Annotated in this window: 90 protein-coding genes, 2 pseudogenes and 2 riboswitches; of the genes and pseudogenes, 29 read left to right on the plus strand and 63 right to left on the minus strand. The window is 71.1% G+C overall.

All coding sequences use genetic code 11. From position 1 onward, the window contains the following. Window positions 1–92: 92 nt before the first annotated feature. Both ACWD5Q_RS16355 and ACWD5Q_RS16360 read right to left on the minus strand, forming a co-directional pair. Complete coding sequence (locus tag ACWD5Q_RS16355; protein WP_451427663.1) at window positions 93–293, minus strand: acyl-CoA carboxylase subunit epsilon; 201 nt, start codon at window positions 291–293, stop codon at window positions 93–95. A gap of 57 nt (window positions 294–350) precedes the next feature. Further along, on the minus strand, window positions 351–1,943 hold the full coding sequence (locus tag ACWD5Q_RS16360; RefSeq protein WP_451427664.1) for an acyl-CoA carboxylase subunit beta: 1,593 nt from the start codon (window positions 1,941–1,943) through the stop codon (window positions 351–353). A 418-nt stretch (window positions 1,944–2,361) separates the two neighbouring features. Between ACWD5Q_RS16360 and ACWD5Q_RS16365 the strand changes: the two genes are divergently transcribed. Further along, complete coding sequence (locus ACWD5Q_RS16365) at window positions 2,362–2,967, plus strand: YceI family protein (RefSeq protein ID WP_451427665.1); 606 nt, start codon at window positions 2,362–2,364, stop codon at window positions 2,965–2,967. Between the two features lie 133 nt (window positions 2,968–3,100). Here the strand turns inward: ACWD5Q_RS16365 and ACWD5Q_RS16370 are convergent, their stop codons facing one another. Together ACWD5Q_RS16370 and ACWD5Q_RS16375 are read right to left on the minus strand one after the other, a co-directional pair. Further along, complete coding sequence (locus ACWD5Q_RS16370; protein ID WP_451427666.1) at window positions 3,101–4,456, minus strand: hypothetical protein; 1,356 nt, start codon at window positions 4,454–4,456, stop codon at window positions 3,101–3,103. A gap of 86 nt (window positions 4,457–4,542) precedes the next feature. Continuing rightward, window positions 4,543–7,566 (minus strand): glycoside hydrolase family 3 protein, encoded by a 3,024-nt coding sequence (locus ACWD5Q_RS16375; RefSeq protein WP_451427667.1) that lies wholly within the window; start codon window positions 7,564–7,566, stop codon window positions 4,543–4,545. Between the two features lie 247 nt (window positions 7,567–7,813). On the opposite strand from ACWD5Q_RS16375, the gene ACWD5Q_RS16380 reads away from it, so the two are divergent. After that, window positions 7,814–9,682 (plus strand): ricin-type beta-trefoil lectin domain protein, encoded by a 1,869-nt coding sequence (locus ACWD5Q_RS16380; RefSeq protein WP_451427668.1) that lies wholly within the window; start codon window positions 7,814–7,816, stop codon window positions 9,680–9,682. 51 nt (window positions 9,683–9,733) lie between these two features. Continuing rightward, window positions 9,734–10,219, plus strand: coding sequence for a hypothetical protein (locus ACWD5Q_RS16385; protein WP_451427669.1), 486 nt, complete (start codon window positions 9,734–9,736; stop codon window positions 10,217–10,219). 6 nt (window positions 10,220–10,225) lie between these two features. Here ACWD5Q_RS16385 and cimA read toward each other — a convergent pair whose 3' ends face one another. The 5 genes from cimA to ureA all read right to left on the minus strand — a co-directional run bounded on the left by cimA (window position 10,226) and on the right by ureA (window position 16,343). Next, window positions 10,226–11,830: a citramalate synthase gene (cimA, locus tag ACWD5Q_RS16390; protein ID WP_451427670.1), complete on the minus strand. Its 1,605-nt coding sequence runs from the start codon at window positions 11,828–11,830 to the stop codon at window positions 10,226–10,228. Window positions 11,831–12,198: 368 nt separating this feature from the next. Further along, entirely contained in the window at window positions 12,199–12,756 is a 558-nt protein-coding gene (locus ACWD5Q_RS16395) for a TetR/AcrR family transcriptional regulator (protein WP_451427746.1), read from the minus strand. A gap of 125 nt (window positions 12,757–12,881) precedes the next feature. After that, window positions 12,882–13,940, minus strand: a complete 1,059-nt coding sequence (locus ACWD5Q_RS16400) for an agmatine deiminase family protein (protein WP_451427671.1) — start codon at window positions 13,938–13,940, stop codon at window positions 12,882–12,884. A gap of 19 nt (window positions 13,941–13,959) precedes the next feature. After that, window positions 13,960–15,642, minus strand: a complete 1,683-nt coding sequence (locus ACWD5Q_RS16405) for an urease subunit alpha (protein ID WP_451427672.1) — start codon at window positions 15,640–15,642, stop codon at window positions 13,960–13,962. Beyond that, a complete protein-coding gene (gene ureA, locus ACWD5Q_RS16410) occupies window positions 15,639–16,343 on the minus strand; it encodes an urease subunit gamma (protein WP_451427673.1) in 705 nt (234 codons plus the stop codon). Before ureA ends, ACWD5Q_RS16405 begins: the two co-directional genes overlap by 4 nt. Before the next feature lie 145 nt (window positions 16,344–16,488). Between ureA and ACWD5Q_RS16415 the strand changes: the two genes are divergently transcribed. Beyond that, a complete protein-coding gene (locus ACWD5Q_RS16415) occupies window positions 16,489–17,922 on the plus strand; it encodes a cytosine permease (protein WP_451427674.1) in 1,434 nt (477 codons plus the stop codon). A 60-nt stretch (window positions 17,923–17,982) separates the two neighbouring features. Here the strand turns inward: ACWD5Q_RS16415 and ACWD5Q_RS16420 are convergent. Further along, window positions 17,983–18,324, minus strand: a pseudogene (locus tag ACWD5Q_RS16420) (aminotransferase class IV); the annotation flags it as partial. A 414-nt stretch (window positions 18,325–18,738) separates the two neighbouring features. Between ACWD5Q_RS16420 and ACWD5Q_RS16425 the strand changes: the two are divergent. Beyond that, window positions 18,739–20,358, plus strand: coding sequence for a helix-turn-helix domain-containing protein (locus ACWD5Q_RS16425; RefSeq protein ID WP_451427675.1), 1,620 nt, complete (start codon window positions 18,739–18,741; stop codon window positions 20,356–20,358). 427 nt (window positions 20,359–20,785) lie between these two features. Here ACWD5Q_RS16425 and ACWD5Q_RS16430 read toward each other — a convergent pair whose 3' ends face one another. The 6 genes from ACWD5Q_RS16430 to ACWD5Q_RS16455 all read right to left on the minus strand — a co-directional run bounded on the left by ACWD5Q_RS16430 (window position 20,786) and on the right by ACWD5Q_RS16455 (window position 27,156). After that, entirely contained in the window at window positions 20,786–21,874 is a 1,089-nt protein-coding gene (locus tag ACWD5Q_RS16430) for a branched-chain amino acid aminotransferase (RefSeq protein WP_451427676.1), read from the minus strand. 300 nt (window positions 21,875–22,174) lie between these two features. Next, window positions 22,175–23,218, minus strand: a complete 1,044-nt coding sequence (locus ACWD5Q_RS16435; RefSeq protein ID WP_451427677.1) for a 3-isopropylmalate dehydrogenase — start codon at window positions 23,216–23,218, stop codon at window positions 22,175–22,177. Window positions 23,219–23,398: 180 nt separating this feature from the next. After that, on the minus strand, window positions 23,399–23,530 hold the full coding sequence (locus tag ACWD5Q_RS16440) for a hypothetical protein (RefSeq protein ID WP_267971215.1): 132 nt from the start codon (window positions 23,528–23,530) through the stop codon (window positions 23,399–23,401). A 291-nt stretch (window positions 23,531–23,821) separates the two neighbouring features. Then, complete coding sequence (locus ACWD5Q_RS16445; RefSeq protein WP_451427678.1) at window positions 23,822–24,361, minus strand: GNAT family N-acetyltransferase; 540 nt, start codon at window positions 24,359–24,361, stop codon at window positions 23,822–23,824. A 200-nt stretch (window positions 24,362–24,561) separates the two neighbouring features. Continuing rightward, window positions 24,562–26,193, minus strand: a complete 1,632-nt coding sequence (pruA, locus tag ACWD5Q_RS16450) for an L-glutamate gamma-semialdehyde dehydrogenase (RefSeq protein ID WP_451427679.1) — start codon at window positions 26,191–26,193, stop codon at window positions 24,562–24,564. Between the two features lie 36 nt (window positions 26,194–26,229). Continuing rightward, window positions 26,230–27,156 carry a proline dehydrogenase family protein gene (locus tag ACWD5Q_RS16455; protein ID WP_451427680.1) on the minus strand — a complete coding sequence of 309 codons (927 nt, stop codon included), beginning with the start codon at window positions 27,154–27,156 and terminating at the stop codon, window positions 26,230–26,232. A gap of 160 nt (window positions 27,157–27,316) precedes the next feature. On the opposite strand from ACWD5Q_RS16455, the gene ACWD5Q_RS16460 reads away from it, so the two are divergent. Continuing rightward, entirely contained in the window at window positions 27,317–28,531 is a 1,215-nt protein-coding gene (locus ACWD5Q_RS16460) for a PucR family transcriptional regulator (protein WP_451427681.1), read from the plus strand. 4 nt (window positions 28,532–28,535) lie between these two features. On the opposite strand, the gene ACWD5Q_RS16465 is transcribed toward ACWD5Q_RS16460, so the two are convergent. Continuing rightward, window positions 28,536–28,742 carry a DUF397 domain-containing protein gene (locus ACWD5Q_RS16465; protein WP_451427682.1) on the minus strand — a complete coding sequence of 69 codons (207 nt, stop codon included), beginning with the start codon at window positions 28,740–28,742 and terminating at the stop codon, window positions 28,536–28,538. 88 nt (window positions 28,743–28,830) lie between these two features. On the opposite strand from ACWD5Q_RS16465, the gene ACWD5Q_RS16470 reads away from it, so the two are divergent. Beyond that, window positions 28,831–29,169 carry an ATP-binding protein gene (locus tag ACWD5Q_RS16470; RefSeq protein ID WP_451427683.1) on the plus strand — a complete coding sequence of 113 codons (339 nt, stop codon included), beginning with the start codon at window positions 28,831–28,833 and terminating at the stop codon, window positions 29,167–29,169. Here ACWD5Q_RS16470 and ACWD5Q_RS16475 read toward each other — a convergent pair. After that, window positions 29,138–29,722 (minus strand): TetR/AcrR family transcriptional regulator, encoded by a 585-nt coding sequence (locus ACWD5Q_RS16475; RefSeq protein WP_451427684.1) that lies wholly within the window; start codon window positions 29,720–29,722, stop codon window positions 29,138–29,140. The two genes, ACWD5Q_RS16470 and ACWD5Q_RS16475, sit on opposite strands and share 32 nt — an antisense overlap. A 98-nt stretch (window positions 29,723–29,820) precedes the next feature. Here ACWD5Q_RS16475 and ACWD5Q_RS16480 point away from each other — a divergent pair, with 98 nt between their 5' ends. Further along, window positions 29,821–31,377 (plus strand): MFS transporter, encoded by a 1,557-nt coding sequence (locus tag ACWD5Q_RS16480; protein WP_451427685.1) that lies wholly within the window; start codon window positions 29,821–29,823, stop codon window positions 31,375–31,377. Between the two features lie 91 nt (window positions 31,378–31,468). Here the strand turns inward: ACWD5Q_RS16480 and serA are convergent, their stop codons facing one another. From serA to ACWD5Q_RS16510, 6 genes are all read right to left on the minus strand, one after another. Further along, complete coding sequence (gene serA / locus ACWD5Q_RS16485) at window positions 31,469–33,070, minus strand: phosphoglycerate dehydrogenase (RefSeq protein WP_451427686.1); 1,602 nt, start codon at window positions 33,068–33,070, stop codon at window positions 31,469–31,471. 287 nt (window positions 33,071–33,357) lie between these two features. Further along, window positions 33,358–34,356 (minus strand): ketol-acid reductoisomerase, encoded by a 999-nt coding sequence (gene ilvC / locus ACWD5Q_RS16490; protein WP_451427687.1) that lies wholly within the window; start codon window positions 34,354–34,356, stop codon window positions 33,358–33,360. Between the two features lie 142 nt (window positions 34,357–34,498). Continuing rightward, on the minus strand, window positions 34,499–35,023 hold the full coding sequence (gene ilvN / locus ACWD5Q_RS16495) for an acetolactate synthase small subunit (RefSeq protein WP_451427688.1): 525 nt from the start codon (window positions 35,021–35,023) through the stop codon (window positions 34,499–34,501). Between the two features lie 18 nt (window positions 35,024–35,041). Then, window positions 35,042–36,898 carry an acetolactate synthase large subunit gene (locus ACWD5Q_RS16500; RefSeq protein ID WP_451427689.1) on the minus strand — a complete coding sequence of 619 codons (1,857 nt, stop codon included), beginning with the start codon at window positions 36,896–36,898 and terminating at the stop codon, window positions 35,042–35,044. A gap of 226 nt (window positions 36,899–37,124) precedes the next feature. Then, window positions 37,125–40,079, minus strand: a complete 2,955-nt coding sequence (locus tag ACWD5Q_RS16505) for a putative bifunctional diguanylate cyclase/phosphodiesterase (protein ID WP_451427747.1) — start codon at window positions 40,077–40,079, stop codon at window positions 37,125–37,127. A 670-nt stretch (window positions 40,080–40,749) separates the two neighbouring features. Next, window positions 40,750–41,691 carry a 2-hydroxyacid dehydrogenase gene (locus ACWD5Q_RS16510; protein ID WP_451427690.1) on the minus strand — a complete coding sequence of 314 codons (942 nt, stop codon included), beginning with the start codon at window positions 41,689–41,691 and terminating at the stop codon, window positions 40,750–40,752. A 74-nt stretch (window positions 41,692–41,765) separates the two neighbouring features. On the opposite strand from ACWD5Q_RS16510, the gene ACWD5Q_RS16515 reads away from it, so the two are divergent. Both ACWD5Q_RS16515 and ACWD5Q_RS16520 read left to right on the plus strand, forming a co-directional pair. Continuing rightward, window positions 41,766–42,764 carry an aldo/keto reductase gene (locus ACWD5Q_RS16515; RefSeq protein WP_451427691.1) on the plus strand — a complete coding sequence of 333 codons (999 nt, stop codon included), beginning with the start codon at window positions 41,766–41,768 and terminating at the stop codon, window positions 42,762–42,764. Window positions 42,765–42,957: 193 nt separating this feature from the next. Further along, complete coding sequence (locus tag ACWD5Q_RS16520; protein WP_451427692.1) at window positions 42,958–44,115, plus strand: PQQ-dependent sugar dehydrogenase; 1,158 nt, start codon at window positions 42,958–42,960, stop codon at window positions 44,113–44,115. 39 nt (window positions 44,116–44,154) lie between these two features. Here ACWD5Q_RS16520 and ACWD5Q_RS16525 read toward each other — a convergent pair whose 3' ends face one another. The 13 genes from ACWD5Q_RS16525 to ACWD5Q_RS16585 form a co-directional block, all read right to left on the minus strand. After that, window positions 44,155–44,406, minus strand: a complete 252-nt coding sequence (locus tag ACWD5Q_RS16525; RefSeq protein ID WP_451427693.1) for a DUF6191 domain-containing protein — start codon at window positions 44,404–44,406, stop codon at window positions 44,155–44,157. Between the two features lie 209 nt (window positions 44,407–44,615). Next, window positions 44,616–45,248: a hypothetical protein gene (locus tag ACWD5Q_RS16530; RefSeq protein ID WP_451427694.1), complete on the minus strand. Its 633-nt coding sequence runs from the start codon at window positions 45,246–45,248 to the stop codon at window positions 44,616–44,618. A gap of 35 nt (window positions 45,249–45,283) precedes the next feature. Continuing rightward, the gene (locus tag ACWD5Q_RS16535; protein WP_451427695.1) at window positions 45,284–45,850 is read right to left on the minus strand and encodes a GNAT family N-acetyltransferase; all 567 of its coding nucleotides are present in this window, start codon (window positions 45,848–45,850) and stop codon (window positions 45,284–45,286) included. Continuing rightward, window positions 45,828–48,071, minus strand: coding sequence for an MMPL family transporter (locus tag ACWD5Q_RS16540; RefSeq protein WP_451427696.1), 2,244 nt, complete (start codon window positions 48,069–48,071; stop codon window positions 45,828–45,830). The genes ACWD5Q_RS16535 and ACWD5Q_RS16540 overlap by 23 nt, the downstream gene beginning before the upstream one ends. Before the next feature lie 326 nt (window positions 48,072–48,397). After that, on the minus strand, window positions 48,398–49,912 hold the full coding sequence (gene gatB, locus ACWD5Q_RS16545; protein ID WP_451427697.1) for an Asp-tRNA(Asn)/Glu-tRNA(Gln) amidotransferase subunit GatB: 1,515 nt from the start codon (window positions 49,910–49,912) through the stop codon (window positions 48,398–48,400). Between the two features lie 15 nt (window positions 49,913–49,927). Next, entirely contained in the window at window positions 49,928–50,170 is a 243-nt protein-coding gene (locus ACWD5Q_RS16550) for a hypothetical protein (protein WP_451427698.1), read from the minus strand. Then, window positions 50,167–51,669, minus strand: coding sequence for an Asp-tRNA(Asn)/Glu-tRNA(Gln) amidotransferase subunit GatA (gatA, locus tag ACWD5Q_RS16555; RefSeq protein WP_451427699.1), 1,503 nt, complete (start codon window positions 51,667–51,669; stop codon window positions 50,167–50,169). The genes ACWD5Q_RS16550 and gatA overlap by 4 nt, the downstream gene beginning before the upstream one ends. Before the next feature lie 6 nt (window positions 51,670–51,675). After that, window positions 51,676–51,972: an Asp-tRNA(Asn)/Glu-tRNA(Gln) amidotransferase subunit GatC gene (gatC, locus tag ACWD5Q_RS16560; RefSeq protein WP_006130840.1), complete on the minus strand. Its 297-nt coding sequence runs from the start codon at window positions 51,970–51,972 to the stop codon at window positions 51,676–51,678. A 225-nt stretch (window positions 51,973–52,197) separates the two neighbouring features. Further along, complete coding sequence (locus ACWD5Q_RS16565; RefSeq protein ID WP_451427700.1) at window positions 52,198–54,516, minus strand: EAL domain-containing protein; 2,319 nt, start codon at window positions 54,514–54,516, stop codon at window positions 52,198–52,200. Window positions 54,517–54,742: 226 nt separating this feature from the next. Next, the gene (ligA, locus tag ACWD5Q_RS16570) at window positions 54,743–56,983 is read right to left on the minus strand and encodes an NAD-dependent DNA ligase LigA (RefSeq protein WP_451427701.1); all 2,241 of its coding nucleotides are present in this window, start codon (window positions 56,981–56,983) and stop codon (window positions 54,743–54,745) included. 15 nt (window positions 56,984–56,998) lie between these two features. Continuing rightward, complete coding sequence (locus tag ACWD5Q_RS16575) at window positions 56,999–58,006, minus strand: methionine synthase (protein WP_451427702.1); 1,008 nt, start codon at window positions 58,004–58,006, stop codon at window positions 56,999–57,001. A 72-nt stretch (window positions 58,007–58,078) separates the two neighbouring features. Continuing rightward, complete coding sequence (locus ACWD5Q_RS16580) at window positions 58,079–58,777, minus strand: SDR family oxidoreductase (RefSeq protein ID WP_451427703.1); 699 nt, start codon at window positions 58,775–58,777, stop codon at window positions 58,079–58,081. A 15-nt stretch (window positions 58,778–58,792) separates the two neighbouring features. After that, on the minus strand, window positions 58,793–59,332 hold the full coding sequence (locus ACWD5Q_RS16585) for an LOG family protein (RefSeq protein WP_451427704.1): 540 nt from the start codon (window positions 59,330–59,332) through the stop codon (window positions 58,793–58,795). A 51-nt stretch (window positions 59,333–59,383) separates the two neighbouring features. On the opposite strand from ACWD5Q_RS16585, the gene ACWD5Q_RS16590 reads away from it, so the two are divergent. Together ACWD5Q_RS16590 and ACWD5Q_RS16595 are read left to right on the plus strand one after the other, a co-directional pair. After that, entirely contained in the window at window positions 59,384–59,707 is a 324-nt protein-coding gene (locus ACWD5Q_RS16590) for a DUF427 domain-containing protein (protein ID WP_451427705.1), read from the plus strand. Window positions 59,708–59,744: 37 nt separating this feature from the next. Beyond that, window positions 59,745–60,524, plus strand: coding sequence for an alpha/beta fold hydrolase (locus ACWD5Q_RS16595; protein WP_451427706.1), 780 nt, complete (start codon window positions 59,745–59,747; stop codon window positions 60,522–60,524). A 109-nt stretch (window positions 60,525–60,633) separates the two neighbouring features. Here ACWD5Q_RS16595 and mnmA read toward each other — a convergent pair whose 3' ends face one another. The 4 genes from mnmA to ACWD5Q_RS16615 form a co-directional block, all read right to left on the minus strand. Then, the gene (mnmA, locus tag ACWD5Q_RS16600) at window positions 60,634–61,758 is read right to left on the minus strand and encodes a tRNA 2-thiouridine(34) synthase MnmA (protein WP_451427707.1); all 1,125 of its coding nucleotides are present in this window, start codon (window positions 61,756–61,758) and stop codon (window positions 60,634–60,636) included. Between the two features lie 88 nt (window positions 61,759–61,846). Next, on the minus strand, window positions 61,847–63,010 hold the full coding sequence (locus ACWD5Q_RS16605; RefSeq protein ID WP_451427708.1) for a cysteine desulfurase family protein: 1,164 nt from the start codon (window positions 63,008–63,010) through the stop codon (window positions 61,847–61,849). A 98-nt stretch (window positions 63,011–63,108) separates the two neighbouring features. Continuing rightward, a complete protein-coding gene (locus tag ACWD5Q_RS16610) occupies window positions 63,109–63,321 on the minus strand; it encodes a DUF4190 domain-containing protein (RefSeq protein ID WP_451427748.1) in 213 nt (70 codons plus the stop codon). Between the two features lie 162 nt (window positions 63,322–63,483). Next, complete coding sequence (locus ACWD5Q_RS16615) at window positions 63,484–63,651, minus strand: hypothetical protein (protein ID WP_451427709.1); 168 nt, start codon at window positions 63,649–63,651, stop codon at window positions 63,484–63,486. Between the two features lie 137 nt (window positions 63,652–63,788). Here ACWD5Q_RS16615 and ACWD5Q_RS16620 point away from each other — a divergent pair, with 137 nt between their 5' ends. Continuing rightward, the gene (locus tag ACWD5Q_RS16620; protein WP_451427710.1) at window positions 63,789–64,415 is read left to right on the plus strand and encodes a TetR family transcriptional regulator; all 627 of its coding nucleotides are present in this window, start codon (window positions 63,789–63,791) and stop codon (window positions 64,413–64,415) included. A 231-nt stretch (window positions 64,416–64,646) separates the two neighbouring features. On the opposite strand, the gene ACWD5Q_RS16625 is transcribed toward ACWD5Q_RS16620, so the two are convergent. Beyond that, complete coding sequence (locus tag ACWD5Q_RS16625; RefSeq protein WP_451427711.1) at window positions 64,647–65,507, minus strand: thioesterase family protein; 861 nt, start codon at window positions 65,505–65,507, stop codon at window positions 64,647–64,649. A 219-nt stretch (window positions 65,508–65,726) separates the two neighbouring features. On the opposite strand from ACWD5Q_RS16625, the gene ACWD5Q_RS16630 reads away from it, so the two are divergent. Beyond that, window positions 65,727–66,953, plus strand: coding sequence for an alpha/beta hydrolase (locus tag ACWD5Q_RS16630; protein WP_451427712.1), 1,227 nt, complete (start codon window positions 65,727–65,729; stop codon window positions 66,951–66,953). Here ACWD5Q_RS16630 and ACWD5Q_RS16635 read toward each other — a convergent pair. From ACWD5Q_RS16635 to ACWD5Q_RS16680, 10 genes and pseudogenes are all read right to left on the minus strand, one after another. Beyond that, on the minus strand, window positions 66,862–67,518 hold the full coding sequence (locus ACWD5Q_RS16635) for a trimeric intracellular cation channel family protein (RefSeq protein ID WP_451427749.1): 657 nt from the start codon (window positions 67,516–67,518) through the stop codon (window positions 66,862–66,864). The genes ACWD5Q_RS16630 and ACWD5Q_RS16635 overlap by 92 nt on opposite strands. 68 nt (window positions 67,519–67,586) lie before the next feature. Beyond that, on the minus strand, window positions 67,587–68,978 hold the full coding sequence (locus ACWD5Q_RS16640) for a M1 family metallopeptidase (protein ID WP_451427713.1): 1,392 nt from the start codon (window positions 68,976–68,978) through the stop codon (window positions 67,587–67,589). Window positions 68,979–69,464: 486 nt separating this feature from the next. Then, window positions 69,465–70,874: pseudogene (locus ACWD5Q_RS16645) on the minus strand (ABC transporter ATP-binding protein); the annotation flags it as partial. After that, window positions 70,871–71,968, minus strand: coding sequence for an ABC transporter ATP-binding protein (locus ACWD5Q_RS16650; RefSeq protein WP_451427714.1), 1,098 nt, complete (start codon window positions 71,966–71,968; stop codon window positions 70,871–70,873). The gene ACWD5Q_RS16650 and the pseudogene ACWD5Q_RS16645, both read right to left, overlap by 4 nt. Beyond that, entirely contained in the window at window positions 71,965–72,963 is a 999-nt protein-coding gene (locus ACWD5Q_RS16655) for an ABC transporter permease (RefSeq protein ID WP_451427715.1), read from the minus strand. Before ACWD5Q_RS16655 ends, ACWD5Q_RS16650 begins: the two co-directional genes overlap by 4 nt. Window positions 72,964–73,073: 110 nt before the next feature. After that, window positions 73,074–74,870 carry an ABC transporter substrate-binding protein gene (locus ACWD5Q_RS16660; RefSeq protein WP_451427716.1) on the minus strand — a complete coding sequence of 599 codons (1,797 nt, stop codon included), beginning with the start codon at window positions 74,868–74,870 and terminating at the stop codon, window positions 73,074–73,076. 68 nt (window positions 74,871–74,938) lie between these two features. Further along, a complete protein-coding gene (locus ACWD5Q_RS16665; protein ID WP_451427717.1) occupies window positions 74,939–75,946 on the minus strand; it encodes an ABC transporter permease in 1,008 nt (335 codons plus the stop codon). Window positions 75,947–76,289: 343 nt separating this feature from the next. Then, window positions 76,290–77,090 (minus strand): enhanced serine sensitivity protein SseB C-terminal domain-containing protein, encoded by an 801-nt coding sequence (locus ACWD5Q_RS16670; protein ID WP_451427718.1) that lies wholly within the window; start codon window positions 77,088–77,090, stop codon window positions 76,290–76,292. Window positions 77,091–77,388: 298 nt separating this feature from the next. After that, complete coding sequence (locus ACWD5Q_RS16675) at window positions 77,389–78,180, minus strand: enhanced serine sensitivity protein SseB (protein ID WP_451427719.1); 792 nt, start codon at window positions 78,178–78,180, stop codon at window positions 77,389–77,391. A gap of 313 nt (window positions 78,181–78,493) precedes the next feature. Then, complete coding sequence (locus ACWD5Q_RS16680) at window positions 78,494–79,177, minus strand: AAA family ATPase (RefSeq protein ID WP_451427750.1); 684 nt, start codon at window positions 79,175–79,177, stop codon at window positions 78,494–78,496. A 172-nt stretch (window positions 79,178–79,349) separates the two neighbouring features. Further along, a riboswitch (glycine riboswitch) is annotated at window positions 79,350–79,465 on the plus strand. Next, a riboswitch (glycine riboswitch) is annotated at window positions 79,466–79,578 on the plus strand. A 70-nt stretch (window positions 79,579–79,648) separates the two neighbouring features. Between ACWD5Q_RS16680 and gcvT the strand changes: the two genes are divergently transcribed. The 8 genes from gcvT to ACWD5Q_RS16720 all read left to right on the plus strand — a co-directional run bounded on the left by gcvT (window position 79,649) and on the right by ACWD5Q_RS16720 (window position 86,997). After that, window positions 79,649–80,770, plus strand: coding sequence for a glycine cleavage system aminomethyltransferase GcvT (gene gcvT, locus ACWD5Q_RS16685; protein WP_451427720.1), 1,122 nt, complete (start codon window positions 79,649–79,651; stop codon window positions 80,768–80,770). A 109-nt stretch (window positions 80,771–80,879) separates the two neighbouring features. Then, on the plus strand, window positions 80,880–81,257 hold the full coding sequence (gene gcvH / locus ACWD5Q_RS16690; RefSeq protein ID WP_451427721.1) for a glycine cleavage system protein GcvH: 378 nt from the start codon (window positions 80,880–80,882) through the stop codon (window positions 81,255–81,257). Window positions 81,258–81,269: 12 nt separating this feature from the next. After that, window positions 81,270–82,532 carry a serine hydroxymethyltransferase gene (gene glyA, locus ACWD5Q_RS16695; protein ID WP_451427722.1) on the plus strand — a complete coding sequence of 421 codons (1,263 nt, stop codon included), beginning with the start codon at window positions 81,270–81,272 and terminating at the stop codon, window positions 82,530–82,532. 86 nt (window positions 82,533–82,618) lie between these two features. Beyond that, window positions 82,619–83,986, plus strand: a complete 1,368-nt coding sequence (locus ACWD5Q_RS16700; RefSeq protein WP_451427723.1) for an L-serine ammonia-lyase — start codon at window positions 82,619–82,621, stop codon at window positions 83,984–83,986. Between the two features lie 4 nt (window positions 83,987–83,990). Next, entirely contained in the window at window positions 83,991–84,218 is a 228-nt protein-coding gene (locus ACWD5Q_RS16705; RefSeq protein WP_451427724.1) for a hypothetical protein, read from the plus strand. Window positions 84,219–84,306: 88 nt separating this feature from the next. Next, a complete protein-coding gene (locus tag ACWD5Q_RS16710; protein WP_451427725.1) occupies window positions 84,307–85,779 on the plus strand; it encodes an AAA family ATPase in 1,473 nt (490 codons plus the stop codon). Between the two features lie 556 nt (window positions 85,780–86,335). Further along, the gene (locus ACWD5Q_RS16715; protein ID WP_451427726.1) at window positions 86,336–86,608 is read left to right on the plus strand and encodes a hypothetical protein; all 273 of its coding nucleotides are present in this window, start codon (window positions 86,336–86,338) and stop codon (window positions 86,606–86,608) included. Beyond that, window positions 86,605–86,997, plus strand: coding sequence for a type II toxin-antitoxin system VapC family toxin (locus ACWD5Q_RS16720; protein ID WP_451427727.1), 393 nt, complete (start codon window positions 86,605–86,607; stop codon window positions 86,995–86,997). Before ACWD5Q_RS16715 ends, ACWD5Q_RS16720 begins: the two co-directional genes overlap by 4 nt. A 122-nt stretch (window positions 86,998–87,119) precedes the next feature. Here the strand turns inward: ACWD5Q_RS16720 and ACWD5Q_RS16725 are convergent, their stop codons facing one another. Next, complete coding sequence (locus tag ACWD5Q_RS16725; protein ID WP_451427728.1) at window positions 87,120–87,584, minus strand: hypothetical protein; 465 nt, start codon at window positions 87,582–87,584, stop codon at window positions 87,120–87,122. 130 nt (window positions 87,585–87,714) lie between these two features. Here ACWD5Q_RS16725 and ACWD5Q_RS16730 point away from each other — a divergent pair, with 130 nt between their 5' ends. Next, window positions 87,715–89,418 (plus strand): translation initiation factor 2, encoded by a 1,704-nt coding sequence (locus ACWD5Q_RS16730; RefSeq protein ID WP_451427729.1) that lies wholly within the window; start codon window positions 87,715–87,717, stop codon window positions 89,416–89,418. A gap of 6 nt (window positions 89,419–89,424) precedes the next feature. On the opposite strand, the gene ACWD5Q_RS16735 is transcribed toward ACWD5Q_RS16730, so the two are convergent. Further along, window positions 89,425–91,437, minus strand: a complete 2,013-nt coding sequence (locus tag ACWD5Q_RS16735; RefSeq protein ID WP_451427730.1) for a tetratricopeptide repeat protein — start codon at window positions 91,435–91,437, stop codon at window positions 89,425–89,427. 533 nt (window positions 91,438–91,970) lie between these two features. On the opposite strand from ACWD5Q_RS16735, the gene ACWD5Q_RS16740 reads away from it, so the two are divergent. After that, window positions 91,971–92,279: a hypothetical protein gene (locus ACWD5Q_RS16740; RefSeq protein ID WP_451427731.1), complete on the plus strand. Its 309-nt coding sequence runs from the start codon at window positions 91,971–91,973 to the stop codon at window positions 92,277–92,279. Between the two features lie 85 nt (window positions 92,280–92,364). Further along, window positions 92,365–92,922 carry a glycoside hydrolase family 25 protein gene (locus ACWD5Q_RS16745; RefSeq protein WP_451427732.1) on the plus strand — a complete coding sequence of 186 codons (558 nt, stop codon included), beginning with the start codon at window positions 92,365–92,367 and terminating at the stop codon, window positions 92,920–92,922. 92 nt (window positions 92,923–93,014) lie between these two features. On the opposite strand, the gene ACWD5Q_RS16750 is transcribed toward ACWD5Q_RS16745, so the two are convergent. The 8 genes from ACWD5Q_RS16750 to ACWD5Q_RS16785 all read right to left on the minus strand — a co-directional run bounded on the left by ACWD5Q_RS16750 (window position 93,015) and on the right by ACWD5Q_RS16785 (window position 100,809). Continuing rightward, a complete protein-coding gene (locus ACWD5Q_RS16750) occupies window positions 93,015–93,773 on the minus strand; it encodes an NADPH-dependent F420 reductase (protein ID WP_451427733.1) in 759 nt (252 codons plus the stop codon). A 63-nt stretch (window positions 93,774–93,836) separates the two neighbouring features. Beyond that, a complete protein-coding gene (locus tag ACWD5Q_RS16755; protein ID WP_451427734.1) occupies window positions 93,837–94,052 on the minus strand; it encodes an EF-hand domain-containing protein in 216 nt (71 codons plus the stop codon). Between the two features lie 121 nt (window positions 94,053–94,173). After that, on the minus strand, window positions 94,174–95,349 hold the full coding sequence (locus ACWD5Q_RS16760; protein ID WP_451427735.1) for a YncE family protein: 1,176 nt from the start codon (window positions 95,347–95,349) through the stop codon (window positions 94,174–94,176). Continuing rightward, entirely contained in the window at window positions 95,349–96,188 is an 840-nt protein-coding gene (locus ACWD5Q_RS16765) for a polysaccharide deacetylase family protein (protein WP_451427736.1), read from the minus strand. The genes ACWD5Q_RS16760 and ACWD5Q_RS16765 overlap by 1 nt, the downstream gene beginning before the upstream one ends. A 135-nt stretch (window positions 96,189–96,323) precedes the next feature. After that, window positions 96,324–96,827, minus strand: a complete 504-nt coding sequence (locus ACWD5Q_RS16770; RefSeq protein ID WP_451427737.1) for an ATP-binding protein — start codon at window positions 96,825–96,827, stop codon at window positions 96,324–96,326. Between the two features lie 334 nt (window positions 96,828–97,161). Beyond that, a complete protein-coding gene (locus ACWD5Q_RS16775) occupies window positions 97,162–97,929 on the minus strand; it encodes an enoyl-CoA hydratase/isomerase family protein (protein ID WP_451427738.1) in 768 nt (255 codons plus the stop codon). A gap of 84 nt (window positions 97,930–98,013) precedes the next feature. Next, window positions 98,014–99,285 (minus strand): L,D-transpeptidase, encoded by a 1,272-nt coding sequence (locus ACWD5Q_RS16780; RefSeq protein WP_451427739.1) that lies wholly within the window; start codon window positions 99,283–99,285, stop codon window positions 98,014–98,016. Between the two features lie 315 nt (window positions 99,286–99,600). Then, window positions 99,601–100,809 (minus strand): Ig-like domain-containing protein, encoded by a 1,209-nt coding sequence (locus ACWD5Q_RS16785; RefSeq protein WP_451427740.1) that lies wholly within the window; start codon window positions 100,807–100,809, stop codon window positions 99,601–99,603. A 277-nt stretch (window positions 100,810–101,086) separates the two neighbouring features. Between ACWD5Q_RS16785 and glgX the strand changes: the two genes are divergently transcribed. From glgX to ACWD5Q_RS16800, 3 genes are all read left to right on the plus strand, one after another. Then, window positions 101,087–103,357: a glycogen debranching protein GlgX gene (gene glgX, locus ACWD5Q_RS16790; protein WP_451427741.1), complete on the plus strand. Its 2,271-nt coding sequence runs from the start codon at window positions 101,087–101,089 to the stop codon at window positions 103,355–103,357. A gap of 127 nt (window positions 103,358–103,484) precedes the next feature. Further along, on the plus strand, window positions 103,485–105,296 hold the full coding sequence (locus ACWD5Q_RS16795) for an ABC transporter ATP-binding protein (protein ID WP_451427742.1): 1,812 nt from the start codon (window positions 103,485–103,487) through the stop codon (window positions 105,294–105,296). Continuing rightward, a complete protein-coding gene (locus tag ACWD5Q_RS16800) occupies window positions 105,293–107,161 on the plus strand; it encodes an ABC transporter ATP-binding protein (RefSeq protein ID WP_451427743.1) in 1,869 nt (622 codons plus the stop codon). Before ACWD5Q_RS16795 ends, ACWD5Q_RS16800 begins: the two co-directional genes overlap by 4 nt. A 198-nt stretch (window positions 107,162–107,359) precedes the next feature. On the opposite strand, the gene ACWD5Q_RS16805 is transcribed toward ACWD5Q_RS16800, so the two are convergent. Further along, window positions 107,360–108,319 carry a hypothetical protein gene (locus tag ACWD5Q_RS16805; RefSeq protein WP_451427744.1) on the minus strand — a complete coding sequence of 320 codons (960 nt, stop codon included), beginning with the start codon at window positions 108,317–108,319 and terminating at the stop codon, window positions 107,360–107,362. A gap of 367 nt (window positions 108,320–108,686) precedes the next feature. Between ACWD5Q_RS16805 and ACWD5Q_RS16810 the strand changes: the two genes are divergently transcribed. Next, window positions 108,687–109,699 (plus strand): M4 family metallopeptidase (locus tag ACWD5Q_RS16810; protein ID WP_451427745.1); only part of this gene is annotated, 1,013 nt, incomplete at its 3' end.

The raw sequence follows: 109,699 nt of genomic DNA on the forward strand, positions 1-109,699 counted from the left end.
AGTACGCGGGCGACCCTCCGCCTTGCGATCGCACGCACCAGACGCCGCGACGCCCGCGCTCCGCGCGAACGACGGGAAACTCAGAACAGGCCCTAGCTGTGCCGCCAGCTGTGCGGCGCCCGGAAGCCGGGCTCGCGCTCCAGGCGGCGCCAGCCGGCCTTGGCGCGGCCCCGATGGGCCGGCGAGGCGGCGGACGGCTGGGCGGCCGCGCGGGCCAGGAGGACGGCCGTGATGGCGGCGACTTCCTCCGGCTCGGCGCGGCCCTTCTCGACGCGGATGTCGGGAGTGTTCATGGGTGTCAGTCTCCGTAAGAGAGGGGTCCGCGGGGTTGCCGCGATGGATCCGCTCGGTTACTGCGGGGGGTTGCCGTGCTTACGGGCGGGCAGGTCCGCGTGCTTGGCCTGCAGCATCGCCAGGGACTTGATCAGCACCTCGCGCGTCTGGACCGGGTCGATGACGTCGTCCACCAGGCCCCGCTCCGCCGCGTAGTACGGATGCATCAGCTCGGACTTGTACTCCTTGACCATCCGCGCCCGCATGGCGTCCGGGTCCTCCGCGCCCGCGATCTGACGGCGGAAGATGACGTTGGCGGCACCTTCCGCGCCCATCACGGCGATCTCGTTGGTCGGCCAGGCGTAGGTCAGGTCCGCCCCGATGGACTGGCTGTCCATGACGATGTACGCACCTCCGTACGCCTTGCGCAGGATCAGCGAGATCCGCGGCACGGTCGCGTTGCAGTAGGCGTACAGCAGCTTCGCGCCGTGACGGATGATTCCGCCGTGCTCCTGGTCGACGCCGGGCAGGAACCCGGGGACGTCCAGGAGCGTCACCAGCGGAATGTTAAAAGCGTCACACATCTGGACAAAGCGCGCAGCTTTTTCCGAGGCCTCGATGTCCAGGACCCCGGCGAGGGTCTGCGGCTGGTTGGCGATGATGCCCACCACCTGGCCGTCGAGCCGGGCCAGCGCGCAGATGATGTTGCGCGCCCAGCGCTCGTGGACCTCCAGGTACTCGCCGTCGTCGACGATCTCCTCGATGACCTTGGCCATGTCGTACGGGCGGTTGCCGTCGGCCGGGACCAGGTCCAGCAGGACGTCGCCGCGGCGGTCCACGGCGTCCGTGGGCTCGATCCGCGGCGGGTTCTCGCGGTTGTTCTGCGGGAGCAGCGACAGCAGATAGCGCACCTCGGCGATGCACGTCTCCTCGTCGTCGTACGCGAAGTGGCAGACGCCGGAGGTCTCGGCGTGCACATCGGCGCCGCCCAGGCCGTTCTGGGTGATCTCCTCGCCGGTGACGGCCTTGACCACGTCCGGGCCCGTGATGAACATCTGGGACGTCTCGCGGACCATGAACACGAAGTCCGTGAGGGCGGGGCTGTAGGCCGCGCCGCCCGCACACGGGCCGAGCATCACGCTGATCTGCGGGATGACCCCGGAGGCCTTGGTGTTGCGCTGGAAGATGCCGCCGTAGCCCGCGAGCGCGCTGACGCCCTCCTGGATACGGGCGCCGGCGCCGTCGTTCAGGGAGACCAGCGGCGCGCCGGCCGCGATGGCCATGTCCATGATCTTGTGGATCTTCGCGGCGTGGGCCTCGCCGAGCGCGCCGCCGAAGATGCGGAAGTCATGGGCGTAGACGAAGACCGTGCGGCCCTCCACCGCGCCCCACCCGGTGATCACACCGTCGGTGTACGGCTTCTTGGCCTCCAGGCCGAACCCGGTCGCCCGGTGCCGGCGCAGTTGCTCGACCTCCTGGAAGGACCCCGGGTCCACAAGCAGCTCGATGCGCTCCCGGGCGGTGAGCTTGCCCTTGGCGTGCTGCGCCTCGGTCGCCTTCTCGCTGGGGCCGGCCAGGGCCCGGGCGCGGATCTCGTGCAGTTCGGCGACGCGCCCGCGCGCGTCGGTGGGCTCGCTCCCGGAACCTACAGCCTCGTCCAAAACGGTCATGTAGTGACCTTACGAAGTCCACCAAGGAAACCGGCCCGTTGACTCCGTACAGTCTCCGGCCCGTTTTCCTGGTACCCCTGAACAGAACCAGGCCCGGATGCAGCCGATCCGACTGCTTCAGGGGGGCGAGCGTTGTAGGGCTCACACAAAGCGGTCACCCGGACGCCGCGGTGGATTCGGGGCCGCACATGCCCTCCCCGGAGTGACGCGGAACCTCGAACGGCGGCGCCCTCACCGTACCCGCCCCGCCCGGGGACACATGACCCGGCGGAAAGACGCGAGCGACAAGGTTGAAAGTTGAACGGATTGCGGTTACCGTCGTTCACGTTGGAACTCGTTGAAGATTCAACCGCCTCTTCGGCGCCGCCTCGGCTTCCCGCCCCGGAAGCCGGGAACCCGTCCCCCTAGGAGCACGACCATGGGCATCTTCGGCCGCAAGAACAGCACCACCATCGACACCGTTCCCGCCCCGGTGAACCCCGACCTCGCCGCGCTGACCGGTCACTACACCGTGGACCCCGCACACACCACGATCGGCTTCGTGGCCCGGCACGCCATGGTGACGAACGTCAAGGGCGGCTTCCAGGACTTCGAGGGCACGCTGCACCTGAACGGCTCGGACCCCGCCCGGTCCACGGCCTCGATCGACGTGAAGATGGACAGCATCGACACGGGCTCGACCGACCGCGACGGTCACCTCAAGAGCGCCGACTTCTTCAAGACCGACGAGCACCCGACGATGACGTTCCGCTCCACCGGGGCGCAGGCGCTGGGCGGCGACACCTACCGGATCACCGGCGACCTCACGATCCTCGGCACCACCAAGCCGATCAGCATCGACCTGGAGTACAACGGCACGGCCAAGGACCCGTTCGGCAACGAGCGCGTCGGCTTCGAGGGCACGGCGGAGATCCTGCGCTCGGCGTGGGGCCTGACCTGGAACGCGGCGCTGGAGACGGGCGGGGTGCTGGTCTCGGACAAGATCAAGCTGATCTTCGACATCTCGGCGATCAAGCAGGCGTGACCCTCCCCGCCGCGAACCGCTCCGCGGTCCCCGCGCCATGCGGCCTCCCCCAGCGAGCCCGTCCTCCGATTCCCCTGTGGAGGGCGGGCTCGCGGCTGTGCTCAGGGCAGGCGGCCCGTGGACGGCGGCCGGGTCAGAACCCCCCGCCGAAGTCCCCTCCGCCTCCGCCGCCCCCGCCGAAGTCCCCTCCGCCGCCGTCGCCGAAGCCGCCGCCGAAGTCCCCGGGGTCGAAGTCCGCGCCGGACATGTCGCCGCCGTCGTAACCGCCGAAGCCGCCGTCGCCCGCGCCGTAGTCGGCCGCGTACGACGGGGTGGACATCATGCCGCCGAGCAGCGTGCCCACCAGCAGGCCGGGCAGGATGCCCCCGCCGAAGTAGCCGCCCGCCCAGGGGCCGTAGGCCGGGCCGGCGTCCCAGTAGGGGCGGCGGCCGTACTCCGTGTCGACCTCGCGGATCTCGGGTTCACGGCCGTCGGCCAGCCGGGCCCGGTCCGCCGCGCAGACCGGCACCTCGCGCGGGGCACCGCCCGGGGGCGTCCAGAGCGCGTCGGCGACGGACGGGCCGTGGCGCGGGTCGAAGAAGCACGGCGGACGGCGCTCGGGCAGGGGACGGCCCTCCCGGCGGGCGGCGAGCACCGCCAGCGAGAAACGGCCGTCCTCGAGTGCCTGGGTGACGGCCTTCACGTCCTCCGGGCGCCGTGCCGCGGCCATGGCCGACTTCGCCTGGTCGTAGGCGTTCAGCGCCCGCTCGTAGTCCTCGCGCATCGCGTCGTCCGCGCCCGGTTCCCCGGGCTGGAAGTCCAGGCGGTCCAGTTCCTCGCCGAAGGCGGTGATGTCCTCGTCGACCACGACCCGCAGCTTCTGCAGTGCGGCCTGCTGCTCCTCCTCCCGCCGGCGCCGGCCGCGCCGTACGAGCGCGTAGGCGCCCGCGCCGCCGGCCACCAGCACCGCGGCGACCGCGATCAGCGCGGTGGAGGAGACCCCGCCGCCGCCCGAGGTGCCCCAGCTCGACGGGGCGTGCCCGCGGACGGTGCCGAGCGCACGGTCGGTGAAGTCGTTGAGCTGGGCCTTGGCGGACTCGCCCTGCACGCTGGTGACCAGGTTCCGCACAGCGGTGCGGGGCAGCACCGAGGAGTCGGCCCGGGCGTCGAAGCGGTCGCCGAGGCGGATCGCGTACACACCGGTGATGCCGGTGGCCGTGCGGAGGTCGGAGAACAGGTTCGCGGTGGGGTAGCCGGCGGGCAGGACGGCCACGAAGACCGGTTTGCCGGCGTCCTCGATCTTCTTCGCGAGGGCGTCGGCGTCCCGGGCGGACAATTGTCCGGAGGCCGCCGGATCGACATAGACCGGGCCCTTGCGCAGGGCCGCGGCGACGGCCGAGACGCCCGTCGCCGCCTCGGCGCGCGGCGCGCCCGCGTAGAGCACCGTCAGGGCCGCCATGAGCAGCGCGACCAGCGGTACGGCGAGTCCTTTGACCAGTACGGACTTCATACCTCGACGCTACCCGAAGGCGACCGGAACGGGACGGACGGAAGAGGGGCGGTGCACGATGTGCACCACCCCCCTGTCCGGACATGTCAGGCGACCGCCCGGTACGCCTCCGTCAGCTTGGCCACCGCAGCCGCGTACTTCCCCGTCAGCAGCAGATGGTCCGCGTCCGCGAACGGTCCGGAGACCGCGGCCGTGATCCCGGATCCCACCTTCTGCTGGACGAGCAGCCGCGCCTTGGTGACGATCTCCTGGCCGGCCCGCGCGGAGCCCGCCTTCTCGGCCGCGGCGGCCGCGCGCCCGAGCGCCTTCAAGGCCGCCGCACCGCCCTCCGGGACCGTGGTGCGCGTGGTCAGACCCCAGCCGTACGGGAACTGCGGGTCGTACGACGCGTCACCGACGTTGATCGGCAGCTGGGCCTCCGACTTCGGCCAGGTCACCGGGAGCTGCCCGGTGAACGGGCGGCTGCCGTAGAGCACGTCCGCCACGCCGTCGCCCTCGGTGCCCGGCAGCCAGGAGGCCACCAGGGCGTTGATCTCACCGAGCCGGTCGCCGATCAGCTGCGGACGGCCCGAGACCATCAGCACCGCGCACTTCATGGCGCCGCACACCTTGTCCACCGCGGCCTTGTCGGCGGCGGAGAGCTGGAGGTCATGGCCGTTGCCGACGTCGCCGACACCCTCGGCGTACGGGGTCTCGCCGACGACGACCACGCCGACGTCGTAGCCGCCCAGCGGTGCCGAGGCGTCCTTGGAGTAGGTGACGTCTCCCCCGGCCTTGCGCATCGCCTGCAGGATGGTCGTGCCCTGGGTGTGGGTGCCGGACGCGCCCTGCCAGGTGACGGTCCAGCCGCCGGTCTGGTTGCCGAGGTCGTCGGCGTTGGAGCCGGCGACGTAGACCTTCTGGCTCTTCTTCAGCGGCAGCACCCCGCCCGCGTTCTTCAGCAGCACCTGGGACTCGGCGGCCGCCTGCCGGGCCACGGCCCGGTGCTCGGCGGAGCCGATCTGGGCGGCGTTGCTGGTGTCGGCGTACGGGTGCTCGAAGAGCCCCAGCCGGAACTTCTGCGTGAGGATGCGCGAGACGGCGTCGTCGATCCGCTTCTCGGTGACGCGTCCCGCCTTCGCCTCGTCGATCAGCGTCGAGCGGAAGTTCTTGTACGAGTACGGCACCATCATCATGTCGACACCCGCGTTGACCGAGGTGCGGACGTGGTTGGCGTAGTCACCGGGGAGCTGGTCGATGGCGTTCCAGTCACTGATGACGAACCCGTCGAAGCCCATCCGGCCCTTCAGCACACCGTTGATCATGTCGGCGCGGGCGTGCATCTTCACCGGGCCCAGGCCGTCGCCGATGATGTCGAGCGACGAGTACGACGGCATGACCGAGCCGATGCCGCGGTCTACGGCCGTCTGGTACGGGGCCAGGTGGATGGCCTCGAGCTGCTGCCGGGTGACCTTGGTGACGCCCTGGTCGATCTTGTACGACCCCGTGGTCGACGAGCCGTACTCGGTGCCGCCGTCGCCGACGAAGTGCTTGGCGGTGGCGAGGACCTTGTCGTTGCGGCTCAGGTCCCGGCCGTCCGCGCGTCCCTGGAGACCCTGGATGACGGTCTCCATGGACGTGACGAGCGCCGGGTCCTCGCCGAAGGACTCGTAGGAGCGGCCCCAGCGCTCGTCGCGCGAGACGCACAGACAGGGCGCGAAGTCCCAGGGGACGCCGGTGGCACGCACCTCACTGGCCGTCACGGAGCCCGTCTTCTCGGCGAGCCGGGGATCGCGGGTGGCCCCGATGCCGATGTTGTGCGGCATGATCGTGGCGCCGACGAGGTTGTTGTGGCCGTGGACGGCGTCGACGCCGTAGATCAGGGGGATCTGGAACCGGGTCGCCTGCGCCCGGAGCTGGTAGGAGTCGATCATCTTCGCCCACGCCTCGGGGGTGTTGGGCGTCGGGGTCGAGCCACCGCCGGACAGCAGCGAACCCAGGTCGTAGGCCGCGATGTCACCCTGGGAGGTGAGGCCGAGGCGCTCGGCCTGGGTCATCTGGCCGGCCTTCTCCTCCAGGGACATCCGGGAGAGCAGGTCCGCGACCCGCTTCCGTATCGGCAGCCTGCTGTCCAGGTACGGCAGTCCATGGGCGTCGACGACCACCTGCGGGGTCTCGGCGGGGGCCTTGGCGCCGGTGACGTCCAGCGTGAGCGGGATCGTCTCGGCGGGCTCGGCGGCCTTGTCCTTGAGGGTGCGCACCTCGATGGTCCGCGTGCTGCCGGAGGCGGTGCCGGCCGGGAAGGTCAGGGTTCCCTTGGCGGCGGTGTAGTCGGTGCCGGACTCGGCGGTGCCGCCGGCCGTGTCGTAGGCGACGGTGACGGGCTCGTCGAGGGGCGCGGAGCCGGTGGTGGCGACGGTGACCTTCACCTGCGCCGTACCGCCCTCCCTGACCGGGTAGACGGCGGAGTCCGTGGTGACGGAGGCCCGTCGGGACTGGTCGGCCTTGCCGTACAGCTCGACGTCGTCCATGGCGAAGTGGCCCTTGACGCCGGCGGGGAGCGTGACGGCGTAGCCCCACATCTGGGTGAGGCCGAGGACGTGGTCGATGCCGCCGACGGGCTGGTAGTCCGTGCGATACGTGAAGGCGTCGAACGGGATCTGGATCTGCTTCCAGCCGCTGAAGTCATCGGTGAAGGAGGTCGTCCACAGCTCGGACGCCTCGCCGTTCGCGCCGCCGTCCTTGATTTCGAAGGCGATCTTCTTGCCGTTGTTCTGGCCGTCCCACCAGAAGCGGATGCCCTGGTGGGCGGACCAGTCGTGGGCGGGCCCGCCGGCGGCGAAGTCGTGGGTGAAGCCCCCGTAGCCGCTGATGTCGTACGTGCCGGTGAGGACCTTGGCGCCCTCGGGGGCGTCCGGGCGGTCGGCGAGTTGCAGCGCGGGCGGGTCGTCGGCGTCGCCGCCCCAGGTGAAGATGCCCTCTGCGGGCTGCTGCGCGAAGGGCACCTCGCCCTCGAAGCGGTCGACCGGGACGGGGGCGGGGTCGTCGGCGCCGGACGCGGTGCCGGCGGCCGTGAACGGGATCAGGCCGGTGAGCAGGGCGGCGGAGGCGAACAGGGCGGTTCTTCGCATGGACCTTCCCTTGGGCTCTCGTAGTCCCCATAGTGGGCTTACGACTTAGATCACGCCGTGAGTTAACTGGCGTAACCCGCCACCGTCAAGACTTCACGTCAGAACAGGTACGAGCCCAAGTTCCGGTGGGCGCATGCGCGTTGCCCCTTCAAAAATTGAACGCACACCCCCTTGACGCGGCCCCGGCGTCGTCATTTACTCACGCCTCGCACGCCCCCATCCCCCACCCTCAGAAGGGCGGCGCTCCATGAGAACACCTTTGCGCGCGGTGCGCGTGGTCCTCGCCGGGCTGCTGACCACCGCCGGGCTGACCGCGGCGGGCACCCTGCCCGCCCATGCGGCCGGCGAGCAGGTCACGGCCTGGCTGACCACGACCGACGACAGCGGCGGACGGCATGTGGTGCGCGGACTCCAGGCACAGGCGCCGTTCGCGTTCCAGTCGGGCACCGGCGGCGGCGGCGAGAACATCACCGTCGACGAGAACACCCGCTACCAGACCTTCACCGGCGGCGGCGCGTCCTTCACGGACACCGCGGCCTGGCTGATGAACAGCAGCGGAGCGCTGTCGCAGACGACGCGGGACGCGACCATGCGGAAGCTGTTCTCGCCGACGGACGGGATCGGGCTGTCGTTCCTGCGCAATCCGATGGGCGCCTCGGACCTGGCCCGCTACGGCTACACCTACGACGACATCCCGGCCGGGCAGACGGACCCGAACCTGACGAACTTCTCGATCGCGCACGACCTGGCCGACGTGGTGCCGCTGACGCGGCAGGCGCTCCAGCTCAACCCCTCGCTGACGGTGATGGCCACCCCGTGGACGGCGCCCGCCTGGATGAAGGACAGCGGGCAGCTCAACGGGGGCTGGCTGAAGGCGGAGGACTACGGGGCCTACGCGTCGTACTTCGTGAAGTACCTCCAGGCGTACCGGGACCAGGGCGTCCCCGTCTCCTACGTCACCGCTCAGAACGAGCCGACCTGCTGTTCGGGCTATCCGTCGATGAGCTGGAACGCCTCCGGGCTCGCGTACTTCACCAAGTCCGAGCTGCTGCCCAAACTCCAGGCGGCGGGCCTGTCGACGAAGGTGCTGGCGCACGACTGGAACTGGGACACCTACGACAACTACGCCGCCCAGACGGTGGACGACGCGGCGGTCCGCTCGCATCCCAACTTCGGCGGGATCGCCTGGCACGGGTACGGCGGCGACGTGACCAAGCAGACCACCGTCCACAACCAGTACCCGCAGCTGGACGCGTTCGGCACGGAGCACTCGGGCGGCACCTGGATCGCGAACCAGCAGCGCGAGGACATGCTCAACATCGTCGACTACACCCGCAACTGGGCGAAGTCGGTGACGAAGTGGTCGCTCGCGGTCGACCAGAACATGGGCCCGCACAACGGCGGCTGCGGCACCTGCACCGGCCTGATCACGGTCCACAACGGGGACGGGGCGAGCGGGACGGTCGACTACACGATCGAGTACTACACGATGGGCCATCTGACGAAGTTCGTCACGCCGGGCGCGCAGCGCATCGCGTCGACGGCCAGCTCGGCGGTGCCGAACGTGGCCTGGCGCAACCCGGACGGCTCGAAGGCGCTGATCGCGTACAACGACGCGGCGTCGGCGAAGACCGTGACGATCAACTGGGGCGGCCAGCACGCGACCTACTCGCTGCCCGGGAAGACGTCGGCGACCTTCACCTGGTCCGGTGCGCAGTCGAACGGCACCAGCGGGTCGGGGGCGTTCGTGGGTCTCGCGGGCAAGTGCCTGGACGTGGCGGGCGCCTCGAACGCCAACGGAACCGCGGTGCAGCTCTACGACTGCAACGGGTCGAGCGCCCAGCAGTGGACGGTGAAGGGCGACGGTTCCGTCCAGGCGCTCGGCAAGTGCCTGGACGTGACGGGCGGTTCGACCGCGGACGGGGCCAAGGTCCAGTTGTACGACTGCAACGGGACCGGTGCACAACAGTGGTCGTACAACTCTTCGACAGGTGATGTGGTCAACCTTGCGGCGAACAAGTGCCTCGACGTGACGGACAACTCGTCGGCGAACGGGGCACGGGCACAGATCTGGTCGTGCACGGGTGCGGCGAACCAGAAGTGGCGGCTTCAGTAGGTCCAGGGGTGACGGCAGGCGCCGCCCTTTCGACGGGAGGGGGCGGCGCGGATGCGTCGGACGGTGCTGGCGGTGGCGGGCGCGGTCGGGGCGACCGCTCTGCTGAGCGGGTGCGCGGCGGTCGATCTGCCGCTGGCGGCCGTGGGTCCGGGCGCGGACGGCGCGCCGAACGCGCTGATCCGGCCGTGCGGTGACGACGCGTACCAGGGCCCGGCCCTCGACGGGCAAGCGGACTCCGCCGCCGGGGGCCTGGTCACCACCGGCTGGGACACGGAGGGCGAGCACACGGGCGACGCCGTGTTCGGGCTGTTCACACCCCCGGCCCGCTGGCACGCCCGCCACCGGGGAGCCCAGCGACTGCTGCCGGACCACAGCTACACGCTGTCCTTCGGCCACTACGTCACCGGTGACTCCTACAACGGCGTCGTCACCTTCTCGGCCCGGGACATCGCCGCGCTGCGCCCCGGCCAGGTCTGGGCCGACGGCCGGGCCATGAGCCGCGGCGAGTTCGAGAAGCTCGCCGCGGACTCCTGCTGAACCCCGCTACTCCGCGGGCTCCACCCCGGCCCGCAGCAGGCCGTAGGTGTAGGCGTCCTCCAGCGCCTGCCAGGACGCCGCGATCACGTTCTCCGCCACGCCGACCGTGGACCACTCCCCCTGGCCGTCGGACGTGGCGATGAGCACGCGGGTCGTGGACTGCGTGCCGTGCTTGCCCTCCAGGATGCGGACCTTGTAGTCGACCAGGTCGAGGGCGGCGAGCTGGGGGTAGATCCTCTCCAGGGCGACCCGCAGCGCCCGGTCCAGGGCGTTGACCGGGCCGTTGCCCTCCGCCGTCGCGACGATGCGTTCGCTCTTCGCCCAGAGCTTCACCGTCGCCTCGTTGGCGTGGGTGCCGTCGGGGCGGTCCTCGACGATGGCCCGCCACGACTCGGTGCGGAAGTAGCTGAGCGGCTTGCCCGCCACCTCCTCGCGCAGCAGGAGTTCGAAGCTCGCGTCCGCGGCCTCGTAGGTGTAGCCCTTGAGCTCGCGCTCCTTCACCCGCTCCACGACCCGGCCGACCAGCTCCCGGTCGCCGCCCAGGTCGATGCCCAGTTCCCTGCCCTTCAGCTCCACCGAGGCCCGGCCCGCCATGTCGGAGACCAGCATCCGCATGGTGTTGCCCACCAGCTCGGGGTCGATGTGCTGGTACAGATCCGGGTCCACCTTGATCGCGGACGCGTGCAGGCCCGCCTTGTGCGCGAAGGCCGAGACACCCACATAGGGCTGATGCGTGGAGGGCGTCAGATTGACGACCTCGGCGACGGCGTGCGAGATACGCGTCATCTCGCGGAGCCTGCCCTCGGGCAGCACCTTCTTGCCGTACTTGAGTTCCAGGGCCGCCACGACCGGGAAGAGGTTCGCGTTGCCCACCCGTTCGCCGTAGCCGTTCGCCGTGCACTGCACCTGCGTGGCGCCCGCGTCCACCGCCGCGAGGGTGTTCGCGACGGCGCACCCGGTGTCGTCCTGCGCATGGATGCCGAGCCGGGCGCCCGTGTCCGCCAGGACCGTGGAGACCACCGCGTGGACCTGCGCGGGCAGCATGCCGCCGTTGGTGTCGCAGAGGACGACGACGTCCGCCCCCGCCTCCCAGGCCGCGCCGACCACCGCCTTGGCGTACTGCGGGTTCGCCCGGTAGCCGTCGAAGAAGTGCTCGCAGTCGACGAAGACCCGGCGGCCCTCGGCGCGCAGATGCGAGACGGTGTCGCGGATCATCTCGAGGTTCTCGTCGAGCGTGGTGCGCAGGGCCAGCTCGACATGGCGGTCATGGGACTTCGCGACCAGGGTGATCACCGGCGCGCCCGACTCCAGCAGCGCCCTGACCTGCGGGTCCTCCGCAGCCTTGCCGCCCGCCCGGCGGGTGGCGCCGAACGCGACGAGCTGGGCGTGCCGGAAGTCGATCTCCTGCTGGGCGCGGGCGAAGAACTCGGTGTCCCGCGGGTTCGCGCCGGGCCAGCCGCCCTCGATGAAGCCCACGCCGAAGTCGTCCAGGTGCCGTGCGATGGCCAGCTTGTCCGCGACGGTGAGGTTGATGCCCTCGCGCTGCGCGCCGTCGCGCAGCGTGGTGTCGAAGACGTGGAACGAATCGTCGAGTTCGCTGGTTGCCGTCATGGTCTCAAGGCTCCTGTATGGGATCTCGGTCTACCGGAATGACCGGCTCCACCGTCCTTCCATGGTCCCTCGCGCTTCCCCTCCCGGCTGAAGGTGGGCCAGGAAAACGAAAAACCTCTCGCGGGTGCGAGAGGTCTGCGCGCGGGTCGAGGACGACGATGGCCGCCCGTACCTGGTCGTACGAGGCGGTCACTGCGGACCGGCGCGCCTGCTGCCAATCATCGTGGCGAACGTAAGCACGGGGGCAGTCTGGCACAATCCGCCCCCGCGCTCACCGCCGTCTCAGGATGCGGTCGTCGGCGTGGACAGCCACGCCCGTCACCCGCCTCGGGGCGATGCGCTCGCCGGCGTGCCGGCAGGACGGCCGGTCAGACGTCCGCGGGCGGCGGTCCGCCCAGTGCCCCGTCCAGGAACTCCCGTACATGGCCGAGCACCTGCTCCCGGTCGGTGCCCCGCAGGCCGATCGCCACATGGATGGAGAAGCCGTCGAGGAGGGCGCGCAGCCGGGCGGCGAAACGGTCCGGGTCGACCGGCCGGAACTCACCCCGCGACACCCCCTCGGCGAGCAGGGCCGCGAGGTCGCGGTGCCAGGCGCCCTCGATGGCGGCCTGCCGGTCGCGGGCGTCGTCGTCGGCGTTCTGCGAGCGGTTCCAGACCTCCAGCCACAGGGTCCAGTGCGGATCCCGGTGGCCGTCGGGGACGTACAGGTCGACGTACGCGTCGAGCCGCTCCCGGGCCGGGGCGGACCGGCTGAGCAGCCGCGCGCGTTCGGCGCCGAGTCTGCCCTCGCTCCACTCCAGGGCCTGGAGCAGCAGCTCGTCCTTGGAGCGGAAGTAGTAGAGCAGATGGCCGCTGCTCATCCCGACCTCCCGGCCGAGCGCCGCCATGGTGAGCTGCTCCAGACCGTGCTCGGCGATCATGCCCATGGCGGCGGCGAGGACGTCCTCACGGGGCGGGGCGACATTGCGTCTTCGGGTCACTCGCCGGCCTCCGCGGGGCCGGCCGGACGGTGGCCGCACACGGCACAGAGCAGTACATCCACCCGTACGTTCTACCTGACCGCTTCCCTCACCGGGACCCTCGGCTGCTGCTGGGTGATGCAGTGGATGCCGCCCCCGCCCGCGAAGATCGTCCGGGCGTCCACGAGCGTCACCGTCCGCTCCGGGAACAGCCGGCGGAAGAGGGCGGCGGCGCTCTCGTCGCGGGGGTCGTCGAAGGCGCACAGCACGACGCCGCCGTTGCACAGGTAGTGGTTGATGTAGGAGTAGTCGGCCCAGTGCCCGTCGGCCTCCAGGGCGGTCGGCGCGGGCACCTCGACGACCTCCAGAGCGCGGCCCCGGGCGTCGGTGGCGGACTTCAGGATCCCGATGACCTCCCGGGTGACCTCGTGGTCGGGGTGCGCGGGGTCCGGCTGGTGGTGGGCGACCACCACGCCCGGGCGGGCGAAGGCGGCGACGATGTCGACATGGCCGAGGGTGCCGAAACCGTGCGGGGGGTAGTCGCCCGTCAGGCCGCGCGGCAGCCAGATCGCCTTGCGGGTGCCGAGGTGGGCGTGGATCTCCGCCTCGACCTGCTCCCTCGTCCAGTGCGGGTTGCGCTCGGGACCGAGCTGCACGGTCTCCGTGAGCAGGACGGTCCCCTCGCCGTCGACATGGATCGCGCCGCCCTCGTTGACCAGCTTCGAGGCGTACGTCCGCGCGCCCGCGAGGTCCGAGACACACGCGGCGATCTTCGCGTCGTGCTCCCAGCGGGCCCAGCCCTGGGCGCCCCAGCCGTTGAACGTCCAGTCCACGGCGGCGAGTTCGCGTCCGTCGGTGAGGAAGGTGGGGCCGATGTCGCGCATCCAGGCGTCGTCGAGATCGCGCTCGACGGTGTCGATGCCGTCGCCCAGCAGGGCGCGCGCCCCGGCGGCCTGGCCGGGGCCGCAGACCACGGTGACCGGTTCGAAGCGGCGGACCGCGCGGGCGACCGAGGCCCAGGCCGCGCGGGAGGCGGCGAGGTCGCCGGGGTCCTCGAAGGTCGGGTTGGGGCCCGGCCAGGCCATCCAGGTGCGCTCGTGCGGGGTCCACTCGGCGGGCATGCGGAAGCCGTCGGCGGCGGGGGTGTTCATGGCGGGGGTCCTCACGGGTTCAGAGGAAGTACAGGCGGTTGAGGGACACCGAGTCGGCGGGCTCGGAGCGGACGGGCGTGCCGTCGAGGGTGACCAGGCCGGTGCGCTGGTCGACGTCGACCGCTCCGGTGCGGGAGTTGAGGCGCAGATCGGCGGGGCCGATGCCGCGGGTGCCGCGGACGGCGACCCTGCGCCGCCGGGTGGGCATCCGGTCGTCGCCCTGGTCCACGGCCGCCCGCGCGACGAAGGCGACGGACAGGTCGGCGGCGGTCGCGCCGTGCGCGCCGAACTGCGGTCCGAGGACGAGGGGTTCGCAGGTGTCGGTGGCCGCGTTCGGGTCACCGACCACGCCGTACGCCGGGAAGCCGGCCTTGAGCACGAGCTGGGGCTTGGCGCCGAAGTACTCCGGCCGCCACAGCACGATGTCGGCCAGCTTGCCGACCTCCAGGGAGCCCACCTCGTGCGCGAGGCCGTGGGCGAGCGCCGGGTTGACGGTCAGCTTGGCGATGTAGCGCAGGACGCGGGCGTTGTCATCGTCCGGGCCGTCGCCCTCCAGGGGCCCCAGCTCCGCCTTCATCTTCCCGGCCATCGCGAAGGTGCGGCGCACGGTCTCGCCCGCGCGCCCCATGCCCTGCGCGTCCGAGGAGGTGATGCCGATCGCGCCCAGATCGTGCAGCACGTCCTCGGCGCCCATGGTTCCGGCGCGGATGCGGTCCCGGGCCATGGCGGCGTCGCCGGGCAGGTCCGGCTTCAGGTCGTGGACCGAGACGATCATTCCGTAGTGCTCGGCGACGGCGTCCCGGCCGAAGGGCAGCGTCGGGTTGGTGGAGGAGCCGATGACGTTCGGGACGCCCGCCATCTTCAGGACGTTCGGCACATGCCCGCCGCCGCAGCCCTCGATGTGGAAGGCGTGGATGGTGCGGCCCTCGAGGACCCGGAGCGTGTCCTCCACGGACAGGCACTCGTTCAGACCGTCGCTGTGCAGGGCGACCTGGACGTCGTGTTCCTCGGCGACCCGCAGGGCGGTGTCGAGGGCGCGGGTGTGGGCGCCCATGTCCTCGTGCACCTTGAAACCGCAGGCGCCGCCCTCGGCCAGCGCCTCGATCAGCGGCGCGGGGTCGGAGGACGAACCGCGGCCCAGGAAGCCGATGTTGACGGGCCAGGCGTCGAACGCGTTGAACGCGTGCCGCAGCGCCCACGGCGAGTTGACGCCGACGCCCCACACCGGACCGAACTCCTGCCCGATGATCGTGGTCACGCCGGAGGCCAGCGAGGCCTCCATGATGCGCGGCGAGAGCAGATGGACATGGGTGTCGACGGCCCCGGCGGTGGCGATCAGCCCCTCGCCGGAGACGATGGAGGTCCCCGTGCCGACCACGACGTCGACGCCGTCGAGGGTGTCGGGGTTGCCGGCGCGCCCGATCGCGCAGATGCGTCCCTCGCGGATGCCGATCGAGACCTTGCGGATGCCCAGCGCCGCGTCGATCGCGACCACGTTGCTGATGACGACGTCACAGGTCGCGCGCACCGCCGCCGCCTTGAGGTGAAGGCCGTCGCGGGCGGTCTTGCCGAAGCCGGCGAGGAACTCGTCGCCGTACCGCTGTGCGTCGGACTCGACGCGGATCACCAGACCCGAGTCGCCGAGGCGGACCCGGTCGCCCGCGCGGGGGCCGTGGGTGGCGGCGTACTCGTACGGATTCATCGTGCCTCTCCTTCGCGGCCGGCCCCCGAAGCTCCCAGATATCCGCAGGCGGCGGCCCGGCGCAGGGCCTCCTCCTTGGCCCCCGGCGCGTCCAGCGGCCCGTCGACGAGCCCCGCGAACCCGATCGCCATCCGCTCGCCGCCGATCGGTACGAGGCCGACCTCGGCGCTCTCGCCGGGCCCGAACCGCACCGACGACCCGGCGGGCACGGCGAGCCGCATGCCGTAGGACCTCTCGCGCGCGAAGTCGAGCCGGGGGTTGGCCTCGAAGAAGTGGAAGTGGGAGGTCACGGAGACGGGCACGGTCGCGGTGTTGGTGACCACGAGGCGGGTGACCGCCTCCGGCTCGGCGTGCTCCGGCCCCGGCAGCAGGGCGCCCGGGGCCTCGTCGCCCAGCCCGCCCCCGATCGGGCCGGAGACCACGGCGAGCCGGGACCCGTCGTCGAAGACGGCCTCGACCATCACCTCGGTGACGACGTCCGCGACGCCCGGCAGCACATCGTCCGGGCCGAGCACGGACCGGGCCGCCTCGATGGCCTCGGCGAGCCGCCTGCCGTCGCGGGCCGCCTCGCAGACGGTGTCCGCGATCAGCGCGGTGGCCTCCGGCACGTTCAGCCGCAGTCCCCGGGCCCGGCGGGCGCGAGCCAGCTCGGCGGCCCCGAAGAGCAGCAGCCGGTCACGTTCCGTGGGGGTGAGTCGCACGACGCGGCACCTCCTTACCTTCCCATGATTTAGAGCATCACTCTAAACGCAGGTTTCATGAATAGGAACCATTGACTAACACACATCGGCCACGTCACATTGAACGCCGCTCTAAACCTCAGGCGGCCGTCGAAGGGGACCTGCCATGCCGATAGAACAGCGCGGAGTCGACACCATCCCGGACGAGGAACGCACCAGCGGGCCCCGCGATCTGGTCTCGATCCTGGTCGGGTCCAATCTCTGTTTCGGCGTGATCATCTTCGGCTGGCTGCCCCCCTCCTTCGGGCTAGGCTGGTGGGCCTCACTCAGCTCGATCGTCGTGGGCACGGTGGCCGGCACCCTGCTCACGGCCCCGCTGGCACTGGTGTCGCTGCGCACGGCCACGAACCTGTCGACGTCGTCCGGCGCCCAGTTCGGTGTGCGCGGCCGGCTGGTCGGCTCCGTGGTCGGGCTGCTGCTCGCCCTCGGCTACACCGCCCTGACCGTCTGGATCGGCGGCGATGTGATGGTGGGCGTCCTGCACCGCCTGTTCGGGCTGACGGCGAACGGCGGGGTCTACGCCCTCGTCTACGCGCTGCTCGCCGCGGCGACCGTCACGGGCGCCGTCTACGGCTACCGGGTGCTCCTCGGCCTCTCCCGCGCCCTGACCATCGGGATGACTGCCCTCCTCGCCCTCGGGGTGATCGCGTACGCCCCGCACTTCACGACGTCCGCGCTGCCGGAGGCGGGCGGCTATCTGCTGGGCGGCTTCTGGCCGACGTGGTTCCTGGCGACGGTGGCCGCCGGCCTCTCCGGCCCGATCGCCTTCATCACCCTCCTCGGCGACTACACCCGGTACATCTCCCCCGCCCGCCACAGCGCCCGCCGGGTCCTGCACGCGACCTGGCTCGGTCTGATCCTCGGCCTGCTCGTCCCGCAGCTCTTCGGCACCTTCACGGCGTACGCGGCCCGTGCGGCCCTCGACTACGCCGGACCGCTCGTCGACGCCTCCCCCGGCTGGTACCTGGTCCCGCTTCTCCTCGCCGCCTCCGCGGGCTCGGTCGGCAACGCGGGCCTGATGCTGTACTCGATGGGCCTCGACCTGGACGCGATCCTGCCGCGCGCCTCGCGCGCCCGCGCCACCTACACGGTCGCCGTCGTCGCCACCGGCTGCGTCTTCGTCGGCCACTACGCGTGGAACGCGCAGTCGGCGATGACGTCCTTCGTGCTGCTGCTGACGGCGATCGGCACGCCGTGGGCGGTCATCACCCTCATCGGCTTCGTGCGCAGCCGGGGCGTCTACGACGCCGACGCGCTCCAGGTCTTCAACCGCCGCTCGCGCGGCGGGATCTACTGGTACCGCTCCGGCTGGAACGTACGGGCGACGGCGTCCTGGGCGGCGGGCGCCGCGGTGGGGCTGCTCGCGGTGTCCCTCCCGTCCTACCAGGGCCCGCTGCTGTCCCTGACGCAGGGTGTGGACTGCAGCTTCCTGCTGTCAGGCGCGGTGGGCGGCCTGACCTACCTGGCCTCGTCACCCCGGCAGCGGTCGGCCCGTGTCAAGGCGGGCAAGGAGCCGGCCCGGGTCGAGAGCGGGCTGTAGCGCCGTACGCCGGCCCCGCCCCGTTCCGGAACTGGGCGGGGCGGGGCCGGCACGGGCGCATCAGCCCAGCGGGTGCATCCAGCCGTGCGTGTCCTCGCGGACGCCACGCTGGATGTCCAGCAGGGCCTCGCGGAGCTTCATGGTCACCTCGCCCGGCTCGCCGCCCGACTGCTTCCACTCGGCGCTCGTGCGCATGACCGTGCCGACCGGGGTGATGACCGCCGCGGTGCCGCAGGCGAAGACCTCGGTCAGGGTGCCGTTCTCGGAGTCGGCCTGCCACTCGTCGACGGAGACGCGGCGCTCCTCCGCCTCGTAGCCGAGGTCGCGGGCGACGGTGAGGAGGGAGTCACGGGTGACGCCCTCCAGGATCGAGCCGGTCAGCGTCGGGGTGACGACCTCGTCCGCTGGCGGCGGCAGGGTAGCCCTCCTCCCCAGGGCTACCCTGTCTGACGTCGTCGTTCCCGCGGCAGGGACCGGTAGCTGCCGACTGCCCGTCAGCCCCACCCCCAGCCCTGCCGGCGGCCTGGGACCACAGCGCGAGTTGCTCCCCGGAACCTGGCGCTGCCGCCCACGCGGCCTCCTCGGGATTCGCCGGCTTACCACGACGTCGATCTGACGCTTCCGGCCTTCTGAGCGGGCGACCGATGGGACCGGTCTTGTACTACCCGGCAGGACCAAGCTGCCTGGGGCGGCTGGGTGTAGCCGCATTTCCCACACAAGTCCGCAGTCCGGCCGACCAGAACACCACGGCGGCTGCGGGTGGGGCGAGGAACCTGTTTGCACGGTGAAGCGGTCCCTCCGGTGTCGGTCTGCACAGTGAGCCTGTTGGGCTCCTGCCAGCGCCCGGCTACTCTGCTGCCGAACAGATTTGCAAGCCTCTCGGGGGGCGACATGCATGGTGATCTGCGTGCGGACACGGCGGCTGTCGGACGGATTCGACGGGCCGACGACGTGCTGGATATGCAACGTGCCGCCCGCAAGGGCGGCACCGGGCCGGTGCTTCGCTGGCTGGCGGGCCGCACCGGCGCCACCGTCTTCCTGATGAACTCTGCGGGTACTCCGGCCCACCCGCCCCACGCTCCCCTCGGCGACGCCGAGCGTGGTCTCGCGCTGCGTGGTGCACGAGAGTTAGCTGAGCGGCGGCTGGGGTCCGTTGCCATCGACCAGGACGGGCTCACCTGCATCGTCCTTCCCCTCGACGGATCGCGGAGTGCTGCCGCGCCCCTTCTCGCTGCCGTTGTGCCCCGGCCGGCACCACCTGACCTGCCGCTCCTGCTTGCGGATGCCACCTCCGTGCTGAGTCCGAGCTGGCTGGCGGAACACACCCGGCGCAAGCAGCGTCGGCTGAGGATCGCCGAAGCCGGGACGCGCGAAGCAGTCCTGCTTTTGCTGCTGAACGGCCATACGTCCGCCGCGCGCCAGATCGCGGGGGCGCTGCGCCCGGCTCTGCCCGCGATGGTGCGGGTGTACGTCATCGAGGGTCCGCCGAGGGTTCGCAGCCAACTGGTCGGAGAACTGACCGATGTGGCCGAAGGCGCGTGGATCGTGCCGTGCCCGGTGTACGCCGACCACCTCTTCATGATTGCGCCCGATGACGGCGCCCCGGCACCGGTCTGGCCCCCCGAACTGGCGGCCGCCTGCTGGATCGGAGAGAGCAGTGCCGTGCCCCTGCGGGAAACCGCCACCGGCTATGCTCAGGCGTTCCATGCTCTCGCCGCCGCACGCGGCCGCTCCGAACGGCAGGCCTCGTTCGCGGCCAACCCCGACCTGGTACCGACCATCGGGCCCGCTGCGGCGACCTGGGCCGAGGCCTTCCTCTCACCGATCCGTACCCACCGCGCCAGGCGGGCCCAGGACCCCGACAGCGCGGAACTGCTGGCCACCGCCGCGTCATGGATCAGCTTCTCCTCCCGTGCGACGGCCCACCTGGATATTCACCGCAACACCCTGAGCGCGCGCCTGACATGCATCCAAGAACTGCTCGGCTTGGACCTGCATCGGCTCGCCGACCAGGCCGCGCTGGCACTCGCTCTGCGCACCGTCGCCACACAGGTCCCACCCCCGGCGGAGCACGACGCCACAGGGACGGGGGAGACGCCGCCCACCCTGGACGAGCTCCTGCTGCTGCCCGGCATCGGGATGTGGGCCCAACAACAGTTCCGTCCTGTCACCGCGCCCGACGTCCCCCCATGCATCGCGGAGACCCTCACCACCTGGCTGCGCCTCGACGCACGCATCGGCCCCACCGCGGCCGCACTGTCCATCTCCGCATCCGCCGTACGCAAACGCCTCACACGCAGCGAAGCACTGCTCAAACGCTCGCTTCTACGGTCCCCCAGCGCCGTCCATGACCAGTGGCTCGCTCAACGCGCCCTCGACCTGGCCGAGCCAAGCGAAGTGCCGCGCCACCTTGTCGGCCTCTCCGGGAACGCATGATGAGGCCACCTGCGGCGGAGCAGGCACGTCGAGTAGGCCCAGCCCAAGGCGGCTCACGGCGCTGACCTGCCCGTTTGGGTTCAGAAACAGCTTCTGAAGGCGGAATGGGCACCATCGCTGCTCGTTGAGAGCTTGCCCTGCTGGTGTGCACGCTCGAAGGTCCACAGGACGTAGTTGCGCGGGATGCGGTTGCCGCCTGCGGTCGAAGAGGTCGGGATCGCCCGCGCCGTCCCGAAGGCTCGCGCCCGATCGCACATACCCCACGTGCGCGTACTCGTAGAGCGCATTGCCAGACAGACCCGACGGACGGTTCGTTCGTGCTGTCACACCCCTCCCCCACCTCCGCGGCACCGCCCCCGCACACGAAAGGGCCGCCTCGGACGCGGGGTCCGGGGCGGCCCTGACGGTGCGCAGGGGCTACCAGGGGCTAGCCGAGCGGGTGCATCCAGCCGTGCGTGTCCTCGCGGACGCCACGCTGGATGTCCAGCAGGGCCTCGCGGAGCTTCATGGTCACCTCGCCCGGCTCGCCGCCCGACTGCTTCCACTCGGCGCTCGTGCGCATGACCGTGCCGACCGGGGTGATGACCGCCGCGGTGCCGCAGGCGAAGACCTCGGTCAGGGTGCCGTTCTCGGAGTCGGCCTGCCACTCGTCGACGGAGACGCGGCGCTCCTCCGCCTCGTAGCCGAGGTCGCGGGCGACGGTGAGGAGGGAGTCACGGGTGACGCCCTCCAGGATCGAGCCGGTCAGCGTCGGGGTGACGATCTTGTTGCCGTACACGAAGTACAGGTTCATGCCGCCCAGTTCCTCGACCCAGGTGTGCTCCACCGCGTCGAGGTAGCAGACCTGGTCGCAGCCCTTGGCCGCCGCCTCGGCCTGGGCGAGCAGGGAGGCCGCGTAGTTGCCGCCGGTCTTGGCGTCGCCCATGCCGCCGGGGACGGCGCGGACCCGGTCCTCCGAGACCCAGATGGAGACCGGCTTGACGCCGCCCGGGAAGTAGGCGCCGGCCGGGCAGGCGATGACGATGAACAGGTACTCGTTGGCGGGCTTGACGCCCAGACCGACCTCGGTGGCGATCATGAACGGCCGCAGATACAGGGACTCCTCGCCGCCGTGCGCCGGCACCCATGCCTTGTCCTGCTGGACGAGCACGTCGCAGGCCTCGATGAAGGTCTCGACCGGTAGCTCGGGCATGGCCAGGCGCTGCGCCGAGCGCTGGAAGCGCCGGGCGTTCGCCTCCGGGCGGAAGCTGGCCACCGAGCCGTCGGGCCGGCGGTACGCCTTGAGCCCCTCGAAGATCTCCTGGGCGTAGTGCAGGACATTGGTGGCGGGGTCGAGGGAGAGCGGGGCGTACGGGACGAGCTGGCCGTCGTGCCAGCCGCGGCCCTCGGTCCACCGGATGGTCACCATGTGATCGGTGAAGTGGCGGCCGAACCCGGGGTTGGCCAGGATGGCCTCCCGCTCCGCGTCGGAGAGCGGGTTGGCGGACGGCTTCAGCTCGATCGTGGGCATCGTCATGTGTGCTTGTCCTTCACCGGTTGTGTTGACGGGCCGCGCTCACGCCCGTACCGCCAGTGGCGATGGTGAGGACGTCCGAGCATTCCCTCATACCGCGGCTCCTCGTTCGATTATCGCAAGCGGGGAGTCGATGAGGACCCCCCCTGCTTCGAGCGGAGCCGGGAGCGGGGTGAAACGGTGTGAATGCGGCCCTGGGGATGGCCCAGGAGTGGGTCGATGGTGACACCCGGCGACGGCATGGGAAAGCCGCCGGGCGCGTCGCGACCCGGCGGCCTTTCTCAGGATGTGAGCGGCGGCGGGTCAGCCGGCTACTCGTACGACGAGCGCGTCGCCGATCTCGTCGGTGGTGCGGGCGGGCTTGCCCACGCGCTCGGCGAGGTCGGCGGAGACGGCCTCCTCGATGCGGACGGCCTCGGTCTCGTATCCGAGGTGCCGCAGCAGCAGGGCGACCGACAGGACGGTGGCCGACGGGTCGGCCTTGCCCTGGCCCGCGATGTCGGGCGCCGAGCCGTGCACGGGCTCGAACATCGACGGGAACGCGCCGGACGGGTTGATGTTGCCGGAGGCGGCGACCCCGATGCCGCCGGAGATGGCGGCGGCGAGGTCGGTGATGATGTCGCCGAAGAGGTTGTCGGTGACGATCACGTCGAAGCGCTCGGGCTGCGTGACGAGGTAGATCGTCGCCGCGTCGACGTGCATGTACTCGGTGGTGACCTCGGGGAACTCCTCGCCCACCTGGGTGAAGATGTCCGTCCACAGGTGACCGGCGTGCACGAGCACGTTGTTCTTGTGGACGAGGGCCAGCTTCTTGCGGGGGCGGGCCTGCGCGCGGGCGTACGCGTCGCGCACGACGCGCTCGATGCCGAAGGCGGTGTTCAGCGAGACCTCCGTGGCGACCGCGTGCGGGGTGCCGGTGCGGATGGTGCCGCCGTTGCCCGTGTACGGGCCCTCGGTGCCCTCGCGGACCACGACGAAGTCGATCTCGGGCTGGCCCGCGAGCGGGGTCTCGACACCCGGGAGCAGCTTGGAGGGACGCAGGTTGACGTGGTGGTCGAAGGCGAAGCGGAGCTTGAGCAGGAAGCCGCGCTCCAGGACGCCGGACGGGACCGACGGGTCGCCGATCGCGCCGAGCAGGATCGCGTCGTGCTGCTTGAGCTCCTCCAGGTCGGCGTCGGTGAGGGTCTCACCGGTGGCGTGGTAGCGCCGGGCGCCGAAGTCGAACTCCTTGGTCTCCAGCTTCACATCCTGCGGAAGGACGGCGGAGAGGACCTTCAGCCCCTGGGCCACGACCTCCTGGCCGATGCCGTCACCGGGAATCACTGCGAGATTGATGCTGCGAGACATGACGGCACCGTACTCCTTGTCCCATGGAATGACACGAGCCGTCCGGGATACGGACACGGGGCGCCGCCGTGTTCTCCCGGTTCCGTCCGTACGGCTCGGTTCGGGGTGCGGCGCGGTGCGTGACCGCGCCGCACCCCACGGGCGCGGCTCCCGGCTCGGAAAGCGCTGTCCGCCGGCGGCTCAGTGGCCGGTCTCGCCGCCGTTGTCCCGGCGGTCGAGGGCGCGCTGGAGCGCGGCGGCGGCGTTCTTGCGGTCGGACTCACTCGTGCGGGAAACGTGACGGACTCGGCGGCGGGCGGTCGTCTCGGCCATGGGGAATCGACTCCTTCGCGATCAAGGGAGTGCGGAAAGGGGTTTCGAGACTCCCCCACTGCCTAATGGGCGTGGGCGGTGCCCCCAGAGGAGCGGGGAGCGGTGCCGCAGGGGTGACCTGCATCGGGCCCGGCTCACGACCGCCATTCGCTGGATCGAGCGAGACGTTCGGCTCCTCCAAAGCTAAGCGAGGACCGGGCGTCTGTCTCCATAATTACTCGGACTTCCTACTATCTGAGACGGCGGACCGGCCCGCCCGGCCGTGACCTGCCCCTACGGCGCCGCCGGCCGTCAGAGCACGTCGCCGTCCCGCCAGTCGAAGACCAGCTTGTGCTTCGGGTCGAGCGGGCCCGCGGCGGCCTGCCGCACAAAGGTGCAGTCCTCCTCGTCGCGCAGACGGACCACGCCGCGGGGGCCGAGGGCGCACAGGCGGCCGGACCACAGCTGCCAGCCCCGGGCCCGGTACAGCGTGGCGCCCTCGTCGCTCGCGGAGAGCGCGCCGAGGTCGTAGGCGCCGTCGATGATCCGCTCGATCTCGGCCATGACGCGCCCGCCGTGCCCCTGGCGCCGTGCGTCCGGGCGCACCCCGACGCCCTCGACGTACCCGACGCGCAGCCAGTGCTTGCGATAGCGGGCGCGCCGCTGGATGACGGACCCGTGCGCGGCGAGCCCCCGGTCGTCGCTCACGAGGACGTGCAGCCCGCCGAGCCCGTGCTCCCACTCCTCGTCGTCGTAGTCGCCGGCGAACGCCTCGTCCAAAAGCGCGCGGGCGGCGCGGAGTTCGGCGGGGTCGAGGTCGGCGGTGTGAACGGTGCGCAGACTGGTGGCCACCGGACCAGTATGGCCCCCGGGTCCGGCGCTCACGGTGCACGACGGGGACACGCTCCCGGTGCCCGTCGGGGCGGAGGGGGGCTTCATGGCGCCGGCCTGCCGCTGGTACGGGGGCCGCGCGGCCCCCGAGGGGCGCGTCATGACGACCGCCCCCGCCCCGGGTGTCGATGACCCGGGACGGGGGCGGTGCTCAGGGGGCGTCAGCCCATGTGGGGGTAGGTGTACTCGGTCGGCGCCACCAGCGCCTCCTTGATGGAGCGGGTCAGGGTCCAGCGCAGCAGGTTCTGCGGGGCGCCCGCCTTGTCGTCGGTGCCGGAGGCCCGGCCGCCGCCGAAGGGCTGCTGGCCGACCACGGCGCCGGTCGACTTGTCGTTGATGTAGAAGTTGCCGGCCGCGTAGCGCAGCCGCTCGGCCGTGTACGCCGCCGCGGCGCGGTCGTTCGCGATGACCGAGCCCGTGAGGGCGTAGTCGGAGACCGACTCCATCTGGGTCAGCATCTCGTCGTACTTCTCGTCGTCGTAGACGTACACCGCGAGGATCGGACCGAAGTACTCGGTCGTGAAGACCTCGTTCTCCGGGTCGGTGCACTCGACGACGGTCGGCCGGACGAAGTAGCCGACCGAGTCGTCGTAGGTGCCGCCCGCGACGATCGTGCAGGTCGGGTCCTGCTGGGCGCGGTCGATGGCGGCCTTGTTCTTCGCGAAGGCACGCTCGTCGATCAGGGCGCCGATGAAGTTCGACAGGTCGGTGACGTCACCCATGGTCAGGTGGTCGATCTCGGCCGTGAACTCCTCCTTGAAGCCGGAGTTCCAGAGGGAGGCCGGGATGTAGGCGCGCGAGGTCGCCGAGCACTTCTGGCCCTGGTACTCGAAGGCGCCGCGGGTGAGCGCCGTCTTGAGGACCGCGCGGTCGGCGCTCGGGTGCGCGACGACGAAGTCCTTGCCGCCGGTCTCGCCGACCAGGCGCGGGTAGGAGCGGTACTTCTCGATGTTGTTGCCGACCGTCTTCCACAGGTGCTGGAAGGTCCTGGTCGAACCGGTGAAGTGAATGCCCGCGAGGTCGCGGTGCTCGAGGGCGACCTCGGAGACCTCGATGCCGTCGCCGGTGACGAGGTTGATGACGCCCTTGGGCAGGCCCGCCTCCTCCAGCAGCTGCATCAGCAGCACGGCGGCGTGGGTCTGGGTGGGGGACGGCTTCCAGACCACCACGTTGCCCATGAGGGCGGGGGCGGTGGGCAGATTGGCCGCGATCGCCGTGAAGTTGAACGGGGTGATCGCGTAGACGAAGCCCTCCAGCGGGCGGTGGTCGAGGCGGTTCCAGACACCCGGGGAGTTGGCCGGGGGCTGTTCGGCCAGGATCTGGCGGGCGTAGTGGACGTTGAAGCGCCAGAAGTCGACCAGCTCGCACGGGCTGTCGATCTCCGCCTGCTGGGCGGTCTTCGACTGGCCGAGCATGGTGGAGGCCGCGATGGTCTCGCGCCAGGGGCCGGCCAGCAGCTCGGCGGCGCGCAGGATGATCGCGGCGCGGTCGTCGAAGGACAGCGCGCGCCAGGCGGGGGCGGCGGCGAGGGCCGCGTCGATGGCGTCCCGCGCGTCCTGCTGGGTGGCGTTGCGCAGGGTGCCGAGGACCGCCTGGTGGTTGTGCGGCTGCACGACCTGGAACGGCTCGCCGCCGCCCATGCGCTTCTCGCCGCCGATGGTGCACGGCAGATCGATCGGGTTGTCGGCCAGCTCCTTGAGCTTGGCCTCCAGCCGGGCGCGCTCGGGCGAACCGGGGGCGTAGCCGTGCACCGGCTCGTTGACGGGGGTGGGGACCTGGGTCACAGCGTCCATGTGGGTTCCGTAACTCCTTGTGCGAGCGGGTGGGTGTCAGCTCTTGGTGAGGACCGAGCGGGCGAAGAAGCGGAGGTTCGCCGGCTTCTCGGCCAGGCGGCGCATGAAGTAGCCGTACCAGTCGGTGCCGTAGGCCGTGTAGACGCGCATACGGTGGCCCTCGGCGGCCAGCCGCAGCTGCTCCTCGCTGCGGATGCCGTACAGCATCTGGAACTCGTACTCGTCGAGCTTGCGCCCGGCGCGCCGGGCGAGGTCCTGCGCGATCGCGATGATCCGCGGGTCGTGCGAGCCGATCATCGGGTATCCCTCGCCCTCCATGAGGGTCTTCAGGATGCGGACGTACGCCTTGTCGATCTCGTGCTTGTTCTGGTACGCGACCGACGCGGGCTCCTTGTACGCCCCCTTCACGATACGTACCCGGCTGCCGCTCTCGGCGAGCCGGCGGGCGTCGGCCTCGGTGCGGAAGAGGTAGGCCTGGATCACGCAGCCGGTGCCCGGGAAGTCCTTCCGCAGCTCCTCGTGGATGGCGAACATCGAGTCCAGGGTGGTGTGGTCCTCGGCGTCCAGCGTGACCGTGGTGCCGCACTCGGCGGCGGCCTCGACGACCGGGCGCACATTGGCGAGGGCCAGCTCGTGGCCGCCCTCCAGCGCCTGGCCGAACATCGAGAGCTTGACGGACATCTCGGCCCGCGCGCCGAGCCCCAGCTCCTTGAGGCGGCCGATCAGCTCCAGGTAGGCGTCCCGCGCGGCCATGGCCTGCTCGGGGGTCGTGATGTCCTCGCCCACGACGTCCAGGGTGACCTCGAGGCCCTTGCCGGTGATGTCCTCGATGATCGGGACGATCTCGTCGACGGTCTCGCCGGGGATGAAGCGGTCGACGACCGGCTGCGTCAGGGGTGCGGCCGAGATCAGACGGCGCATCCGGTCGCTGCGCGACGCGGCGAGAATCACGGGACCCAGCACGGGCACCTCCACAAGGGCGACAAGAGGCCGAATCCCGACCATTCGGGTACGGCACGGAGAACCACTGTGAAACCTATGGATTGCTCAGATCGTCGGCCATCGACAGCTGTCACGCATTCGTGCCCTGGATCTCAGACAGCTGTATGAGCGAGGTGGCGCAATGCGGGAGAATGCTCGTGTGGCGGACGTTTTCAAGCCGGGCCGGGGCGACTACCAGGAACTCGTCGACGAGATCTCGGCGCTGCTCGGCGCCCCCGCGACCCTGGAGAACCGGGACTTCGAGCTGATCGCCTTCGCCGCCTACGACAGCGGCGACGGCGAGTTCGACGAGGCGTCCCTCGACCCCGTCCGCACCCGCTCGATCCTCACGCGCCGCTCCACCGCGGCGGTGCGCGCCTGGTTCGAGGGCTTCGGCATCGCCCGGGCCACCGGCCCCGTGCGCATTCCGCCGACTCCGGAGGCGGGTGTCTACCGGGGACGGATCTGTCTGCCCGTACGCCATCGGGGTGTCGTCCTCGGCTATGTGTGGCTGCTCGCGGACGAGCCCGGCCCGTCCGAGGCGCAGTTGTCCGCCGCGATGGAGGTCGCCGCCCGCATCGGCGCGCTGCTCGCCGACGAGGTGCAGGCGGGCGCGGATCTGACCCGCGAGCTGCGCGCGGTGCTGACCGCCGAGCCCGGCTGGCACCAGGAGGCGGCGGTGGCCGAGCTGCGGACGGCGCTGGGCGTGCGCGGCGAGGGCCTGCACACGATGGTCTGCGTCGCGCCCTGGCCCTCGGCCGATCCGGACGACGCCCCCTCGGTCCGTACGATCCCGGCCGCGACCGCGTTGTGCACGGTGCCGTGGGGCACGAGCGGCCAGAGCCTGGCTCTGCTGGTGCGGCTGCGCTCGGCGGACGTGCCGGCCCCCGCGCTCACGGCGGCCGCGCGGCTGCTGCGGGAGGCGGAGGGGCCCCGTGGCGGCAGGCGGACGGCGGCCGGGGTGGCCGGCGCCCGCCATGGCCTCGCCGAGCTGGGCACCGCCTGGCAGGAGGCATCGGCGGCGGCCCGTGCGGCCCTGGCGGAGCCACGGTTCGGCCCGGTCGCGCAGTGGTCGGCGATCGGGCCGTACCGCCTGCTGACATCGCTCCCGCCCGAGGCGCCGCACGACCCGGCCGTACGCGTCCTGCTCTCCCCCGCCCACCGCGAGCTGGCCCGCACGGCGGAGGTGTTCCTGGACTGCGCGGGCCAGGCGGGCCGCACGGCGGCGGAACTGGGCATCCACCGCCAGACCCTCTACTACCGCCTCTCCCGCGTCGAACAGCTCACGGGCCTGGACCTGGACGACGGCGAGGACCGGCTGCTGCTGCACATGGCGCTGAAGGGGGCGCGGCTGTGAGCAATCACCTCCCGGCGAGGTAGGCGACGAACTCCGTCCAGGCGCGGGAAGGGAGGAGGAGGGCCGGGCCGGTGGGGTTCTTGGAGTCGCGGACGCCGATGTGGGGGTGGAGGGGGGCCATTTCGACGCAGTTCTGGCCGGGGTCGCTGTAGGAGGACTTGAACCAGGCAGGGTCGGGGGCGAGTTCGGTTGCGATGTGACGCGGGTTCATAGGCCTACAGCTCTCGTCGTAGTCGATGCAGGAAGTCGGGCGTGTCCTCGGGAGGCAGGGCTGATGCTGCCATGGCGTCGAACCGGCGGTGAACTGGACCGGTGACATCGAGGACGCCGTACTCGTGGCCTCGGAGCTGGTCGCCAACGCCGTGCTGCACGGCAGGGTCCCCGGTCATGAACTGTGGCTGCGGCTGGCCGAGTTGGAGGCCGGTGGGTTGCTCGTGGACGTGTCCGACCCAGTACGGGCGTTCCCCGAACCGGGCCGCGAGCACGCCGGAGGCGAACGCGGCCGGGGTCTCCTGGTCGTCGCTCACCTCACGGAGGAGCTGGACTGGTTCCTGAGGGCGGAGGTCGGCAAGACGGTACGGGCGCGGCTGGGCGCCCCCGACCCCGTCAGGCAGGTGCCGGCCCTGCCCCCTCGATGATCCGCCGGAGGCCCTCGGTGAGCGCGTCCCCGTCCGGGGCCGTCTTCGCGTCGAACGTCCACTGCGCGATGAGCCCGGTCATCAGCGTCATGTAGAAACGGCCGAGGGTGTCGGCCGTCTCGTCGGAGACCTCCTCCTCCGGCACGCCCTGGAGGACGGCCACGAGGCCGCGCCCGCCCTCGCGCTGCGCGCGGGACAGGTGCTCGCGCACCTCGGGCATGTCGATGGTCATGACCTCCATGCTGAGGCGCCACATCGAATCCGGCTCCCGCATGGTGCCGACGATGTTCGACCACACCCGCCGGAACCGCTCCAGCGAGCCGGGCGCGCCCTCGATCGCGCCGCCGTCGCCCCCGTCGAAGGCGCCGGACATGTTCTCCACCATTGCAATGTAGGCCTGCGCGAGAAGCGCGTCCTTCGAGCCGTAGTGGTACCCGATCGAGGCCAGGTTGGTTCCCGAGGCCTTGACGATGTCGCGCGCCGTGGTGCGCGCGAACCCCTTCTCCAGCAGGCAGCGCTTGGCGCCTTCGAGCAGATCCTCACGGTGTCCCATACCAGTCAGCCTACTCCGCGATCCATACAGACGTCCTAGACGCATGACTTATACAAGCGTTCTAGACAAGCGTTTAAGACGTGCGTACATTTCTCGGCATGACGAACCTGACGAGCACCGCCCCCACCGTCCCCGCCGGAGGCACCCGCGCCGGACGCCGCGAGTGGACCGCGCTCGGCGTGCTGATGCTGCCGCTGCTGCTGGTCTCGATGGACGTCTCCGTCCTGTACTTCGCGACTCCCGCGATCAGCACCGATCTGCGCCCGAGCGGCACCCAACAGCTGTGGATCTTCGACATCTACGGCTTCGTCCTGGCCGGCCTGCTGATAACGATGGGCTCGCTCGGCGACCGCATCGGCCGCCGCAAGCTCCTCCTCATGGGCGCCGCCGCCTTCGGCGGAGCCTCGCTCCTCGCGGCCTACGCGAACAGCGCCGAGACCCTGATCGCGGCCCGCGCGCTCCTCGGCATCGGCGGCGCGACCCTGATGCCGTCCACCATGGCGCTGCTGCGCACGATGTTCACCGACCCCGCCCAGCGGGCCAAGGCGATCGGCCTGTGGTCCGGCGTGATGACCGGCGGTATCGCACTCGGCTCGGTGATGAGCGGCATCCTCGTCGAGCACTTCTGGTGGGGCTCGGTCTTCCTGGTCAACCTGCCCGCGATGGCGCTGCTGCTGCTCCTCGGCCCGGTCCTGCTGCCGGAGTCGCGCAACCCCGAGCCCGGCCGCTTCGACTGGATGAGCGTCCCGCTGTCGATGGCCGCCGTACTCCCCGTGATCTACGGCCTGAAGGAGATCCCCTCCGAGGGCTGGCACCCGCTGTACGTCGTCTCGGTCACCGTCGGCCTGCTCTTCGCGGCCCTGTTCGTCCGCCGCCAGCGCACCGCGGCCTCCCCGCTGATCCCGCCGGCCCTGCTGCGGGGCCACGGCTTCGCCCCGGCGCTGGTCCTGAACCTCGTCGCCGCTCTCGCCATGATGGGCTCGGCCATCTTCACCACGCAGTACCTGCAGTCGGTCCTCGGCAAGAGCCCGCTGTCGGCGGCCCTGTGGAGCCTGCTGCCCTCGGTGTTCATCGGCTTCGCCGGTCCGGTCACCGCGCAGCTCGTCCAGCGGGGGGTCAACCGGGGGTACGTCGTCGCCGGCGGCTTCGCGGCCATGGCGGCCGGGTTCTCGATGCTCGCCCTGCTCGACACCGACTCGCTGTGGCTGGTGCTGGCCGGGGCCGGCGTCCTCGCCTGCGGGATGGTCGCGATCGCGTCCCAGCTGGTTGACCTGGCCATGAGCAGCGCTCCGGTGGAGCGGGCGGGCACGGCCTCTTCCCTGCTGGAGACCAGTACCGAATTCGGCGGCGCCCTCGGCATGGCCGTCCTCGGCTCCATCGGTACGGCGCTCTACCGCCACGAGATGCCGGCCACCGCCCCGGCCGAGGCCCGCGAGACCCTCGGCGGCGCTCTCGCCACGGCCGCCCGGCTGCCCGGCGGAGCCGGTCGATCCCTCGTCGTCACGGCCCGGGAGGCGTTCACCACCGGAATGAACGGCGCGGCGATCGCCGGGGCGGTCATCCTCGTGGTGGCCGCGGTGGGCGCGGCGCTGAGCCTGCGCAGGATCGGGGCCGGGGACGCGGAGCAGGGCGCAGAAGAACGCCGGGCGGGCTGACGAGAGTCAGCCCGCCCGGCGGTGCCCCCTCTGGGGGGTCGAGCACAGGCTCAGCCCTTCAGCCCACCGAGTCCGGTGGGCGGGAGGGCCGTCAGACCAGGTTCACCGAGCGGGCGGACGTCGCGCCGATCTCGTCGGCCACCTCCGTCAGGACGTTCTGCGGCACCGTGTCGTCGACCGTGAGGACCGCGAGGGCCTCGCCGCCCGCGATGTCACGGGCGACCTGCATGCCCGCGATGTTGATGCCGGCCTCGCCGAGGATGCGGCCCAGCGTGCCGACCACGCCCGGGCGGTCGGTGTAGCGCAGCACGACCATGTGGTCCGCGAGCGCCAGGTCCACGTCGTAGCCGCCCACCGCCACGATCTTCTGGTGGTGCTTCGGGCCGGCCAGCGTGCCGGACACCGACACCTCCTCACCGCCCGCGAGCGTGCCGCGCACCGTGACCACGTTGCGGTGGTCGGTGGCCTCCGAGCTGGTGGTCAGCCGTACCTCGACACCGCGCTCCTGGGCGAACAGCGGCGCGTTGACGTACGAGACCGTCTCGGCCACGACGTCCTCGAACACGCCCTTGAGCGCGGACAGTTCGAGCACCTTCACATCGTGCTGGGTGATCTCGCCGTAGACCTCGACATCGAGCCGGACCGCGACCTCGCCCGCGAGGGCGGTGAAGATACGGCCGAGCCGCTCGGCGAGCGGCAGACCCGGCTTGACGTCCTCGGCGATGACACCGCCCTGCACGTTCACCGCGTCCGGGACCAGCTCGCCGGCCAGCGCGAGGCGCACTGACTTGGCGACCGCGATGCCCGCCTTCTCCTGCGCCTCGTCCGTCGAGGCGCCCAGGTGCGGGGTGCACACGACCTGGTCCAGCTCGAACAGCGGGGAGTCCGTGCACGGTTCCTTCGCGTACACGTCCAGACCCGCGCCCGCGACGCGGCCCTCCTTGAGCGCCGAGTACAGCGCCTCCTCGTCGACGATCCCGCCGCGCGCGGCGTTGACGACGCGGACGCTCGGCTTGACCTTGTGCAGCGCCTCGTCGCCGATCAGCCCGAGGGTCTCGGGGGTCTTCGGCAGGTGGACGGTGATGAAGTCGGAGACCTCCAGCAGCTCGTCCAGGGACAGCACCTTGACGCCCATCTGCGCGGCGCGGGCGGGCTGGACGTAGGGGTCGTAGGCGACGACTTTCATGCCGAACCCGGACATGCGCTGCGCGACCAGCGCGCCGATCCGGCCCAGGCCGACCACACCGAGGGTCTTCTCGGCCAGCTCGACGCCCGTGTACTTGCTGCGCTTCCACTCGCCGTTCTTCAGCGCGGCGTTGGCCTGCGGGATGTTGCGGGCGGTGGAGATGATCAGACCGCAGGCCAGCTCGGCGGCGGTCACGATGTTGGAGGTGGGGGCGTTGACGACCATCACGCCGGCCTTGGTGGCGGCGGAGACGTCCACGTTGTCCAGGCCGACGCCGGCTCGCGCGACGACCTTCAGCTTCCGCGCGGCGGCGACGGCCTCGGCGTCGACCTTCGTCGCGGAGCGGATCAGGATGGCGTCGACGTCGGCGATCGCCGACAGCAGCTCCGCACGGTCCGCGCCGTTGCAGTGCCGGATCTCGAAGTCGGGGCCGAGGGCGTCGACGGTCGCGGGCGACAGCTCTTCAGCGATGAGTACCGTGGCTTTTCGACTGGGGTACGAGCTCACGTGAGTCCTCACATGTCCAATGCGGACGGCCGTCCCGACGGCCGCAGGCGGTGGAGGGGGGTGGCACCGGGAAGTGCGGGTGCTTAGCCGCGTGGAAGACGCACGACGCTGTGGGCCTGAACGCGATTGTTGTGCAGCAGTGTAGTGGCGCCGCACACGTCGTTTTGCGCCGTTGCGGAAGGATCACCCGTCCGTGGCTGGACGGGGTGGACAACGTCTTCTCCAGACGTTACCCCGGTTCGCCGAAGGGGCCGGAGCGGATCGCTCCGGCCCCTCGGCCGTGAGGCCTACGCCTCCTCGTTCACCCAGCTCATGAGCTTGCGCAGCTCCTTGCCGGTGGTCTCCAGCAGGTGCTCGGAGTCCTGCTTCTTGTACTCGTTGTACTTCTTCAGACCGCCGTGGTACTCGTCCATCCAGTTGCGGGCGAAGGTGCCGTCCTGGATCTCGGCGAGGACCTGCTTCATCTCGGCCTTGGTGGCGTCCGTGATGATGCGGGGGCCGGTGATGTAGTCGCCCCACTCGGCGGTCTCGGAGACCGACCAGCGCATCTTCTCCAGGCCGCCCTCGTACATGAGGTCGACGATCAGCTTCAGCTCGTGCAGGCACTCGAAGTAGGCGATCTCCGGCTGGTAGCCCGCCTCGACCAGGGTCTCGAAGCCGGCCTTCACCAGGGCGGAGGTGCCGCCGCACAGAACGGCCTGCTCGCCGAAGAGGTCGGTCTCGGTCTCCTCGGTGAAGGTCGTCTTGATGACGCCGGCGCGGGTGCCGCCGATGCCCTTGGCGTACGACAGCGCCAGCGCGAACGCGTTGCCCGAGGCGTCCTGCTCGACGGCCACGATGCAGGGGACGCCGCGGCCCTCCTCGTACTGGCGGCGCACCAGGTGGCCCGGGCCCTTCGGGGCGACCATGCAGACGTCCACGCCGGCCGGGGGCTTGATGAAGCCGAAGCGGATGTTGAAGCCGTGGCCGAAGAACAGCGCGTCGCCGTCCTTCAGGTTCGGGGCGATGGACTCCTCGTAGACCTGGGCCTGGATCGGGTCCGGGACCAGGATCATGATGACGTCCGCCTCGGCGGCGGCCTCCGCCACGGTCACCACGCGCAGGCCCTGCTCCTCGGCCTTCGCCTTGGACGGGGAGCCCTCGTGCAGACCGACCCGCACGTCGACACCCGAGTCGCGCAGCGACAGCGCGTGGGCGTGGCCCTGGCTGCCGTAGCCGATGACCGCGACCTTGCGGCCCTGGATGATGGACAGGTCGGCGTCAGCGTCGTAGAACAGCTCGGCCACTTTGGGTTCTCTCCTTGTGTACGGATGGTGCGTCCCACCGTATGACGGCGGGGAGAAGGGACGTTTCGGGGTCTCGGCATACGGGCTGCCGGCCACCGGTCGGCCGCCCGTTTCCGGTCATGGCGGGAATGGTCCCGCAGTTTCAGGCGGACCGGTCGAGGGCGCGCAGCGACCGGTCCGTGATCGAACGGGCGCCGCGGCCGATCGCGATCGTGCCGGACTGGACCAGCTCCTTGATGCCGAACGGTTCCAGCATCTTGAGCATGGCGGACAGTTTGTCGGTGGCGCCGGTGGCCTCGATGGTGACGGCCTCCGGGGAGACGTCCACCGTCTTGGCGCGGAACAGCTGGACGATCTCGACGATCTGGGAGCGCGTCTCGTTGTCCGCGCGCACCTTCACCAGAACGAGTTCACGCTGAACGGCCTGGGCCGGCTCCAGCTCGACGATCTTCAGGACGTTGACGAGCTTGTTGAGCTGCTTGGTGACCTGTTCGAGCGGCAGGTCCTCGACCGTCACCACGATGGTGATGCGAGAGATGTCGGGGTGCTCGGTGACACCGACCGCGAGCGAGTCGATGTTGAAGCCGCGGCGGGAGAACAGGGCGGCGATCCGGGCGAGGATGCCAGGGGTGTTCTCGACGAGGACCGAGAGGGTGTGCTTGGACATGGTTCTCACTCAGCTCTCTCAGTCGTCTTCGTTGTCGCCGAAGTCGGGGCGGACGTCCCGGGCGGCCATGATCTCGTCGTTGGAGGTGCCGGCGGCGACCATCGGCCACACCATCGCGTCCTCGTGGACGATGAAGTCGACGACCACGGGGCGGTCGTTGACGGAGTTCGCCTCTTCGATGACCTTGTCGAGGTCCTCCGGGGACTCGCAGCGGATCGCGTGGCAGCCCATCGCCTCCGACAGTTTCACGAAGTCGGGGACGCGGGTGCCGGCGCTCGGCCCCTTGGGCTCGGCGCCCGGCCCGGAGTGCAGCACGGTGTTGGAGTACCGCTGGTTGTAGAAGAGGGTCTGCCACTGACGGACCATCCCGAGGGCGCCGTTGTTGATGATGGCGACCTTGATCGGGATGTTGTTCAGGGCGCAGGTGGTCAGCTCCTGATTGGTCATCTGGAAGCAGCCGTCGCCGTCGACCGCCCAGACCGTACGGTCCGGGACGCCGGCCTTCGCGCCCATCGCGGCCGGGACCGCGTACCCCATCGTCCCGGCGCCGCCGGAGTTCAGCCAGGTGGCGGGGTTGTCGTACTGGATGAAGTGCGCGGCCCACATCTGGTGCTGGCCGACGCCCGCCGCGAAGATCGTGCCCTGCGGCGCGAGCTGCCCGATGCGCTCGATGACCTGCTGCGGGGACAGCGAGCCGTCCTCCGGCTGGTCGTACCCGAGCGGGTAGGTCTCGCGCCAGCGGCTGAGGTCCTTCCACCAGGCGGTGTAGTCGCCCTGGTGGCCCTCGCTGTGCTCCTTCTGGACGGCCTGGACGAGGTCGGCGATGACCTCCCGGGCGTCGCCGACGATCGGCACGTCGGCGGCCCGGTTCTTGCCGATCTCCGCCGGGTCGATGTCGGCGTGGACGATCTTGGCGTACGGGGCGAAGCTGTCCAGCCTGCCGGTGACGCGGTCGTCGAAGCGGGCTCCGAGGGCGACGATCAGGTCGGCCTTCTGCAGCGCGGTGACGGCGGTGACCGAACCGTGCATGCCCGGCATGCCCACGTGCAGCGGGTGGCTGTCGGGGAATGCGCCGAGCGCCATCAGGGTGGTGGTGACGGGCGCTCCGGTGAGTTCCGCGAGGACCTTCAGCTCGGCGGTGGCCTTGGCCTTCAGGACGCCGCCGCCGACGTAGAGGACGGGCCGCTTGGCGGAGGTGATCAGCTTGGCGGCCTCGCGGATCTGCTTGGCGTGCGGCTTGGTCACCGGGCGGTAGCCGGGCAGGTCCGTGACGGGCGGCCAGGAGAAGGTGGTCTGCGCCTGGAGGGCGTCCTTGGCGATGTCGACGAGGACCGGGCCCGGGCGGCCGGTGGAGGCGATGTGGAAGGCCTCCGCGATCGTCCGGGGGATGTCCTCGGCCTTGGTCACGAGGAAGTTGTGCTTGGTGATCGGCATCGTGATGCCGACGATGTCCGCTTCCTGGAAGGCGTCGGTGCCGATCGCCTTGGAGGCGACCTGGCCGGTGATCGCGACCAGCGGCACCGAGTCCATGTGGGCGTCCGCGATGGGGGTGACCAGGTTGGTGGCGCCGGGTCCCGAGGTCGCCATGCAGACACCGACCTTGCCGGTGGCCTGGGCATAGCCGGTGGCCGCGTGGCCCGCGCCCTGCTCGTGCCGCACCAGCACGTGCCGCACTCGCCGGGAGTCCATCAGCGGGTCGTAGGCGGGAAGGATCGCACCGCCGGGAATGCCGAATACCGTCTCGGCGCCGACCTCCTCGAGAGAGCGGATGAGGGACTGCGCACCCGTGACGTGCTCGGGTGCGGACTGGTGTCCTCCGGATCGGGGCCGCGGCTGCGGGTGATGGGCCCCGGTGGCCTGCTCGGTCATCGGCATTCTCTTCTCGATGCTGAGGGTTTGTGCGAGGTTCGGGCGTTGTTCGACTGGTGCGTATGCAACAAAAAACCCCTCGTGCCGATAGGCAAGCGAGGGGAGCGCGCCGGGAGTGGTCGCTGGGTGTTCCGGTTCATGTCCGGTGGGTCCCAGCTCAGCCGACGCGCTGTCCAAGTACGAGAATTCGGGAGCGCATGGCACTGACCCTCCCCCCGGCACGCCATCACTGTCAAGTGGGTGGGACGGGAGTCTCATTATGTGAGCGTAGGGTGCTCCCACCACCAAAAACCGCAGGCACACCGCGGGTGTACAGCGCCGCTCCCCCGACCGCGAACGCCGGCGCCGGCTCCACCGGGCCGTGCGGCACGGGGCAGTGGCCGGACGTGAGCGCCCGGCGCAGCCGGTACTCGTCCAGCGGTCCCGCGAACGCCATGCCCTGCCCGTGCGTACAGCCCATCGCCCGCAGGGCGACCGCCTGCTCGGGCAGATCCACCCCGTCGGCGACCGACTGCAGGCCGAGGTCCGTGGCGATGCGCAGCAGCCCGCTGGTGATCTTGTGCAGCCGTGCGGACTCCACGACCCCTTCGACCAGGCCCCGGTCGAGCTTGAGTACGTCGACGGGGAGCCGGCGCAGCGCCGTGATGGCCGCGTAGCCGCTGCCGAGGCCGTCCAGGGCGATCCGGACGCCGATCCTGCGCAGTGCGCCGAGTCTGCGCTCCAGCTCGTCCAGGGCGATGCTCGGGTCGATGTCGCACAGCTCGATGACCAGGGCGCCCGAGGCCACGCCGTGCCGGGTGAGCAGGGCCTCGACGGAGCCGAGGGGCAGGGAGCGGTCGAGCAGGCGGCAGGCGCTCACCCGTACGACGACGGGCACGGCGAGCCCGGTCGCGGTCCGTTCGGCGGCCTGTTCGACGGCCTGCTCCAGCATCCAGCGGCCCAGCTCGGCGGCCTTGTCGCTGTCCTCGGAGACCCGCTGGAACTCCGTGGGGGTGAAGAGCATGCCCTGGGAGGAGCGCCAGCGTGCCTGCGCGCAGACGGAGGTGATCCGGCCGTCCGCCAGCGACACCACGGGCTGGTGCAGCAGGGTGAACTCGCCGTCGTGCAGTGCGGCCCGCAGCCGGGTGGCCAGCTCGGTCTTCCGTACGACGTCCTGCTGCATCTGGGGCACGTACAGCTCGACGCGGCCCTTGCCGGCGGCCTTGGCCCGGTACATGGCGAGGTCGGCGTTGCGCAGCAGCTCGCCCGCGCCCAGGCCCGGCTCCGCGAAGGCCACACCGATGGACGCGGCCACCCGGACATCGTTGCCGTCGATGTCGTACGGCTGCGAGAGGGTGATACGCAGCCGGTCGGCGAGTTCCACGATGTGCCCCTCGCGGGCGGCGCGGTCGCGGGTGCCGTCGCCGACGATGAGGGCCGCGAACTCGTCCCCGCCCAGCCGGGCGGCGGTGTCCCCCTGCCGTACCGAGTCCTGGAGTCTGCGGGCGGCCTGGACGAGCAGCTCGTCGCCGGCCTGGTGCCCGATCGTGTCGTTGACCGCCTTGAAGCCGTCGAGGTCGATGAAGAGGACCGCCGTGTTCCGCAGGGCGGGGCCGCGGTCGGAGGCGCGGCGGCCGGACAGCGCCTGCTGGACGCGCCGGGTGAACAGGGAGCGGTTGGGCAGGTCGGTGAGCGGGTCGTGCTCGGCGTTGTGCTGGAGCTGTGCCTGGAGGCGCACGCGTTCGGTCACGTCCCGGCTGTTGAAGATCAGGCCGCCCTCGTGGCGGTTGACGGTGGACTCGACGTTGAGCCAGCCGCCGTAGCCGGACCTGAAGCGGCACTCGATACGGGTGGTGGGTTCCTCGATGTGGCTGGCGGCGAGGAAGCGGCGCACCTCGTGCACCACGCAGCCCAGGTCCTCCGGGTGGATGAGCGCGGCGAGTTCGGTACCGACCAGCCCCTCGGCGGAGCGTCCGTAGACACCCGCGGCGGCCGGGGAGACATACCGGAGTATGCCGCTGGGCGCGGCGATCATGATGACGTCGCTGGAGCCCTGCACCAGGGAGCGGAAGTGGTTCTCCTTCTGCGCGAGTTCCTGGGTGAGGGTGATGTTGTCGAGCAGCATGATGCCCTGGCGGACGACCAGCGCGAGCACCACGGCTCCCGCGGTGATGAGCACCACGCGGTCGACCCTGTGGCCGTTGAGGACGTTGTAGAGGATCCCCAGGGTGCAGACGGCGGCGGCCAGGTAGGGCGTGAGCGCGGCCAGCGATCCGGCGATCGGGCGTGTGGCCGGGTACCGGTCGCGGTCGGATCCCTGGGGGGCGCCGGCCGGATACCGGTCCTGGCCCGGCGGCCGGGCGTACGCGTGCCCCGTCTGCCGGGGGAGCACGGGCGGGTGCCCGCCCTGCCGCTCCGTGCGCCCGGACCCCGGGCGGCGTGCGCCGGGTACGCGCTCGTGGACCACACGCGCGTGCGGGTGGTCGCGCGGCAGTCCCTGCCGGACGCCGGCCCACGGGGCGTACGCGAGGAGCAGCGAGCCGGAGAACCAGCCGGCGTCGAGCAACTGGCCCGAGTGGTAGCTGTTGTGCAGCAGCGGCGAGGTGAACAGGGCGTCGCACATCACGGTCAGGGCGAGCGCGCCGATGGCGGTGTTGACGGCCGACCGGTTGACCGCCGAACGCCGGAAGTGCAGGGCGACCACCATGCTGATCAGGGCGATGTCCAGCAGGGGGTACGCGAGCGACAGGGCGGTGTGCGCGACGCTCGGCCCGTCGAACTTCGCGGCCTGGGCCAGCGCGAGGCTCCACGACAGGGTGAGCAGCGAGCCGCCCATGAGCCACGCGTCCAGCGCGAGGCACACCCAACCCGCTTTGGTGACGGGCCTTTTGGCGAGCACGAGCAGTCCTACGAGGGCGGGAGGAGCGAAGCAGAGGAAGAAGAAGTCGGCACAGCTGGGCGAGGGGACGGGGCGGTCGAGGACGACCTCGTACCAGCCCCAGACGCCGTTGCCCAGCGCGGCCATGGCCGAGGAGAGCGCGAACAGCAGCCACGCGGGTCGAAAGCGGCTGCGGCTGCGGCGGGCGTAGACGAAGCAGGAGACCGACGCGGTGCCCGCGGCGACACTCAGTCCGAAGTCACCCATGACGAGCGCGACGCTCCGGCAGCCCCAGTCGAGCGCGGAACCGACGGCGTATCCCGCGCACATCAGGGCCAGGACCAGTTGCGAGACCCTGCGCGTCCGGTCTCCCGGGGCGGGACAGCGGGCCGGCGGAGCTCCGGGGGAGCTCACCGGGTCCTCCCGGTCCGGGGCACCGCCGGGTCCCGCCGGTCCCGGTGCGCTGGATGCGCCTGCCTCTTGCGGCCGGTGGGCCGGCGGTGATGATGACGACCGCCGTGGCTGCCGTGGCCGCCTTGTCCACTGTGACCACTGTGACCGCTGTGACCGCCATGTCCGTAGTGGCCGCGTCTGCGCGTCACCTCTCGCCAGGGTCGCAGCCCGCGACCCCACCGCGTCGGATCGTCCGTCCATAGGCCGTGCATCGCCCGTCGCCCCCTCGCATGTCTGAAAGTTCCGTCCCCGGCGCCGAACGGTGCACGGCGCAGCCCCTGTCGGGGACGATACACCAGTCTCGTCACTCAGGGACATAGTTGCTCTACGCACAGTGACGACCAGCGAGGATGCGTGTACATACTGCGCACGAGGGACTGCGGAGCGTACTGGAAGCGGACGGGGAGCCAACGGGGGGCGACGCGTGCGCCGGTGGTGCGCCCCGTCGAAAGGCACCAGCGCGGGCGGCGGGGGTGGCTCGAATCGCGCGCCGCACCGGCCGTACGCGGGGCCTGTCCTCCCCCGCCGCCCCGCGTGCCGCGCCGCTTCAGTCGCCGGTCGTCAGGACGATGTGCTCGAGCGGTTCTCCCTGCGCGAAACGGTTCAGCTGGGAGCTGAGGAGACGCTTGGCGCGAGGCCAGAACGCCGAGGTGGGGCCGCCCACATGAGGACTGATGAGTAGGCCCGGCGTCTGCCACAGGGGGTGTCCCTTGGGCAGGGGTTCGGGGTCGGTGACGTCCAGGGCGGCGGTGATACGGCCGGACTCCAGCTCGGCCAGCAGGGCCTTGGTGTCGACGACACCGCCGCGCGCGACGTTGACGAGCAGCGCGCCGTCCTTCATCCGGGCCAGGAAACCCTCGTCGACCAGGCCTTTCGTCTGCTCCGTGAGCGGCGTGACGAGCACCACGACATCGGCGTCGGGAAGAAGTTCCGGCAATCGGGAGAGAGGATGCACAAGGCCGCGCGCCGAGTCGCGCTCGCGGCGCGCGACGCGCGCCACCCGCGCTACTTCAAAAGGTGCGAGCCGGTCCTCGATGGCGGCGCCGATCGCGCCGTAGCCGACGATGAGGACGGACTTGTCGGCGAGCGCGGGGTGGAACCCGCTCCGCCAACGCTCCTCCTGCTGGGCCCGCACGAAGTCCGGGATGCCACGCAGCGAGGCGAGGATCAGGGCGAGCGCGAGCTCGGCCGTGCTCGCTTCGTGCACTCCGCGCGCATTGCACAGCCGCACGCCCGGCACGACGGATGACAGGTGGGACGTGATGTCGTCGACGCCGGCCGTCAGCGTCTGAATGACCCGGAGGCTCCGCATCTGCTCCAGGGGCCGGACTTTGACGTCCTGGCGCTTCATGTACGGCACGGCGTAGAACACACAGTCGGCGGGATCCGCGGGGAACTCCGGGTCGCCGTCCCAGAAGCGGTAGTGGAAGCCCTCGGGGAGGTCCCTTATCTCATCGGTGCGGAACGGAAGCCATATGTCGACAGTCATGGTCAGGAGGCTATGCGAAGGCTCCTGTGTCGCATTGGTTAGTTTGGGGTGCCAGGAAGGGAGGGCACGGCCAGGTGGAGCGCAGGACGATCGGCGCGGCAACGCTCGAAGTGGGGGCCGTCGGACTCGGGTGCATGCCGATGAGCTGGGCGTATTCCGGTTCGCGGCAGCGGGGCGACGAGTCGCTGCGGACGGTGCACCGGGCGCTCGATCTGGGGGTGTCGCTGCTCGACACGGCTGACATGTACGGGCCGTTCACCAATGAGCTGCTGGTGGGCCGGGTGCTCAGGCAGCGGCGGGCCGAGGCGTTCGTGTCGACCAAGGTCGGCCTGCTGGCCGGGGAGCAGCACATCGTGGCCAACGGCCGCCCGGGCTATGTGCGACGGGCCTGCGACGCCTCGCTGCGACGGCTGCAGACGGACGTCATCGACCTGTACCAGCTCCACCGCGCGGACCCCGAGGTACCCGTCGAGGAGACCTGGGGCGCCATGGCGGAACTGGTGCGGGCGGGGAAGGTACGGGCACTGGGGCTGTGCGCGGTGGGCGTGCGGGGCGGCCGGCGGACCGGTGCCCGGCTGTACGACGGCACGATCGGGCAACTGGAGCGGGTGCAGCAGGTCTTCCCGGTGAGCGCGGTGGAGGCCGAGCTGTCGGTGTGGTCGGCGGAGGCCCTTCACACGCTGGTGCCCTGGTGCGCGGCGCGCGGGGTCGGCTTTCTCGCGGCGATGCCGCTCGGCAACGGTTTCCTGACCGGCACGCTGACACCGGGCGAGGGCTTCGAGCCGGACGACCTGCGGGCCCGCCACCCCCGCTTCACCGCCGAGGTGATGGCGGCCAACCAGCCGATCGTGGCCGGCCTGAGGCGGGTGGCGCGCCGCCACGACGAGGAGGTCACGCCCGCCCAGGTGGCCCTGGCCTGGGTGCTGGCGCAGGGACGGCACGTGGTCCCGGTGCCGGGGGCGAAGCGGGAGCGCTGGGTCGCGGAGAACGCGGGCGCGCCCGGCCTGCGGCTGACCCCGCGGGACCTGGCGGAACTCGCGGACCTGCCGGCGGCGCAGAGGTCGTGGGACTGAGCGGCCGGTCGTGAAACCGACCGACGGAGACCCGGGACCGAGCAACCGGTCGTGGAACCGACCACGGGACCGCAGGACCGATCGGTGGCGGTCGCGTCGCTGATCCGATCGGTGGACTCTCCGTCCCCGGGGAACCCTGGGGCGTCGCGCCACGTAGGTAGGGGAGAATCCCCGTGTCGAAGGGACCTGGATCGTGCGACGTCGAGCTGTGACGGCCGTGTCGGTGGCGGCCGCGCTCCTGCTGGCGGCGGGGTGCTCCGCCGGCTCCAGGGACACCTCCGGCGCCACCCCCTCCTCCAGTGGTGCGGCACCGGGGGCGTCCGCGCCCGGGCAGGCGGGCGAGCGGCCCCCGCCGGCGAAGGGCTCGGTCCGCGTGGTGCGGACGGTCGCCGAGCACCTCAAGACCCCCTGGGGCCTGGCCCCGCTGCCCGGCGGCGGGCTGCTGGTCTCCTCCCGGGACGAGGGGACGATCACGCGGATCGACGAGAAGACCGGGAAGAAGACCGAGCTGGGCACGGTGCCCGGGGTCTCGGCCGCGGGCGAGGGCGGCCTGCTGGGCATCGCCCTCTCCCCCGGCTATGCCTCGGACCACCTGGTCTACGCCTATCTGACGACCGACTCCGACAACCGCATCGTGCGCATGCTGTACGACGCGCGGAAGCCGGCCGGTGAGCAGCTCGGCGCGCCGGACACGGTCTTCAAGGGCATCCCGAAGGGGATGATCCACAACGGCGGCAGAATCGCGTTCGGCCCGGACGGCATGCTGTACGCGGGCACGGGCGAGTCCGGCGACCGGGGTCTGGCGCAGGACCGGACCTCCCTGGGCGGCAAGATCCTGCGCATGACGCCGGACGGCGAGCCCGCCCCGGGCAATCCCTTCGGGAACTCGGCCGTGTACTCGCTGGGCCACCGCAATGTCCAGGGCCTGGCCTGGGACGGGAAGCAGCGGCTGTTCGCCTCCGAGTTCGGTCAGGACACCTGGGACGAGCTGAACGCGATCAGGCCGGGCGACAACGGCGGCTGGCCGGACGCCGAGGGGAAGTCGGCCGACCCCAGGTTCCACAACCCGCTCGCCCAGTGGCACACCGACGTGGCCTCTCCCAGCGGCATCGCCTACGCCAAGGGCTCCCTGTGGATGGCGGGCCTGCGCGGTCAGCGGCTGTGGCGCGTGCCGCTGAACGGAACCGAGGCGTCGGCACCCCCGCAGGCGTTCCTGACGGATGCTTACGGCCGACTGCGCACCGTGGTGGCCGCCGACGGCGACCGGCTGTGGCTGACGACGAGCAACACGGACGGCCGGGGCGAGCCCGCCAAGACCGACGACCGGATCCTTGAGCTGCGGGTGGAGTAGGGCGCGCGTCCGGTCTGGTGCGCCTGTCGGGCACTAGTACTAGTTCGGGCGGGCCTCCGGATCGTCGGCGGGGGCCGGCTTCGGGACCCGTATGACCACCTTGCCCGAGGCCAGGTCGATCGGGCCCGTTCCCGGATCGCCGTTCGAAACGTCCAGCCGGGACAGTTCCAGGCGCCGGTTCTCGTCGTGGGTGTGCTTGCGACCCGGGTGCGAACAGTTCGTCGAACATGGTGAACACAGTGCCTCCTGGTACCCCGGCTCTCCGGGGCGGGTCCTCAGAGCTCCGAACAAAAGGGGCGCCCGGCTCGCGCTGTGCCAGGATGGCCCTTCCCGCCGCCGGAGCGCGACCCCCTGGACGGGAGACGGCCGTCGGGGACGCGGTGTCCGCGTCGTCGCTCACGGCCGGGCGGGGCCCTGGAGACACGAAGGGGCCCCGGGGCTTTCCGTGGACCGCGAGGACGCGGTGGAAGACCCGGGGCCCCGGCGGGAGCTGTGCCGGCTCAGCTTACGGAGGGCAGTGCGAGCAGGGCGTCGGTGTACTTGAGGACGGCCAGGAGCAGCCCGATGACGCCCAGGGCGACACCGCCCCAGGCGACCGACTTGATCCACGCGGCCTGCGGCTTCCCGGGTGCCCCGAACGCCGGGCGGGCCAGCACGACGACGCCGACGATCAGCGCGGCCAGCGCGAACAGGCCGCCCCACAGCGCGGTGGCGTGCCAGGCGTCGCCGTACACCTCCTTGATCTGCTGGGCGACACTCGCCGACGACGAGGTCCGCAGCTGGCCCAGCAGGGTCTGCCGTGCGGAGGCCACCGTGGAGACCCAGCTGCCGGTGAGGGAGACGACGCCGAGCCCGGCCGCGACGACCGCGGCCGCACCCTGGCCGACCCCGGACGGCCCCTCGGCCGCGTGCTCCTCGGTCACGTGCTCCTCGGTCACGTGCTCCTCGGTCGCGTGCTCCTCGGTCACGTGCTCCTCGGCCTCGTGCTCCTCGGGGCCGTTCTCCTCGGGCCGGTCCCCGTTCCCCGCCTTCCCGGCCGCTTCCTCGCCCTCGATGGCCACCACCTTCTCCTCGTCGTTGGTCGCCTGGGCGCCGGTCTCGGCCCCGGCCTCGTCAGCTGTCTTCGTTCCCATGCCTCGCACCGTACGGACGCTGTCTGAGAGGTCTCTTAATGATCGTCACGGGCCCGCGCCGCCCGCCACTCGGGCGCGAGCAGCGACCACACCTCGGTGTCCTGGCGCACACCGCGGTACAGACGGCCCTCGCGCAGTACGCCGTCCCTGCTCATGCCCAGCCGCCGCGCCACCTTGATGCTCGGGGTGTTGGCGGACGACGCGCGCCACTCCACACGGTGGATTCCCCGCTCGTCGATCGCCCAATCGATGAGCACCCGCATGCCACGTGTGACGAGCCCCCGTCCGGTGGCGGCCGGCTCGAGCCAGCAGCCGACCTCGCAGGTGCCGCCGGCGGCGTCGAAGACACGGAACAGCAGCCCGCCGACCAGCTTTCCGTCGAGCCACAGCCCGTGCAGCCCGCCGGCGTCGGCGGCGTGCTTGTCGGCGTACGACCGCAGGAGGGCCCGGGCGGAGGCGATGTCCGTGGCGTTCACCCCGAAGGGGATGTGCTGGTTGACGAAGTCGCGCCCGCGGTCGAGGTGGGCCAGGAACTCCTCCGCGTGCCACGGTTCCAGGGGGCGCAGTTCGGCTCCGTCGTCACCCAGGGGTATCGCGTACATCCGGCTGCCGCTCCTTCACCAGTGCGTCCACCAGCGCGTCCGGGTCGACGCGCTGCCCCGGCATCGTCGCACGGCACTCGGGCGGTTCGATGCAGATGCGCGGCAGCCTGCGCTCCAGCCAGGACGGCAGCCACCAGTTGGCGCCGCCGAGCATGTGCATCAGGGCGGGGACGAGGAGGGTGCGCAGGACGAACGCGTCCAGGGCGACGGCCGCGGCCAGTCCGATGCCGAACATGGCGATCACCCGGTCGCCCGCGGCCACGAAGGCGAGGAAGACGGAGATCATGATGACGGCCGCCGAGTTGATCACCCGGCTGGTCTCGGCGAGCCCGACGCGCACGGCCCGCCGGTTGTCGCGGGTCTCCAGCCACTCCTCGTACATCCGGCTGACCAGGAACACCTGGTAGTCCATGGAGAGGCCGAAGAGCACCGACACCATGATCACGGGGAGGAAGGGCTCGATCGGCCCTGCCCGGCCGAGGCCCAGCAGGTCGCTGCCCCAGCCCCACTGGAAGATCACGACGACCACGCCGAACGCCCCGGCGACGGCGGCGAGGTTCATCGCGGCGGCCTTCAGCGGAATGCCGAAGGACCGGAAGGCGAGCAGCAGCAGCACACAGCCCAGGCTGATCACGACGCCCACGAACAGCGGCAGTTTGCCGACGATCACCCCCGCGAAGTCGTCGTAGGACGCCGTCACGCCGCCCACGGACAGATCGAGTGTGGTGCCCTGCTCGGCGCGTGGCAGCACCTCCTCGCGCAGCCGGTGCACCAGGTCGCTGGTCTGCTGGGACTGCGGGGAGGACTGCGGCACGACGGTGAGGTAGGCGGTGTCGCCGCCGCCGTTGTACGTCACCGGGCTCACCGAGGCGACGCCCTCGGTGGCCGCGAGGGTGCTGTCGAGGTTGTCGAGCGCCAGCTTGTCCTCGGCGCCCTGGACCTGGGTGACCAGGGTGAGCGGGCCGTTGACGCCCGGTCCGAAGCCGTCCGCGAGCAGGTCGTACGCCTGCCGGGTGGTCGACGACTTAGGGTCGTTGCCCTGGTCGGAGGTGCCGAGGTGGAGGGAGAGCGTGGGCAGCGCGAGCACGGCCATCACGGCCAGCGCGACGGCGCCGAGCTTCTTGGGGTGGCGCTCGACGAACGCGGACCAGCGGGCCGCGAGCCCGGTCGGCACCTCCGGTTCGGGGCCGTGCTCGTCCAGCCTGCGCCGCTCGCGCTTGTTCAGTGCGCGCGGCCCGATGAAGGACAGCAGGGCGGGCAGCAGGGTCACGGAGGCCGCGACGGTGAGGAGAACGGTCAGACACGCGGCGAACGCGACACCGTTGAGGAAGTCCAGCCGCAGGATCAGCATGCCGAGCAGCGCGATGCACACGGTCGCCCCCGCGAACACGACGGCCCGTCCGGTGGTGGCGACGGCGCTCACGGCGGCCTCGTCCACCGGGTTGCCGCGCTTCAGGTTGCGGCGGTGCCGGGTGACGATGAACAGCGCGTAGTCGATGCCCACGCCGAGCCCGATCAGCATGGCGAGCATGGGGGCGAAGTCGGCGACGGTCATGGCGTGCCCCAGCAGGCCGACGCCGGAATAGGCGGTGCCGACGCTGATCAGCGCGGTCGCGATGGGCAGCAGGGAGGCGGCGAGCGAGCCGAAGGCGAGGAAGAGGACCACAGCGGCCACACCGACACCGACGGCCTCGGCGAGGTGCCCGCCCTGCGGCTGGGTGCTCTCGACGGCGCTGCCGCCCAGTTCCACCCGCAGACCGGTGGTCTCGGCGGCCTTGGCGGTGTCGACGACGGCCTTGGCCTCGCCCTTGCTGATGTTCTCGCTCGGCTCGTCGAAGGTGACCGTGGCGTACGCGGTACGGCCGTCCCGGCTGATCTGGGCGCTGTGGCTGCCCTCGTAGGGGTTGGTGACGGAGGAGACTCCGGGCAGGCTCCCGATCCGGTCCAGGGTGTCGGTCATCGTCTGCTCGACGTCGACGGAGCGCACACCGTCGGGGCTGGTGGTGCGCCATACGACGGTGTCGCTGTCGCCACCGAGGCCGGGGAAGCCCTGCTGGAGCATCTGGGTGGCACGGCCGGCCTCGGTGCCGGGGGCGTCGTAGTGGTTGGAGAAGGCGGAGCCCGCGACGGTGGCGCCGGCCGTGACGCCTGCGAAGGCGACCAGCCACAGCACAACGGTGACGAGGCGGTGACGTACACACCAGCGCGCAAGGGCTGCCACGGACGTGCTCCCTGGGGTAATTTCGTTGATCTTTGACCGGGAACAGCCACTGATGGAACTGAACAGCCCGCAAAGAACGAATGACCAATCCCCAACACTGTGTCAGCCAGAAGAGATCGTTTTCCACTTTCGTGGGCTGACTCACACGACTGGGATTCAATTCACAGGGTATTCCCAGCCTCTCGGTCACCCCGATGGAGATTTTCGCCACACAAAAGCAGAGATTTTCGCCACACATAAAAAGGGAAGCGGTAATAACAAAGGGGCGGTGTGTCGCATGCATCACATGCGACACACCGCCCCTTTCAGGCGTCTCGCGGTCGTGCTCAGCCCTCGCTGACGCCGAGCTTCGCCAGGATCAGCTCCTTGACGCGGGCGGCGTCGGCCTGGCCTCGGGTGGCCTTCATGACCGCGCCGACCAGGGCACCGGCCGCGGCCACCTTGCCGCCGCGGATCTTGTCCGCGACGGCGGGGTTGCCGGCGATGGCCTCGTCGACGGCGACGGTCAGCGCGCCCTCGTCGGAGACGACCTTCAGACCGCGCTTCTCGACGACCTCGTCCGGGGTGCCCTCACCCGCGAGGACGCCCTCGATGACCTGGCGGGCCAGCTTGTCGTTCAGATCGCCGGCGGCGACCAGCTTGGCGACCCGGGCGACCTGCTCGGGCGTGATCGACAGCTCGTCCGGGGCCTTGCCGGACTCGTTCGCGTGGCGGGCCAGCTCGCCCATCCACCACTTGCGGGCGGAGGCCGCGTCGGCACCCGCCTCGATGGTGGCGACGATCAGGTCCAGGGCGCCGGCGTTGAGGATCGCCTGCATGTCGGTGGCGGAGATCCCCCACTCCCCCAGCAGCCGGGTGCGGCGCACGAGGGGCAGCTCCGGCAGCGTCCCGCGCAGTTCCTCGACCCACGCGCGCGAGGGCGCGACGGGCACCAGGTCGGGCTCGGGGAAGTACCGGTAGTCCTCGGCCTCCTCCTTGGTGCGGCCCGAGGTCGTCGTGCCGGTGTCCTCGTGGAAGTGACGGGTCTCCTGGATCACCGTGCCGCCGCCGTCGAGCACGGCGGCGTGGCGCTGGATCTCGAAGCGGGCCGCGCGCTCGACGGAGCGCAGCGAGTTGACGTTCTTCGTCTCCGAGCGGGTGCCGAACTTCTCGGAGCCCTTCGGCATCAGCGACAGGTTCACGTCGCAGCGCATCTGGCCCATCTCCATCCGGGCCTCGGAGACACCGAGCGCCCGGATCAGCTCGCGCAGCTCACGGACGTACGCCTTGGCCACCTCGGGCGCGCGCTCACCCGCGCCGACGATCGGCTTGGTGACGATCTCGATCAGCGGGATGCCGGCCCGGTTGTAGTCCAGGAGGGAGTGGTCGGCGCCGTGGATTCGGCCGGTGGCACCGCCGACGTGCGTCGACTTGCCGGTGTCCTCCTCCATGTGGGCGCGCTCGATCTCCACGCGGAAGGTCTCGCCGTCCTCCAACTGCACGTCGAGGTAGCCGTTGAAGGCGATCGGCTCGTCGTACTGGGAGGTCTGGAAGTTCTTCGGCATGTCCGGATAGAAGTAGTTCTTCCGGGCGAAGCGGCACCACTCGGCGATCTCGCAGTTCAGCGCGAGGCCGATCCTGATCGCGGACTCCACGCCGGTCGCGTTGACGACCGGGAGGGAGCCGGGCAGGCCGAGGCAGGTGGGGCAGGTCTGCGCGTTCGGCTCGGCGCCGAGCGCCGTGGAGCAGCCGCAGAACATCTTGGTCTTGGTGCCGAGTTCGACATGGACCTCGAGGCCCATGACGGGGTCGTACGACGCCAGCGCGTCCTCGTACGGCACCAGATCGGTCGTGGTGGTCACGGTGAAACTTCCCTCTCAGCCCAGCAGGACGTCGTCGTCGCCCAGCCGCTTCAGCTCGCGGTAGAGGATCGCGAGGCCGGTGACGATGGCGGCGGCGGACACGGCCGCGTCGATCAGGCGCAGCGTGTCGTGCTCGACGCGGGCCTTCTTGGCCTGCTTCGCGACACCGACCGCACCGAACGCGGTGGTTGCCATGGACAGGTACATACCGGACTTGGACTTCTTGAAGCCCTTGGCCTTGGACAGTGCCGTACTCACAGCGACGGAGCCTCCTCGAGAAGCGGGTGCCCCCACCTTTCCACGAAGGCGGCCTCGACGGCGGCGCCGACCTTGTAGAGCCGGTCGTCCTTCAGCGCCGGGGCCATGATCTGCAGGCCGACCGGAAGGTTGTCCTCCGGGGCGAGGCCGCAGGGCAGCGACATGGCGGCGTTTCCGGCCAGGTTGACCGGGATGGTGCACAGGTCCGCCAGGTACATCGCCATCGGGTCGTCGGCGCGCTCACCGATCGGGAAGGCGGTGGTGGGGGTCGTCGGCGACACGATCACGTCCACCTGCTCGAACGACTTCTCGAAGTCTCGGGTGATGAGCGTGCGGACCTTCTGGGCGGAGCCGTAGTACGCGTCGTAGTAGCCGGAGCTGAGGGCGTACGTGCCGAGCATGATGCGGCGCTTGACCTCGGCGCCCAAGCCCTCCTCACGGGTGAGGGAGGTGACCTCCTCGGCCGAGTGCGTGCCGTCGTCGCCGATGCGCAGGCCGTAGCGCAGGCCGTCGAAGCGGGCGAGGTTGCTGGAGCACTCGCTCGGGGCGATCAGGTAGTACGCGGCCAGCGCCAGGTCGAAGGACGGGCAGTCCAGCTCGACGATCTCGGCGCCCAGCTCCTCGAGGAGGGCGACGGCCTCGTCGAAGCGCTGCACGACACCGGCCTGGTAGCCCTCGCCGCGGAACTGCTTGACGACACCGATGCGCATCCCCGCCACGCTGCCGTTGCGCGCGGCCTCGACGACCGGCGGGACCGGGGCGTCGATGGAGGTGGAGTCGAGCGGGTCGTGTCCGCCTATGACCTCGTGCAGCAGGGCGGCGTCCAGGACCGTACGGGCGCAGGGGCCGCCCTGGTCGAGGGAGCTGGAGAAGGCGACCATGCCGTAGCGGGAGACACCGCCGTAGGTCGGCTTGACGCCGACCGTGCCGGTCACGGCCGCGGGCTGGCGGATGGAGCCGCCGGTGTCCGTGCCGATGGCGAGCGGGGCCTGGAAAGAGGCGAGCGCGGCGCTCGACCCGCCGCCGGAACCGCCCGGGATACGGGTGAGGTCCCAGGGGTTGCCGGTGGGGCCGTAGGCGCTGTTCTCCGTCGACGACCCCATGGCGAACTCGTCCATGTTGGTCTTGCCGAGGATGACGACGTCGGCGTCCTTCAGCTTCTTGGTGACGGTCGCGTCGTACGGCGGGATCCAGCCCTCGAGGATCTTGGACCCCACGGTGGTGGGCACGCCCTTGGTGGTGAAGATGTCCTTGAGGGCTAGCGGCACGCCGGCGAGCGGGCCGAGCTTCTCACCCCGCTCCCGCTTCGCGTCGACGGCACGGGCCTGCGCCAGCGCGCCCTCGCGGTCGACGTGCAGGAAGGCGTGCACCTTCTCGTCGACGGCCTCGATACGGGCGAGATGGGCCTCGGTCACCTCGACGGCGGTCAGTTCGCCGGAGGCGATCTTCTCGGCGGTCTCAGCGGCGGTGAGCCGGATGATGCTGTTCTTGTCCGTCATGGCGGGCTACTCCTCCCCCAGGATCTGCGGCACCTTGAAACGCTGCTGCTCCTGGGCAGGGGCGCCGGACAGCGCCTGCTCTGGGGTGAGCGACGGACGGACCTCGTCCGCGCGCATGACGTTCGTCAGCGGCAGCGGGTGGGAGGTCGGCGGTACGTCTTGGTCGGCGACCTCGCTGACGCGGGCGACCGCGCCGATGATGTCGTCGAGCTGGCCTGCGAAGTGGTCGAGCTCTTCGGGCTTCAGCTCCAGACGCGCCAGCCGGGCGAGGTGGGCGACCTCCTCGCGCGTGATGCCAGGCATGCAGCGATCCTCTGGGGTGAGTGTGTGTGGTTTGCGACCAATCCTATGGGGCGAGGCCCCATGCCCGTGAAACGGTGTGCCGGCGCCCCGCCCTTCGGGGACCCGGTGTGCCGGTGCCCCGCCTTCCAGGGACCGGCCCGACCATCCGCACCGCCGACGGCGACCAGCCCCCACGGGAAACGGCCACAACCCGGCCGAGTCGGACCGGTGGGCGGGGTGGGAAGGCTATTCGGCGGCCGGCAGAGCCGCCTGCGGCCGCTGCCACCCCCGCGACCCCCGCGCCCGCAGCCACGCCGTCGTCTCCTCGGGCGGCATCGCGGCGGCGACCAGCCATCCCTGGACGGCGTCGCACCGCAGGTCGCGCAACCGCTCCCACGTCTCGTCGTCCTCGACCCCCTCCGCGACGACGAGCAGCCCCAGCGAATGCGCCAGGTCCACCGTGCAGCGCACGATCTCCGCGTCCTCCGCGTCCACCGCGAGCCGCGCCACGAACGAACGGTCGATCTTCAGCTCGCTCACCGGCAGCCGCCGCAGATGGACCAGCGACGAGTACCCCGTCCCGAAGTCGTCCAGCGACATCTTCACCCCGTGCCCGGCCAGCGCGGCCAGCGTGTCGGCGGCCCGCTGCGGGTCCTCCAGGAGCACGTGCTCCGTGATCTCCAGTTGCAACGCCCCCGCCGGAACCCCGTGCCGCGCCAGCCGCGCGGCCACCGAGCCCGCGAACCCGGGGGTGTGCACATCCCGCGGCGAGACGTTCACGGCCACCGGGACCCGCAGCCCCTGGGCCCGCCAGCGCGCCACCTGCCCGAGCGCCGTCTCCAGCACGTACTCCGTCAGGTGCGGCATCAGCCCGGAGGACTCGGCGATCGCGATGAACTCGTCCGGCGGCACCTTCCCGCGCTCGGGGTGCACCCATCGCACGAGCGCCTCGAGCCCGGCGACCTGCCCGTCGAAGCGCACCTTGGGCTGGTAGTGCAGTTCCACCTCGTGCGCGTCCAGCGCGCGTCGCAGATCCCCCAGCAGCCCGAGCCGGTCGGGGGTGTTGCAGTCCCGCTTGGACTCGTACACCTCCACCCCCGTACGGTCCCGCTTCGCCTGGTACATCGCGACGTCCGCCCGCTGGAGCAGTCCCTCCGCGTCCCGCGCGTGCTCGGGGAAGACGGCGACCCCGGCGCTGGCCTCCAGGACCAGTGTGAGTCCGTCGAGGTCGAGCGGGGAGCTGAGCGCCGCGACCAGGTTGCGGGCCGCCCGTGAGGCGGACGTCGTGGAGTCCGCGACGGGCAGTAACACGGCGAACTCGTCCCCTCCGAGCCGCGCCGCCTCCGCTCCGCGCGGCAGCGCGAGCCGCAGCCGCTCGGCGATCTGCAGAAGCAGCCGGTCACCGGCGAGATGACCGAGCGTGTCGTTCACCGACCGGAAACGGTCGAGGTCGATCAGCATCAGGGCGGCCCGCGCACCGATCCGCTCCGCGTCGTCGAGCGCCGTCCAGGTGCGCTCCAGCAGCCACAGCCGGTTGGGCAGCCCGGTCAGCGGGTCGCGCAGCTGTTCCTCGGCGCGGGCCCGGGCGATCCACAGGGTGGAGTCCAGTGCGACGAGGGGGATGGAGAACAGGGGCAACAGGATCGGGAGCGCGACGGCGACGACGCAGATCAGCGGGGCGATACCGAGCAGGGCGACGGCGAGGAGGCCCTGCCTGACCAGGGCGGAGCGGGCGAGGGTCGGCAGTTTCCCGGCGCGCGGCGTCTGGAGGTACCACAGCAGCACCGGGGTCACCGCGAGATACGCGACGGCGACGAGGACGACCTGGGGCGCGGAGTAGAGGGTCCAGTGCTGCGGGTTCCAGGGGGCCTCGACGGTCGGGACGCGCCCGAAGACGGCCAGGACGAGCGCTCCGGCGCCGAGGCCGAGGATGTCGACCGCGCCGTGCAGGACGCCCTGCCGCCAGCGCCCGAGCCGGGCCGTGCTCACCAGGACGACGACGGTGAGGCTGACCATTCCGGCGGGCACCCAGCCGTACAGCAGCAGGACGGCGAGGGTCAGGGCCGCGCCGGACCCCGTGCCGCCCCATGAGCGGGCGCGGCCGAGCGCGACCAGATGACCGACGATGATGCCGGTGAGCAGGGCCAGGGACCAGCCGGCGGTGCCGGACGGGAAGAGCGCGTGGTGGCCGCCGAACGCATGGAAGAAGCCGGCGCCGAGGACGCATGCGGCCGCCGCGACGACCGCCGCGGGCAGCGCGGACCGGGCCCACCGCCCCTCGCCGTCGTGGGGACCGGGCGGACCGGACGGCAGCCCGACGGGCAGCGCGGCGGACCCGGGGCCGGTGGCCTGGACGGGGATGAGAGCCGAGAGGTTCCCCGGCGGAACTCCGGCGCCGTGGGCGGGTCCCGGCGCGGGTGTCACGCCCGGGAGTCCGCCCGGCCCGGCGCTCGGGCCGTGCATGCCTTCCGGTGGCCGCGCGGTGCGGCGGCAGACCCGCCAGGCGCCGGACATCCGGCGCAGGCGCAGCCGTGAGTCCGAGGCGGCACTCTCGGTCGGTTCCATTCCCGTCCCTCTCACAGCCGGCGGTGCCCACGCCACGCAGCCTGCTGCCCGACGACCCGTCAACGGCATCGCGTTGGAAAACCCACCACGCGTCCGGGCACGGCAGGCGCATACCTCAACAGTAGGCCGCGGAAGGCTCTCTCGGGCAGCGGTCGTCGACGGTTGCCCGAATGCGACCCGGTCACCCTATGCATCTGGTATGCGCAGAACAGGCGGCCTTCTCCCCCTACTCACCGGTCGGAAGGGCCACGTCCGCCGCAGCCTCCGGGCCCTGCTCCAACAGGACCGTGAAACCGTCCTCGTTGAGCACGGGGACCTTCACCTGCATGGCCTTGGCGTATTTCGATCCCGGGTTCTCACCCACGACCACGAAAGACGTCTTTTTCGAGACAGAACCGGTTACTTTCGCTCCACGGCTCTGCAGGGCGTCCTTGGCCCCGTCACGGGTGAAGTGTTCGAGAGTGCCGGTGACGACCACGGTGAGCCCCTCCAGCGGGCGCGGGCCCTCGTCCTCGCCCGAGCCCTCCTCCTCCAGACGGACGCCCGCGGCCCTCCACTTGCGGAGGATCTCGCGGTGCCAGTCCTCGGCGAACCACTCCTTGACGGACCGCGCGACGATCTCCCCCACCCCGTCCGTGTTCCTGAGCTCCTCCTCGGTGGCCTGATCGATCCGGTCGATGGAGCGGAAGCCACGGGCCAGCGCCTCGGCGGCGACCGGGCCGACATGACGGATCGACAGCCCGGTCAGGACGCGTGCGAGCGGGCGTTCCTTGGCGGCGGCGATGTTCTCCAGCATCGCCAGCGCGTTCTTCCTGGGCTCGCCCTGCTGGTTGGCGAAGACCGTGGCGATCTTCTCCTCACCGGTCTTCGGGTCGCGCTTGGGCAGTCCGCTGTCCTGGTCCAGGACGTACGCCTTGATGGGCAGCAACTGCTCGATGGTGAGGTCGAACAGGTCGCCCTCGTCCTTCAGCGGAGGCGGTGGCGGTGGCGGTGCCCCCTGCTCGTGCGAAGCCGAGAGATCGGGGGACGGCTCCAGCGGCTTGGTCAGGGCAGCGGCGGCCACATATCCGAAGTGCTCGATGTCCAGCGCCTTGCGGCCGGCGAGATAGAACAGCCGCTCACGCAACTGGGCCGGGCAGGTCCGCGCGTTCGGACAGCGGAGGTCGACGTCCCCCTCCTTCATGGGCCGCAGCGGCGTACCGCACTCGGGGCACTCGGACGGCATCACGAACTCGCGCTCGGTGCCGTCCCGCAGGTCGACGACCGGGCCGAGGATCTCGGGGATGACGTCACCGGCCTTGCGCAGCACCACCGTGTCGCCGATGAGCACGCCCTTGGCCTTGACGACGTCCTGGTTGTGCAGGGTGGCGAACTCGACCTCCGAGCCCGCGACCGTGACCGGCTCGACCTGCGCGTACGGCGTGACCCGGCCCGTGCGGCCCACGCCCACACGGATGTTGACGAGCTTGGTGTTGACCTCCTCGGGCGCGTACTTGTACGCGATCGCCCAGCGCGGGGCGCGCGAGGTGGAGCCCAGCCGCCCCTGGAGGGGCATCTCATCGAGCTTGACGACGACTCCGTCGATCTCGTGCTCCACGGAGTGGCGGTGCTCGCCGTAGTACGCGATGAACTCCCGTACGCCGTCGAGGTCGTCGACCACCTGGTTGTGCCGGGCGGTGGGCAGGCCCCAGGAGTGCAGCAGGTCGTACGCCTCGGAGAGACGGGTGAAGCCGTCCTCGACGCCCCGCAGGGCGCCGATGCCGTGCACCACCATGTGCAGCGGACGGGTGGCCGTGACGCGCGGGTCCTTCTGCCGCAGGGAACCCGCCGCCGCGTTGCGCGGGTTGGCGAAGGGCTTGTCGCCGCCCTCGACCAGCCGCGCGTTCAGCTCCTCGAACTTGTCCATCGGGAAGAAGACCTCGCCCCGGATCTCCACGAGGTCGGGGACCCGGTCGCCCTTGAGGCGGTCCGGGATCTCCGCGATCGTCCGCACGTTCGGGGTGATGTCCTCGCCCGTGCGGCCGTCGCCGCGGGTCGCCGCGCGCGTCAGACGGCCGTGCTCATAGGTGAGGTTGACCGCGAGACCGTCGACTTTCAGCTCGCACAGGAAGTGGTACGCGGAGGTGCCGACCTCCTTGGCGACCCGGTCGGCCCAGGCGGCCAGCTCCGCGTCGTCGAAGGCGTTGTCGAGGGAGAGCATGCGCTCGCGGTGCTCGACGGCCGTGAACTCCGTCTCGTACGCCCGCGCCACCTTCTGGGTGGGCGAGTCGGGGGTGCGCAGCTCGGAGTACTGCTCCTCGAGCGCCTCCAGGGAGCGCAGGAGCCGGTCGAACTCCGCGTCGCTGATGACGGGAGCGTCCTTCACGTAGTACCGGAAGCGGTGCTCCTCGATCTGCTCAGCGAGCTGCGCGTGCTGCTCCCGTGCCTCGGCGGGCACCGTCGTCTCCGCTTGCTTGTCGCCGGCCACCGTATGGTCCTCCCGTTACTCTGGGTTGTCCGCGAGGGATCTCGCCGCCCGGACGCAGTGGGCGAGCGCCCTGCGGGCGTAGTCCGGGGAGGCGCCCGCGAGCCCGCACGCCGGCGTGACCGTGACCGCCTCCGCGAGAAGCTCCGGACGCAGACCCAGCCTGCGCCACAGCGTCCTGACACCCATGACGCTACCGGCCGGGTCTGACAACGGGCCGTCGGTGCCGGGCACGACCCCGGCGAAGAGCCGGGTACCCCCTTCCACCGCCTCGCCGATCGCCTCGTCGTCACGCTCGGTGAGGAGCGGGAAGTCGAAGGAGACGGCGGCGGCGCCCGCCCGGCGCAGCAGGGCGAAGGGCACGTCCGGTGCGCACGCGTGCACGACGACCGGGCCGTCCGCGTGCACCGCGACGACGTCCCGCAGGGAGGCCTCGACGACCTGCCGGTCGACGGCCCGGTGCGTCCGGTAGCCACTGGCGGTCCTCACCTGTCCACGCAGGACGGAGGTGAGCGAGGGCTCGTCGAGCTGGAGGACGAGCCCGGCCCCCGGTACACGGCGCCGCACCTCCTCGAGATGGAGCCGCAGCCCCTCCGTGAGGGAGCCGGCGAGATCGCGGCAGGCGCCGGGGTCGGAGAGCGCGGCCTCGCCGTTCCTCAGCTCCAGGGCGGCGGCGAGCGTCCAGGGCCCCACCGCCTGCACCTTCAGCGCGCCCTCGTACCCCTGGGTGAACTCCTCCAGGGCGTCCAGGTCCTCGCCCAGCCAGGAGCGGGCCCGCCGGGTGTCCCGCCCGGGCCGGTCCCCGAGCCGCCAGCCGCTGGGCTCCACGCGCGCGTACAGGTCGACGAGCATCCCGGCGGTCCGTCCGATCATGTCCGCACCGGGCCCCCGGGCGGGCAGCTCGGCGAGGAAGGGGAAGTCCTCGAAGCTTCCGGTGACGGTCTTGGCGGCCTCCCGGGCATCGCCTCCCGGCATGGACCCGACTCCGGTGGCGGCACCGAACCTGAACTGGCTGTCTTCACTCACCCGTGCAGCGTAGGCCCTCCGGGGGAGCGGCCGTCCCCGGTGCCGGGTCCGCCGTGGGAGCGCGCCGCCCTGCTATGCCCCCGGCCGCACCGTCAGGTCGTTGACCTCCGCGTCCCTCGGCAGGTCCAGGCACATCAGGAGGGCCGTGGCCACCGACTCGGGGTCGATCCATCCGGACGGGTCGTACGGCTTGCCCTCCTGCTGGTGGACCTTGACCTGCATCGGGGTCGCGGTCCGGCCGGGGTAGACCGAGGTGACCCGCACGCCGTGCGCGTGCTCCTCCTGGCGCAGGGAGTCCGCGAGAGCCTTCAGGCCGTGCTTGGAGGCCGCGTACGCCGACCAGTCCGCATGCGCGTTCAGGCCCGAGCCGGAGTTCACGAACACGACATGGCCCCGGGCCGCGCGGAGCTGGGGCAGGAAGTGGCGGGTCAGCTCCGCGGGGGCGATCAGGTTGACGTTCAGCTGGTGGCGCCAGGACTTGGGGGTCAGCTCGCTCACCGGGCCCAGGTCGACCACGCCCGCGCTGTGCAGCAGCGAGTCCACTCGGTCGGGCAGGGCCTGGTGCGAGAAGGCCCAGGACAGCTTGTCCGGGTCGGCGAGGTCGCCCACCAGGGTCGTCGCCCCGGGGAACTCGGCCGCCAGGTCCTTCGCCCTGCCCGCGTCGCGCGCGTGGAGCACAAGAGCGTCCCCGCGCGCGTGCAGCCGGCGGGCCACCGCCGCGCCGATGCCGGAACCGGCTCCGGTGATCACATGTGTTGCCATACCCGCCATGCTCGCATCGGGGCGCTAGCGGATCCCGAGCGACTCCTCCAGATGCGCGAGCGCCCCCGCCGGTTCCTGGGCGAAGAACACCAGCTCCGAGAGCGGGCGCGGCAGGAAGCCCTCGTCCTCCATCCGCCGGAACTGCTGCTCCAGGCCGTCGTAGAAGCCGGCCGTGTTCAGGAGGACCACCGGCTTGTCGGTGTGCCCGTGCTTCTTCAGCTCCAGGATCTCGGTCGCCTCGTCGAGCGTCCCGGTCCCGCCGACCATGATCACGACCGCGTCGGCCTTCTCCAGGAGCAGCCTCTTGCGCTCGGCGAGGTCGTCGGCGACCACCATCTCGTCGGTACCCGGCCGGGCCTTGGCGGCCAGGAACCGGACGGAGACGCCCACGAGCCTGCCTCCCGCCTCCTGCACCCCGTCGGCGACCACCTTCATGAGGCCGGTGTCGGAGCCGCCCCACACCAGGGTGTGACCGCCTTTGCCGAGCAGCTCTGCGAACTGGCGCGCGGGGCGCGTGTAGCGGTCGGCGAGGTCGGCGGCGGAGAGGAAGACACAGATATTCATGCCGCACACCGTACGCGGGAAGAACCGCGGTCCCGCACGTGCTTTTCCTATATGAGCAACGGACACACGATCACCATCGAGCAGGGCGACCGGCACGTGCGCGTGGTACACGACGGACAGATCCTGGCCGAGACCGACCGGGCCCTCGTGCTGCGCGAGACCGGCTGTCCCGCGCGGTACTACATCCCCGCCGAGGACGTCCGCACGGACCTCCTCACCGCCTCGGAGACCCACACGGTCTGCCCCTTCAAGGGGACGGCGTCGTACTGGTCGCTGCCGGACGCGGCGGACCTCGTATGGGCGTATCCGGACCCCAAGCCGGACGTCGCCGCCGTCAAGGATCACCTCTGCTTCTACGAAGTGGAGGTGTCGTGAGCGGCTGACGCCGCCGCCCTGCGGCAGTCTCGCAGACATGGACAAGCAGACCGTCTCACGCGACGGCACCCGCATCGCGTACGAACGCACCGGACAGGGCCCGGCGGTCGTCCTGGTGAGCGGCGCGATGTCCACGGGCGCCACCCTGGTGCACCTGGCCGCGCGTCTCTCGGACCGCTTCGGCGTCGTCGTGTACGACCGCCGGGGCCGCGGCGGGAGCGGTGACACGACGCCGTACGCGGTGGCCCGCGAGGTCGAGGACCTGGCCGCGCTCATCGAGGCGGCGGGCGGCGAGGCGTGGCTCTACGGCATCTCGTCCGGCGGCGCGCTGGCCCTGCGGGCGGCGGCGAGCGGGCTGCCGGTGCGCGGGGTCGCCGTCTACGAGCCGCCGTTCGCCGACTACGGGGGCGGTGCGCCGGAACGCGCGGAGTACACCGTGCGTCTCGGCGAGGCGCTCGGGCAGCACCGGCGCGGAGACGCGGTGGAGCTGTTCCTCGGCCTCACCGGCCTGGCCCCGGAGATGATCGCGAACGCCCGCCGGTCCCCGATGTGGGCCGACATGGAGGCGATCGCGCCGACCCTCGCCTACGACAACGCCGTGATGGGCGACGGGCTGGTGCCCCGGGAGGGGCTCGCCTCGGTCACCGTCCCCGTGCTGGCCGTTGCGGGCGGCGCGAGCCCGCAGTGGCTGCGCAGGGCGGCCGAGGCGGTCGCGCAGGCGGCACCCCGGGGCACGTACCGCACCCTGGAGGACCAGGACCACATGGTGGAGCCCCGGGTGCTCGCTCCGGTGCTGGCGGAGTTCTTCGGGAGCTAGCGGCCAGCCGTACTCGGCCGGGGCGCGCCACCGCGTCGCGCACCGGGAGGTCACGCCGCCCCGGTCGGGTGTGCCCGGAGGGCAGCCACCGCGATCGCGCTTTTGGGCGTCACGCCACCGCGGTCGTCGCCCGGACCGTCGACGCGATCGTCGCCGAGCCGACCACGCGCGTGCCGTCGTACAGGACGATCGCCTGGCCGGGGGCCACGCCGCGGACCGGCTCGGTGAAGCGCACCCGCAGTTCGCCGTCGACCAGGTCCGCCGTCACCTCCGTCTCGCCGCCGTGGGCGCGGAGCTGGGCCGTGTAGGTGCCGGGGCCGGCCGGGGCGGTGCCGCACCAGCGGGGCTTGACGGCGGTCAGCGCATGGACGTCGAGGGAGGCCGCCGGGCCCACCGTCACGGTGTTGCTGACCGGCGAGATGTCGAGGACGTAGCGCGGCTTGCCGTCGGGCGCCGGGGTGCCGATCCTGAGGCCCTTGCGCTGGCCGATCGTGAAGCCGTACGCGCCCTCGTGCGTGCCGACCCTGGTGCCGGACTCGTCGACGATGTCGCCCTCGGCCCGGCCGAGCCGCTGGGCCAGGAAGCCCTGGGTGTCGCCGTCCGCGATGAAGCAGATGTCGTGCGAGTCGGGCTTCTTGGCGACCGCGAGGCCCCGGCGCTCGGCCTCCGCGCGGATCTCGTCCTTGGTGGTGACCGTGTCGCCGAGCGGGAACAGCGCGTGGGCCAGCTGCCTCTCGTCCAGCACGCCGAGGACGTACGACTGGTCCTTGGCCATGTCGGAGGCGCGGTGCAGCTCGCGGGTGCCGTCGTCGAGGGTGACGACCTTGGCGTAGTGGCCCGTGCAGACGGCGTCGAAGCCGAGCGCGAGGGCCTTGTCGAGCAGCGCCGCGAACTTGATCTTCTCGTTGCAGCGCAGGCACGGGTTGGGGGTGCGGCCGGCCTCGTACTCGGCGATGAAGTCCTCGACCACGTCCTCGCGGAACCGCTCGGCGAGGTCCCAGACGTAGAAGGGGATGCCGATGACGTCCGCGGCGCGGCGGGCGTCGCGCGAGTCCTCGATGGTGCAGCAGCCGCGCGCGCCCGTGCGGAACGACTGCGGGTTCGCGGACAGCGCGAGATGGACGCCGGTCACGTCGTGGCCCGCTTCGGCGGCGCGGGCGGCGGCGACGGCGGAGTCGACTCCGCCGGACATGGCGGCGAGGACGCGGAGGGGGCGCTGCGGGGTGTCAGTCATAGCCCTTCAAGAGTACGGGGCGCGCGGCGGCCCCGGCTCGCGAGTATCCGCCGCCGTCCGCGGGGGCCGGAAGGCGGCTCGGACCGGCTCAGGTGAGCCCCGCGCTGCGCGCCCGCTCCACCGCGGGGCCGATCGCCTTCGCGACCGCCACCACGTCCTCCTGCGTGGAGGTGTGGCCGAGGGAGAAGCGGAGCGTGCCGCGGGCGAGGTCCGGGGCGGCTCCGGTGGCGAGCAGGACATGGCTCGGCTGGGCCACCCCGGCGGTGCAGGCCGAGCCCGTGGAGCACTCGATGCCCTGCGCGTCCAGCAGCAGGAGCAGCGAGTCGCCCTCGCAGCCGGGGAAGGTGAAGTGGGCGTTGGCCGGGAGCCGGTCCACCGGGTCCCCGCCGAGGAGCGCGTCCGGGACCGCCGTGCGGACCGCGGTGATCAGGGTGTCGCGCAGCGCGCCGATCTCCCGGGCGAACCATTCGCGCCGCTCGGCGGCGAGCCGTCCGGCGACCGCGAAGGAGGCGACGGCCGGCACATCGAGGGTGCCGGAGCGCACATGGCGCTCCTGGCCGCCGCCGTGCAGCACGGGCACGGGGCTGTACTCGCGGCCGAGGACCAGCGCTCCGATGCCGTACGGGCCGCCGATCTTGTGGCCGGAGACCGTCATGGCGGCGAGGCCGGACGCGTCGAAGTCGACCGGAATCTGACCGAGGGCCTGGACCGCGTCGGCGTGCAGCGGGATGCCGAACTCGGCTGCCACGTCGGCGAGTTCGCGGACCGGCATGATCGTGCCGATCTCGTTGTTGGCCCACATGACCGTGGCGAGGGCGACGTCGGCGGGGTTGCGGGCGATGGCCTTGCGCAGGTCCTCGGGGCGGACGCGGCCGTAGGAGTCGACGGGCAGGTACTCGACTGTGGCGCCCTCGTGCTCGCCGAGCCAGTGGACGGCGTCGAGGACCGCGTGGTGTTCGACGGGGCTGGACAGGATCCGGGTGCGGGCCGGGTCGGCGTCGCGGCGGGCCCAGTACAGGCCCTTCACGGCGAGGTTGTCGGCCTCGGTGCCGCCGGAGGTGAAGACGACCTCGCTGGGGCGGGCGCCGAGGGCTTCCGCGAGGGTCTCACGGGCCTCTTCGACGGTGCGCCGGGCGCGGCGGCCGGCTGCGTGCAGCGAGGAGGCGTTGCCGGTGACGGCGAGCTGGGCGGTCAGTTCCTCTGCCGCCTCGGGGAGCATCGGGGTGGTCGCGGCGTGGTCGAGGTAAGCCATGATGGGCCAATTCTATGGCCGGTGGTGGTGTGGGCGAGGCGCGGCCCGGCCCGGCCGGGGATGCGGCCGGGCCTTCCGGCCACCGCGCCGTACGGCTCTCAGAAGCTCCAGGACACCGTGTGGTCCATCTGCATCAGGGCCACCAGGACCATCAGGTCCGCGATGCCGAGGCCGAGGCCGAGATAGGCGCGGCCCCGGCGCCGGGTGCCGCGCCACAGGGCCACGGCCGCCAGGGCGATGGCGAGGGGGCCGAGGAAGACATTGAGGACCAGGAGGCCGACGAGGCCCAGGATGAAGGACGCCACGGCCATGCCCTCGGTGTCGCGCGTACCGGTGCGGCGGTCCGCGGCCGTGGTGCTCGTGTCGGCCGGAGTCGCGGCGCTGGTGCCGGCCGGAGCCGTGGTGCTCTCCTTGCGGGTCGCGGTGAGGTTCATGATGCGGTCATCTCCCGACGGTCGGATGGCGTACGGCGATCAGTGGGCCGAGGTGTGCCGCCGGCGCCCGTGCCGCTCGCGGACCGCGAAGATCACGAGCCAGACGGCGATCACGGCCGCGGCCACGAGGGTGACGGGCAGCGGGGCGTGGGCCACGGTGCCCAGGACGGTCCCCAGCAGCAGAAGTGCGGCGACGAGGATCAGCATGGGATGACATCCCCTCCGAGGTGGGCGCCTGTCGTTACATTCCGGTGAACGATTGTGGTTACAACCGTTCACTGACTGCCCAGTCTAACGCGTCCCCCGGCTTTCAAATTCCAGCGAACAATTGTTAACTGCATGGCATGAGTCACACCCTCGGGATCCGGCAGGCCCAGAAGCAGAAGACCCGGCAGGCGCTCCTGGACGCGGCGCTCGCACTGCTGGAGGAGCAGAGCCTGAGCAGCCTCGGCCTGCGCGAGGTCACGCGTGCGGCGGGGGTCGCCCCGACCGCCTTCTACCGGCACTTCCGGTCGACGGCGGACCTCGGTGTGGAACTGGTCCAGGCGGCCCTCGGCAGCCTCCACCCGATGATCGAGTCCACGGTCGCCGCGACCGGCGGCAGCGAGGAACGCATCGCGCGCGCCGTCGACCTGATCGCCCGTCATGTCGACGCGTATCCGGCGCACGTACGGTTCATCGCGCGGGAGCGGCACGGCGGCGTGCAGCCGGTGCGGGAGGAGATCCGGCGCCAACTGGAGCGGTTCGCCGAGGAGGTGCGGGTCGCACTGGCCGGACATCCCGAGTCCGCGGGATGGAGCGAGGAGGACCTGCTGATGCTCGCCGGCCTGTATGTCGATCAGATGCTGGCGACGGCCTGCCAGTTCCTGGAGGCGATGGAGGGTCCCACCGACATGCGGGACGAGGTGGCCAGGACGGCGACCCGGCGGCTGCGTCTGATCAGCATCGGCCGCCGTCACTGGAAGGCGTGACGGGCCGGTCCCGCACCCGGCGGGCCGCCCGCTGCGGCGCCGCGGCACTCACCCGTCGCCGCCGGTACGGCTGCGCCGGAGCCGGAGCGCGCCCGCGACACACCCTTCGACCCGGCCCGTCCGGCCCCCGAGCCGACACCTACAGGCATCCGGCGGCACGCCGACCGCGCACGCCCTGAGCGCCGAACGGACCGCGCCCCGGCGGGGGTGCGGCCCGTTCCACGGCCCGGCTCAGCCCAGCCGGACCCGTGCGAGCTGACGGGACTGCGCGACCAGACGGTCCCGGCTGTCCCAGATCTCGGCGTCCTCCTCCAGGAAGCCGCCGGCGAGGTTGCGCGTGGTGATCGACACCCGCAGCGGTCCCGGCGCCGGGCGGCTGCGCACATGCACGGTCAGCTCGACGGTGGGCACCCAGCCGGAGAGCCCCATCTCGAAGGCGGTGGGCGGCAGTGCGTCCACCGCGAGGAGCAGCGACAGCGGGTCCGCGTCGCGGCCGTCGGCGAGTCCGAACCACGCCCGCATCTCGCCCTTGCCGGAGGGTGCTCCGAGGGCCCAGCCCAGGGTGGCCGGGTCCAGCTTGATCATCAGCCGCTCGGCGATCGCCGAGCTGCCGGAGACGGGCGCCGGGCCGTCCTCGGGGCCGAAGCACCGGTCCATGGGCGGGAAGGCGGGCGGCTTCGCGGTCGTGCGTACATCGTCGGGCAGGGAGTCCAGGTCGCCGTACGAGGCGAGGACGCGGATGCGTTCGATCTCGCGGCCCTCGTCGTCGTACTGGAAGAGGGACGCCTGGCCGGTGGAGAGGGTGCGGCCGGTGCGCACCACGTCCGTGCGGATCACCGCGGGTCCCGGCCGGGAGGCGGTGAGGTAGTGGGCGGAGATCGTGAACGGGTCCGCGTGCGGCAGGGCGTCCGCGAGGGCGCGGCCGAGGACGGCCAGCAGATAGCCGCCGTTGACGGCGCCGATGATCGTCCAGCCGGCGGAGAGGTCGATGTCGTAGACGCCGGGTTCCCGGAGGGTGACCGCGGTGTCGCGGTCGAACTCGCTGTCGCCGATCGTGGCCGTGGCGGCCTGTGTGCTAGCTGCTTCTGGCATGCCGAAACGGTACAACATGGAATTACTGAGCAGTAGCTTTGTACTGCCGCGAATCCATGACGCCTTCAGGAACGTCCATGCGAATCCAGTCCTCCTCAAGTGAGGTTTTGGCAATTTCTCGGTAAGTGTCCGCACTCGTCCGTGACCGAGCGGCACCCGTCCCCCTCTGAGAAGACGTAGAGCCAGATCCGCCCGTTCATAGGAAGAGCCGCCACGCCGATGAGCCTGACCGGGACGCCGTTCCTCCTCACGTCGATCGTCCTCGTGGCGGTCGCCCTCGCCCTGCCCTTGGTCCTGTGGTCCCGAATCCGCGGCCCGATGCTCCTGCGCCACGCCGCCCGGGTGGTGATGCTGCTGTTCGCGCAGGTCACCGCCGTCACCCTGGTCTTCGTCCTGGTGAACAACGCGAACAGCCTGTACGACAACTGGTCCGATCTGCTCGGCACGGGCAACCATGTGCGCCAGGCCGCCGACCTCGGCAAGGACGGCACCGGCGGCATCCAGATCAAGGCCCTGCCCAAGATCCACCAGACGTTCACCCAGGCCGACGGCCCGGGCATGCACGCCGCCGGCGGTGTGCGCGTCACCCAGCTCAAGGGCCAGGTGTCGGGCGTCGACGCCGAGGTCTACGTCTGGCTGCCGCCGCAGTACAACGACCCCGCCTACAGGAACAAGAAGTTCCCCGTCGTGGAGCTGCTCTCCGGCTATCCGGGCTCGGCGAAGGCGTGGTTCGGCTCCCTCAAGGCGCACGAGCAGCTACTGCCGCTGATGCGCACCGGCCAGGTGGCGCCCTTCATCCTGGTGGCGCCGCGCACCAACCTCATCGCCAAGGTCGACACGGGCTGCGCGAACGTCCCCGGCGTCGTGAACGCCGACACCTGGCTCAGCATCGACGTGCCGAAGATGGTGATGGACAACTTCCGCGCCGAGTCCGCGCCGGACGGCTGGGCGGCGGCCGGCTACTCGGCGGGCGCGCACTGCGCCGCGAAGCTCGCGGCCGCGCACCCCGACCGCTACCGGGCCGCGATCAGCCTCTCCGGCTACAACGACCCGATCGGCGAGCGCAAGTCGCTCGCCGCGCGGAGCACCGCGTTGCGCCGGGCGAACAACCCCTACTTCCTGCTGAAGAGCCAGCCCACCCCGCCGCGCATCTCCCTCTACCTGTCCGGCCAGCTCGGCGACGGCTACCAGGCGGCCGCCGCGCTGGAGCAGATCGCCAAGCCTCCGACCGTGGTGCGCGCGGTGCTGATCCCGCGCAGCGCGGGCGGGCACAGCATGGCCCTGTGGCGGCCGCAGATCCCGTACGTGTTCACCTGGCTCACCCAGCAGATGACCGGGAAGGACGCCAGCGGGCCTACTCCTCGGCAACCGTGGACCGGCGGTTCCAAGCGCGCGGCGCTCGCCAGTGGAACCGCATCGCCAGAAGGCGTAGCACGAAAGCGGTGACGACGGCGAGACCGCTCGTCAGCGGGGTCAGCGCGCCGTAGCGGATGCAGAGTACGACCATGGTGGCGCCGACGATCGCCGGGACCGCGTAGAGGTCGCGGTCCCAGCGCAGCAGGGAGGGCACCTCGTTGGCGAGGATGTCGCGCAGGACGCCGCCGCCCACCGCCGTGGCGAGGCCGAGGGCCGCGCTCGCGGTGAGGCCCAGCCCGTGGTCGTAGGCCTTGATCGTGCCCGTCACGCAGAACAGGCCGAGGCCGGCCGCGTCGAAGACGTTGACGGCCACCTGGATCCGCTCCACCTCGGGGTGGAGGAAGAAGACCAGGAGGGCGGCGAGCAGCGGGGTCAGGAAGTACCCCAGGTCCGTGAAGGCGGCCGGCGGTACGGCACCGATGATCACATCGCGGAACAGCCCTCCGCCCAGCGCCGTGACCTCGGCGAGCACGGCGATGCCGAACACGTCGAAGTTCTTGCGGACGGCCAGCAGCGCACCGGAGATCGCGAAGACGAAGATGCCGACGAGATCCAGGGTGTGCTGGACGGAGGGACTGAACAGTTGCTGGAGCACCCTTACATTCTCACTCATTCAGGTGAATGCACCTTGCAAAGTAAGGCGAGCGCTCTGGAAAGCCGGGGTTACAAGGCCGGACGCTCCGTGCTGTAGATCCACTTCTGGAACAGGTCGTCCAGCCGCTGCCCGGAGACCTTCTCCGCGAGCCGGACGAAGTCCCCGGTGTTCGCGGTGCCGTAGCGGTGGAGCTTCGTCCAGGCGGGCAGGAGCTTGAAGAACGCGGTGTCGCCGATGCGCTCGCGCAGCGCCTGGAGGGTCATCGCGCCGCGCTGGTAGACCGCGGAGGCGAACATGGTGTCGCGCTGCGGGTCGGCCACCTTGATCTGCCAGAACGCGTTGCCGGCCGGGCGGGCGTTGTACGCCGCGAGGAACGAGTCGTGGGCGGAGCGGGTACCCCGGTGCTCCGCCCACAGCCACTGGGCGTAGGTCGCGAAGCCCTCGTTGAGCCAGATGTCCTTCCAGCGTTCCACCGAGACCGAGTCGCCGAACCACTGGTGGGCCAGCTCGTGCACGATCGTCGACTCGGAGCGGACGGCCGAGTACGCGGGCTTGGACTGGACCTCCAGCGAGAAACCGGCCTCGGGCATGTCGTCGACGATGGCGCCGGTCTCCTCGAAGGGGTACGGGCCGAAGACCTGCGACCAGTAGTCGGTGGCCTCGGCGGTGACGGCGTACACGTCGACGGCGTTGCCGTTCGCGAGGACGGGGTCGATGGCGACGTAGACCGGGATGCCCGACGGCGTCTTCCCGGTCCGCACATCGAACCTGCCGATGGTGGCCGTCGCCAGATAGGTGGCCATCGGCCGGGACTCCCGCCAGTGGGTGACCGTCTTGGCGCCCTTGTCGTACGTCGACACCAGCCGGCCGTTGGACACGGCGGTCAGGCCCTTCGGCGCCGTGATGCGGATGTCGTAGGCGGCCTTGTCGGAGGGGTGGTCGCTGGAGGGGAACCAGGTGGAGGCGGCGTTGGGCTCGCACGCGACGAAGACGCCGTCGGCCGTCTTCATCCAGCCGTAGTCCGAGCCGAAGACGATGGGGCCGCCGAGCGGTTCCGGGACCCCGCCGTAGGTGACGGCGACCGTGAAGTCCCTGCCCCGGGGAAGGACGCCGCGCGGGGTGATCCGGATCTCGTCGCCCTCGCGGGTGAAGTCGGCCCGTCTGCCGTTCACCTCGATCCGCGTGACCTGAAGCTTCTGCAGGTCGAGATCGAAGGAGGTGAGGTTCTGGGTGGCCCGGGCCGTGATCGTCGTACGGCCGTCGAGACGGCCGCTGCCCGGGTCGTACGCCACGTCGAGGGCGTAGTGGCGGGCGTCGAAGCCGCCGTTGCCGAGCTGGGGGAAGTAGGAGTCGCCGATGCCGGCGGACCCGGGCGAGGGGGCGGAGGAGGCCGCGATGGCGAAGGAGGAGGCCGCCGCGAGGGCGAGGGCTCCCCAGCGTGCCGAACGGGAGAGTGCCATGAGTCGTCCCTTCGAGCGTGCTGTCGATCAGACGGACACGCCCGACTCTGCGCTCTCCTGTTCGATCATGTACATGACTTTACCAATCTGTCATGCGCTCGCCGCGTCAACGGGGACGCCCCGGTAGCCGATCCTTCGGTCACCGGGGCATACCTGACGCCTCTTTACTCGCTACTTCCGGCCGTCGGTCTTCGACTGCTCCGAAGATCCGGACGCCGATTTGCCGGTGGCGGCGGAACCGGAGGCATCCTCGGCGGCGGCCTCCGGGGTCTCCCCGGCAGCGGCTTCAGAGGTCTCCTCGGCAGCAGCCTCAGAGGTCTCCCCGGCAGCGGCTTCCGCAGCTTCGTCCGAAGCGGTCTCCGTCGACTCGTCGGAAGCGGTCTCCGTGGACTCGTCGGCAGGAGCCTCCGTCGACTCCCCAGAGGGGGCCTCCGTCGGCTCCTCCGATGCGGCGGCCTCCGCCGACTCCGAAGACGCGGCCTCCGCCGACTCGTCGCCAGCAGCCTCCGCCGACTCGTCGCCAGCAGCTTCCGCCGACTCCCCAGAGGGGGCCTCCGCCGGCTCCTCCGATGCGGCGGCCTCCGCCGACTCCGAAGACGCGGCCTCCGCCGACTCATCGCCAGCAGCCTCCGTCGACTCCCCGGAGGGGGCCTCCGCCGCCTCCTCCGCAGCAGCCTCGGCCTTCTCCGCCTCTACCTCCGCGGCCACGGCCGCCGACGTCTCCGCCGACTCCTCCAGTACCGCCTCCGGCACCAGCTCCGCCGCCTCCCTGGCATCGGACAGCAGCACGGTGTCCTGCGGGGCCTGGTCCTCGAAGTTCTCCGGGTGGTGGCAGGCCACACGCTGACCGGGCTTCAGCTCCAGGAACTGCGGCTCGGTGGTGCGGCAGATCTCCGTCGCCTTCCAGCACCGGGTGTGGAAGCGGCAGCCGCTCGGCGGGGCGATCGGCGAGGGGACGTCGCCCTTGAGCAGGATGCGCTCGCTCTTGGCACCCTTCCGCCTCGGGTCCGGGATCGGGACCGCCGACATCAGCGCCTTGGTGTACGGGTGCATCGGCGCCCTGTACAGCGAGTCCCGGTCGGCCAGCTCGACGATCTTGCCGAGATACATCACCGCGATCCGGTCCGAGACGTGCCGGACGACCGACAGGTCGTGCGCGATGATCACGTACGTCAGGCCCAGCTCCTGCTGGAGGTCGTCGAGCAGGTTGACGACCTGCGCCTGGATCGACACGTCCAGCGCGGAGACCGGCTCGTCGGCCACGACCAGCTTCGGGTTGAGCGCGAGCGCGCGGGCGATGCCGATGCGCTGGCGCTGACCGCCGGAGAACTCGTGCGGGTAGCGGTTGTAATGCTCGGGGTTGAGGCCCACGACCGACAGCAGCCGCTGCACTTCCTTCTTGATCCCGCCCTCGGGCGTGACGCCCTGGAGCCGGAAGGGAGCGCCGACGATGGTGCCGATCGTGTGACGGGGGTTCAGCGACGAGTACGGGTCCTGGAAGATCATCTGCACATCGCGGCGCATCGGGCGCATACCGCTCACCCCGAGGTGCGTGATGTCCTTGCCCTCGAACTCGATCGTGCCGCCGGTCGGTTCGAGCAGCCGGGTGATCAGCCGGCCCATCGTGGTCTTGCCGCAGCCCGACTCGCCCACGACACCCAGGGTCTCACCGGACCTGACCTCGAAGTCGAGGCCGTCGACCGCGCGCACCACGCCGACCTGACGCTGGAACAGGCCCTTCCTGATGGGGAAGTGCTTCTGCAGCCCGGTCACCTTCAGCAGCGTCTCGCCGGGCGCGGCGTCCTGGGTGAGGGTGGCCGCGCCGGAGACCTTCGCCTCCGTGCCGTCGCTCTGTGCAGGGATGCTCACTGCGTTGTCCTCTGCGTTCTCACTCACAGCTTCGGCGCAATCTCTTCGGTCCAGATACGCTCCCGCTGCTCCTGCGACATGTGGCAGGCCGCCCAATGCTTGCTGCCGACCTCGGTCAGCTCGGGCCGGACGGTGCGGGTGAGGTTGTCCTTCGGGACGTCGGCGTACGGGCAGCGGGGGTTGAAGGCACAGCCGGACGGGATGTTGATCAGGGAGGGCGGGGAGCCCTTGACCGGGATGAGGCGCTCCTGCTGCTCACGGTCCAGGCGCGGCATCGAGCCGAGCAGGCCCCAGGTGTAAGGGTGGCGCGGCTCGTAGAACACCTTCTCGGCCGGGCCGCGTTCGACGCAGCGGCCGCCGTACATCACCAGGATGTCGTCGGCGAGTTCGGCGACGACGCCCAGGTCGTGGGTGATGATGATGACGGCGGAGCCGAACTCCGTCTGCAGATCACGGATGAGGTCGAGGATCTGCGCCTGGACGGTCACGTCCAGGGCGGTGGTCGGCTCGTCCGCGATGAGCAGTTCGGGGTTGTTGACCAGCGACATCGCGATCATCGCGCGCTGGCGCATCCCGCCGGAGAACTCGTGCGGGTAGTTGTCCACCCGCTTGTCCGGCTGCGGGATGCCCACCCGGTCGAGCATCTCGATCGCCCGCTTGCGGGCGGTCTTCTTGTCGACGTCGTGGTGAATGCGGTACGCCTCCACGATCTGCTGGCCGATCGTGTAGTACGGGTGCAGCGCCGACAGCGGATCCTGGAAGATCATCGCCATCTCACGGCCGCGCAGCTTGCGTACGTGATCCGGGTCGGCGGACAGCAGCTCGGTGCCGTTCAGCCAGATCTCGCCGGAGATCTGTGCCTTGCGCTTGCCGTACTGACCCGTGGTGTGCAGGCCCATGATGCCGAGCGAGGTCACCGACTTGCCGGAGCCCGACTCGCCCACGATGCCGAGAGTCTTGCCCTTCTCCAGCTGGAAGCTGAGCCCGTCGACGGACTTGACCAGTCCGTCGTCGGTCGGGAAGTGCACCTTGAGATCGCGTACTTCGAGGAACGCGCTGGGAGCCGCCGAGCCGCCGGTGGGCTCGCCCACCGCCGATCCGGTCTTGCTGAGTTCGGTCATGCGAGCCTCACTCGGGGGTCGATCACGGCGTACAGGAAGTCCACCACGAGGTTGGCGACGATCACCGCGAGCGAGGTGATCAGGGTGACGCCCAGGATGAAGGGCAGGTCCTGGCTCTTGATGGCGTCCAGCACCTTCTGGCCGAGACCGGGAAGGCTGAACGTGGTCTCGGTCAGGACCGCGCCGCCGATGAGGGCGCCGAGGTCCATGCCCAGCATGGTGAGGATGGGCGTCATGGTGGAACGCATGGCGTGCTTGCCGATGACGACCTGCTCCTTGAGGCCCTTGGCGCGAGCCGTGCGGATGTAGTCCTCGCCCAGGATCTCCAGCATGGTGGCGCGGGTGATCCGTGCGTACATCGCCGCGTAGAGGAAGGCCAGGGTGATCCACGGCAGGATCATGCCGCCGAACCAGCCCGTGAAGCTCTGCCCGATGGGCACGTACTCGGCCTGCATCCACTTCAGTCCGAAGACGAAGATCGCCAGGCTGAGCAGACCGGTGAAGTAGATGGGCAGCGAGACGCCCGCGAGCGCGACGACCATCGCACCGCGGTCCCACAGGCTGCCCCGCTTGAGGGCCGAGAGCACACCCGCGGCGACACCGAAGATCAGCCACAGGACGGCGGCGCCGAGCGCCAGCTCCAGGGTGACCGGGAAGCGGTCGGTCAGCACCGGCCAGACGGCCTGCTCGCTGCGGAAGGAGTAGCCGAAGCACGGCGCGGCGCAGTGGGTGACATCCCCGCCGCCCGAGTAGGTCCGGCCCACGAAGATGCCCTTGAAGAACTCCCAGACCTGGGAGTAGATCGGGTCGCTCAGACCCAGCTTCTCCCGCACCGCCTCGACGGCGGCCGGGTCCGCCTGCTTGCCCACGAAGCTCGTGGCGATGTCCACGCCCGCCCACTTGGGGACGAGGAAGAAGATGCAGAAGACCACCAGGATGATGACCACAAGCATCACTGCGGCGGCGATCAGCCGCCTGATGAGGTAAGCGAGCACAGCGTACGGCCCGCCGCGGACCGCGGGCCACCGGAGGTTGTCCGGTGGCCCGCGGTCACGCCGCGCCGGCCTTCACCTGCCTTTCGTGCCGTTCGGCGGGTGTGCCGGGATTACTTCGCGGACTTCAGGCCCAGGTTGACGAAGTCGTACTGGCCGCTGTACGCGTTGGTCGTGTACACGTTCGCCAGCCGGTTCGAGCGCCAGTTGATGAACTTCTCGAAGGTGAAGGGCAGGTAGTAGCCGCCCTCCATGACCTTGTGGTTGATCTGCGTGGCGATCTGCGTCTGCTGGGAGACGTCCGTCGCCTTGGTGAACTGGTCGAACAGCCCGTCGATCGTCTTGTCCTTGATCAGGGCGAAGTTGTTGTTACCGCTCTGAAGGATGTACTTGCTGTCCCACAGAGGCAGGCCGTAGCCCTGGACGGACGGGAAGTCCGGGCCCCAGCCCATGATGATGATGCCGTAGCCCTTCTTCTGCACGTTGGCGGGGCTACCGATGATGCCGGCGTACTGCGCACCGTCGTACTGGTCGATCTGGGCGTTGATGCCGACCTTCTTCAGCGACGCCTGCAGGGACTGGGCGGTGGCCACCTCGACCGGCTTGTTGTTACGGACGGCGATGGTGGTGCTGAAGCCGTTGGGCTGGCCGCAGGCCTTCAGCTCCTCCTTGGCCTTGGCGACGTTGCCGTTCTTGTTCGCACCGGCGATCTGGAACGGGTCGTACTTCTGGCCCTCGGACCCCGGCACGGAGGGCGGCAGCATGTTGGTGCCGATGTCGCCACCCGCGATCGGGCCACCGCGCGCGGTCTGCAGCGACACGTGGTCCGCGCCGTAGATCACCGCGTTGCGGCAGTGGATGTTGTCGAACGGCTTCACGCTCTGCGGGAAGGACGCGTAACGGATGTAACCGGAGAGCGGGTTGTCCAGGTTGCCCTTGTGCTCCTTCAGGGCGATGGTGCGGCCCTGCGGGGACAAGCCGGTCTGGTTGAGGTCCAGGTCGTAGTCGCCGGCGATCAGACGCTGGTCCATGTCGTTGGCGTTGGTGAACAGCTTGACGGTGATCGTGTCCGGGTACGCCTTGCGGACCGTGTCGGAGGACTGCTTCCAGCTGGCGTTCCGGACCAGGGTGAGGCCCTTGCCCGGGTCGTACGACTGGAACTTGTAGGGGCCCGAGGAGAACGGGTGCAGACCGTACTTGGACTTGGTGTCCATGTCCTGGCGCACCGGCGATGCCGAGGGCAGCGCGATCATCTGCAGGAAGTCCGAGTTGGCCTCGGGCAGGTGGAAGACGACCGTCTTGTCATTGGGCGTGTCGATCGCCTTCAGGCCCAGGTGGTCCTTGGAGGTGTCCTTGTAGGGGCCCTTGTACGCGCTCTTGGGGTCGAGCACGTTCTTGAGGTAGACCGGACCGCCCGACAGGACATCCTGTGCCCACTGGCGCTCGATGCCGTACTTGATGTCCTGGGAGGTGATCGGCTTGCCGTCCTCCCAGGTGATCCCGTCGCGCAGGGTGAAGGTGTAGGTCTTGCCGCCGTCCGAGACCTTGCCCATGTCGGTGGCGAGGTCGGGCTGCAGCTCGGCGCCCGTCTTGCCCGGCTCGGTCTTGTAGGTGACCAGCTGACGGCTGTAGTAGCGCATGAAGTTCCACGCCATGCCGTAATAGGCGCGGGTGGTGTCCCACGAGTCGGCGTCCTGCGCGCTCGCGAACTTCAGCGTGCCGCCCTTCTTGGCCAGCGAGGCCTGGGCGACCTTGTTGTTCGCCGCGTCGAAGCCGGCCGCGCCGTCCTTCGAACCGCCGCCGTTGTCACCGCCGCTGCCGCCGCACGCCGCCGTGGTCAGCAGCGCGGCGACCACCGCTGCAGCGGCCATGGCCTGCTTGCGCCGCCCTGAGGTGCGTTGGGTAGTCACGATCTCGGATCCTCCGGATAGATGAGAGACCCCGTGTCGGTGCCACGGGTCGCTGGGGGTACGGCAGTTCAGCGGGAGCCCTTGGGGTCCAGCGCGTCGCGCACGCCGTCACCGAAGAGGTTGAAGGCGAGCACGGTGATGAAGATCGCCACACCGGGGACCACCATGTACATGGGGTCCGAGTCGTAGTAGTCGATCGCGTTCGAGAGCATCTGGCCCCAGGAGGCGGTGGGCGGCTTCACGCCCACGCCGAGGAAGCTGAGCGCCGCTTCGGTGAGGATGTTGGTCGGGATCATCATCGTCGTGTAGACGATGATCGGCGCCACGAGGTTGGGCAGCAGCTCCTTGAACAGGATGTAGAACCGGCCGGCGCCGAGGGAGCGGGCCGCCTCGACGTACTCGCGCTCACGCATCGAGAGCGTCTGACCGCGCACCACACGTCCGACGTAGGGCCAGCCGAAGAACCCGATGACCAGGATCATCACGAAGACGCGCACGGCCGAGCCGCTCAGCCCCAGCATCTTGTCCGGCATGACCGAGACCAGCGCGATGATGAACAGCAGCTGCGGGAAGGCGAGTAGACCGTCCATGACCCGGCTGACGACCGAGTCGACCCACCCGCCGAAGAAGCCGGCGAGGATGCCGAGCACGGTGCCGAGGACGATCGCGACCAGCGCGGAGAGGAAACCCACGAGGAGCGAGATCTGTCCGCCGTAGACGATGCGGGCGAAGATGTCGCGTCCGTTGACCGGCTCCACACCGAGGAGATGGTCACCGCTGATGCCGCCCAGGGACCCCGTGGGCGTGCCGAACAGCGGGTCGATCAAGTTCTCGTGGTACGCATCGGGGTCCTGCCCGACCAGGCTCGTGATCACGGGGGCGAAGACCGCCATCAGGATCAGCACCAGCACGACGACGCCACCCGTCAGGGCGAGCTTGTCCCGCTTGAGGCGCTCCCAGGCGATCCGGCCCAGGGAACGCCCCTGGACACCCTTCTCCCCGGCAGCCGCAAGCGCCGCTTCCTCGGCGGCACTCGGTGCCGCTTCCGCGGTCGGCTCGTGCAATGGTGCCGTCATCTGGCAGGGACCCCTCTCAACCGGCGGTGACCGGCCCGCACTTGCCGCGGTGGCGGCATGATCAGTCCGTCGTACACAGGGGTTGGAACCCCTTGAAGCGGGAGTCTTCAACGCTTCGGCGATCAGTTGCCAGACTTGACGGTGAATGGATGCGTAAACGTGATGCGGGCAAGGGGGTTCCGTTATCCGGACGTTGGGTAACGGGGTGCGGACACCCGCCAACCGGGACACACCGCACGAGACTCGGATCATCCACCCGCATCTACGCGCGAAGAGGGGCTCCTGGCGGCGGACCTGACCGATCCTCGGACAGCCCGGTGACCGACCCCGGCGCGGTCCTCGGTCAGTAGGCGCCGCGCCCCGGCGGATAGCCGTACCCCCCGGCCGCCGGAGCCTGGGCCGGGGCGGCGTGGGCCTCACGGTCGTAGAACGGACGGGCGTGGGCGCGGAGCCACATCGCGACCGGGTCGTGCGCGTCGGACATGGCGACGGTCGACACGGGCAGCCCCTCCGGGACCGCCCCGACGGAGCTCTGCATCATCGCGCGCACCGAGTCGACGGCGGGCGGCGAGGTGTCGTAGACGTCCAGGCCGATCGCCAGATAGGGAGCGCCGAGGGCGGGCTGCACCCAGGCGCGCCGCAGCGAGCGCACCGCGGGTGTGCGGTGTGCGTTCTGCGTGAGGAGGGCGTAGAACTGTGGGATCGCGATGACCGGTTCGGCGAGCCGGAGCGGGCCGGCGGGCTGACGCTCCAGGCCGGTCGCGATGCGGCGCAGATCCAGCCAGGGGATGCCGACGCCGCCGCCCGGCGCATGCGGGTTGAGCCACAGGCCGTAGTGGTCCGGGTAGAGGGTGCGGGCCGCGTCGAGGCCGTCGACCACCTCGTAGGAGCGGTTCCAGCCGCAGGCCGAGAGTTCCTGGGCGGAGGTGACGCAGGGCGCGTAGCCGTAGCCGTTCACCTCCATGTGTCCGTACTGGGCGTCGGGCGAGCCGGCCTGGCCGTGCCAGAGCAGCATCCAGACCTGGCCGGAGGACGGGGTCGCGAGGACGCGCAGCAGCGCCTCGTAGGCGTCGTAACGCCCGGGCGTCACCTGGCGCAGCATCTGCTCGACCTGTCCGGCCGCGGCCGTGCCCGACGCGCTCACCCTCTACCGCCCCTTCACGACAAACCTGACAACCCCGACGGAGACCTTCGGTGCGTGGTGCACGGCTCTCAGCCGCGCCGCCCCGACCCAGTGCCCCGACAGGGCACTGGCCATTCTCTCCTGTCCGCGGGACACCGCATCCCCCCGCGGCCGCGCCGGGGACCGGGCCCCCGCCCCGGGCCGGAGACGGGCTTGTCCCGTCCCGGCCATGAAACCAGGTTAAGGCGCCCTACTGACAGCGCCTTGACGCGCACCGCCCCGCATCGCCCCGGCACCGCGTGCCGCGGGCGCGGGCGGCTCAGTAACCGTGCTGGTAGAACGGCCGTACGTGCTCCCGCAGCCACTCCCCGACCGGGTCCTGCGCCACATCCAGGAACACCATGTTCACGGGCACGCCCACCGGCACCTGCCCGAGCGCCCGGCCGAGCGCGTCCAGCGGGAGCGTACGTATGTCGGCCTCCTGGGAGGAGAGTTCGACGCCGATGAACATCACCGGGTCGGCGGTCTCGATCGCGGCCAGGCAACGGCGCGCGGTGAGCACCACCCCGGTCGCCGCGAACTCGGCGGAGGCGGCGGCGAGGAAGTCCACCGGGTCGTCCTGCCAGTCGGGCTCGAACAGCCGGACGCGCCCGCCGCTCACGGGGCCGTCCAGCGGGGTGCGCCCGGCGCGGCACAGCTCGGCCACCGCGTCCGGCGGCAGCGGCACGCCCACCACGCCGCCGGGGTTGACCGCGATGCCGACCTGCGGGGGCAGCCCGCGGGCGAACTCGACGGCGGGCGCGATCGTGTACGACATGTGGTTGCCGACGACCTGGCGGAACTGCTCCTCCGAGGTGAACACCGGCACATACGCCTGCCCCTCGATCTCCACCGTGGGCAGGTCGAGCGGGCCGCTGTGCGGGCCGCCGCCGCTCGGCAGCGGCACCCACAGGAAGCTGCGGCCGAGGACCTCCACGATCCGGCCGCCGGCCGAGGGGATGCCGAGCGAGGCGGAGAGCACCTCCTCCAGCTCGTTGCCCGGCCAGCCGCCGTGCGGATGGGGGTGTGCCTGTGCGGGGAAGTCCGCGGGAAGGTCCGCCGGGAAGTCCATCTCTGCTACCGCCTGCGAAAGAGCTGAGGAACCACTGCTGAGATGCGCAAGGCTAACGGGTACGCGGGCCGCGCCCCTCAGGCGGCGAAGCCGGCCCCGGTGCGCGAAGGCGGCCCCGGTCCCGCGTAACCAGCTCCGGTCCGCGCAACCGGCCTCGGGTCCGGAGTCGGCCCCCTCGGTTCGCCGAGCCCGCCCCGGTCCCGCGCGACCGGCCACGATCGCACGCAGCCGACCTCGGTCCCGCGAAACCGTCCTTGCTCCCGCAATGCCCGCCCCGGTCCCGCGCGAGCGCCCCCCGTCCGCGGCGTCGGCGTCAGCCCGCGAAGTCGATCCGGCGCAGGACGTCCGCCGCCTGACGGTCGAGGAGGACCACCGAGCCGCAGCCGTCCGGGACGGTGCCCCGCTCGACGGAGCCCAGCAGACGCCCGGCGGCCCGGCGGTGCCTGAGGAACGCGTACCGCGACACGCCCCGGCCGCGCTCGCGCTGGCCCGCCAGGGCCGCGTCCGTGGTGACGTCGAGCACGAGCAGATGGAGGGTGCCGCCGCGGCGGCGGGCCGCGCGGGCCAGCCAGGAGCGCACCCAGGGCTGCGTCCCGCAGTCGTGGACGACGACCCCGGTGCCGGTGCGCAGGGCGCGGCGCAGGCCGGCGTAGTGGGCGAGGCGGACGAGGGGGCGGTAGACCGCGTACGGCAGGAAGCGGGAGAGGCGCTCGTCCCAGCGGTCGCGGACGTCCTGGGAGTCGATCCGCGCCCCCCGTACCGCACGGCGCATGAGGGTGGACTTGCCGCTGCCGGGCAGACCGGTGATCACGACGACGTCGCCCGCGTCGAAGGTGAGCCCCCGGGGGACGCGCCCGGCCCGGTCGCGCAGATCACGGACCTGGGCGCCGGTGGCCGCCCGCGGTGCCCGGCGGGCCTGCCGGGCCGGGGCTCCCGGCCGGCTGTGCACCGCGAAGCCCGAGGTCGTCGCGTACGCCGTCGTCCTGTTCACCGTGATCGTCCTCCCCTGGGGGGTCAGGAAGTCCCCTCCCCGTCGAGCGTAAAGAGAAGGTAATGCGCGGTGTCTCGTGATTCCGTCGCCGTAGCGCCACAAGCCGGTTACAGGTGCGGCCCTGCCGTGATCGGACGAGGCGTGCAATGATGTGCCCGCCAACTGCATACCGGCCGCTTGAATCCGCGCGGGAGAGTCCCGGGTCCGTACGTCGTCTGCCGTACGTCCACCCCGGGCGCCGAAGGAGCAAGTCCCTCCCTTGAATCTCTCAGGCCCCGATACCGCGCGGGCGAGGCACATCTGGAAAGCGGGCCGCCACCGGCGGCTCCACCCAAGGTGCAAGCCATGACACCCCGCCGCGCGGGGTCATGGCGAACCTCTCAGGTTCCGATGACAGATGGGGAGGAAACGACCTCGCCCTCCCCGCGCCCGGCTTCGCTCGCGCGAGGGGACCCCATCGCCCTGGGAGCACAACCGATGAGCAGTAGCAGCCCCCTGCGCCACACCGCACTCGATGCCCTGCATCGTTCGCTGGGCGCGACGATGACCGACTTCGCCGGCTGGGACATGCCCCTGCGGTACGGCTCGGAGCGCGACGAGCACCTCGCCGTCCGGACGAGGGCGGGCCTCTTCGACCTCTCACACATGGGCGAGATCACGGTGTCCGGTCCCGAGGCCGTCCGGGTGCTGGACCACGCCCTGGTCGGCAACATCGGCTCGGTCGGTGTCGGCCGCGCCCGCTACACCATGATCTGCCAGGCGGACGGCGGCATCCTCGACGACCTGATCGTGTACCGGCTCGGCGAGCGGGAGTACATGGTCGTCGCCAACGCCTCCAACGCCCAGGTGGTGCTGGACGCGCTCGTGGAGCGGTCCGCCGGCTTCGACGCCGAGGTGCGCGACGACCGGGACGCCTACGCGCTGATCGCCGTCCAGGGCCCGGAGTCCCCCGGCATCCTGAAGTCCCTCACCGACGCCGACCTGGACGGCCTGAAGTACTACGCGGGCCTGCCCGGCACGGTCGCCGGCGTCCCCGCGCTGATCGCCCGCACCGGCTACACCGGCGAGGACGGCTTCGAACTGTTCGTCGCCCCCGAGCACGCCGAGAAGCTGTGGCAGGCGCTGACCGAGGCGGGCGCGCCGGCCGGCCTGATCCCCTGCGGTCTGTCCTGCCGGGACACGCTCCGCCTGGAGGCGGGCATGCCGCTGTACGGGCACGAGCTGACCACCTCCCTGACCCCCTTCGACGCCGGGCTCGGCCGGGTCGTGAAGTTCGAGAAGGAGGGCGACTTCGTGGGGCGCGCGGCGCTCCTCGAGGCCGCCGAGCGCGCGGCGCAGCACCCGCCGCGCGTCCTGGTCGGCCTGGTCGCCGAGGGCCGGCGCGTGCCGCGGGCCGGGTACGCCGTCGTCTCCGGCGGCGAGGTGATCGGCGAGGTCACCTCCGGCGCGCCCTCCCCCACGCTGGGCCGGCCGATCGCGATGGCGTACGTCGACGCCGCGCACTCCGCGCCCGGCACGGCCGGGGTCGCGGTGGACATCCGGGGCAGCCACGAGCCGTACCAGGTCGTGGCGCTGCCGTTCTACAAGCGCCAGAAGTAGACACCGGGCCCGGGCCGGACGGGGCACCGCCCGCCGTCCGCCCTGCTCACGGACTTCTTCAGCAGTCCCCCTTCACCACCACTCCCCCGCGTACAGGAGAATTCAGGCCATGAGCAACCCCCAGCAGCTGCGTTACAGCAAGGAGCACGAGTGGCTGTCGGGCGCCGAGGACGGCGTCTCGACGATCGGCATCACGGAGCACGCGGCCAACGCGCTCGGCGATGTCGTGTTCGTCCAGCTCCCGGAGGTCGGTGACACGGTGAGCGCGGGCGAGACCTGCGGCGAACTGGAGTCGACCAAGTCGGTCAGCGACCTCTACTCCCCGGTCTCCGGCGAGGTCACGGACGTCAACGAGGACGTGGTGAACGACCCGTCGCTGGTGAACTCCGCCCCCTTCGAGGGCGGCTGGCTGTTCCGGGTGCGCGTGTCGGAGGAGCCCGCCGACCTGCTCACCGCGGACGAGTACACCGAGTTCTCCGGCAGCTGAGGAACCGTATCCATGTCGATTCTGAACACTCCCCTGCACGAGCTCGACCCGGATGTCGCCGCCGCCGTCGACGGCGAGCTGCACCGTCAGCAGTCCACCCTCGAGATGATCGCCTCGGAGAACTTCGCCCCGGTCGCGGTCATGGAGGCCCAGGGCTCGGTCCTCACCAACAAGTACGCCGAGGGCTACCCGGGCCGCCGCTACTACGGCGGCTGTGAGTACGTCGACGTGATCGAACAGATCGCCATCGACCGCGTCAAGGAACTCTTCGGCGCCGAGCACGCCAACGTGCAGCCGCACTCGGGTGCCCAGGCCAACGCGGCGGCGATGTTCGCGCTGCTCCAGCCCGGCGACACGATCATGGGGCTGAACCTGGCGCACGGCGGGCACCTGACCCACGGCATGAAGATCAACTTCTCCGGCAAGCTCTACCACGTGGTCGCGTATCACGTGGGCGACGACGGCACCGTCGACATGGCCGAGGTCGAGCGCCTCGCCAAGGAGAACCGGCCGAAGCTGATCGTCGCGGGCTGGTCGGCCTACCCGCGCCGGCTCGACTTCGCCGCCTTCCGCCGGATCGCGGACGAGGTCGGCGCGTACCTCATGGTCGACATGGCGCACTTCGCCGGTCTGGTCGCGGCGGGTCTGCACCCGAACCCGGTCCCGCACGCCCACGTGGTCACCACCACCACCCACAAGACGCTGGGCGGTCCCCGCGGTGGCGTGATCCTCTCGACGGCCGAACTGGCCAAGAAGATCAACTCCGCGGTCTTCCCCGGTCAGCAGGGCGGTCCCCTGGAGCATGTGATCGCCGCCAAGGCGGTCGCCTTCAAGATCGCGGCGAGCGAGGACTTCAAGGAGCGCCAGCAGCGTACGCTGGAAGGCGCCCGCATCCTGGCCGAGCGCCTGGTCGAGGACGATGTCCGGGCCGTGGGCGTGGACGTCCTGTCGGGCGGCACCGATGTGCACCTCGTCCTGGTCGACCTGCGGAACTCCGAGCTGGACGGTCAGCAGGCCGAGGACCGCCTGCACGAGGTCGGCATCACGGTCAACCGCAACGCGATCCCGAACGACCCGCGCCCCCCGATGGTCACCTCGGGCCTCCGGATCGGCACGCCCGCCCTGGCGACCCGCGGCTTCACGGCCGAGGACTTCGCCGAGGTCGCGGACGTCATCGCCGAGGCGCTCAAGCCGTCCTACGACGCCGCGGCGCTGAAGGCCCGGGTGACGGCCCTGGCCGACAAGCACCCGCTGTACCCGGGGCTCGCCCAGTAAGTCACCTTCCGGCCGGCACCGCGCACACTGGAGAGGAGCGCGGTGCCCGGCCGGCCCCTGCACCACCCCCGTATTGAGGAGTCCCCGTGGCCATCTCGGTCTTCGACCTGTTCTCGATCGGCATCGGCCCGTCCAGCTCCCACACGGTCGGCCCGATGCGCGCTGCACGCATGTTCGTCCTCCGCCTGCGCAACGAGGGCCTGCTGGAATCGGTCGCGTCCGTGCGCTCGGAGCTGTACGGCTCCCTGGGCGCCACCGGCCACGGCCACGGCACGCCCAAGGCCGTGCTGCTCGGGCTCGAAGGCCACTCGCCGCGCACGGTGGACGTGGAGAGCGCGGACCAGCGGGTGGAGGACATCAGGGAGTCCGGCCGCCTCTGGCTGCTCGACGAGCAGGAGATCGCGTTCTCCTACGACGACGACCTGGTGCTGCACCGCCGCAAGACGCTCCCCTACCACGCGAACGGCATGACCCTGTGGGCGTACGACGCCTCGGGGACCGAATTGCTGGCCAAGACGTACTACTCGGTGGGCGGCGGCTTCGTCGTCGACGAGGACGCGGTCGGCGCGGACCGCATCAAGCTCGACGACACGGTGCTGAAGTACCCCTTCCGCACCGGGGACGAGCTGCTGCGTCTGACCAAGGAGACCGGTCTGTCGATCTCCTCGCTGATGCTGGAGAACGAGCGGGCCTGGCGCACGGAGGAGGAGATCCGCGAGGGCCTGCTGGAGATCTGGCGGGTCATGCGGGAATGCGTGGCGCGCGGCCTGTCCCGTGAGGGCATCCTGCCGGGCGGTCTGAAGGTGCGCCGCCGCGCGGCCGTCACCGCGCGCCAGCTCCGGGCCGAGGGCGACCCGCTGGCCCACGCGATGGAGTGGCTCACCCTCTACGCGATGGCGGTGAACGAGGAGAACGCGGCGGGCGGCCGGGTGGTCACGGCCCCGACGAACGGAGCCGCGGGCATCATCCCGGCGGTGCTGCACTACTACATCAACTTCGTGCCCGGCGCGGACGAGGACGGAGTGGTCCGCTTCTTGCTCGCCGCGAGCGCGATCGGCATGCTCTTCAAGGAGAACGCGTCCATCTCCGGCGCGGAGGTCGGCTGCCAGGGCGAGGTCGGCTCGGCCTGCTCGATGGCGGCGGGCGCGCTGGCGGAGGTCCTGGGCGGCACCCCCGAGCAGGTCGAGAACGCGGCCGAGATCGGCATGGAGCACAACCTCGGCCTGACCTGCGACCCGGTCGGCGGCCTGGTCCAGATCCCGTGCATCGAGCGCAACGGCGTGGCCGCGGTCAAGGCGGTCACGGCGGCCCGCATGGCGATGCGCGGCGACGGCTCCCACAAGGTCTCCCTCGACAAGGTCATCAAGACGATGAAGGAGACAGGCGCGGACATGAGCGTGAAGTACAAGGAGACGGCGCGGGGCGGTCTCGCGGTGAACATCATCGAGTGCTAGGGGAATGGGCCCTCAGGGGCAGCTGACCATCGAGCGCGTCTACCTGATCACCAGCCTGAGCGTCTCCGACGCCACCTGCACCGAGCCCGCCACCTGGATCGGAGGCCATTGGGGTACCGAGAACCTTCTGCACCACATGCGGGACCGCACGTTCCGCAAGGACGACTCCAAGATCCGCACCGACAACCTGTCCCGCGCCATGGCCTCCCTGCGCAACCAAACTGCGACCTGAGCTGAGGCGCATGACGACATGCACGCAATCCCAGAATATAGAGGTACAGTTTATAGAAGTGCATCCCTAGGATCATGGGGAGTCTCGGGTGGACAAGCCCTCCGACATGTTCGACCGCGACTACGAGTGGGCCGCGCTGCAACGCTTCATCCTCGACCCACAGCCCGGTGCCACCCTCGGCGTGGTCTCCGGTCGACGCCGGCAGGGCAAGACCTTCCTCCTCGACGCGGCCTGCCGCGCCGCCGGAGGTTTCTACTTCGGCGCCACCGAGGCGACCGATGCGGAGTCGCTGCGCCGGATCAGCGCAGCCCTGACCGAGCACACTCGCCCCGCCAGCCCCTACCACTTCGCCACCTGGGCCGAAGCCATCGACGCCCTCCTCGCGCTCGGCCATGGGCGACCTGTCCCCGTGGTCATCGACGAGTTCCCCTACCTCGCCAAGGCCAACCCCGAGCTGCCTTCTCTGTTCCAGGAGGCGCTTCGGCCGCTTCGTGAGCAGCGTGCCACCTCCCGCACCCGGCTGCTCCTGTGCGGCTCGGCCCTGTCCTTCATGGGCAGACTCCTCGCCGGGAATGCCCCCCTGCGCGGCCGCGCAGGCCTCGATCTCCTCGTGCGTCCGCTCGACCACCGACTCGCCGCCGACTTCTGGGAGATCACCGACCCGCGCCTCGCCCTGCAGGTCCACGCAGTCGTCGGCGGCACCCCCGCCTATCGCCGCGAGTTCGCGCGCGGCGACACTCCCAGCAGCCTCGACGACTTCGACGACTGGGTGACGCGCACCGTACTCAACCCCGAGACCCCGCTGTTCCGCGAGGCCCGGTACCTGCTGGCCGAAGAACCCGACCTGCGCGACACCACCCTGTACCTGTCGGTCCTGGCTGCCGTCGCCGAAGGAAACGCCACCCGCGGCGGCATGGCCGGCTATCTCGAGCGCAAGGCCACCGACATCGCCCACCCCATCAATGTCCTCGAAGACGCCGGGCTGCTCCACCGTGACGCCGACGTCTTCCGCGAGAACCGGCCCACCTACCGCATCGCCGAGCCCCTCATCGCCTTCTACCACGCCATCATGCGTCCGGTCTGGGACCAATTGGAACGCCCTGGAAACGCCGCCAGGGTCTGGCAGGCCAGCCGTCGCCGTTTCACCAGCAACATCCTCGGCCCGCACTTCGAGCAGGTCTGCCGTGACTGGACCCTGCACCACACCGACCCCGACCTGCTCGGAGGGCTACCCGCCCGCGTCGGACATGGCATCGTCCACGACCCCAAGGCCCGCACCGGATACGAAGCCGACGTCGCTGCCATCGGCATCGCCGACGGCACCAAAGCCCCGCTGTTGGCAATCGGTGAGGCCAAATGGAACGACACCATGGGCATCGCCCACCTCGAGAGGCTTCAGCACATCCGGGACCTCGTCACCCAGGCCGGACGCTACGACACCGCTGATACCCGCCTGCTCTGCTTCAGCGGAGCAGGATTCAACGACAAACTCCGCGCAGCCGCCCTGGCTTCCCCCGACATCGAACTCATTGACCTGGCCCAGCTGTACGGCCGTCCCTGACTGGCACAGATCAATGCCCACATTTGCGCGTGAAGTACAAGGAGACGGCCCGGGGCGGGCTCGGGATGAACATCATCGAGTGCTGGGGAAATGGCCCCTGACCAGCGCGTTCGTGTCTTTCGGCGCCGTCGGGGCCTTCCCTGCTTAAGCGGCGGAAAGTCCCCGGTCGCTCGACGGTCTCGTGCCGGTACCTCCACCTTGACGCGCGGCACCCCCCTCCGCCCACCCTGGCCCTGCGCGCACACAAGCACTCCCGGTGCTTCCCGTCGACGCCCTGCACGACGGCTTTGCGCAACACGGAGCCACCGACCACCGCTCTGGAGGAACGCCGGCGGAAGTCTCGCCACCATGGACGCCTGACCGAAGAGCGGCCACCAACCGAAAGGCCCGGTCAATTCCAGGAGGGCCGAACGGATCAAGAAAATCCCCCCGAATCGGCAGGTCACGGGGCTGGTCACGCACGCGGCACTCACTGCATGTCGAACCATCGGCGCCCGAGTGGCGGCAGAGGGCAGAATCCCCAGACCAGTAACAAGAGTCTTGTTAAACTTGCCGCATGGCTACCTCCCCGGCTCCCGGCGAAGGGCCGGTCCGCCCGGTCTCCGTCTCCCTCCACGAAGGCACCATCGCAGCCCTCAGAGCACGTACCGGCAAGCGAGGCATGTCCGCCTACGTGGAAGCCCTCATCCAGCGCCAGCTGGAGCGCGAGCGGCTGCGCGAACTCATCGAAGACGGGGAAGCCGAACACGGCCTCGTGGACCAGGCAGCGATCGAGGCAAAGCGAGCCGTCTTGCGCGGTGACAACGCGGGCTCGGCGAACGCCGCGTGAGCGGCACTCTCGTCCTGGACTGCGAGGGCCTTTCCGAACTCGTACGGCGCACGCCCGAGCTCACCGAGTGGCTGGCCGCTGCCGAGGCGGAGGACATCCGCGTCATCACCAGTTCCGTCACCCTCGTCGAAGCCCGCGACCCCAAGACCAACCAAGCCCGCTTCGACTACGCCGTCTCCCGCGTCAACATCATCCCACCCAGCGAAGCCATCGCCCGCCACGCCAGCAAACTCCTCGCCGCGGCTGGACTGCACGGCCACAAGTACGCGCTCGACGCGATCGTGGCCGCCACCGGGCTCGCCTCACCCGCCCCGGTGACCGTCCTGACGTCGGACCCCGAGGACCTCGTCATGCTGTGCGGCCCCCACGTCCGAGTGATCAAGATCTGACGAAAGATGCCAGGCGGGTTCGGCCCTGGTCGACCGCCGTACTCGATCGGCGCCGGTCCGCAGGCGAAGGCCACCGCGTGCGGCGGATCGCGGACCGGCTCCAGCAGCGCCTCGACGGTTCCTCAGGTCGCTGTCGGGGGCGTCAGGAGGTCCTGGACGGCGGAGACGAAGGCCAGCTTCGCGCGGTGGAGGTCGTCCGGTGCCTCATGGCGTCGCAGGGAGTCGACGAGACGGAGTGCCGCAGCCGCAACCTCGGGCGGGCCTTCCAGGAGCACTCCGCCCAAGGCCCGTTGCAGGAGGGCCTCGTCGTCGGCGCTACCCCTCCCGGTCCGCTCGGTCAGGATTCTGGCTTCCGCGGCGCCGAGGAACTCCGCGTAGGTCTGGCGTCGTAGGGCGAGTGCGCGCTGAGCCGCCTCGGCCTGGATCGTGAGCCGCACGGACTCGAGAAGCGCGTCCGCCTGCCGGTCGCCCGCGTGACGTGCCGCTTCTGCCTGCCGGAGACCGGAACTGCGGCTGTACCAACCGGTGACGACGCTGCCGGCGATCGCGGATCCCGCGGCGATCAGTGCGATTCCCCATTCGCTCATGCCGCCATCCTCCCGGTCTTCCGGGGTGGCGATCAACGAGCGGTACGATCTGTCCATGTCGCCGGAGGACGTCGAAGAAACCGCCCCTACCTGCGAAAACAGTGCATTTCACCCACCGTTCCCTTCTAGAATGAACAGTTACGGGCGACGGGCGACGGGCGACGGGCGACGGGCGACGGGCGACGGGCGGAAGACCGTGCTTTTTGCCGCTCGGTCGGCAGTCGCCCTGTATCGCCTGCTCGATGTGTCCCCGGTGTTCTCCGGCGATGACCGGATCACTCGTTTCTTCACGCTGGTACCGGGTTCCGACTTCGGGGTCGACGTGCTGTCCGCCATCGACGCGGTCGGCGGCCGCAGCGTGCCGTGGAGCGAAGCGTGCGGCCGTACCTACGACCTGGTTGTCGCCGCGAGCCCCAAGGGGGACCTGAGTCTGCTGCGCGGCGCACACGTCCTGCTGCCGCACGGCGCCGGCTTCAACAAGGCGATCCCCGAGGAGGGCTCGGCGGACTCGGCGTCCGGGCTCGACCCCGCGTTTCTGCTGCGGGCGGACGATGCCGCACCGATAGGCCTGCATGCGGTGGCCCACCCCGACCAGGTGGCCCGTCTCGCTGCCGTGGCCCCGCAGGCCGCCCGAAGGGCGAGGGTCGTCGGCGACCCGACGCTGGACCGCGTCCTTGCCTCATATCCCCTGCGCGACCGCTACCGAGCCGCACTGGGCACCGGCCACCGCAAGCTCCTCGTCCTCGTCTCGACGTGGGGGCCCGAGTCCCTCATCCGGCGACGCCCCGAACTGCCCGCCCGTCTCGCCGCCCATCTCCCCCACGACGAGTACCAGTTGGCGCTCATCGTCCATCCCAACGAGAGAAGCCTGCTGGGTACCTACGAGTTGACCGAGCGGCTGGCGCCGGCGCTCGACGCGGGGATGATCCTCGCGGACCCGCACGAGGAGTGGGCTTCCGTCCTGATCGCCGCCGACGCCCTGATCACCGACCATGGATCGACGGCTCTGTACTACGCCGCCGCCCAGGACCGGCCCGTCATCGGCGTGAGCCGGGACTTCGCCGAACTGATCCCGGGCAGTCCGATGGACGTACTCCTGAGCCGGATACCGCAGCTGGGGCCCGCCGAGGCGATAGCGGAACTGCTCCAGACGTACCGGCCGGGCCCCGGACACGCCGCCGCCCAGGCCGCGTTCGCGTACCAGGGCAGCGCCCTGGGCCGACTGCGCACCGAACTGTACGCCCTCGTCGGCCTCACCCCTTTGCCCTTCGGCGCTTCCCTCCGGCTCCTGCCCACCCCCGTCCCCGCCACCCGTGTGCCCACGGCGTTCGACGTGGACGCCGAGATCACCGCGGAAGGAACGCGTGTCGTGCGCCGCCCGGTCGGCGCGGGGCCGCCCGGGCACCACCTGGCCGTGGAGCACGGCGCCGCGAGCGAACAACTCACCCGTTCCGCAGGGCTGCTGTACCGGCGCCCGTTGCCTCCGTCCGCCGCCCCGGCAGATCTGACCTGGTCATCGGCCGGTTGGGCCCAGCACATCCTGGCCGAGTACCCGGGCTGCCGCGCGGCCGCCGCCGTACTCCCCTCCGGGCTGTGCCTGCTCCACGTCCGCGGCCATGCGCAGCCGTACACCGTTCAGGTCGAGCCGCGGCCCGAAGGCGGCCGGATCGCGCGCATCGACCCCGCCGCCGCCGTATCGGCCGCATACGCCTGGCTGATCGCCCACCGCACGAGACCCGCCGCGCAGACCGGGCTGACCTGCCTCGTCGGTGAACGGGCGTTCCCCGTACTCCTGCGCCCGGCAACGGCCGAAGAGGCCGGGCAAGCGATCTGAGTCCGCTCAGGCCAGTCCGTTGCGCTGCCGGATGGCGCGTGCGGCCGCGCGGTGTTCCCCGGCCTCCGTGCCGTGTCCTTCCGCCTGCGCCAACTGCGCCAACGCGTCATGGACACGCGCCTGATCGAAGCCGGACCGCCGCGCGCGAGCGCTCTCCAGCGACTGCTCATACAGCCGTCGTGCCTCGTCGGTGCGACCGAGACGGCCCAGGACACCGGCAAGGGCGAAGCCCGTACGCCGGGTCATCCGCTCGCGTCCCAGCGCCTCCGCCTCCGTGTGCGCCTGGGACAGCAGTCGGTACGCCGTCTCCCACTCGCCCAGTTTCGCCCTGGCCTCCCCCATGCGGTAGGTCTGAAGCATGGCACCGTAGGGGTTGGGGAGCGCGACGTGTACGGCACGGGACCGGGCGAAGTCGGCGGCGGCGGCGCCCCACTCGCCTCGTGCACCGTTCAGCATGCCCCAGGACTCGATCAACGAGGCCCGGAGCTTACGGTCCCGAGCGTCATCCCCCAGCAGCCCGGCGGCGGCATCGGCGGCGGCGAGTTCCCGGTCCGCCTCGCCCAGTTCACCCGACTCCCACAGGGGACGGGCCAGTTGACAGCGCGTGCGCACCAGCCATGCCGCGTTCTGTCCGTGCCGGACCGCGGCGGCCACCGCGAGCCGGAAGACCTTCACCACGTCGGACTGGTGCGGATGGTCCAGCGCATACGTCCACACCGGCTCGGACAGGGCCACGACCTCCGCGTCCAGCCCGCGCCCGTAGGCCAGGTCCGCGCACGCGAACAACGCGTGCCGTTCCTCATCGAGCCAGCGGGAGGCACGCGCGGCGCGCGCGGCCCGGACTTCGTCGGGAGCCGGCTCTTCCGGGTCCTCCAGTGGAACATCCGGCGCGTCGGGAACAGGGCCGATGGCATCCGCGACGAGGAGCCGGCGACCGGCGGCGAACCGGTCCGCCCGCTGGGCCTGGCGGACCAACCAGCGCAGAGCCAGGGTCTGCGCCGCGGCGACCTCCGCCTCACCGGTGTCGTGGCGGGACCGGCGCAGGGCGTGCGCACGAAGCGGGCCCGGCAGCCTCATATGACCGCCCTCAGTCCCCGGCACGGCGCGCAGGTCCAGTAATCCCGCCCTGTCCAGTTCCTCGAGAGCCTCCTGGCAGGCATCCGGCCCCATCCCCAGCAGCGCGGTGGCGGAGCCCATGGTGAACGTCGTCCCGGGATGGTGGGGCAGCAGCCGGTAGAGCAGCGCCGCGGGGTGGGACAGACCGCCGTACGCCGTGTCCCAGACGCGCTCGACGCCGGGCACCCCCTTCTCCTCCCACTCGCCTTGCAGCTCCGGAATCAGGCGGGACAGCGGCCGCACCCGGTGGGCGCGCACCCACCGCCCCGCGACGTGGAGAGCCGCCGGCAGACCGTCGCACAGCCGCACCAGCGCCCGCACCGCCTCCGGGTCTTCGGCAAGCCGGTGGTCGCGGACGATCAGCCCCAGCAGTTCCGTCGCCGCCCGTTCCTCCAGTGGCGGCAGCGACAGGTCGACGGCGGCACCCTCCTCCAGTTCGTGGAGCGGACCGTGGCTCGCGACGATCACCAGGCTCTCGCCCGACGTCGGAAGGAGCGGGACGACCTCCGAGGCGTATCGCGCGTTGTCCACGATGAGGACCAGCCTGGCGCGGGCGGTCTTGTTCCACCACTGCCGGCACCGCGCCTTGAACTGCGCCTCCACCAGCCGCGGCTCCACCTCCAGGGAGCACAGCAGTTGCGCCAGCACGTCGCCGGGATCCAGTACGCCGTCCAGCCGGAAGTCGTCGAGGTCGACCGACAGCACGCCGTCGGGGAAACGGTCGAGAGACGTCCTCGCGATCAGCCGGGCCAGTTCCGTCTTCCCCAGGCCTGCCGGCCCGCTCAGCGACAGGACCAGCGGCCGGGAACGACCCCGCCATTCGTCCACCGCGCGACGCGCTCGCCGCCGTTCGTCGTCGCGGTTGACGAAGTGCACCGGCTCCGGCGGAAGTTCAACCCTCATTGCGTCCCCTCTCAGGCGCCTCGTCCCTACCCCCCTGACCGAGAGGTCCACGCGGGTCGCCCCTCTTCCGCACCGGCCGCCGCGTCCAACAGCGCACTCTATAGGGGCTGTTCGTGGCCTGGACGACAGGAAGATCCGGAAGGGCCCAACGGCCGAGAGGTGTCACGGGCCTCACCGCGGTCCCGGCCACAAGACCCGGGACGCGCGGCCCGGACCTGCTCGAAGTGCGGGACGACGGCCTTGCCCCGGATCGCGGACTGAGCACGGCGCCACCCGGCGGGTGCCCGCCCGGGGCGTTCCTGGCAGGCCCTCACGGGATCACACCCGCGAAACTCCCGGCCGGCCGAAAAGGCCGGGTCGGAGAGTCCCTGACCCGGCCGAAAGGGGAGCCGCTCTTCGGGATTCGAGCCTGAGACCCACGCAGGACGGGGCTTGTGCGGGACCGGCCTGTCCGGTGACGCTGTCCGGAAACCACTGGCCGAAGCCCTCACGCCGCCGGACGGCATGCTGCGGGGCGCTGTCGACGACGCCTCGTGCAAGGAGACGTTCCGCTCCCTCCGGCGACGCGCACCGGTCTGTGCACACAACCGGACCGTGAGGTCCCCGGCGCGGCGGCCTACGTCAACAACGGCGACGGCACGGCCTGGTACGGCACCCGCCACCACGTCCTGATCACGGCGGACGCGGCGGGCGTCCCGCCGGCGCCCTCGTCCACACGTCCCACGGACGGGGAAGTAGCCGTACCACTCGCGCGGTTGGCCGCGCACCACGCGCGCGTGATCACCTCGGACCGGGCGGCCGAGTCGGCCTCGAAGCCCGGTTCGGTGGCCGATCGCGGCTGACGCGCCCGCTCCGGGGGCATACCACCTGTGCCAGGGTGAACCAGGCAGCGATCCCTGCCCCCCACGAGCCCTTCAGGGAGCCCCCATGCTGCGAGGCATCGACGTCAGCGCCTACCAGTCGTCCGCCTACGACACGGACGGCCTCTCCTTCGTCTTCATCAAGGCGACGGAGGGGAGTTCGTATGTGAACCCCAAGCTCACCGCCCAGACCAAGACGGCCCGGGACGCCGACTGCGTGGTCGGCTTCTACCACTTCCTGTGGCCCGGCGACCTCGCCGCCCAGGCCGAGCACTTCGTCGCCAAGGCCCCGGAGCGGGCGGGCGACGTGCTGGCCGTGGACTGGGAGACCACCGGCGACGGGACGCACGCGAGCAACGCCGAGAAGGACCGCTTCATCCGCCAGGTGAAGAGCCTGAGGCCGGACAGCCGCGTCGTCCTCTACACCAACCGCAACTTCTGGCTCACCGTCGACACCACCTCCTACGCCGGGGACGGCCTGTGGATCGCCGACTACGTCACCGCGGGCAAGCCCCGTATCAAGGCGGCGTGGCGCTTCCACCAGTACACGTCCGACCCCGTGGACCAGGACGTCGCGAACTTCACCAGCAAGACCGCCCTCAAGGAGTGGGCCGCGGGCGCCTGAGAGCTCCGGACACGAACGCCCGGCGGCCGTCGCTCGGCCGCCGGGCGTCCCGTCCGTACCGGGCCCGCTCCGGGACACCGAGGGCGGGCGTCCTAACCGCGGAACTCCGGGGTGCGCTCGGGGGACGCCTCCGCCAGAGCCTTGGTGACGGCGTCGACGCCCGCCCGCAGGCCGTACACCGGGGTGGCCGGCTGCTGGCGCCAGGAGTCGTCGATACCGCCGGCGTCGACCGTGTCGAAGCCCAGCTCGTCGATCAGGGCCCGTACCGTGCGCTTCGCCGCTTCGTCGTCGCCCGCGACCGGAAGCGCCACCCGGTCGGGATCGCCGGCCGGACGGGGGCGGTCCAGGATGTCCTGGGCGTAGGTGCCGTTGAACGCCTTGATCACGGGATGGCCGATCTGCCGTTCGGTCCAGCGGCTCTCGGTGAGGCCCTCGTCCTCGATCGCCGCGATCCTGCCGTCCCGTTCCCTGGGGTAGTAGTTGCCGGTGTCGATCACGACGAAGCCCTCGGCCGCGCCGTCCAGCAGTCCGGCCGGCAGGTCCACAACCGCCTTGAGGGGGACCGTGACCACGACGATCCCGGCGCCACGGGCCGCCTCCTCGACCGGGACGGGCGTCGCGCCCGTCTCCTCGGCGAGAGCGGTGAGCGTCTGGGGACCGCGGGAGTTGGCGACGGATACGTCGTGCCCGAGGGCGGTGAGCCGCCGGGTGAGGTTGCCGCCGATGTTGCCCGCGCCGATGATGCCGATCTTCATGACTCGCCTCGCCCTTCCGGGGGCCGGTGTCCTTGCACAGCGTCCGTGATCAGGACCAACCTCCGGACGGTGCGGGCTATTCCTGCTCCGGGCCAAAAGGGTGAGGGCCCGCGAAGGGTGCCCGTCCGTCGGTGGACGGGCACCACGCGAGCCGTCGCGTCACTGCTTGCTCAGGTACGTCCAGAACTCGTCGAACGACAGGACCTTGTCACCGTTGAGGTCGCGGGTCTTGATGACGGCCTCGGCCACCGTGTCGGTGACGTTCCAGTCGCCCCCCTGAGCGAGGGCCGACTTGAACTCGGCTGCGGTGATGAATCCGTCACCGTCCGCATCGATCCGCTCGAACTGCTTGCGTGCTTCCTCGATGTCCGCCACCGATCCGCCCCTTCTTGGTGCTTTTGCCGTCGTACGGCCGTCCAACTGACGAGGTCAGATTAACGGTCCGCCCGCGCCCTCAATGCCGCGACCACCCAGGCGGAGTCCCCGGCGCGCGGCGTCAGCGGAAGACGCCCGTGTGCCCCAGCGAGTAGCGGCCCGGCTGCGGATAGACCGCGAGGCCGTGCGGACCGCTGCCCACCTTGATCCGGGCGAGCTGCTTCCCGGTCCGTGTGTCGATGGCGTACACCACGGAGTTGTACCGGCCGGACAGCCACAGCACGGTGCCGTCCGTGGAGACGCCGCCCATGTCGGGGCTGCCGCCGCCCGGCAGACGCCACTTGGCGGTCAGCTTGTTCTTCGGGAAGTCGAAGACGGAGATGGTGCCCTCGCCGCGGTTGGAGATGTACATGTGGCGGGAGTCACGGCTGACGTAGAGACCGTGCGCCCCCTTGCCGGTGGCGAGGAAGGCCGGCGTGGCGAAGGTGTCGCCGTTGAGGATCCACAGACCGTCGGCGACCATGTCCGCGATGTAGAACCGCTTGCCGTCCGGGGAGAGCTTGACGTCCTGCGGCATGGCTCCGTGGAAGGGCAGCTTCTGCCGGCCGGTCACCTCCATCTTCGCGGTGTCGACCTTGAGCAGCTCGCCGCTGAACTCGCAGGAGACGATGAAGTAGCGGCCGTCGGTCGAGAAGTCGGCGTGGTTGACGCCGTAGCAGCTCACCGGCAGGGCCTTGACCACCTTCATGGTGTGCGCGTCGCGGAACACCAGTTGGCGGTCCTTGGAGGCCATCACGACCGCGTACCTGCCGTCCGGCGTGAAGTACAGGTTGTACGGGTCGTGCACGGCGACGGGCTTGCCCGCCTCGCCGGTCCTCGGGTCGATGGGGGTGAGGGAGTTGCCCAGGTCGTTGTTGACCCACAGGGTCTTCAGGTCCCAGGACGGAACCACGTGCTGGGGCTGGCGGCCGACCGGAATCGTGTCCAGGACCTTGTACGTCGTCGGGTCGATGACGGTCACGGTGTCGGAGTTGGTGTTGGGGACGTAGACCCGGGACGGGAAGTCCCTGACCGCGTCGGAGAGCCGGCCCGGCCCGTCCGCCGAGTAGATGTCGCCCGGGTCGAGCACGGGCGGCATGCCCGGCAGGACCCGTACGGCGTTCTGCTGCTGGGCACGGTCGACGGGGGTCTTGGAGGCGAGGCCTTGGTTCTTGTGGGGGGATCCGCTGCTGCATCCGGCGAGCGCGGCGAGGGCGGTACCGGCGATCAGTACGCGCGTGACGGTCGAGAGGGGCATCAGGTCAGCAGCTCCGTGGTGGTCACCGCGGCGAGGCCACGGCGGTCGAGTGCGTGCAGGATGGCGGGGAGGGCGGCGACCGTGTCCGCGTACCCGAAGTGCAGGCTCACCACCGACCCGTTGCGGATCTCGTCGGTGACCTTGCGGGTGACGGCCGGGGCGCCCGGCGAGGTGTAGTCGAGGGAGTCGATGTCGTACGACAGGACGTGCGGGTAGCCGACGCCGCGGGCCAGCCGTTCGACGAGCGGTGTCGCGCGGGGCGCGCGCGAGGGACGGAACCAGGTGCCGATGGATCCGGTGAGCCGCCGCAGCCGGTCCGCGCATCCCTGGATCTCGGCGCGTGCGTCCGCCTCGGACATGGCGTTGATGGCGAGGTGGTGCTGGGTGTGGTTGCCGAGGTCGTGACCGCCTTTGAGGATCCGGCGGCTGATGTCGGGGTGCTCGTCCAGCCAGGTGCCGACCGCGAGCACGGTGATCTTCGCGTCCGCGTCCTCGGCCGCGTCGAGGATCGCCGTGGCGATGGAGGGGTCGCCCTGCCCGTGGAAGGTGAGGGCGACCCGGGGGCGGTCACGCGGGCCGTGGGCGATCTCGGCGGGCTGTCCGGGGAAGGCGCGCGGCGCGGGCGCCTGGATGCCGGACCCGGCGGAACGGCTGTCGGCGGTGTGGGAGGGGGACGGGGGAGGGACGACGGTGGGGCCGGGGGAACAGGCGGTGGCGAGGGCGCCGACGGCGAACCCCGCGCCCGCGCGCAGCGCCGAGCGGCGGTCGGGCACCGTGTGCGCGGTGCCCGCCGCGGGATCCGGCGGAGGAGGGGGGACGGGCGTGGTCACTCTGCCCATTTAAGGGGCAGATGGTACCCAAACCGGCGATTGGCCCGCCCGGAGGACTTTCGGGTCGCACCGGCACATGATCGGACGAACCGCCCCCCACGCCTCGCACCGCTGCGGTTTCGCGGTCCTGCCGGGCAGACGCGGTCAGCGGTCGGCGGCCCGCATCTCGAACCATGTCGTCTTGCCCCGCGGCAGCAGGTCGACGCCCCAGCGGTCGGCGAGTGTGTCGACGAGGAAGACTCCCCGGCCGCTGATGTCCAGGTCCTGCACCGGCATCAGACAGGGCAGCCCGCGGGAGGGATCGCGGATCTCGACGCGGATCCACCCCCGGCGCCGGTGCATGCGCAGTCCGAAGGCGCGTGCGCCGGCGTGCCGTACGGCGTTGCCGACGAGTTCGGAGACGAGCAGGACGACGTCCTCGGCCATCCTCGGGGAGAGCCCCCAGTGGCGCAGGACCACGATCTGGGCGAGGCGGCGCGCGGTGGCCGCGGATTCGGGGAGGGACGGCAACGAGACCTCCGCCTCGGCGGGGTTGCCGCACGACTCCAGCGCCTTCACTGCCCGTTCGTCCTCGACCGCAGGCGACCAGCGTGCCGCGGTCGCACTCGCGTGCCGCCGCGGCTGTTCGATGCCCTCCAGCCCCGCCATGGCCCCCATCATGGCCGCCCAGGGGCCTGCCGGGAGGCGTTACGACGGAAGATGACCCCTGGGACCACAATTCCCACACGATTCGATGGGCCTGTGTCAACCACGCCTTGGACGTTTGCTCTCCCCAACCGACCCGCACACCACGGCCGGTTGTGAACCGGAGCGAGGCGTCGGCGGCGGAGTGGCCTCAAGGTTGCCTTGATCCGCCTCTCGGGAGACGCCGGACGAGGCGCGGCGTCAACTGCAAGGAAATCGGCGTGATGTCCTGGACAACTCTCACGTCGAACCGGCCACCGCACGCCTCCCGATGGACCCGCCGCCGCAGGCGGCCCCGTCAGACGAACTTCGCCTTGCCGGGGCCCTCCTCGACGAAGCTGCTCATGCCGCGCTCCCGGTCCTCGGTCGCGAACAGGCTCGCGAACCAGCTCCGTTCCACCGCGAGACCGGTCTCGATGTCCGACTCCAGTCCCGCGTCGACGGACTCCTTCGCGGCGCGCAGCGCGATCGCGGGACCCTTGGCGAGCCGGGCGGCCCAGGCGTGCGCCTCGGTGTACACCCCCTCCGCCGGCACGACGCGGTCGACGAGGCCCAGCGACAGCGCCTCGTCGGCCTTCACCATCCGCCCGGTGAAGATGAGGTCCTTGGCCTTCGACGGGCCGATCAGCCGCGCCAGCCGCTGGGTGCCACCCGCTCCCGGGATCAGGCCGAGCAGGATCTCCGGCTGCCCCAGCTTCGCGTTCTCGGCGGCGATGCGGTAGTCCGCGCAGAGCGCCAGCTCGCAGCCGCCGCCCAGGGCGTAGCCGGTGATGGCGGCGACGACCGGCTTGGGGATGCGGGCCACGACGGAGAAGGAGTCCTGCAACGCGCGGGAGCGCAGCACCATCGCGGTGTGGTCCAGGTGCTGCATCTCCTTGATGTCCGCGCCTGCCGCGAACACCTTCTCCCCGCCGTAGACGACCACGGCGCGTACGTCCTCGCGGCGCGTGGCCTCCTCGGCGAGTTCCCTGATCCGGTCCTGGACGGCGATGTTCAGGGCGTTCATCGGCGGGCGGTCCAGGCGGAGGGTGCCGACGCCCTCGGCCACTTCGAGATGCACAGTCATGCCAGGTAGGTTAACGGGCACTAACGCACCGGGCCCGGTGTACTCGCTCACAGCGGCACACCGGGCCCGGCCCCTCGAGAGCTCCTACTTGGTCCACTCGTCCCAGGGCATGTTCCAGCCGTTGAGCCCGTTGTCGGGCGCCACGGTCCGGTCGTGGGAGTGCTTCACGACGACGACATCGCCGATCATCGAGTGGTCGTAGAACCAGGCGGCCGGCACGGCCTTGTCGTAACCGCCGCGCACATCGCGCAAACCGACGCAGCCGTGGCTCGCGTTGTAGTTGCCGAAGGCGCCGCCGCCCCAGTAGTTGCCGTGGATGAAGGTGCCGGAGTCGGTCAGACGCTGGGCGTGCGGCACGTCCTTGATGTCGTACTCGCCGCCGTAGCCGACGGTCTCGCCGTTCATCCGGGTCACCACGAGGCGCTCGCTGATGACCATCTGGCCGTTCCAGCTGTCGTAGCCCGGCTTGCCGGTGGTGACCGGGATGGTCTTGACGACCTTGCCGTCACGCTTGACGACCATCATGTGGGTCTTGGCGTCGACGGTGGAGACCTGGCTGCGGCCGATGGTGAAGTGCACGGTCCTGGTCTGCTTGCCGTAGACGCCGGGGCGGCCCTCGACGCCGTCGAGGGCGAGCTTCACGGTGACCTTGGTGCCCGGCCTCCAGTAGTGCTCGGGCCGGAAGTCGAGGCGGTCGTTGCCGAACCAGTGGCCGCGGACGTCGACGGCCGGCTCGGTCGTGACGGTGATGGCCTTCTCGACGTCCGCCGGGTGGGTGATGCCCCGGGTGAAGCGGATCGAGAACGGCATGCCGACACCGACGGTGGTGCCGTCGTCGGGCTGGTAGCTGCCGACGAAGGTGTTCTTCGGGGTGAGCGTGGTGAACGAGGACTCCTGGGCGGAGCTGAGACCCGCGGCGTCCTTGGCGACCGCGTGGACCTTGTACGTCGTGGCCGCGGCCAGATGGGTCGAGGGCGTCCAGGTGGCGCCCCCGCCGGATATCGCCCCGGCCACCTCGCGGCCCTTGGTGTCCTCGACCTTGACCTCGGTCAGCCTGCCCTTGGCGGCCGTCACCTTGAGGGCGCCGCCGGTGTCCACGGCCTTGGCGCCGTTCTCGGGGGCGATGGTGACGACGGCCTGCGACTGCTTGCTCGCGGCCTCGCCGGAGTCCTTGCCCTTGCCGACGCCGGCCCCCGTGGCGGAGTTCCCTCCCCCGCCGCACGCGGTGGCGGTCACCAGGACGGCTCCGAGTATCAGTGCCGTGAGCCCCCTGCGCCCCCGCCGTGCACTGCCACTCCCCTGCTCCCGTCTTCCCCGCGCACCAACCGATGCCCCCGATATCGGTCGCCCGTTCACGTTCGTTCTCCCCTCACACGGCCTGATCAGGGCCGCACACCCCGACATGTCTGCGCCTGCCGGGACGTCCGAGCCGGTGGCATGACACCGACCGTGCCCAGCCCTTCGGTCCTGTGCGCGCCCGGTCTTCCGCCTCTGGCGCGTCCCTGCGGCTCCGGCTCGCGACCCGCGCGCATTCCGTCAATTAATCACACGTCCCGGCCGGATGACTCCCCGCGATTGTCACTGTTCAGTCCCAACTTCGGGCGCGCGAAGAAGCATTGAGGGCCGCGGGGCACACGCCCCCCCCCTGCACGCCCGTGCGCCCCCGGCGGGCTACCGCCGGACCGCCCCGCCCGCCGTCCACTGCGGCCAGCTCATGTTCCAGCCGCCGAGCCCGTTGTCGGGAGCGACCTTCTTGTCGTCGCTGTGCACGACCTCGATCACGTCGCCGACGAGACTGCGGTCGAAGAACCAGCCCGCGGGGGTGTCCGGGCCACCGCCCTTGACGTCCCTGAGACCCACGCAGCCATGACTGACGTTGGCGTGCCCGGGAGCGCCCGGTGCCCAGTAGTTGCCGTGCACGAAGGTGCCGGAGTCGGTCAGGCGCAGGGCGTGCGGCACGTCGGGGATGTCGTACTCGCCGCCGAACCCGACCGTGCGGCCGTCCATGCGAGTGACCTCCAGCATCTCCATGACCACCATCTTCCCGTTGTACGTGGTGGTCTTCGGGGCGCCCGCGGTGATCGGCACGGTGGCGATCAGCCTGCCGTCGCGGCGGACCCGCATGGTGTGCGCGGCCGCGTCGACGAGGGAGACCTGGCTGCGCCCGACGGTGAACGAGAACGTCTTGTACTGCAGGCCGTAGACCCCGGGCGCGCCCTCCACGTCCCGCAGCCGCAGCGTGACGGTGACCCGGGTGCCGGGCCTCCAGTACTCCCGGGGCCTGAAGTCGACGCGGTTCCCGCCGAACCAGTGCGGGCGGATCTCCACGGGCGGCTGCGCGGTCACCCGGATCGCGCGCTCGACGGCGGCCCGGTGCTCGATCTCCCGGTTGAACTGGAGGGACACGATCATCCCGGTGCCCACCGTCGAACGGTTCTCGGGGATGACGTATCCGATGAAGCGCCGGCCGGGGACGAACGTGGTGAAGGTGACGTGCCGGGCCGAGCGGCGGCCCCGGCCGTCGCGAGCCACCGCGTCGACGGTGTAGCGGGCGGCGAGGGCTAGCCGGTCGTCGTCGGGCCGCCAGACGTGGCCGTCGGCGGAGAGGTGCCCGGGCACCGGGGAGTCCTGCGCGTCCTGGGACCTGACGACGGTCACCGACTCCAGACGGCCGTCGGGCACCCGCACCCGCAGCCGCCGGCCGGCGCCCACCGCCCTGCTGCCGTCGTCGGGGGAGACGCGGATGACGTCTCGGGGCGCGGGCGGCTTGCCGAACACCTCGTCGAATCCCTGGGACGTGCAGCCGGCCACGAGGCCCGCCCAGGTCAGTGCGGCGGCCAGGAGGGCTCCCGTGCGCCGCGCGTGCGTCTGTACGTGCATCACGCCGGGCCCAACGACCCAGGCTCTCCTGGGGAAACGTGAGTGCGAGCCACGCTGTGGGCAGAACAGTGGGGAGGACGACGCGACGGGAAGCCGCGCCCGTGAGCCGCAGGGGCGCGCCCGTGCCGGGATACCGGTGTGCGCGGGCCCCCCGGGCCCCGCGCGGCCGGTCTCCCGGTACCGGCGAGGCGCCCCGGAGGCGGGCAGGCCAGGAAAGGGCGGGATGCCGCGCGCCCTTTCCCCCGCGTCGCCCCGACGAGCCGCGGGAGGCTGAACGGTGTCGAGCGCAGCCGAGCAGGAGGCAGGGGAGAGGGAGCGGGCGGACGGGGGACGGTCCGCGCGCCCGGCCGCCGTGCTCGACGGCCGGCGGCGCCCGGTGCCGTCCGTGCCCGTGCGGCCGGGTGCGCCCACCCCGCTCGGGGCGTGCTTTCACGCGGGCCCGGACGGGGTCGCGGGCACCAACTTCGCGCTGTGGGCGGGCGGTGCCGAGGCGGTCGAGCTGTGTCTGTTCGACGGGCGGGGCGCCGAGAGCCGCGAGACACGGGTCGCGCTCACCGAGCTGACACACGAGATCTGGCACGGATTCGTGCCGGGAGTGATGCCCGGACAGCGGTACGGCTACCGGGTGCACGGCCGCTGGGACCCATGGACGGGCGCGCGCTGGAACCCGGCGAAACTCCTCCTCGACCCGTACGCGCGCGCGGTGGACGGCGACTTCGGCCTGCCGCCTCAGGTGTACGGGCATGTGCGGGACTGGCCCGACCAGCGGGTCGCGGACACCGTGCGCGACGAGCGGGACTCGGCGCCGTACGTCCCCAAGAGCGTCGTCGTGCACGACGACGGACCCGACGACGAATGGACGGACGACCACCGCCCGAAGACCCCGTGGGCGGACTCGGTGATCTACGAGCTGCACGTACGCGGCTTCACCCGGCTGCACCCCGGCATTCCCCCGGAACTGCGCGGCACCTACGCGGGCCTGGCGCACCCCGCGGCCGTCGACCACCTGGTGCGGCTCGGTGTGACGGCCGTGGAGCTGCTGCCCGTGCACCAGTTCGCGCACGAGGACCATCTGCTCCGCCGGGGCCTGCGCAACTACTGGGGCTACAACTCGATCGGCTACTTCGCCCCGCACGCGGCCTACGCCTCCGCGGGCACCACCGGCCAGCAGGTCGGCGAGTTCAAGCGGATGGTGCGGGCGCTGCACGCGGCCGGGATCGAGGTGATCCTCGACGTGGTCTACAACCACACGGCGGAGGCGGGCGAGCTGGGCCCGACCCTGTCGCTGAAGGGCATCGACAATCGCGGCTACTACCGGCTGGGGTCCGACGGGCGCGGGTACGCCGACTACACGGGCTGCGGCAACACCCTGCACGTGATGCAGCCGCAGGTGCTGCGGCTGATCACCGACTCCCTGCGGTACTGGGTGACGGAGATGGGGGTGGACGGCTTCCGCTTCGATCTGGCGGCGGCGCTCGCGCGGTCGACGCACGACGTCGACATGCTCTCCCCGTTTCTGGCCGTGATCGCCCAGGACCCGGTGCTGCACCGGGTGAAGCTGATCGCGGAGCCCTGGGACGTGGGCCCGGGCGGCTACCAGACCGGCGCGTTCCCGCCGCTGTGGACGGAGTGGAACGACCACTACCGCAATGCGGTACGGGACTTCTGGCGGGGTGCGCTGCCCGACGTACGGGACCTCGGGTACCGCCTGTCGGGCTCCAGCGACCTGTACGCCTGGGGCGGCCGCCGCCCGTACGCGTCGGTCAACTTCGTGACGGCGCACGACGGTTTCACACTCCGCGACCTGGTGTCGTACGAGCGCAAGCACAACGAGGCCAACGGCGAGGGCAACCGCGACGGCTCCGACGACAACCGCTCCTGGAACTGCGGCGTGGAGGGGGAGACGGACGACGAGCGGGTACGGGCGCTGCGCCGGCGGCAGTTGCGGAACCTGCTCACCACCCTGCTGCTGTCGACGGGGGTGCCGATGCTGGTGGCGGGCGACGAGATGGGCCGCACCCAGCGCGGCAACAACAACGCCTACTGCCAGGACAACGAGATGGGCTGGGTGGACTGGAGCCTGCTTCAGGACCCGGGCTGGCGGGCGCTGTTCGAGCTGACCTCCCGGCTGATCGCGCTGCGCCGCCGCCATCCGGTGCTGCGCCGCCGGGCGTTCTTCTCCGGGCAGGCCCATGCGGCGAACGGCCTGCGGGACCTGGCGTGGTTCACGGCGCACGGGGAGGAGATGACGGAGGACGACTGGTACGCGCCCGCCGCGACCCTCGGCATGTATCTCTCGGGCCGCGACATACCGGGCCGGGACTCCCGGGGGGCACCGGTGGTGGACGACAGCTTCCTCGCGGTGCTGCACGCCGGGGAGGGGCCGGTGGACTTCCGTCTGCCGGGACCGCCCTGGGCGCGGCGGTACGACCTGGTGGTGGACACCTCCCGGGAGGAGCAGGCGCGTCCGCCGGGGACGCCGCACCGGGCGGGCACGACCGTGACGGTGCCCGCACGGACGGTGCTGCTGTTGCGGGTGACGGATTGAAGAGGCGCCCGGGGCCTGACGTGCGCCGTGCGGCCCGTGAACACGCAGGTCGTAGGACCGAGAGGCGGAGCCGGGCCCGGCCGAAACTCGGTGGGCACTGTCAGTGCCGGTCCGTAAGCTCCCCCTGATGCCCACTCAACGTGTAACGCCCAAGGACCGCTCGACCGTCCGCACCCTGCTGCGGCTGTGGCCCTATGTCCGGCCGGTGCGGGCGCGGCTGCTGACCGGCGCGTTCATCGCGATCGTCGCGTCGTGCGTCGGCCTGGTGATCCCGCTCGTCCTGAAGTGGCTCGTGGACGGGCCGGTGGCCGACCGGGATCCGGCCGGTGTGTGGCTCGGTGCGCTGTATCTGCTGCTGCTCGGGATAGCCGAGGCGGTGCTGTTCGGGATACGGCGGTGGCTGGTGGCCCGGCCGCTGTCCCGCGTCGAGGCCGGCATGCGGGCGGATCTGTACGCGCATCTCCAGCGCCTTCCGGTCGCCTTCCACGACCGCTGGGCCTCGGGGCAGCTGCTGTCGCGCGGCACCACGGATCTGATGCTGGTCCGGCTGTTCCTCGCCTTCCCGCTGACGTTCCTGCTGGTCAACGGGGTGACCATCCTCGTGGGCGTGATCATCATGCTGGCGCAGGACGTGACGCTGGGGCTGGTCATCCTGGTGCCCGGTATCCCGGTGATGGTCATGTGCGCGCTCTTCGAGCGGAAGTACGCGCAGGTGGCGCGGCGGGCGCAGGACCAGGTCGGCGATCTGACGACCGTGGTCGAGGAGAGTGTGCTCGGCATCCGGATCATCAAGGGGTTCGGCCGCCACCGCAGTCAGGCGCGGGCCTTCCGGGAGCTGTCGCGCACCCTGCGCGGGACGGAGCTGGAGAAGGCGCGGCTGCTCGCGTCGATCTGGGCGGTCATCGTCACCCTGCCGGAGCTGGCCATCGGGGCGGCGCTGGTGATCGGGACGGTACGGGTGGCCGACGGCGCCCTGTCCGCGGGCACGCTGGTGGCGTTCCTGTCGACGGCGCTGGCGCTGCGCTGGCCGGTGGACTCGATCGGCTTCCTGCTGGCGATGAGCCAGGAGGCGGCCACGGCCACGGAGCGGTACTTCGAGGTGCGGGACGAGCGGCCCGAGGACGATGTGGCCGCGGGGACCTCCGGCGTCCGGGCGGCGGGGCCGTCCGCGGCCGTGGACGGACTGCGCTTCGACGACGTGCGCTTCCGCTACCCCGACGCGCCGCCCGGCTCCCCCGCCGTCCTCGACGGCGTCGACCTCCATGTCCGCCCCGGCGAGACCATGGCCCTCGTCGGCGCCACCGGCAGCGGCAAGACCACCCTGACCGCGCTCATCCCCCGTCTGCACGAGGTGATGTCGGGCCGGATCACGCTGGACGGCGAGGACATCACGGCCCTGTCCCGGCAGGAGCTGCGCACCCGGGTGGCCGTCGCCTTCGAGGAGCCCACGCTCTTCTCCACGACCGTCGCCGACAACGTTCTCATGGGCGCCCCGGACACCGCCGGGGACCAGGAGCTGGAGCGTGCCCTCGGCGTCGCGCAGGCCGGCTTCGCCCATGCCCTGCCCCAGGGCACCGGGACCCAGGTCGGCGAGCAGGGCCTCAGCCTGTCCGGCGGCCAGCGGCAGCGCCTCGCGCTGGCCCGCGCGGTCGTCGGCACCCCCCGCTTCCTGGTCCTCGACGACCCGCTCTCCGCCCTGGACGTGCACACCGAGGCCGCGGTCGAGGCGGCCCTGCGCCGGGTGCTGGACGGCACGACCGCCCTGGTCGTGGCGCACCGCCCGTCCACGGTGCTGCTCGCCGACCGGGTCGCCCTGCTCTCCGGCGGCCGGATCGCCGCCGTGGGCACCCACCAGGAACTGCTGCGTACGAACGCCGAGTACGCCCATCTGATGTCCGGACGCCCCGAGCACGGCGAGGACCGCGAGGAGGCCCGATGACGGCGCAGACGACCACCGCGCCGAACGACGAGGACGAGGCGGGAGAGCTGCCCACGGCGCCGTCCGCCGCCCGTGACGACCCGTTCGACCGCGACGCCCTGCCCACGCCCCCGGGCGCCACGGCCGCCCTGCTGCGCTCGCTGCTCGCCCCGCTGCGGGCCCGGACCGTGCTGACCTGTGTGCTGCTCCTGCTCCAGCAGGCCGCGGTGCAGGTGGGCCCGCTGCTGGTGGCGTACGCCATCGACCGTGCCGTGCCGGCGTTCCGGGACGGCGATCACGGTCCGCTGATCGTGGTGGCGGCCGGCTATCTGCTGTCCGCCACGGCCGGCGGCGGGCTTCAGTACGCGTTCATCGTCACCTCCGCCCGCGTCAGCCAGGACGTGCTGCTCGATCTGCGCGGCCGGATCTTCCGCCATGCGCAGGCGCTGAGCGTCGACTTCCACGAGCGCTACACGTCCGGCCGGCTGATCTCCCGGTCCACGACGGACGTGGAGTCGCTGCGGGAACTGCTCAGCGAGGGCCTGCAGGAACTGGTCACGGTCATCCTGTCGTTCGTCTACATCTCCGCGATGCTGCTCTGGCTGGACCTCGGCCTGGGCGCGGTGGCGGTGGCGTCCCTGGTGCCGCTGTACGGGCTGGTGCGGCTCTACCGGCGCCGGGCGGGCCGGATCTTCCGCCTCCGGTCGACCGCGATCGCCGCGGTCATCGTGAAGTTCGCGGAGACGATGAACGGCATCCGGCCGGTGCGCGCGTTCCGCCGCGAGGCCGCCAACGACGCCGGCTTCCGTGTCCTGAACGCACGGCACGCGCAGACCAACGGAGACGCGCTCCTGGAGATGGCCCGCTATGTCACGGGCTCCCGGCTGGTGGCCAACACGGCGGTGGCCGGGATCGTGCTGTGGGGCGCGTACCGGGTCGCGGACGGCTCGCTGGCGCTCGGTGTGCTCGCCGCCGCGGTCCTGTATCTGCGGCGCCTGTACGACCCCATCGACCGGCTCGGGATGTTCCTCAACTCCTACCAGTCGGCGGCGGCCTCGCTGGAGAAGATCGCGGGGCTGCTGGCGCAGACGCCGTCGGTGCCCGAGCCGTCCGCGCCCGTGTCACTGCCGGCGACGGCGGGCGAACAGCCCGGCCGCGAGGTCGTGTTCGAGGACGTGCGGTTCGCGTACCGCACGGGTGGGGAGGTGCTGCCGCGCTTCTCGCTGACGCTGCCCGCCGGGCAGACCGTCGCGGTGGTCGGAGCGACGGGCGCCGGCAAGTCGACGCTCGCCAAGCTGCTCGCCCGCTTCTACGACCCGACCGACGGCCGGGTCCTGCTGGACGGCGTGGACCTGCGGGACCTCACCCTGACCGAACTGCGCCGCGGGGTGGTGATGGTGACCCAGGAGGCGTTCCTGTTCTCCGGCACGGTCGCCGAGAACATCGCGATCGGCCGTCCGGACGCGACCCGCGAGGAGATCGAACAGGCGGCGAAGGCGATCGGGGCGCACGATTTCATCGGCGCGCTCCCCGAGGGCTACGACACCGACGTACGCAAGCGCGGCGGCCGTATCTCGGCCGGTCAGCGTCAGCTCGTGGCGTTCGCCCGCGCGTTGCTGGCGGACCCGGCGGTGCTGATCCTCGACGAGGCGACCAGTTCCCTGGACATCCCCGGTGAACGGGCGGTGCAGCGGGCCATGGAGACGGTGCTGCGGGGCCGTACGGCCGTCGTGATCGCGCACCGGCTGTCGACGGTGGAGATCGCGGACCGGGTCCTGGTCATGGAGGGCGGACACATCGTCGAGGACGGCAGCCCCGCCGAACTGATCGCGGGCACCGGCCGGTTCGCGGACCTGCACCGGGCCTGGCGGGACAGCTTGGCGTGACTGGGGGCGCCGGGGACCGGCCGGACGGCCGGACCGGACTCGGCGGCCCGGTACGTCGCGTGTGCCGGGTCCCCAGGTTCCCTACGGCCTCCCGGGCGGCGGGCCGATCGTCGGTGCGCCGCCACGAACGCCGCCCCGGCGGCGGCCTCGGGCACGCCCGGGGCCGGTCCGTGAGCGGCGGCGCGGCCTGCCCGAGGGCTACTCGTCCCCGGCCGGCGCCTTGGCGATACGGGCGACGAAGAAGCCCTCGAAGGTGTCGGTGGGCGCCACTCGGACGGCGTTCTTGAGGCGCTCGTCGAACTTCATGCCGCGCCACGAGGTGACCCCGGGCTGGAACGACGGCTCGGAGAAGTCCAGGGGCTCCACGGTGAGGTCCTCGTGCCGTTCCAGGTTCTTGCTGACCGGGAACTCGTTCTCCTCGGGGCTGAGGGTGCAGGTGGAGTACACCATCACGCCGCCGGGCCGCAGCAGCTTGTAGGCCGCGCTGATCATCTTGGTCTGGAGGAACTTGTACTTCTCGATGCGCTCCTCGGACCAGAACCGCAGGGTGCTGGGGCGGCGCAGATCGATCCGCCCCTCGCCGGAGCACTGGACGTCCAGCAGGATGCGGTCGAAGGACTCGGCGGGCAGCGACTTGTCGATGTACTGCGCGGGGTGCGTGGTCAGCTCCGTGTAGCGCACGCCGTACAGCTCGGCCAGCTCCCCCATCTTGCGGGCGCGGGGGGCCGCGCCGTCGTTGAGCCACAGCCGGCCGTCGTTGCCGACCCGGGCGGCGAGGTGGAAGGCCTTCCCGCCGGGGGCGGCGGCCACGTCGAGGAGGTCCTCGCCGGGGCGCGGCGACAGCGCGACGGGCGGGATGAGGCTGGAGGCGTTCTGCAGATAGACCCGGCCCTCGTGGGCCAGCGCGAGCATGTCCTCGAAGCCGTCGTTCTCCGGCCACAGGAACGTGTGCTCGCACCAGTCGACCGGGAAGGCCTTGGGCGCCTTCTCCCGGACGGCCCGCAGCGTGTCCTGGTACGTCTCCTCGTCGAGCAGCCGGTTGACCCGGATGGAGGTGGGGCGGGCGCCCTGGAAGATCTCCTTGACCTCGGCCGGTCGGATCCGGAGGACCTCGGCCATACGCTGCTCGAACTGGCGGATGGTCCGCGCACTGGACACGGCCGGGCTCCTTTCTGGCCGACCCCGCGGTCGGAACGGTCTCTGAGCCATCCAGTCTCTCACTCGGCGGTGGTCCACAGATCCGCGCTGCGGAGCGGCCGGAACCTGTCGCTTATTCACGCATGCATGTTCGATATCTTCCAGCCAAATTCTTGATGCGACCCTGACAACCTCGCGGGTCTCTGCCACGCTTCCCACGGCCGCCCCACAGCACCTCCACAGCAACCCCACGGTTCCTCCGCTGTGCCGCGGCCCATCACCTTCATGCACCTGGTTCCGCGTTCCGCCTTTGTTCTGCCCGGACGGGAAACCCTCCGTCCGGTCTCCCCTGGCCGCGCGACCCGCGGCCACGCAGAAGGAGTCAGTGTTGAGCAGCAGTTTCTCTCGCAGACGCACCTCCCACACCCCCTCCCGCCGTGCCGCGGCCGTCGCCCTCGTCGGCGTCTCCGCCCTGCTGGCCGCCGCCGTCCAGTCGGGTGCCGCGAGCGCAGCCCCCGCCGGTCCCCCGGCGGGAAAGATCAACCCGGCCCATGTGGCCGTGAAGCTGTCCCCCTCGCAGCGCGCCGAACTGCTGCGCGACGCCGACGCGGCGAAGGCGGACACCGCCCGGTCGATCGGCCTCGGCGCGAAGGAGAAGCTCGTCGTCCGTGACGTCGTCAAGGACGTCGACGGCACGGTGCACACGCGCTACGAGCGCACCTACGCCGGCCTGCCGGTGCTCGGCGGCGACCTGGTCGTCGACACGGCCAGGTCCGGGCAGACCGAGCGGGTCGTCAAGGCCACCGCGGCCACCGTCAAGGTCGCCTCGCTCACGCCCACCGTGGCCGCCGCCAAGGCGGAGAAGCAGGCGCTGTCCGTCGCGCGGGCGCAGGGCTCGGAGAAGACCGCCGCCGACAAGGCGCCGCGCAAGGTGATCTGGGCGGCGAACGGCACGCCCGTCCTGGCGTACGAGACGGTGATCGGCGGGTTCCAGGACGACGGCACCCCGAACCAGCTCCACGTCATCACCGACGCCGCCACCGGCAAGAAGCTCTACGAGTACCAGGGCATCGAGACCGGCGTCGGCAACACCCAGTACAGCGGCCAGGTCACCCTGACCACGGCACAGTCGGGCTCGACGTACACACTGAACGACGCCTCGCGCGGCGGCCACAAGACGTACAACCTCAACCGGGGCACGTCCGGCACCGGCACCCTGTTCTCACAGACGAACGACACCTGGGGCAACGGCACCACGTCCAACGCCGCGACCGCGGGCGCCGACGCCCACTACGGCGCGCAGGAGACCTGGGACTTCTACAAGAACACCTTCGGCCGCAGCGGCATCAGGAACGACGGCCAGGCCGCGTACTCCCGCGTGCACTACGGCAACGCGTATGT

The sequence above is a fragment of the Streptomyces sp. NPDC002513 genome (assembly GCF_053595355.1).

Bases quoted from the DNA above. Each gene is read 5' to 3' on its own strand.
- ACWD5Q_RS16665 (WP_451427717.1), bottom strand. From the start codon at position 75,946: ATGACGGCACCATTGCACGAGCCGACCGCGGAAGCGGCACCGAGTGCC.
- gatA (WP_451427699.1), bottom strand. From the start codon at position 51,669: ATGACGGACAAGAACAGCATCATCCGGCTCACCGCCGCTGAGACCGCC.
- ACWD5Q_RS16375 (WP_451427667.1), bottom strand. From the start codon at position 7,566: ATGCGAAGAACCGCCCTGTTCGCCTCCGCCGCCCTGCTCACCGGCCTG.
- ACWD5Q_RS16435 (WP_451427677.1), bottom strand. From the start codon at position 23,218: ATGTCTCGCAGCATCAATCTCGCAGTGATTCCCGGTGACGGCATCGGC.
- ACWD5Q_RS16775 (WP_451427738.1), bottom strand. From the start codon at position 97,929: ATGACTGTGCATCTCGAAGTGGCCGAGGGCGTCGGCACCCTCCGCCTG.
- gcvT (WP_451427720.1), top strand. From the start codon at position 79,649: ATGAGCAGTAGCAGCCCCCTGCGCCACACCGCACTCGATGCCCTGCAT.
- ACWD5Q_RS16510 (WP_451427690.1), bottom strand. From the start codon at position 41,691: ATGACTGTCGACATATGGCTTCCGTTCCGCACCGATGAGATAAGGGAC.
- ACWD5Q_RS16530 (WP_451427694.1), bottom strand. From the start codon at position 45,248: ATGGGAACGAAGACAGCTGACGAGGCCGGGGCCGAGACCGGCGCCCAG.
- ACWD5Q_RS16620 (WP_451427710.1), top strand. From the start codon at position 63,789: ATGAGTCACACCCTCGGGATCCGGCAGGCCCAGAAGCAGAAGACCCGG.
- glyA (WP_451427722.1), top strand. From the start codon at position 81,270: ATGTCGATTCTGAACACTCCCCTGCACGAGCTCGACCCGGATGTCGCC.
- ACWD5Q_RS16430 (WP_451427676.1), bottom strand. From the start codon at position 21,874: ATGACGATGCCCACGATCGAGCTGAAGCCGTCCGCCAACCCGCTCTCC.
- ACWD5Q_RS16355 (WP_451427663.1), bottom strand. From the start codon at position 293: ATGAACACTCCCGACATCCGCGTCGAGAAGGGCCGCGCCGAGCCGGAG.
- ACWD5Q_RS16745 (WP_451427732.1), top strand. From the start codon at position 92,365: ATGCTGCGAGGCATCGACGTCAGCGCCTACCAGTCGTCCGCCTACGAC.
- ACWD5Q_RS16370 (WP_451427666.1), bottom strand. From the start codon at position 4,456: ATGAAGTCCGTACTGGTCAAAGGACTCGCCGTACCGCTGGTCGCGCTG.
- ACWD5Q_RS16610 (WP_451427748.1), bottom strand. From the start codon at position 63,321: ATGGCCGTGGCGTCCTTCATCCTGGGCCTCGTCGGCCTCCTGGTCCTC.
- ACWD5Q_RS16360 (WP_451427664.1), bottom strand. From the start codon at position 1,943: ATGACCGTTTTGGACGAGGCTGTAGGTTCCGGGAGCGAGCCCACCGAC.
- gcvH (WP_451427721.1), top strand. From the start codon at position 80,880: ATGAGCAACCCCCAGCAGCTGCGTTACAGCAAGGAGCACGAGTGGCTG.
- ACWD5Q_RS16650 (WP_451427714.1), bottom strand. From the start codon at position 71,968: ATGACCGAACTCAGCAAGACCGGATCGGCGGTGGGCGAGCCCACCGGC.
- ACWD5Q_RS16630 (WP_451427712.1), top strand. From the start codon at position 65,727: ATGAGCCTGACCGGGACGCCGTTCCTCCTCACGTCGATCGTCCTCGTG.
- cimA (WP_451427670.1), bottom strand. From the start codon at position 11,830: ATGACGGCAACCAGCGAACTCGACGATTCGTTCCACGTCTTCGACACC.
- ACWD5Q_RS16400 (WP_451427671.1), bottom strand. From the start codon at position 13,940: ATGAACACCCCCGCCGCCGACGGCTTCCGCATGCCCGCCGAGTGGACC.
- ACWD5Q_RS16380 (WP_451427668.1), top strand. From the start codon at position 7,814: ATGAGAACACCTTTGCGCGCGGTGCGCGTGGTCCTCGCCGGGCTGCTG.
- ACWD5Q_RS16760 (WP_451427735.1), bottom strand. From the start codon at position 95,349: ATGCCCCTCTCGACCGTCACGCGCGTACTGATCGCCGGTACCGCCCTC.
- ACWD5Q_RS16590 (WP_451427705.1), top strand. From the start codon at position 59,384: ATGAGCAACGGACACACGATCACCATCGAGCAGGGCGACCGGCACGTG.
- ACWD5Q_RS16800 (WP_451427743.1), top strand. From the start codon at position 105,293: ATGACGGCGCAGACGACCACCGCGCCGAACGACGAGGACGAGGCGGGA.
- pruA (WP_451427679.1), bottom strand. From the start codon at position 26,193: ATGGACGCTGTGACCCAGGTCCCCACCCCCGTCAACGAGCCGGTGCAC.
- ACWD5Q_RS16675 (WP_451427719.1), bottom strand. From the start codon at position 78,180: ATGGACTTCCCGGCGGACCTTCCCGCGGACTTCCCCGCACAGGCACAC.
- mnmA (WP_451427707.1), bottom strand. From the start codon at position 61,758: ATGACTGACACCCCGCAGCGCCCCCTCCGCGTCCTCGCCGCCATGTCC.
- ACWD5Q_RS16715 (WP_451427726.1), top strand. From the start codon at position 86,336: ATGGCTACCTCCCCGGCTCCCGGCGAAGGGCCGGTCCGCCCGGTCTCC.
- ACWD5Q_RS16795 (WP_451427742.1), top strand. From the start codon at position 103,485: ATGCCCACTCAACGTGTAACGCCCAAGGACCGCTCGACCGTCCGCACC.
- ACWD5Q_RS16500 (WP_451427689.1), bottom strand. From the start codon at position 36,898: ATGCCGATGACCGAGCAGGCCACCGGGGCCCATCACCCGCAGCCGCGG.
- ilvN (WP_451427688.1), bottom strand. From the start codon at position 35,023: ATGTCCAAGCACACCCTCTCGGTCCTCGTCGAGAACACCCCTGGCATC.
- ACWD5Q_RS16460 (WP_451427681.1), top strand. From the start codon at position 27,317: ATGCGGGAGAATGCTCGTGTGGCGGACGTTTTCAAGCCGGGCCGGGGC.
- ACWD5Q_RS16385 (WP_451427669.1), top strand. From the start codon at position 9,734: ATGCGTCGGACGGTGCTGGCGGTGGCGGGCGCGGTCGGGGCGACCGCT.
- ACWD5Q_RS16735 (WP_451427730.1), bottom strand. From the start codon at position 91,437: ATGAGGGTTGAACTTCCGCCGGAGCCGGTGCACTTCGTCAACCGCGAC.
- ACWD5Q_RS16785 (WP_451427740.1), bottom strand. From the start codon at position 100,809: ATGCACGTACAGACGCACGCGCGGCGCACGGGAGCCCTCCTGGCCGCC.
- ACWD5Q_RS16395 (WP_451427746.1), bottom strand. From the start codon at position 12,756: ATGGGCATGATCGCCGAGCACGGTCTGGAGCAGCTCACCATGGCGGCG.
- ACWD5Q_RS16765 (WP_451427736.1), bottom strand. From the start codon at position 96,188: ATGGGCAGAGTGACCACGCCCGTCCCCCCTCCTCCGCCGGATCCCGCG.
- ACWD5Q_RS16480 (WP_451427685.1), top strand. From the start codon at position 29,821: ATGACGAACCTGACGAGCACCGCCCCCACCGTCCCCGCCGGAGGCACC.
- ACWD5Q_RS16615 (WP_451427709.1), bottom strand. From the start codon at position 63,651: ATGCTGATCCTCGTCGCCGCACTTCTGCTGCTGGGGACCGTCCTGGGC.
- ACWD5Q_RS16625 (WP_451427711.1), bottom strand. From the start codon at position 65,507: ATGCCAGAAGCAGCTAGCACACAGGCCGCCACGGCCACGATCGGCGAC.
- ACWD5Q_RS16440 (WP_267971215.1), bottom strand. From the start codon at position 23,530: ATGGCCGAGACGACCGCCCGCCGCCGAGTCCGTCACGTTTCCCGCACG.
- ACWD5Q_RS16565 (WP_451427700.1), bottom strand. From the start codon at position 54,516: ATGGAACCGACCGAGAGTGCCGCCTCGGACTCACGGCTGCGCCTGCGC.
- ACWD5Q_RS16770 (WP_451427737.1), bottom strand. From the start codon at position 96,827: ATGGCGGGGCTGGAGGGCATCGAACAGCCGCGGCGGCACGCGAGTGCG.
- ACWD5Q_RS16705 (WP_451427724.1), top strand. From the start codon at position 83,991: ATGGGCCCTCAGGGGCAGCTGACCATCGAGCGCGTCTACCTGATCACC.
- ACWD5Q_RS16605 (WP_451427708.1), bottom strand. From the start codon at position 63,010: ATGGCTTACCTCGACCACGCCGCGACCACCCCGATGCTCCCCGAGGCG.
- ACWD5Q_RS16595 (WP_451427706.1), top strand. From the start codon at position 59,745: ATGGACAAGCAGACCGTCTCACGCGACGGCACCCGCATCGCGTACGAA.
- ACWD5Q_RS16475 (WP_451427684.1), bottom strand. From the start codon at position 29,722: ATGGGACACCGTGAGGATCTGCTCGAAGGCGCCAAGCGCTGCCTGCTG.
- ACWD5Q_RS16585 (WP_451427704.1), bottom strand. From the start codon at position 59,332: ATGAATATCTGTGTCTTCCTCTCCGCCGCCGACCTCGCCGACCGCTAC.
- ACWD5Q_RS16725 (WP_451427728.1), bottom strand. From the start codon at position 87,584: ATGAGCGAATGGGGAATCGCACTGATCGCCGCGGGATCCGCGATCGCC.
- ACWD5Q_RS16535 (WP_451427695.1), bottom strand. From the start codon at position 45,850: ATGTACGCGATACCCCTGGGTGACGACGGAGCCGAACTGCGCCCCCTG.
- ACWD5Q_RS16640 (WP_451427713.1), bottom strand. From the start codon at position 68,978: ATGGCACTCTCCCGTTCGGCACGCTGGGGAGCCCTCGCCCTCGCGGCG.
- ACWD5Q_RS16505 (WP_451427747.1), bottom strand. From the start codon at position 40,079: ATGTGCGCGGGATACGCCGTCGGTTCCGCGCTCGACTGGGGCTGCCGG.
- ACWD5Q_RS16365 (WP_451427665.1), top strand. From the start codon at position 2,362: ATGGGCATCTTCGGCCGCAAGAACAGCACCACCATCGACACCGTTCCC.
- ACWD5Q_RS16465 (WP_451427682.1), bottom strand. From the start codon at position 28,742: ATGAACCCGCGTCACATCGCAACCGAACTCGCCCCCGACCCTGCCTGG.
- ACWD5Q_RS16580 (WP_451427703.1), bottom strand. From the start codon at position 58,777: ATGGCGGGTATGGCAACACATGTGATCACCGGAGCCGGTTCCGGCATC.
- gatC (WP_006130840.1), bottom strand. From the start codon at position 51,972: ATGCCTGGCATCACGCGCGAGGAGGTCGCCCACCTCGCCCGGCTGGCG.
- ACWD5Q_RS16415 (WP_451427674.1), top strand. From the start codon at position 16,489: ATGCCGATAGAACAGCGCGGAGTCGACACCATCCCGGACGAGGAACGC.
- ACWD5Q_RS16730 (WP_451427729.1), top strand. From the start codon at position 87,715: ATGAACAGTTACGGGCGACGGGCGACGGGCGACGGGCGACGGGCGACG.
- ACWD5Q_RS16405 (WP_451427672.1), bottom strand. From the start codon at position 15,642: ATGAATCCGTACGAGTACGCCGCCACCCACGGCCCCCGCGCGGGCGAC.